The sequence below is a fragment of the Streptomyces sp. NPDC018029 genome, from assembly GCF_044327655.1.
In the GTDB taxonomy this organism is placed as follows: domain Bacteria; phylum Actinomycetota; class Actinomycetes; order Streptomycetales; family Streptomycetaceae; genus Streptomyces.
Window position 1 is genome coordinate 450,241 of record NZ_JBIRFV010000003.1, and the last position, 113,952, is coordinate 564,192.

101 protein-coding genes (2 of these 101 cut by a window edge) are annotated in these 113,952 nt (G+C 70.1%); 58 read left to right on the forward strand and 43 right to left on the reverse strand.

Going from position 1 to position 113,952, the window contains the following annotated elements:
- The 12 genes from cpaB to ACH4D5_RS10760 form a co-directional block, all read left to right on the forward strand.
- Nucleotides 1–564 carry the 3' portion of a Flp pilus assembly protein CpaB gene (gene cpaB, locus ACH4D5_RS10705; protein ID WP_398300693.1) on the forward strand. Its footprint begins 147 nt before the window's first position, so the window shows 564 of its 711 coding nt (coding positions 148–711); its start codon lies off the left edge, out of view; the stop codon is at nt 562–564.
- A 10-nt stretch (nt 565–574) separates the two neighbouring features.
- On the forward strand, nt 575–2,185 hold the full coding sequence (locus ACH4D5_RS10710; RefSeq protein WP_398300695.1) for a CpaE family protein: 1,611 nt from the start codon (nt 575–577) through the stop codon (nt 2,183–2,185).
- Nucleotides 2,186–2,220: 35 nt separating this feature from the next.
- Nucleotides 2,221–2,544, forward strand: coding sequence for a TadE/TadG family type IV pilus assembly protein (locus ACH4D5_RS10715; RefSeq protein WP_398301423.1), 324 nt, complete (start codon nt 2,221–2,223; stop codon nt 2,542–2,544).
- A gap of 34 nt (nt 2,545–2,578) precedes the next feature.
- A complete protein-coding gene (locus ACH4D5_RS10720) occupies nt 2,579–3,916 on the forward strand; it encodes a CpaF family protein (RefSeq protein ID WP_398301425.1) in 1,338 nt (445 codons plus the stop codon).
- Nucleotides 3,913–4,860 (forward strand): type II secretion system F family protein, encoded by a 948-nt coding sequence (locus ACH4D5_RS10725; RefSeq protein ID WP_398300697.1) that lies wholly within the window; start codon nt 3,913–3,915, stop codon nt 4,858–4,860. The genes ACH4D5_RS10720 and ACH4D5_RS10725 overlap by 4 nt, the downstream gene beginning before the upstream one ends.
- Before the next feature lie 41 nt (nt 4,861–4,901).
- Nucleotides 4,902–5,792, forward strand: coding sequence for a DUF5936 domain-containing protein (locus tag ACH4D5_RS10730; RefSeq protein WP_398300699.1), 891 nt, complete (start codon nt 4,902–4,904; stop codon nt 5,790–5,792).
- A 249-nt stretch (nt 5,793–6,041) separates the two neighbouring features.
- A complete protein-coding gene (locus ACH4D5_RS10735) occupies nt 6,042–6,260 on the forward strand; it encodes a hypothetical protein (protein WP_398301470.1) in 219 nt (72 codons plus the stop codon).
- Entirely contained in the window at nt 6,257–6,865 is a 609-nt protein-coding gene (locus tag ACH4D5_RS10740) for a pilus assembly protein TadG-related protein (protein ID WP_398300701.1), read from the forward strand. The genes ACH4D5_RS10735 and ACH4D5_RS10740 overlap by 4 nt, the downstream gene beginning before the upstream one ends.
- Nucleotides 6,866–6,893: 28 nt before the next feature.
- Nucleotides 6,894–7,487: a hypothetical protein gene (locus ACH4D5_RS10745; protein ID WP_398300703.1), complete on the forward strand. Its 594-nt coding sequence runs from the start codon at nt 6,894–6,896 to the stop codon at nt 7,485–7,487.
- A 3-nt stretch (nt 7,488–7,490) separates the two neighbouring features.
- Nucleotides 7,491–8,147, forward strand: a complete 657-nt coding sequence (locus ACH4D5_RS10750; RefSeq protein ID WP_398300705.1) for an OmpA family protein — start codon at nt 7,491–7,493, stop codon at nt 8,145–8,147.
- 27 nt (nt 8,148–8,174) lie between these two features.
- Nucleotides 8,175–8,978: a class I SAM-dependent methyltransferase gene (locus ACH4D5_RS10755; RefSeq protein WP_398300707.1), complete on the forward strand. Its 804-nt coding sequence runs from the start codon at nt 8,175–8,177 to the stop codon at nt 8,976–8,978.
- Nucleotides 8,979–9,026: 48 nt separating this feature from the next.
- Nucleotides 9,027–9,398, forward strand: a complete 372-nt coding sequence (locus tag ACH4D5_RS10760) for a winged helix-turn-helix transcriptional regulator (protein WP_398300709.1) — start codon at nt 9,027–9,029, stop codon at nt 9,396–9,398.
- Between the two features lie 221 nt (nt 9,399–9,619).
- Here the strand turns inward: ACH4D5_RS10760 and ACH4D5_RS10765 are convergent, their stop codons facing one another.
- The gene (locus ACH4D5_RS10765) at nt 9,620–9,997 is read right to left on the reverse strand and encodes a DUF192 domain-containing protein (RefSeq protein ID WP_398301427.1); all 378 of its coding nucleotides are present in this window, start codon (nt 9,995–9,997) and stop codon (nt 9,620–9,622) included.
- A gap of 348 nt (nt 9,998–10,345) precedes the next feature.
- On the opposite strand from ACH4D5_RS10765, the gene ACH4D5_RS10770 reads away from it, so the two are divergent.
- Entirely contained in the window at nt 10,346–10,888 is a 543-nt protein-coding gene (locus ACH4D5_RS10770; RefSeq protein ID WP_398300711.1) for a hypothetical protein, read from the forward strand.
- A gap of 106 nt (nt 10,889–10,994) precedes the next feature.
- Here ACH4D5_RS10770 and mgrA read toward each other — a convergent pair whose 3' ends face one another.
- Nucleotides 10,995–12,032, reverse strand: coding sequence for an L-glyceraldehyde 3-phosphate reductase (gene mgrA, locus ACH4D5_RS10775; RefSeq protein WP_398300713.1), 1,038 nt, complete (start codon nt 12,030–12,032; stop codon nt 10,995–10,997).
- A gap of 128 nt (nt 12,033–12,160) precedes the next feature.
- On the opposite strand from mgrA, the gene ACH4D5_RS10780 reads away from it, so the two are divergent.
- The 4 genes from ACH4D5_RS10780 to ACH4D5_RS10795 all read left to right on the forward strand — a co-directional run bounded on the left by ACH4D5_RS10780 (nt 12,161) and on the right by ACH4D5_RS10795 (nt 17,130).
- A complete protein-coding gene (locus ACH4D5_RS10780) occupies nt 12,161–12,922 on the forward strand; it encodes an isoprenyl transferase (protein WP_398300714.1) in 762 nt (253 codons plus the stop codon).
- A gap of 306 nt (nt 12,923–13,228) precedes the next feature.
- Complete coding sequence (locus tag ACH4D5_RS10785) at nt 13,229–14,551, forward strand: PhoH family protein (RefSeq protein WP_398300716.1); 1,323 nt, start codon at nt 13,229–13,231, stop codon at nt 14,549–14,551.
- A 371-nt stretch (nt 14,552–14,922) separates the two neighbouring features.
- On the forward strand, nt 14,923–15,669 hold the full coding sequence (locus ACH4D5_RS10790; protein ID WP_398300718.1) for a lytic transglycosylase domain-containing protein: 747 nt from the start codon (nt 14,923–14,925) through the stop codon (nt 15,667–15,669).
- Between the two features lie 138 nt (nt 15,670–15,807).
- Nucleotides 15,808–17,130 (forward strand): AI-2E family transporter, encoded by a 1,323-nt coding sequence (locus ACH4D5_RS10795; protein ID WP_398300720.1) that lies wholly within the window; start codon nt 15,808–15,810, stop codon nt 17,128–17,130.
- Nucleotides 17,131–17,190: 60 nt separating this feature from the next.
- On the opposite strand, the gene ACH4D5_RS10800 is transcribed toward ACH4D5_RS10795, so the two are convergent.
- Nucleotides 17,191–17,721, reverse strand: a complete 531-nt coding sequence (locus ACH4D5_RS10800; protein ID WP_030562721.1) for an alkyl hydroperoxide reductase — start codon at nt 17,719–17,721, stop codon at nt 17,191–17,193.
- Nucleotides 17,722–17,736: 15 nt separating this feature from the next.
- Nucleotides 17,737–18,291, reverse strand: coding sequence for a peroxiredoxin (locus tag ACH4D5_RS10805; protein ID WP_030793682.1), 555 nt, complete (start codon nt 18,289–18,291; stop codon nt 17,737–17,739).
- A 132-nt stretch (nt 18,292–18,423) separates the two neighbouring features.
- Here ACH4D5_RS10805 and ACH4D5_RS10810 point away from each other — a divergent pair, with 132 nt between their 5' ends.
- Nucleotides 18,424–19,377, forward strand: a complete 954-nt coding sequence (locus ACH4D5_RS10810; RefSeq protein ID WP_398300723.1) for a LysR substrate-binding domain-containing protein — start codon at nt 18,424–18,426, stop codon at nt 19,375–19,377.
- Between the two features lie 111 nt (nt 19,378–19,488).
- Here ACH4D5_RS10810 and ACH4D5_RS10815 read toward each other — a convergent pair whose 3' ends face one another.
- Genes ACH4D5_RS10815 through ACH4D5_RS10825 form a run of 3 tightly spaced genes read right to left on the reverse strand, consistent with a single transcriptional unit; the run spans nt 19,489 to nt 23,041 of the window.
- Entirely contained in the window at nt 19,489–21,834 is a 2,346-nt protein-coding gene (locus ACH4D5_RS10815) for an FtsX-like permease family protein (RefSeq protein ID WP_398300725.1), read from the reverse strand.
- The gene (locus ACH4D5_RS10820; protein ID WP_398300727.1) at nt 21,831–22,517 is read right to left on the reverse strand and encodes an ABC transporter ATP-binding protein; all 687 of its coding nucleotides are present in this window, start codon (nt 22,515–22,517) and stop codon (nt 21,831–21,833) included. Before ACH4D5_RS10820 ends, ACH4D5_RS10815 begins: the two co-directional genes overlap by 4 nt.
- Nucleotides 22,514–23,041, reverse strand: a complete 528-nt coding sequence (locus tag ACH4D5_RS10825) for a PadR family transcriptional regulator (protein WP_268773229.1) — start codon at nt 23,039–23,041, stop codon at nt 22,514–22,516. The genes ACH4D5_RS10820 and ACH4D5_RS10825 overlap by 4 nt, the downstream gene beginning before the upstream one ends.
- A gap of 238 nt (nt 23,042–23,279) precedes the next feature.
- On the opposite strand from ACH4D5_RS10825, the gene ACH4D5_RS10830 reads away from it, so the two are divergent.
- Complete coding sequence (locus tag ACH4D5_RS10830; protein WP_398300729.1) at nt 23,280–25,544, forward strand: transglycosylase domain-containing protein; 2,265 nt, start codon at nt 23,280–23,282, stop codon at nt 25,542–25,544.
- A gap of 66 nt (nt 25,545–25,610) precedes the next feature.
- On the opposite strand, the gene ACH4D5_RS10835 is transcribed toward ACH4D5_RS10830, so the two are convergent.
- From ACH4D5_RS10835 to ACH4D5_RS10850, 4 genes are all read right to left on the reverse strand, one after another.
- A complete protein-coding gene (locus tag ACH4D5_RS10835) occupies nt 25,611–27,653 on the reverse strand; it encodes a SpoIIE family protein phosphatase (RefSeq protein WP_398300731.1) in 2,043 nt (680 codons plus the stop codon).
- Between the two features lie 63 nt (nt 27,654–27,716).
- The gene (locus ACH4D5_RS10840; protein ID WP_398300733.1) at nt 27,717–28,358 is read right to left on the reverse strand and encodes a class I SAM-dependent DNA methyltransferase; all 642 of its coding nucleotides are present in this window, start codon (nt 28,356–28,358) and stop codon (nt 27,717–27,719) included.
- Between the two features lie 116 nt (nt 28,359–28,474).
- Nucleotides 28,475–29,161 carry a DUF402 domain-containing protein gene (locus ACH4D5_RS10845; protein WP_398300735.1) on the reverse strand — a complete coding sequence of 229 codons (687 nt, stop codon included), beginning with the start codon at nt 29,159–29,161 and terminating at the stop codon, nt 28,475–28,477.
- Between the two features lie 60 nt (nt 29,162–29,221).
- On the reverse strand, nt 29,222–30,667 hold the full coding sequence (locus ACH4D5_RS10850; protein ID WP_398300737.1) for a class II fumarate hydratase: 1,446 nt from the start codon (nt 30,665–30,667) through the stop codon (nt 29,222–29,224).
- Nucleotides 30,668–30,790: 123 nt separating this feature from the next.
- On the opposite strand from ACH4D5_RS10850, the gene ACH4D5_RS10855 reads away from it, so the two are divergent.
- On the forward strand, nt 30,791–32,341 hold the full coding sequence (locus ACH4D5_RS10855) for a ricin-type beta-trefoil lectin domain protein (RefSeq protein WP_398300739.1): 1,551 nt from the start codon (nt 30,791–30,793) through the stop codon (nt 32,339–32,341).
- 84 nt (nt 32,342–32,425) lie between these two features.
- Here the strand turns inward: ACH4D5_RS10855 and ACH4D5_RS10860 are convergent, their stop codons facing one another.
- Nucleotides 32,426–34,093: a fumarate hydratase gene (locus tag ACH4D5_RS10860; RefSeq protein WP_398300741.1), complete on the reverse strand. Its 1,668-nt coding sequence runs from the start codon at nt 34,091–34,093 to the stop codon at nt 32,426–32,428.
- A gap of 216 nt (nt 34,094–34,309) precedes the next feature.
- On the opposite strand from ACH4D5_RS10860, the gene ACH4D5_RS10865 reads away from it, so the two are divergent.
- Both ACH4D5_RS10865 and ACH4D5_RS10870 read left to right on the forward strand, forming a co-directional pair.
- Nucleotides 34,310–34,966 (forward strand): DUF1707 domain-containing protein, encoded by a 657-nt coding sequence (locus tag ACH4D5_RS10865; protein WP_398300743.1) that lies wholly within the window; start codon nt 34,310–34,312, stop codon nt 34,964–34,966.
- A gap of 150 nt (nt 34,967–35,116) precedes the next feature.
- On the forward strand, nt 35,117–35,530 hold the full coding sequence (locus tag ACH4D5_RS10870; protein ID WP_398300745.1) for a WhiB family transcriptional regulator: 414 nt from the start codon (nt 35,117–35,119) through the stop codon (nt 35,528–35,530).
- A 69-nt stretch (nt 35,531–35,599) separates the two neighbouring features.
- On the opposite strand, the gene glpX is transcribed toward ACH4D5_RS10870, so the two are convergent.
- Complete coding sequence (gene glpX, locus ACH4D5_RS10875) at nt 35,600–36,631, reverse strand: class II fructose-bisphosphatase (protein WP_127909988.1); 1,032 nt, start codon at nt 36,629–36,631, stop codon at nt 35,600–35,602.
- Between the two features lie 164 nt (nt 36,632–36,795).
- On the opposite strand from glpX, the gene ACH4D5_RS10880 reads away from it, so the two are divergent.
- Nucleotides 36,796–37,323 carry a DUF4245 domain-containing protein gene (locus ACH4D5_RS10880; RefSeq protein ID WP_398300747.1) on the forward strand — a complete coding sequence of 176 codons (528 nt, stop codon included), beginning with the start codon at nt 36,796–36,798 and terminating at the stop codon, nt 37,321–37,323.
- A gap of 69 nt (nt 37,324–37,392) precedes the next feature.
- Here ACH4D5_RS10880 and ACH4D5_RS10885 read toward each other — a convergent pair whose 3' ends face one another.
- The 4 genes from ACH4D5_RS10885 to ACH4D5_RS10900 all read right to left on the reverse strand — a co-directional run bounded on the left by ACH4D5_RS10885 (nt 37,393) and on the right by ACH4D5_RS10900 (nt 41,336).
- A complete protein-coding gene (locus ACH4D5_RS10885; RefSeq protein WP_398300749.1) occupies nt 37,393–37,983 on the reverse strand; it encodes a malonic semialdehyde reductase in 591 nt (196 codons plus the stop codon).
- A 219-nt stretch (nt 37,984–38,202) separates the two neighbouring features.
- Nucleotides 38,203–38,517 (reverse strand): exodeoxyribonuclease VII small subunit, encoded by a 315-nt coding sequence (locus ACH4D5_RS10890; RefSeq protein WP_398300751.1) that lies wholly within the window; start codon nt 38,515–38,517, stop codon nt 38,203–38,205.
- 9 nt (nt 38,518–38,526) lie between these two features.
- Nucleotides 38,527–39,735, reverse strand: coding sequence for an exodeoxyribonuclease VII large subunit (gene xseA / locus ACH4D5_RS10895; protein WP_398300753.1), 1,209 nt, complete (start codon nt 39,733–39,735; stop codon nt 38,527–38,529).
- 194 nt (nt 39,736–39,929) lie between these two features.
- On the reverse strand, nt 39,930–41,336 hold the full coding sequence (locus ACH4D5_RS10900; protein WP_398300755.1) for an APC family permease: 1,407 nt from the start codon (nt 41,334–41,336) through the stop codon (nt 39,930–39,932).
- Nucleotides 41,337–41,444: 108 nt separating this feature from the next.
- On the opposite strand from ACH4D5_RS10900, the gene ACH4D5_RS10905 reads away from it, so the two are divergent.
- Entirely contained in the window at nt 41,445–42,428 is a 984-nt protein-coding gene (locus tag ACH4D5_RS10905) for a 4-hydroxy-3-methylbut-2-enyl diphosphate reductase (RefSeq protein ID WP_398300757.1), read from the forward strand.
- A gap of 41 nt (nt 42,429–42,469) precedes the next feature.
- On the forward strand, nt 42,470–43,210 hold the full coding sequence (gene ppgK / locus ACH4D5_RS10910; protein ID WP_398300759.1) for a polyphosphate--glucose phosphotransferase: 741 nt from the start codon (nt 42,470–42,472) through the stop codon (nt 43,208–43,210).
- 40 nt (nt 43,211–43,250) lie between these two features.
- Here ppgK and ACH4D5_RS10915 read toward each other — a convergent pair whose 3' ends face one another.
- Nucleotides 43,251–43,955, reverse strand: coding sequence for a DUF6542 domain-containing protein (locus tag ACH4D5_RS10915; protein ID WP_398300761.1), 705 nt, complete (start codon nt 43,953–43,955; stop codon nt 43,251–43,253).
- Between the two features lie 200 nt (nt 43,956–44,155).
- Between ACH4D5_RS10915 and ychF the strand changes: the two genes are divergently transcribed.
- The 3 genes from ychF to ACH4D5_RS10930 all read left to right on the forward strand — a co-directional run bounded on the left by ychF (nt 44,156) and on the right by ACH4D5_RS10930 (nt 49,652).
- Nucleotides 44,156–45,244, forward strand: a complete 1,089-nt coding sequence (gene ychF / locus ACH4D5_RS10920; RefSeq protein WP_398300763.1) for a redox-regulated ATPase YchF — start codon at nt 44,156–44,158, stop codon at nt 45,242–45,244.
- Nucleotides 45,245–45,464: 220 nt separating this feature from the next.
- Complete coding sequence (locus ACH4D5_RS10925) at nt 45,465–47,351, forward strand: DUF2075 domain-containing protein (protein WP_398300765.1); 1,887 nt, start codon at nt 45,465–45,467, stop codon at nt 47,349–47,351.
- A 192-nt stretch (nt 47,352–47,543) separates the two neighbouring features.
- Nucleotides 47,544–49,652 (forward strand): DUF2075 domain-containing protein, encoded by a 2,109-nt coding sequence (locus ACH4D5_RS10930; protein ID WP_398301428.1) that lies wholly within the window; start codon nt 47,544–47,546, stop codon nt 49,650–49,652.
- Nucleotides 49,653–49,726: 74 nt separating this feature from the next.
- On the opposite strand, the gene ACH4D5_RS10935 is transcribed toward ACH4D5_RS10930, so the two are convergent.
- The 4 genes from ACH4D5_RS10935 to ACH4D5_RS10950 all read right to left on the reverse strand — a co-directional run bounded on the left by ACH4D5_RS10935 (nt 49,727) and on the right by ACH4D5_RS10950 (nt 53,660).
- Nucleotides 49,727–49,870: a DUF6408 family protein gene (locus ACH4D5_RS10935; RefSeq protein WP_398300767.1), complete on the reverse strand. Its 144-nt coding sequence runs from the start codon at nt 49,868–49,870 to the stop codon at nt 49,727–49,729.
- Nucleotides 49,871–50,054: 184 nt separating this feature from the next.
- Nucleotides 50,055–51,191 carry a hypothetical protein gene (locus ACH4D5_RS10940; protein WP_398300769.1) on the reverse strand — a complete coding sequence of 379 codons (1,137 nt, stop codon included), beginning with the start codon at nt 51,189–51,191 and terminating at the stop codon, nt 50,055–50,057.
- A 22-nt stretch (nt 51,192–51,213) separates the two neighbouring features.
- Entirely contained in the window at nt 51,214–52,275 is a 1,062-nt protein-coding gene (locus tag ACH4D5_RS10945) for a hypothetical protein (RefSeq protein WP_398300771.1), read from the reverse strand.
- A gap of 170 nt (nt 52,276–52,445) precedes the next feature.
- Nucleotides 52,446–53,660, reverse strand: a complete 1,215-nt coding sequence (locus ACH4D5_RS10950) for a threonine synthase (RefSeq protein ID WP_398300773.1) — start codon at nt 53,658–53,660, stop codon at nt 52,446–52,448.
- A gap of 268 nt (nt 53,661–53,928) precedes the next feature.
- On the opposite strand from ACH4D5_RS10950, the gene ACH4D5_RS10955 reads away from it, so the two are divergent.
- A complete protein-coding gene (locus tag ACH4D5_RS10955; protein ID WP_398300775.1) occupies nt 53,929–55,503 on the forward strand; it encodes a S8 family peptidase in 1,575 nt (524 codons plus the stop codon).
- Between the two features lie 36 nt (nt 55,504–55,539).
- Here ACH4D5_RS10955 and ACH4D5_RS10960 read toward each other — a convergent pair whose 3' ends face one another.
- Nucleotides 55,540–56,751: a serpin family protein gene (locus tag ACH4D5_RS10960; RefSeq protein ID WP_398300777.1), complete on the reverse strand. Its 1,212-nt coding sequence runs from the start codon at nt 56,749–56,751 to the stop codon at nt 55,540–55,542.
- Nucleotides 56,752–56,831: 80 nt separating this feature from the next.
- On the opposite strand from ACH4D5_RS10960, the gene ACH4D5_RS10965 reads away from it, so the two are divergent.
- From ACH4D5_RS10965 to ACH4D5_RS10995, 7 genes are all read left to right on the forward strand, one after another.
- Nucleotides 56,832–58,073, forward strand: a complete 1,242-nt coding sequence (locus ACH4D5_RS10965; protein ID WP_398300779.1) for a DUF4190 domain-containing protein — start codon at nt 56,832–56,834, stop codon at nt 58,071–58,073.
- Between the two features lie 112 nt (nt 58,074–58,185).
- On the forward strand, nt 58,186–59,400 hold the full coding sequence (locus ACH4D5_RS10970; RefSeq protein ID WP_398301429.1) for an alpha/beta hydrolase fold domain-containing protein: 1,215 nt from the start codon (nt 58,186–58,188) through the stop codon (nt 59,398–59,400).
- 112 nt (nt 59,401–59,512) lie between these two features.
- The gene (locus ACH4D5_RS10975; protein ID WP_398300781.1) at nt 59,513–60,268 is read left to right on the forward strand and encodes a GntR family transcriptional regulator; all 756 of its coding nucleotides are present in this window, start codon (nt 59,513–59,515) and stop codon (nt 60,266–60,268) included.
- Nucleotides 60,269–60,513: 245 nt separating this feature from the next.
- A complete protein-coding gene (locus ACH4D5_RS10980) occupies nt 60,514–60,699 on the forward strand; it encodes an SPOR domain-containing protein (RefSeq protein WP_398300783.1) in 186 nt (61 codons plus the stop codon).
- Nucleotides 60,700–60,767: 68 nt separating this feature from the next.
- Nucleotides 60,768–61,166, forward strand: coding sequence for a (deoxy)nucleoside triphosphate pyrophosphohydrolase (locus ACH4D5_RS10985; protein ID WP_398300785.1), 399 nt, complete (start codon nt 60,768–60,770; stop codon nt 61,164–61,166).
- Nucleotides 61,167–61,317: 151 nt separating this feature from the next.
- On the forward strand, nt 61,318–61,734 hold the full coding sequence (locus ACH4D5_RS10990) for an ATP-binding protein (RefSeq protein WP_398300787.1): 417 nt from the start codon (nt 61,318–61,320) through the stop codon (nt 61,732–61,734).
- A 173-nt stretch (nt 61,735–61,907) separates the two neighbouring features.
- A complete protein-coding gene (locus ACH4D5_RS10995; RefSeq protein ID WP_398300789.1) occupies nt 61,908–64,541 on the forward strand; it encodes a SpoIIE family protein phosphatase in 2,634 nt (877 codons plus the stop codon).
- A gap of 21 nt (nt 64,542–64,562) precedes the next feature.
- On the opposite strand, the gene ACH4D5_RS11000 is transcribed toward ACH4D5_RS10995, so the two are convergent.
- The 8 genes from ACH4D5_RS11000 to ACH4D5_RS11035 form a co-directional block, all read right to left on the reverse strand.
- On the reverse strand, nt 64,563–65,276 hold the full coding sequence (locus tag ACH4D5_RS11000; RefSeq protein WP_398300791.1) for a PspA/IM30 family protein: 714 nt from the start codon (nt 65,274–65,276) through the stop codon (nt 64,563–64,565).
- A gap of 56 nt (nt 65,277–65,332) precedes the next feature.
- Nucleotides 65,333–67,429, reverse strand: coding sequence for a TPM domain-containing protein (locus ACH4D5_RS11005; protein WP_398301430.1), 2,097 nt, complete (start codon nt 67,427–67,429; stop codon nt 65,333–65,335).
- Between the two features lie 170 nt (nt 67,430–67,599).
- Nucleotides 67,600–68,253: a phosphotransferase gene (locus ACH4D5_RS11010; protein ID WP_398300792.1), complete on the reverse strand. Its 654-nt coding sequence runs from the start codon at nt 68,251–68,253 to the stop codon at nt 67,600–67,602.
- The gene (locus ACH4D5_RS11015; RefSeq protein WP_398300794.1) at nt 68,241–69,167 is read right to left on the reverse strand and encodes a hypothetical protein; all 927 of its coding nucleotides are present in this window, start codon (nt 69,165–69,167) and stop codon (nt 68,241–68,243) included. Before ACH4D5_RS11015 ends, ACH4D5_RS11010 begins: the two co-directional genes overlap by 13 nt.
- 69 nt (nt 69,168–69,236) lie before the next feature.
- Nucleotides 69,237–70,010: a succinate dehydrogenase/fumarate reductase iron-sulfur subunit gene (locus ACH4D5_RS11020; RefSeq protein WP_398300796.1), complete on the reverse strand. Its 774-nt coding sequence runs from the start codon at nt 70,008–70,010 to the stop codon at nt 69,237–69,239.
- Nucleotides 70,007–71,956: a fumarate reductase/succinate dehydrogenase flavoprotein subunit gene (locus ACH4D5_RS11025; RefSeq protein ID WP_398300798.1), complete on the reverse strand. Its 1,950-nt coding sequence runs from the start codon at nt 71,954–71,956 to the stop codon at nt 70,007–70,009. The genes ACH4D5_RS11020 and ACH4D5_RS11025 overlap by 4 nt, the downstream gene beginning before the upstream one ends.
- A 16-nt stretch (nt 71,957–71,972) precedes the next feature.
- Nucleotides 71,973–72,809 (reverse strand): hypothetical protein, encoded by an 837-nt coding sequence (locus ACH4D5_RS11030; RefSeq protein WP_398300800.1) that lies wholly within the window; start codon nt 72,807–72,809, stop codon nt 71,973–71,975.
- Nucleotides 72,810–72,900: 91 nt separating this feature from the next.
- On the reverse strand, nt 72,901–73,218 hold the full coding sequence (locus ACH4D5_RS11035; RefSeq protein WP_398300802.1) for a hypothetical protein: 318 nt from the start codon (nt 73,216–73,218) through the stop codon (nt 72,901–72,903).
- A gap of 322 nt (nt 73,219–73,540) precedes the next feature.
- Between ACH4D5_RS11035 and ACH4D5_RS11040 the strand changes: the two genes are divergently transcribed.
- The 7 genes from ACH4D5_RS11040 (at nt 73,541) to ACH4D5_RS11070 (ending at nt 84,327) form a co-directional block, all read left to right on the forward strand.
- Nucleotides 73,541–75,886 carry an ABC transporter family substrate-binding protein gene (locus ACH4D5_RS11040; RefSeq protein WP_398300804.1) on the forward strand — a complete coding sequence of 782 codons (2,346 nt, stop codon included), beginning with the start codon at nt 73,541–73,543 and terminating at the stop codon, nt 75,884–75,886.
- Nucleotides 75,887–76,131: 245 nt separating this feature from the next.
- Nucleotides 76,132–78,039 (forward strand): translational GTPase TypA, encoded by a 1,908-nt coding sequence (gene typA, locus ACH4D5_RS11045; RefSeq protein ID WP_398300806.1) that lies wholly within the window; start codon nt 76,132–76,134, stop codon nt 78,037–78,039.
- Nucleotides 78,040–78,518: 479 nt separating this feature from the next.
- Nucleotides 78,519–80,144, forward strand: a complete 1,626-nt coding sequence (locus tag ACH4D5_RS11050; RefSeq protein WP_398300808.1) for an ABC transporter substrate-binding protein — start codon at nt 78,519–78,521, stop codon at nt 80,142–80,144.
- An 81-nt stretch (nt 80,145–80,225) separates the two neighbouring features.
- Nucleotides 80,226–81,155 (forward strand): ABC transporter permease, encoded by a 930-nt coding sequence (locus ACH4D5_RS11055; protein ID WP_398300810.1) that lies wholly within the window; start codon nt 80,226–80,228, stop codon nt 81,153–81,155.
- A complete protein-coding gene (locus tag ACH4D5_RS11060) occupies nt 81,148–82,110 on the forward strand; it encodes an ABC transporter permease (RefSeq protein WP_398300812.1) in 963 nt (320 codons plus the stop codon). Before ACH4D5_RS11055 ends, ACH4D5_RS11060 begins: the two co-directional genes overlap by 8 nt.
- 11 nt (nt 82,111–82,121) lie before the next feature.
- Nucleotides 82,122–83,183: an ABC transporter ATP-binding protein gene (locus ACH4D5_RS11065; RefSeq protein ID WP_398300814.1), complete on the forward strand. Its 1,062-nt coding sequence runs from the start codon at nt 82,122–82,124 to the stop codon at nt 83,181–83,183.
- Entirely contained in the window at nt 83,176–84,327 is a 1,152-nt protein-coding gene (locus ACH4D5_RS11070) for an ABC transporter ATP-binding protein (RefSeq protein WP_398300816.1), read from the forward strand. Before ACH4D5_RS11065 ends, ACH4D5_RS11070 begins: the two co-directional genes overlap by 8 nt.
- 93 nt (nt 84,328–84,420) lie before the next feature.
- Here ACH4D5_RS11070 and ACH4D5_RS11075 read toward each other — a convergent pair whose 3' ends face one another.
- Together ACH4D5_RS11075 and ACH4D5_RS11080 are read right to left on the reverse strand one after the other, a co-directional pair.
- Nucleotides 84,421–85,035 (reverse strand): hypothetical protein, encoded by a 615-nt coding sequence (locus ACH4D5_RS11075; protein ID WP_398300818.1) that lies wholly within the window; start codon nt 85,033–85,035, stop codon nt 84,421–84,423.
- A 156-nt stretch (nt 85,036–85,191) separates the two neighbouring features.
- Nucleotides 85,192–85,602 carry a hypothetical protein gene (locus ACH4D5_RS11080; protein WP_398300820.1) on the reverse strand — a complete coding sequence of 137 codons (411 nt, stop codon included), beginning with the start codon at nt 85,600–85,602 and terminating at the stop codon, nt 85,192–85,194.
- A gap of 1,043 nt (nt 85,603–86,645) precedes the next feature.
- Here ACH4D5_RS11080 and ACH4D5_RS11085 point away from each other — a divergent pair.
- Together ACH4D5_RS11085 and ACH4D5_RS11090 are read left to right on the forward strand one after the other, a co-directional pair.
- On the forward strand, nt 86,646–86,846 hold the full coding sequence (locus ACH4D5_RS11085; RefSeq protein ID WP_398300822.1) for a DUF397 domain-containing protein: 201 nt from the start codon (nt 86,646–86,648) through the stop codon (nt 86,844–86,846).
- The gene (locus tag ACH4D5_RS11090; protein ID WP_398300824.1) at nt 86,839–87,351 is read left to right on the forward strand and encodes a GNAT family N-acetyltransferase; all 513 of its coding nucleotides are present in this window, start codon (nt 86,839–86,841) and stop codon (nt 87,349–87,351) included. Before ACH4D5_RS11085 ends, ACH4D5_RS11090 begins: the two co-directional genes overlap by 8 nt.
- Before the next feature lie 1,392 nt (nt 87,352–88,743).
- Here the strand turns inward: ACH4D5_RS11090 and ACH4D5_RS11095 are convergent.
- From ACH4D5_RS11095 to ACH4D5_RS11120, 6 genes are all read right to left on the reverse strand, one after another.
- Entirely contained in the window at nt 88,744–89,280 is a 537-nt protein-coding gene (locus ACH4D5_RS11095) for a GNAT family N-acetyltransferase (protein ID WP_398300826.1), read from the reverse strand.
- 137 nt (nt 89,281–89,417) lie between these two features.
- Nucleotides 89,418–90,458, reverse strand: coding sequence for an ABC transporter ATP-binding protein (locus ACH4D5_RS11100; protein ID WP_398300828.1), 1,041 nt, complete (start codon nt 90,456–90,458; stop codon nt 89,418–89,420).
- 26 nt (nt 90,459–90,484) lie between these two features.
- Entirely contained in the window at nt 90,485–91,528 is a 1,044-nt protein-coding gene (locus ACH4D5_RS11105) for an ABC transporter ATP-binding protein (protein ID WP_398300830.1), read from the reverse strand.
- 20 nt (nt 91,529–91,548) lie between these two features.
- Nucleotides 91,549–92,529, reverse strand: a complete 981-nt coding sequence (locus ACH4D5_RS11110) for an ABC transporter permease (protein WP_398300832.1) — start codon at nt 92,527–92,529, stop codon at nt 91,549–91,551.
- A gap of 91 nt (nt 92,530–92,620) precedes the next feature.
- Nucleotides 92,621–94,408 carry an ABC transporter substrate-binding protein gene (locus ACH4D5_RS11115; RefSeq protein WP_398300833.1) on the reverse strand — a complete coding sequence of 596 codons (1,788 nt, stop codon included), beginning with the start codon at nt 94,406–94,408 and terminating at the stop codon, nt 92,621–92,623.
- Between the two features lie 97 nt (nt 94,409–94,505).
- On the reverse strand, nt 94,506–95,531 hold the full coding sequence (locus ACH4D5_RS11120; protein ID WP_398300835.1) for an ABC transporter permease: 1,026 nt from the start codon (nt 95,529–95,531) through the stop codon (nt 94,506–94,508).
- Nucleotides 95,532–95,901: 370 nt separating this feature from the next.
- On the opposite strand from ACH4D5_RS11120, the gene ACH4D5_RS11125 reads away from it, so the two are divergent.
- The 5 genes from ACH4D5_RS11125 to ACH4D5_RS11145 are packed head-to-tail and all read left to right on the forward strand — an operon-like array spanning nt 95,902 to nt 101,531.
- Nucleotides 95,902–97,539, forward strand: coding sequence for an ABC transporter substrate-binding protein (locus ACH4D5_RS11125; RefSeq protein ID WP_398300837.1), 1,638 nt, complete (start codon nt 95,902–95,904; stop codon nt 97,537–97,539).
- An 18-nt stretch (nt 97,540–97,557) separates the two neighbouring features.
- Entirely contained in the window at nt 97,558–98,481 is a 924-nt protein-coding gene (locus tag ACH4D5_RS11130; protein ID WP_398300839.1) for an ABC transporter permease, read from the forward strand.
- Nucleotides 98,474–99,454 carry an ABC transporter permease gene (locus ACH4D5_RS11135; protein ID WP_398300841.1) on the forward strand — a complete coding sequence of 327 codons (981 nt, stop codon included), beginning with the start codon at nt 98,474–98,476 and terminating at the stop codon, nt 99,452–99,454. Before ACH4D5_RS11130 ends, ACH4D5_RS11135 begins: the two co-directional genes overlap by 8 nt.
- Nucleotides 99,455–99,460: 6 nt before the next feature.
- The gene (locus ACH4D5_RS11140) at nt 99,461–100,507 is read left to right on the forward strand and encodes an ABC transporter ATP-binding protein (protein ID WP_398300843.1); all 1,047 of its coding nucleotides are present in this window, start codon (nt 99,461–99,463) and stop codon (nt 100,505–100,507) included.
- Nucleotides 100,494–101,531: an ABC transporter ATP-binding protein gene (locus ACH4D5_RS11145; protein WP_398300845.1), complete on the forward strand. Its 1,038-nt coding sequence runs from the start codon at nt 100,494–100,496 to the stop codon at nt 101,529–101,531. Before ACH4D5_RS11140 ends, ACH4D5_RS11145 begins: the two co-directional genes overlap by 14 nt.
- Nucleotides 101,532–101,564: 33 nt before the next feature.
- Here ACH4D5_RS11145 and ACH4D5_RS11150 read toward each other — a convergent pair whose 3' ends face one another.
- A complete protein-coding gene (locus tag ACH4D5_RS11150) occupies nt 101,565–103,742 on the reverse strand; it encodes a prolyl oligopeptidase family serine peptidase (protein WP_398300847.1) in 2,178 nt (725 codons plus the stop codon).
- Between the two features lie 147 nt (nt 103,743–103,889).
- Between ACH4D5_RS11150 and ACH4D5_RS11155 the strand changes: the two genes are divergently transcribed.
- From ACH4D5_RS11155 to ACH4D5_RS11190, 8 genes are all read left to right on the forward strand, one after another.
- The gene (locus tag ACH4D5_RS11155; RefSeq protein ID WP_055569071.1) at nt 103,890–104,084 is read left to right on the forward strand and encodes a hypothetical protein; all 195 of its coding nucleotides are present in this window, start codon (nt 103,890–103,892) and stop codon (nt 104,082–104,084) included.
- Between the two features lie 22 nt (nt 104,085–104,106).
- Nucleotides 104,107–105,075: an N-acetyl-1-D-myo-inositol-2-amino-2-deoxy-alpha-D-glucopyranoside deacetylase gene (mshB, locus tag ACH4D5_RS11160; RefSeq protein WP_398300849.1), complete on the forward strand. Its 969-nt coding sequence runs from the start codon at nt 104,107–104,109 to the stop codon at nt 105,073–105,075.
- Nucleotides 105,072–105,563: a DUF6113 family protein gene (locus tag ACH4D5_RS11165; RefSeq protein ID WP_398300851.1), complete on the forward strand. Its 492-nt coding sequence runs from the start codon at nt 105,072–105,074 to the stop codon at nt 105,561–105,563. The genes mshB and ACH4D5_RS11165 overlap by 4 nt, the downstream gene beginning before the upstream one ends.
- A 165-nt stretch (nt 105,564–105,728) precedes the next feature.
- Nucleotides 105,729–107,834: a hypothetical protein gene (locus ACH4D5_RS11170; protein WP_398300853.1), complete on the forward strand. Its 2,106-nt coding sequence runs from the start codon at nt 105,729–105,731 to the stop codon at nt 107,832–107,834.
- A gap of 132 nt (nt 107,835–107,966) precedes the next feature.
- On the forward strand, nt 107,967–108,899 hold the full coding sequence (locus ACH4D5_RS11175) for an ABC transporter ATP-binding protein (RefSeq protein ID WP_398300855.1): 933 nt from the start codon (nt 107,967–107,969) through the stop codon (nt 108,897–108,899).
- Between the two features lie 14 nt (nt 108,900–108,913).
- On the forward strand, nt 108,914–109,654 hold the full coding sequence (locus ACH4D5_RS11180) for an ABC transporter permease (protein WP_398301431.1): 741 nt from the start codon (nt 108,914–108,916) through the stop codon (nt 109,652–109,654).
- A gap of 59 nt (nt 109,655–109,713) precedes the next feature.
- The gene (locus tag ACH4D5_RS11185; RefSeq protein ID WP_398301432.1) at nt 109,714–110,871 is read left to right on the forward strand and encodes a sensor histidine kinase; all 1,158 of its coding nucleotides are present in this window, start codon (nt 109,714–109,716) and stop codon (nt 110,869–110,871) included.
- Complete coding sequence (locus tag ACH4D5_RS11190) at nt 110,868–111,527, forward strand: response regulator (RefSeq protein WP_398300857.1); 660 nt, start codon at nt 110,868–110,870, stop codon at nt 111,525–111,527. The genes ACH4D5_RS11185 and ACH4D5_RS11190 overlap by 4 nt, the downstream gene beginning before the upstream one ends.
- Nucleotides 111,528–111,532: 5 nt before the next feature.
- Here the strand turns inward: ACH4D5_RS11190 and ACH4D5_RS11195 are convergent, their stop codons facing one another.
- From ACH4D5_RS11195 to ACH4D5_RS11205, 3 genes are all read right to left on the reverse strand, one after another.
- Nucleotides 111,533–112,387: a transglutaminase family protein gene (locus ACH4D5_RS11195; RefSeq protein ID WP_398300859.1), complete on the reverse strand. Its 855-nt coding sequence runs from the start codon at nt 112,385–112,387 to the stop codon at nt 111,533–111,535.
- 66 nt (nt 112,388–112,453) lie between these two features.
- On the reverse strand, nt 112,454–113,284 hold the full coding sequence (locus ACH4D5_RS11200) for a tetratricopeptide repeat protein (RefSeq protein ID WP_398300861.1): 831 nt from the start codon (nt 113,282–113,284) through the stop codon (nt 112,454–112,456).
- A gap of 98 nt (nt 113,285–113,382) precedes the next feature.
- Nucleotides 113,383–113,952 carry the 3' portion of a GNAT family N-acetyltransferase gene (locus ACH4D5_RS11205; RefSeq protein WP_398300863.1) on the reverse strand. Its footprint extends 432 nt past the window's final position, so 570 of the gene's 1,002 nt are visible here — the last part of the coding sequence; its start codon lies beyond the right edge, outside the window; the stop codon is at nt 113,383–113,385.

Below are 113,952 nucleotides of genomic sequence, written 5' to 3' on the forward strand. Positions count from 1 at the left end.
ATCGCGCCCTACAAGGAGCTGACCGCCGACCAGTTCGAGAAGGTCGAGATGCCCGAGCGGTGGCTGTCCGACAACGCGGTCACCGATCTCGGTCAGATCCGCGGCAAGATCGCCGTCACCCAGCTGCGGAAGGGCTCGCTGCTCCAGTCCGACATGATCGTCGGGCGCCCCGAACTCGGCCCGGGCCAGCAGGAGATCGCCATCATGATCGACGCGGCGACCGGCGTCGCCGGCAAGATCACGCCGGGCTCGAAGGTCAACATCTACGCCACCTTCAAGGGCGAGACCGACAAGGCGAAGGACCAGTCCAAAGTCATCGTGGAGGGCGCCAAGGTGCTCGACGTCGGCAAGCTCACCCCGCTCGAACCCGACCAGGACGACCGCACGCGCCGCAGGGCCACGGAAGCGGTCCCGATCACCTTCGCCCTCGGCACGGCGGACGCGCAGCGCGTCGCGTACGCCGAGTCGTTCGCCACGCACGTCCGGCTCGCCCTGGTGGGCGCGGGCGGCGACGCGACGGTGCCGCCCCGCGACCGGACGTACACCCTCGACGAGGACAAGTAAGGGGTCTCGGATGACCACTCGGATCCTCCCGGCCGTCGGCGACATCGATGCGGCCCGTGCGCTGTCCACCCTTGCCGGGCAGCTGCCCGACAGTGAACCCGCGCCGCCCGTCGGGGATTCCACGGCGCTGCTCGACACCCTCGCGCGGCTCGCCGCCGAGTCCGTCGACGAGCTGCCCGAGGTCGTCCTCGTCCATGAGCGGATCGGACCCGTCCCGGCCCTCGACCTGATCCGGGACCTCGTCCTCCGCTTCCCGGCGGTCGGTGTCGTCCTGATCACCGCCGACACCAGCCCCGGACTCCTCACCGCCGCCATGGACTCCGGGGCACGCGGCATCGTCGGCCTCCCGCTCGCCTACGACGCCCTCGCCGAACGCGTCCAGGCCGCCGCCTCCTGGTCCACCGGCATGCGGCGCCACCTCGGCAACGGCGGCCTGGAGCTGTACGCGGGCACCGGCCCCGGCACCGGCACCGTCGTCTCGGTCAGCGGAGCCAAGGGAGGCGTCGGGACCACCGTCACGGCCGTCCAACTCGCCCTCGCCACCGCCGCGTCCGGCCGCTCCGTCGCCCTCCTCGACCTCGACCTCCAGTCCGGGGACGTCGCCTCCTACCTCGACGTGCAGTTCCGGCGCTCGATCGCCGACCTCGCCGCCATCTCCGACATCACGCCCCGCGTCCTCCAGGACGCCGTCTACACCCACGAGACCGGCATCGGCCTCCTCCTCGCCCCCGCCGACGGCGAGCGCGGCGAGGAGGTCACCGACCGCGTCGCCCGCCAGACCATCGGCGCCCTCCGCGCCCGCTACGACGTCGTGGTCGTCGACTGCGGCGCCTACGTCACCGGCGCGAACGCCACCGCCGTCGAACTCGCCGACCAGGCCCTGCTGCTCGTCACCCCCGACGTGGTCGCCGTCCGCGCCGCCAAGCGCATGGTGCGTCTCTGGGACCGCCTCCAGATCCGCAAGGCCGAGGAGACCGTCACCGTCGTCAACCGGCACGGCAAGGGCACCGACATCCAGCCCTCCCTCGTCGAACGCGTCACCGGCACCCGGACGGCCCGCACCACCGTGCCCGCCGGCTTCAAGGAACTGCAGGCCGCCGTCGACGCGGGCCGCATGCAGGACCTCGACAGCCGCTCCTCGGTGAAACAGGCCCTGTGGGGCCTCGCGGGCGAACTCGGCCTGGTCGAACCGGAGCCGTCGGCCACCGGCGGCAAGCGGGGCGCGCTGTCCCTGCGCAGAAAGGCGGCGAGCGGCGACCGGGGCGCGGTCACGCTCGAATTCGCCGGAATGTTCCCCCTGCTGCTCGCGGTCATGGCGATCCTCTGGCAGTGCGCCCTGTACGGCTACACGTACTCCCTCGCGGGGAACGCGGCGGACGAGGCGGCACGGGCTGCCACGGCGGCGTACGCGGCGGGGGAGGGCGCGGCGGGCGCCTGTTCCGCGGCGGCCCAGGAACACCTGCCCGACGCCTGGCAGGACGCCTCGGTGTCCTGCACGGACGAGGGCGCGGTGTGGAAGGCCCGCGTCTCGGTGGACGTACCCGTGTTCTTCCCGGGCTTCGACGCCGGATGGCACGTGGACGGGGAAGCGGGTGCGGCGAAGGAGGGGGAGGACGGGTGAAACGGCGACGCAGGTGGGACGACCGGGGCGTATCGATGCTGGAGTTCGCCGGATTCCTGCCGATCCTCCTGATCATCGGCCTCGCCGCGATCCAGCTCGGCCTCGTCGGCTACGCCGCCAACCAGGCCGGCTCCGGCGCCCGCGCCGCGGCCCGCGCGGCCTCGCAGGGCGACTCGGGGGAGGCGGCGGGCGCGGCGGCCATGGACGGGGGCCTGACCTCCTCCATCGGCGTCAGCCAGGGCGGCGCGACCACGACCGCCACCGTGGAGGTCCAGGTCCCGACGCTGCTCCCCTTCATCGGCACGGACTGGAGCGTCACCAAGGAGGCCACGATGCCGAATGACGACGACGCCGACTGAACCCGCGTACACGACAAGGAGGTCGAAGGACGACATGAGCCTGCGCGACCGCGTGGCCCCCACCCGCCAGACCGAGCCGAGCCGCGACGACGGCCTCGTCGCCGTCTACCGCTCCAAGCTCCTGGAGGAGATCGATCTCGCCGAGATGTCGTCGCTCGCGGCGGCGGACCGCCGCGTCCGCCTGGAGCGCGTCCTCGGCCACATCATCAGCCGCGAGGGCCCCGTCCTCTCCACCTCCGAGCGCGCCCAGCTGATCCGCCGCGTCGTCGACGAGGCCCTCGGACTCGGCGTACTGGAACCGCTCCTCGCCGACACCTCCATCACGGAGATCATGGTGAACGGCCCCGACTCGATCTTCGTCGAGCGCGCAGGCCGGGTCGAACAGCTCCCCCTCCGCTTCGCCTCCGACGAACAGCTGATGCAGACCATCGAGCGCATCGTCTCGACGGTCAACCGCCGCGTGGACGAGTCGAACCCCATGGTCGACGCCCGCCTGCCCACCGGCGAGCGCGTCAACGTCATCATCCCGCCGCTCGCGCTGACCGGCGCCACCCTCACGATCCGCCGCTTCCCGCGCGCCTACACGCTCCCCGAACTCATCGGCCTCGGATCGCTCGACGAGCACATGCTGATGCTGCTCGCCGCGTTCGTGCGGGCCCGCTTCAACCTCATCGTCAGCGGCGGCACAGGCACCGGCAAGACGACGCTCCTCAACGCACTCTCCGGGCTGATCCCCGCCCACGAGCGCATCATCACCATCGAGGACTCGGCGGAGCTCCAGCTCCAGCAGGAGCACGTGATCCGCCTCGAATCGCGCCCCCCGAACGTCGAGGGCAAGGGCCACATCACCATCCGCGACCTCGTCCGCAACAGCCTCCGCATGCGCCCCGACCGCATCATCGTCGGCGAGGTCCGCGGCGGCGAAACCCTCGACATGCTCCAGGCGATGTCGACGGGCCACGACGGCTCGCTCGCCACCGTCCACGCGAACACGGCGGAGGACGCCCTCATGCGCCTCCAGACCCTCGGCTCCATGTCGGAGGTCCAGATCCCCTTCGAGGCCCTGAAGGACCAGATCAACTCGGCCGTCGACGTCGTCATCCAGCTCGCCAGGCACGGCGACGGCTCCCGCAAGGTCGCCGAGATCGTGCTGCTCGTCTCGCGCGGCCGCCAGCAGTTCCGCATCGTGCCGGTCACCCGCTTCGTGCCGCGCCCGCTCGGCGCCGACCGGATCGTGCACGGCCACTTCGAACACCTGCCGCTGCCGCGCGAGATCGCCGACAAGCTGTACGTCGCGAACGAACCGGTGCCGCCGGCGTTCGGCGTGGCGGAGGCCATCGACGTACTGGACGCAAGGGACGCCATCGGATGAACGACCCCGCCCTCGTCGCGCTGGGCGCCACGATCCTGACCGGCACGCTCGCGGTCGCGGGCGTCCACACGTACGCCTCGGGCCGCGCCCAGCGCCAGGCCCTGGTCGACCGGCTCGCACTCGGCCCCGGCACGGGGGACGGCGGCCCGCCCGGCCGCACCCGCCGCTTCGCCGCCGTCGACCGCAGGCTGCGCCGCACCCGCCTGGGCAGGTCGATCCACCTGCGCCTGTCCTCGACGGGACTCGACCTGACGGCGGGCGAGTTCTTCACGTACGTCGTAGCGGTCGTCGCCGCGCTCTGGCTGATCGCGGCCGCGACCCTCGCCCCGTTCTTCGGCCCGATCGCCGGCGTCGTGGCGGTATGGGGAGCGACCGCCTTCCTCAACTGGCAACGCCAGAAACGCATCGAGGCGTTCATCAACCAGCTCCCGGACGTGGCCCGCATCCTGGCCAACGCGACGGCGGCGGGCCTGGCCCTGCGCACGTCGCTGGCGATGGCGGCGGAGGAACTGGAAGCACCGGCGGGCGAGGAACTCTCCCACGTCGCCGACCAGTTGACGCTGGGCCGCTCCATCGACGACACCCTCGGCGAACTCGCGGAGCGCCTGCCGTCCCGCGAGCTGATCGTCCTCGTCACCACCCTCGTCCTCTCCAACAAGGCGGGCGGCACGGTGGTCAACTCCCTGCGCAACCTCACGCAGACCCTGGAGGACAGGAAAGAGACGCGGCGCGAGGTCCGCACGATGCTGTCGGAGGTCCACGCGACGGCGTTCACGGTCCCGCTGCTCGGCCTGGGATCGCTGTTGCTGATCAACTCCTCGAACGAGGGAGCGCTTGAGCGGGTGACCGGCTCGCCCCTGGGCCAGACGCTGATCCTGATCTCGCTGGGCCTGTACGGCGTCGGATTCTTCGTGATCAGACGCCTGGGAAAGATCGAAGTCTAGAGACCCCTGGGAGAGATCCCGGGTCCAGGAGGGGAGTTACGTTGCTGGGCTTGCTGCTAGCGGCCGCGATGGGCCTCGCCGTGGCCGGCGTCTGCCAGGGCATCCGCATGTACCGCGCGGACGCGAAGCTGCCCTCCGACCTGGCCGTGGCCCTGGAGGTCGGCGCGACCCGCGTCTCGGCGGCGGGCTCGGCGGTGGACCGCCTGGGCATGCGCTTCGCCCCCCTGGTCCTGCGCGCCATGGGCCCGAAACGGGTCGACGCCAAGCGCCGCAGGATCGACATGGCGGGCAACCCGGGCGGCCTGACGATCGACCGCTACGCCGCGCGGCGGGCGGTCTACGGCGTCTTCGGCCTCGTCCTCGGCCTGGTCTTCTTCGTGAACGGCAGCCCGCTCTTCGGCCTGCTCACCCTCGCCTTCGGGGCGGTCGCTGCGGACGCGCTGATCTGGCAGGCGATCCGCGAACGCCGCGAAGTCATCGACCGCACCCTGCCCGACTTCCTCGACGTCCTCGCGGTCGTCGTCTCGGCGGGCCTCGGCTTCCGCCAGGCCCTCGACCGGGTGGCGGAGCGGTACGAGGGCCCGTGGGCGGACGAACTGCGCATCACGCTCCGCCAGATGGACATGGGCGTGAGCCGCCGCCAGGCCTTCGACGAACTGCGCCGCCGCAACGCGTCCGAACAGGTGGCCCAGTTCGTCTCCGCCCTCCAGCAGGGCGAGGAACTGGGCTCCCCGATCGCGGACACGCTGATCCAGATCGCGACGGACATGCGCCGCACGGACGCGCAGAACTCCCGCCGCAGGGCGGCGAAGACGATCCCCAAGGCGACGATGGTGACACTGGTCTTCATGCTCCCGGCCACGATGATCCTCATCGCATCGGGAATGTTCCTCGGCTCGGGTTCCGACTTCGGTTCGATTTTGGGGCGTTGAGACGAATGTTCGCGAAAGCTCTTCGCGGCTGCAACTCGATGTGGGACAGTCAGTTCTGAGTTCACGGTTCGCTGGAGGGGACTTCGTGCATGGTGATCTCACCGAGGGGGAAGAGAACCCGCCAACTTGCGGGCCCGGCACCCCGGATTACGCATGCGTTGCGCAGAGTTGCTGACGATGTACGCCGTGTGGCGTACGTTGCCTCTGACCACAAAGGGCGCCGTATCGGGTGGGAGAGAAGGGGCCGTCGTGCTGAAGGAACGCGTGCTCAGTGTCTGGGTCTACTGGACGGTTTCCGTGGCTTCCCGGGTTCGGGGGAGGGAGCGGGATGCGGGGGCGGGGTTTGTGGAGTATGCGGGGTTGATGATTCTTATTGCGGGGATCTTCACGTTGATCGACGGGCTGGGTCTCGATGGCCTGATCTCCGGCGCGATCCTCGACGCGGTGAACAACGTCATCGGCGGGTGAGCCGACCGCAGTTCAAGAGCGACCGAGGGCAGACTCTCCCCATTTACATCTGGATGACGGGGATTCTGCTCTTTGTTGCGTTCGCATTCTTCGCTTTTGCTCAAGCTGCCTCGGCGCGCAATGGTGCTCAGTCAGCCGCAGACGCGGCAGCGCTGGCAGCCGCTCAGGAGTCCAGGGAGCAGCTGGTCGAGAGGCTCGGTCTGGCCATCGGTGAGGGTGACGACTGGCTGGACTGGCTGGCCGGTGACCAGCTCACTGACGCTGATGCCGGAGCTGCCGCATCGGCCCTCGCTGCGGACAACGACTCGACGGTCAACGGCTTCGACATGACAGAAGTAGACGGGTTCCCCGGTTACCGGGTATCGATCAAGACCAATTACACGGTCGGTGACTCGATCATCCCGGGCACGGAGACCAAGCACGCCACAGCTGACGCCACTGCCATCATCAAACCACGCTGCGATGTGGATCCTTCGGCCGACGTGGAGAAGGCTGTCGAGTTCGACTGCGACGGTGGCGAGTCCTTCGAGTTCGATCCGGACGACTTCGAACTGGACGATCTTCCGGAGGCATCCGTCCTCTTCTCTGTCCACCTGGCTGAGTGATCAGCTACGAAAGAAGGAAGCAGTAGCGATGAACATTCGGCGCACCATGAAGACTCGCAGGGCTATGACCGCTGTGGCGATCACGACTGGGCTGGTCCTCACGGTTGCCGGCTGCGGTGGCGGAGGAGACGAGGAGCCGAAATCGGAGAGGAGCTCGTCGTCATCGGACGGTGAGCGTGATGACAAGGGGGACAAGCAGTCTCAGCCGGCTGCGAGTGAAAACGTTCTGGCCGAGGTCAAGGGGGAGTCCGGCCTGACCCTCAAGGTGACTTCCGCCAAGCGGGACCAAGGTGGCTTCCTCACTGTTGAGGGGACTGTTACGAATGGCAGTGGCAAAGCCTGGGTGGCAGCCAGCTGGCGTGGTGACGAACAGGAGCTGACCAAGAATGGTGGCTCCATGGCTGGAGCCAGCTTGGTGGATGCCCGGGGCAAGAAGAAGTACCTCATTCTGCGGGACACCCAGGGACGTTGCCTATGCACGCGGTTCACGGGAGGCGTCCTCTCGGGCCAGACGGTCGACTGGTTCGCCCAATTCCCCGCCCCGCCCGAAGGAACCACCGAAGTCACCTTCCAAGTGGGCGCCATGCCCCCCGCCCCCATCGAAATCTCCGAGGGCGAGTGACCCATGACCCGCCACCTCCGCCGCACCGCGGGCACCGCAGGCACCGTCACCCTCACCGCACTGGCCCTGCTGCTCGGCCCCGCACCGAGCTGGGCCGACGACGACCCCCCCACCCCCCCAGGCAGCACCACCACCTCCCCACCCCCCGAAGTCGACTCCAACAGTCCGGGGCTGAAGCTTGCCGATGGGGCCACGCTCGCGCCTGCCAAGGTGCTGGACATCAAGTCGGTCGTCGAGGACCTCGGCGGCGAGGAGCGGCGTGAGGACACCAACACCGACGTGAAGTTCGCGCTGCAGGCGGAGGTCCTGTTCCCGAAGGACAGCGCGAAGCTGAACCCGGACGCGAACGCCCGGATCAAGTCCATCGCGGAGGAGGCCGAGGCCCAGAAGGCCACAGACGTACGCGTGTTCGGCTTCACGGACAACCTCGGGTCCTACGGCCACGGCAAGAAGCTCTCCCGGGAGCGCGCGGAGGCCGTCCACGACAAGCTGTCGAGCTACCTCGGCCCCGAGGTCACCTACTCCGTGCGCGGCTACAGCGAGGACTATCCCATCGCGGACAACAGCTCCGAGGAGGGCCGCAAGAAGAACCGCCGCGTCGAGGTCTCGTTCCCGCGCGGCACGACAGGGACGGGGACGGGGACCGAAACCACCGGTTGAGCCACCCGCTGCGGCAGTATTGAGCCCATGACCAGCAACAACAGCCAGGCCCCCCGCCGCTCCTTCGACGACCTCGTGGCCGAAGCCGAGGCCGCGCCCACCGAAGGGTGGGACTTCTCCTGGTTCGAGGGAAGGGCCACCGAGGCGCGCCCCTCGTGGCGGTACGCCGAGGCGATGGCGCGACGGCTCGCGGAGGCCACGGCGAGCCTCGACATCCAGACCGGCGGCGGCGAGGTGCTGGCCTCCGCCGCCACCCTGCCGCCCCTCGCCGTCGCCACAGAGGGCTGGCCCGCGAACGTCGCCAAGGCCACCGCGCTGCTCCACCCCCGGGGCGTGGCAGTCGTCGCGTCGGCGGAGGACGACCCGCTGCCGTTCGCGGACGGCGCCTTCGACCTCGTCACCAGCCGCCACCCGGTCAAGGCCCACTTCGACGAGATCGCCCGCGTGCTGCGCCCCGGCGGCACGTACTTCGCCCAGCACGTCGGGCCCGCCAGCGTCTTCGAGCTCGTCGAGTACTTCCTCGGGCCGCAGCCGCCGGAGGTCAGGAACGGCCGGCACCCCGACCTGGAGCGCGCCGAGGCCGAGGCGGCGGGCCTGGAGGTCGTCGACCTGCGGGCGGAGCGGCTGCGGATGGAGTTCCACGACATCGGCGCGGTCGTCCACTTCCTGCGCAAGGTGGTGTGGATGGTCCCCGGCTTCACCGTGGCGGAGTACCGCCCGCGGCTGCGCGAGCTGCACGACCGCATCCAGGCGGAGGGCCCCTTCGTGGCCCACAGCACACGGCACCTCTTCGACCTCCGCAAGCCGGTACTGTCGACCGTCGAACGGTAAGTAGCGGTACGTATCGGTAAGTCAGTAGGCGGAGCAGAGGAGTTGGCCGTGCCGAAGGACAGTAAGCCGTACGCCTGCGGGCTCGACGCCGCGGTGGACGTCGTCGGCGGCAAGTGGAAGCCCATGATCCTGTGGGCGCTGCACTCGGGCAGGACGCTGCGCTTCGGCGAGCTCCGGCGGCACATCGACGGTGTCAGCGAGAAGATGCTGATCCAGCAGCTGCGCGAGCTGGAGTCCGACGGCATCGTGCACCGCGAGGTCTACCGCGAGGTGCCGCCGAAGGTCGAGTACTCGCTGACCGAACTCGGCGAGTCCCTCAACGCGGCGCTGCTTCCCCTGGGGTTGTGGGGCGACGAGCACATGCAGCAGGTGATCGCCAACAAGGCCGACGCCGGCGACGCGGCAAACAGTGCGGCGTAGCCCCGTAATTCGGGCAAATATGTACAAATACACCCAGAGCAACCCCTTGTTGCAAGTCGCGACATACGCACCGCAAAAGAAGCCGCGATTCCGCATCGTTATCAATACTGGCTCGATCCGCCCCTGAACGTCGCGTAAGTTCAGACCAAGGCTAATTCGCGTGAGCAAACCCGCGCGGGCGGTGCCGCGCGGTGGAGGGGGCCGCGCGGCGCCGCGAGCCGTCACCCGCCGCCGTGCCCCGCGCCGCGCACGACGATCCGCGCACCCCGGCGCACGCCCCACCGGGCCATCGCCCCGGCCTCCGCCTCGATCACGTGCCGGGCCCACGGCCGCGGCAGTCCGATCCGGCCCGGCCGCATCGTCCGTACGGACAGCACGCGCCACTCACGGTCGAGATACGCCACATCAATGGCGAACCGCATCCGCAGGGTGTGCACCCCGCTCGCCGGCGTCAGCAGGAGCGCCCCCGTCACGCCCGCGCGCCCGAGAAGCCCCCGCCGCCGCGCCCGCGCCGAGTCCGCGATCTCCAGCGGGATCTCCGGGGAGCTCCGCGCCGGAGGCTCCGGCGGGACCTCCGGCGGGGGAGCCGAGACCGTCATCGTCGCCATGCCCGCGAAATTAGCGGTCCTGTGGTCCGGGGCGTCAAGCGCGTGAACCGCGCGGGGTCCCTCTTGGGGAGTACCGCCGCGCCCGGCCGAAATACGCCTACGAACCCGGGATTCCGCCGGTAGAACGGGATCGCGCAGTCGTCGGCCGGTCTCGGAGAGTAGTTGTGTGCCGCCGATGCACCCAGCAGCACTTACGAAGGGTTATGGTGGAAACCCCCCCTCGGGCCGGTCCGTCTCCCCCCCACGGACCGGCCCGTTTTTTTGTGCCACGGCGCGGGCGGCCCGGACGCCGGGGCGACAGGGCGCGTAGAAGATCGACATCCCGTTATGGTCAGGGACATGTCGAACCAATTCCCCCCACCGCCCGCCTCCCGGCCCCACCCCGAACCCAACCCCCAGTCCGGGCTGCCCACCTACAACGGCCCGGCCCAGGACCCCGCCCACGCGTACGGCCCCGGATACGCCACCGGCTACGGTCCTGGATACGGCTACGGACCGGGATACGGGCCCGGCCCGATGGCCCCGCAGAGCATGCCGGGTGTCGTCCGCGCCGCGCAGATCGTCATCTGGGTACTCGGCGGACTCACCATCCTCGGCAGCATCCTCCTGATAGCCATATCCAACCCGGAGACGGCGGGCGCCGCCCTCGGCGTGAACATCTGCCTCCTGGTCGCGTTCGGCATGGCCTTCCGCTTCGGCACCGCGGGCAGCGGCATCCGCACCACGTGCATCGTCCTGATGAGCGTCCAGATCCTGTTCGGCATCGGCGGCGCGGCCGCCGGCAACCCGGGCGGCCTCATCCCGCTCCTTGGCTCGATCGCCACGGTCATCCTGCTCTCCCAGAGCGCCGCGGGCGCATGGTTCAACCGCCCGCGCGCCTGACCGCGCCCCCTGTGCGCCGCACAGCAAACGCGCGCCGCGCCGGACAGCAAAGAGCCCCGGGCCGGGACGACCCCGGCCCGGGGCTCCGCCACATCCACCCGGCGGATCAGCCGCGGCCGGCCCAGATGTTCGTGCCGGGCGTCGACACCGCGAACGTGTCGATCGCGGTCAGTTCGGCGTCCGTCAGCTTCGGGCCCGCGAGCGCCGCCACGTTCTCCTCCAGCTGCTTGACGCTGGAGGCGCCGATCAGCGCGGACGTCATCCGCTCGTCCCGCAGCACCCAGTTGAGGGCGAGCTGGGCGAGGGACTGGCCGCGGCCCGCCGCGATGTCGTTCAGGCCGTTGAGGCGGCGGACGACCTCGTCGCTCAGGAGCTCCGGGTCGAGGGACTTGCCCTGCGTCGCGCGCGAACCCTCCGGGATGCCCTTCAGATACTTGTTCGTGAGCAGGCCCTGCGCGAGCGGCACGAAGGAGATGCAGCCCATCCCGGCCGCCTCCAGCGTGTCGAGGAGCCCGTCCTCCTCGGTCCAGCGGTTGATCATCGAGTACGACGGCTGGTGGATGAGCGCGGGGACGCCCATCTCCCGCAGCAGGCGCGCCGCTTCGGCGGTCTGCTCGCTGTTGTACGAGGACACGCCCACGTAGAGCGCCTTGCCCTGCTGGACCGCCGAGGCGAGGGCGCCCATCGTCTCTTCCAGCGGGGTGTCCGGGTCGAAGCGGTGCGAGTAGAAGATGTCGACGTAGTCGAGACCCATCCGCGCGAGCGACGCGTCCAGCGACGACAGCAGGTACTTGCGGCTGCCCCACTCGCCGTACGGGCCGGGGTGCATGAGGTAGCCGGCCTTGGTCGAGATGACCAGCTCGTCGCGGTACGGGGCGAAGTCCTGCGCGAAGATCTTGCCGAAGTTGAGCTCGGCGGACCCGGGCGGCGGACCGTAGTTGTTCGCCAGGTCGAAGTGGGTGACGCCCAGGTCGAAGGCGCGGCGCAGGATCGCGCGCTGCGTATCGAGGGCCTTGTCGTCGCCGAAGTTGTGCCAGAGGCCGAGCGAGACGGCGGGCAGCTTCAGACCGCTGCGGCCCGTGCGCCGGTACTCCATCGAGTCGTAGCGGTCCGGTGCCGCGCGATACGTAGACGTGTCGTTCATGGGCACGAAACTACTTCAGCGGCCAGCGCCCCGACTGTGGAGGGACGCTCGAGCGGCGGTAGGGTGTCGCCCTCGGGGTTGCTCTGGGCGCGCCCCTTGAGACCGCCATCTGCTGGAGGCTGACACACGTGAACCTGCGCGACCTGGTGTACGGACTTTACGCACGCCGGGTGGAAGGCCGCCTCGACCACGACCAGGTGCCCAAGCACATCGGGGTCATCCTCGACGGCAACCGCCGCTGGGCGAAGGCGGCGGGCGGGACCACCGCACAGGGCCACCAGGCGGGCGCACACAAGATCGAGGAGTTCCTCGGCTGGTGCGCCGAGACGGACGTCGAGGTCGTCACGCTGTGGATGCTCTCGACGGACAACTTCGACCGGCCCGACGACGAGCTGAAGCCGCTCCTCGGCATCATCGAGGCCACCGTCCGCTCGCTCGTCGCGGACGGCCGCTGGCGTGTGCACCACGTCGGCGCGCTCGACCTGCTGCCGGCCCACACCCAGATGGTCATGAAGGAAGCCGAAGAGGCGACCCACCACAACAAGGGGATACTGGTCAACGTCGCCGTCGGCTACGGCGGCCGCCAGGAGATCGCCGACGCCGTCCGCTCGCTGCTCCTGGAGCACGCGGCCAACGGCGCGAGCCTGGAGGAGGCCGCGGAGAGCGTCGACATCGACCAGATCTCCAAGCACCTCTACACCAGCGGCCAGCCGGACCCCGACCTGGTGATCCGTACGAGCGGCGAACAGCGCCTCTCCGGATTCATGCTCTGGCAGTCCGCCCACTCCGAGTACTACTTCTGCGAAGTCTTCTGGCCGGCCTTCCGCAAGGTCGACTTCCTGCGTGCGCTGCGTGACTACGCCGCCCGCCACCGCCGTTACGGCGGCTGACCCCCTCCACCCCTGAGGTCGGGGTAACCGGGAGTTAACCAACGCGTCGTCATATGCCCTGGCATGGCTGCGCTTGTTCGAGGGAATAAGCCTTCCAGGTCGACGTCCGTGCAGTATCCGAAAGGGACGTCGTATCTCAGCGGACGGCATCGGGCCGTCCGCCCGGGAGGCCCTTTGCACCAGGACGACCGTGTGCGCGACACGGGCGACGTGGAGGGCCGGCGCTCGGCCCACGCATCGTGGCCCGTGCCCGGTCCAGAACCCTCCCGTCGCTCCCCGACCTCATCCGAGGGGGTACGTCCTTCCGTGGTGACCAGCACAAAGCGCCGCATGCCCGACAGGCGCACCTATGTTCTCGACACCAGCGTCCTGCTGGCCGACCCGAACGCCCTGATCCGCTTCGACGAGCACGAAGTCGTGCTGCCCGTCGTCGTGGTGACGGAGCTGGAGGCCAAGCGGCACCATCCGGAGCTCGGCTACTTCGCCCGGCAGGCGCTGCGCCTGCTGGACGACTTCCGCATCCGGCACGGCCGCCTGGACGCCCCGATCCCGATCGGGGACCTGGGCGGCTCGCTGCGCGTCGAGCTCAACCACTCCGATCCCGGCGTGCTCCCGGCCGGCTACCGGTTGGGGGACAACGACTCACGGATTCTCGCCGTAGCACGCAACCTCCAGGCGGAGGGGTACGACGTCACCGTCGTCTCCAAGGACCTCCCGCTCAGGATCAAGGCCTCGTCGGTGGGGCTGCTCGCCGAGGAGTACCGCGCCGAGCTCGCCATCACGGACTCCGGCTGGACCGGCATGTCCGAACTGACCCTCTCCGGAGAGCAGGTGGACCTCCTCTTCGAGGAGGACCAGCTGTACGTCCCCGAGGCGGCCGACCTGCCCGTGCACACGGGCCTCACCATCCAGTCGGAGAAGGGCAAGGCCCTCGGCCGCGTCACGGCCGAGGGCAATGTCCGGCTCGTCCGCGGCGACCGTGAGGCGTTCGGCATCAAGGGCAGGAGCGCCGAGCAGCGGGTCGCGCTCGACCTGCTCCTCGACCCGGCCGTCGGGATCGTCTCGATGGGCGGCCGCGCGGGCACCGGCAAGTCGGCGCTCGCGCTCTGCGCGGGCCTGGAGGCCGTCCTGGAGCGCAGGCAGCATCAGAAGGTGATGGTCTTCCGGCCGTTGTACGCGGTGGGCGGGCAGGAGCTCGGCTATCTGCCCGGCACCGAGGCCGAGAAGATGGGCCCGTGGGCGCAGGCCGTCTTCGACACGCTCGGCTCGGTGGCGGGCAAGGAGGTCATCGAGGAGGTCACGGCGCGCGGGATGCTGGAAGTGCTGCCGCTCACCCACATCCGCGGCCGGTCGCTGCACGACGCGTTCGTGATCGTGGACGAGGCCCAGTCCCTGGAGCGGAACGTCCTGTTGACCGTTCTGTCCCGGATCGGGGCGAACTCCCGTGTCGTACTGACCCATGACGTGGCCCAGCGCGACAACCTCCGCGTGGGGCGGTACGACGGAGTGGTCGCCGTCGTCGAGAAACTGAAGGGCCATCCGCTCTTCGCGCACGTCACGCTCACGCGCTCGGAGCGCTCGCAGATCGCGGCGCTGGTGACCGAAATGCTGGAGGACGGCCACATCTGACGCGGAATGCACGGTGATTGGCGCCGTCCGGCGAAGCGAGCGAGCCTAGCCGGGCGGCGTCGTCGCGTGTGCCTGTTTCCGTAAAACTCCTGGGGCAAACGGGGTGTGAGCTTTCCCACGCAACGGAGAATTGCCTCGCGGTGTCCGGCTGGGGCAGAGTCTGGGTCCTGTCAGGCCCCGCATGCGACACACGTGTACCCCCAGCGGTACGAAACAACAGAACTTCATAGTGACCGTCGCATGCCGCCCGAGCACCACGCGGCGCTCCCCGCACGGGAGTTGTCCACCGGGTCCGTGCCTCCCGTGACCGATCGCAAGCGGAGGCCAGCGCCAGGGGCACGATTGCGTCCGCGAGGTCACCTATGCGGGCGATGCTGGAAGGAAACCGTGTGAGCCGGATTTCGGTCCGGGGATTCGCCGTGGCTTCTGCCACCGCGGTCACCACCGTCGGCGCTGTCGTGGGTGTCGCCTCGGGCGACACCCAGCCCTCGAACACGAACGACATCGAGGCAGCGGCAAGCGACGCGACGCTCCTCGCAGACATACCCGCGGGTCAGCAGGCCCAGGTCCAGACCGCGTCCCTGACGCAGCAGGCCGACGCGCAGGCCATGGCCGCCGACACCGCCGCGAAGAAGACCGCCGCGGAGGAGGCCCGCAAGCAGGCCGCCGCCTCGGCGATCGAGAAGCAGAAGGCCGCGGAGAAGGCCGAGAAGGCGGAGGCCGCCCAGAAGGCCGCCGACAAGAAGGAGCGTGAGGAGAAGGCCGAGTCCAAGGCCAGCCGCTCCTCCGCCCGCGACGCCTCCAGCTTCGCGCCCCAGAGCTCTTACACGGTCGCTCAGGTCCAGGCGATGGCACGGCAGATGGTCCCCGGTGACCAGTTCCAGTGCTTCAGCAACATCGTCAACCACGAGTCCACGTGGAACTACAAGGCGCAGAACGCCTCCTCGGGTGCCTACGGCCTCGTCCAGGCGCTGCCCGGTTCCAAGATGGCCTCGGCGGGCGCCGACTGGCAGACGAACCCGGCCACGCAGATCAAGTGGGGCCTGAACTACATGAACGACCGCTACGGAAGCCCGTGCGGCGCCTGGAGCTTCTGGCAGGCGAACAACTGGTACTAGGCCCGCAGCCGCGGCCGTACCGCGCTCAACCCCGGGAGACCCCTCACCGTCCTACGGTGGGGGGTTTCTCCCGTGTACGGTCGGTGCGGACAACTCCAGGGGGGAGTGGTGGGGAAAGACGGGGGAAGAGGACGGATCATGTCGCGAGTGCCAGGATGGTTCGACCGGCTCGGCGCCGGACTGAGCGGGGTGGGCGAGCGGTTGAACGAGCGGCGCGAGAAGCACGCCGACCGCGACGCCGACCCGGAGACCGACGAGCCGGGTGACGTCATCACCGGCGAGCACGAACACGTGCCCCCGCCGCCCGACTACGCGCCGGCCGTGTCGGCCAGACCCGACCCCGCGGCGGCCGTGCCGTGGGGGATGCGGGTCGCCGCCGAGGCCGGCTGGCGCCTCCTCGTCCTCGCGGGCACGCTCTGGGTCCTGATGAAGGTCATCAGCGCGGTGCAGCTGGTGGTGCTCGCCTTCGTGGCGGCCCTGCTGATCACCGCGCTGCTGCAGCCCACCGTGGCCCGGCTCAGGAATCTCGGTCTGCCACGCGGTCTCGCGACGGCGGTCACCGCGATCCTCGGCTTCGTCATCATGGGCCTGGTCGGCTGGTTCGTGGTCTGGCAGGTCATGGAGAACGCCGACGAACTGTCGCGGCAGGTCCAGGACGGCATCGAGGACCTGCGCAAGTGGCTGCTGAACAGCCCCTTCCACGTGACCGAGGACCAGATCAACGACATCGCCAAGAGCCTGCGCGACGCGGTCGGCGCCAACACGGAGGAGCTCACCTCCGCGGGCCTCGAAGGCGTCACGGTCATCGTCGAGACGCTGACCGGCATCCTGCTCGCGATGTTCTCGACGCTCTTCCTGCTCTACGACGGCAAGCGCATCTGGCAGTGGTTCCTGAAGCTGGTGCCCGCCCAGGCGCGGCCCGGCATCGCCGGGGCGGGACCGCGGGCCTGGCGCACGCTCACCGCCTATGTGCGCGGCACGGTGATAGTGGCCATGATCGACGCCATCTTCATCGGCCTCGGCATCTACTTCCTCGGGGTGCCGATGGCGGTGCCGCTCGCCGTCATCATCTTCCTGGCCTCGTTCGTGCCGCTGGTCGGCGCCGTGGTCTCCGGCGCCCTCGCGGTGGTCGTCGCGCTGGTCACCCAGGGCGTCTTCACGGCCGTGATGGCGCTGGCGGTGGTCCTCGCCGTGCAGCAGATCGAGGGACACATCCTGCAGCCGTTCATCCTCGGCCGCGCGGTGCGGGTGCATCCGCTTGCGGTGATCCTCTCGGTCGCCGCGGGCGGCATGGTCGCCGGGATCGGCGGGGCGGTCGTCGCGGTGCCGCTGGTGGCCGTCACGAACACGGTCGTCGGCTACCTGCGGGCGTACTCGCGCGAGGCGGCCCTCAAGCAGGCGCCGCAGCCGCGCGGGGCCACCGCCGTGGACGCCGCCCCTGCGGAGCCGCCGCAGCAGTGAGCCGTACATACAGAAGCGGGGCCCAGAACCAGTGGTTCTGGGCCCCGCTCCTGTATGGGGTTACGCGAGGTGCGCCTCGGAGTCCAGCGTGACGCCCACGGCCTGGATGACCGCAGCGATCTTGAAGGCCTCCTGGATCGTCTCGCGGTCGACACCGGCCTTGCGCAGGACCTGCTCGTGCGAGTCCAGGCACTGGCCGCAGCCGTTGATCGCGGAGACCGCGAGGGACCACAGCTCGAAGTCGACCTTCTCGACACCCGGGTTGCCGATGACGTTCATCCGCAGGCCGGCGCGCATCGTCCCGTACTCCGGGTCGGAGAGCAGGTGACGCGTGCGGTAGAAGACGTTGTTCATCGCCATGACGGCGGCGGCCGACTTGGCGGCGGTGTACGCCTCGGGGGAGAGGTTCGCCTTCGCCTCGGGCTCGAGCTCGCGCAACACCTTCGGGGAGCGGGACGCGATGGCGCACGCCAGCACGGTGCCCCACAGCTGCTGCTGCGGCAGGTCCGAGTTGCCGATGACCGAGCCGAGGTTCAGCTTCAGGTCCTTGGCGTAGTCCGGTACGGCGGACTTCAGTTCGTCGAGTGCCATGTCAGAGGCTCCTGTTCACTCGCCCGAGAGGAGCGCGACCGGGTCGAGGGTCTCGTCGCCCTTGGTCCAGTTGCAGGGGCAGAGCTCGTCGGTCTGCAGGGCGTCGAGGACCCGGAGGACCTCCTTGGGGTTACGGCCCACGGAACCGGCGGTCACCATCGTGAACTGGATCTCGTTGTTCTGGTCGACGATGAAGACGGCGCGCTGCGCGAAGCCGTCCTCGCCCTCGATGCCGAGGGCACGCATGAGCTCGTGCTTCGAGTCGGCCAGCATCGGGAAGGGCAGGTCCGTCAGGTCCGGGTGGTCCTTGCGCCAGGCGTGGTGCACGAACTCGGAGTCGCCGGAGAAGCCGAGGATCTGGGCGTCACGGTCGGCGAACTCGTCGTTCAGCTTGCCGAACGCGGCGATCTCCGTCGGGCACACGAAGGTGAAGTCCTTGGGCCACGCGAAGACGATCTTCCACTTGCCTTCGTAGGTCTTGTGGTTGATCTGCTCGAACTCCTTGCCCTGCTCCAGCGAGACACAGGCAGTCAGGTCGAACTCGGGGAACTTGTCACCGACAGTGAGCACACGTACTCCTTGCGCGAAGAGAGTCCCTTTTGAGGACTTTCCTGTGGGGTTGGACTGATGTCGATGGTGGCACAGGGTGCATTGATTAGGGAAATAGCTAGAGTGGGTCATGTTGATCGGAGGTGGCTATCAGTGCGTGCCATAAATAGGGGCAAGCAACCCAGTGGCAGACAGCCCAGCCTGGCGCAGCTCCGCGCCTTCGCCGCCGTGGCCGAGCACCTGCACTTCAGGGATGCCGCCGCGGCGATCGGAATGAGCCAGCCCGCGCTCTCCGGGGCCGTGGCCGCGCTGGAGGAGGCACTGGGTGTCCAGCTCCTGGAGCGGACCACGCGCAAGGTGCTCCTCTCGCCCGCCGGCGAGCGGCTCTCGCTGCGGGTCAAGGCCGTCCTCGGCGAGGTCGAGGCACTCATGGAGGAGGCCGACGCCGTCAAGGCGCCGTTCACGGGGGCGCTGCGGCTCGGGGTGATCCCGACGGTGGCGCCATACCTGCTGCCGACCGTGATCGGCCTGGTCCACGAGAAGTATCCGGACCTGGACCTCCAGGTCCACGAGGAGCAGACCTCCTCGCTCATCGAGGGGCTCACCGCCGGGCGGCTCGACCTGCTGCTGCTCGCGGTGCCGCTCGGGGTTCCCGGCGTCACCGAACTCCCCCTCTTCGACGAGGACTTCGTCCTCGTCACGCCCCTCGACCACTGGCTCGGCGGCCGTGAGGGAATTCCTCGCGAGGCGCTGAAGGAGCTGAACCTGCTGCTCCTGGACGAGGGCCACTGTCTGCGTGACCAGGCCCTCGACATCTGCAGGGAGGCGGGGCGCGCCGACGCGCCCGTCACGACGACCGCGGCGGGGCTCTCCACGCTCGTCCAGCTGGTCGCGGGGGGCCTCGGGGTGACGCTGTTGCCGCGGACGGCTGTACGAGTGGAGACGAGCCGCAGCAATCAGCTGCTCACCGGGTACTTCGCGGATCCCGCGCCTACGCGGCGGATCGCCCTCGCGATGCGGAGCGGGGCGGCGCGGGGCGCGGAGTACGAGGAGTTGGCTCTGGCTCTGAAGGAGGCGGTGCGGCCGTTGCCGGTGCGGGTGGTGTGACCCGCACCGGCGTTCCGCCCGCCGCGGGGCGGCCTTCGTCTGCGGGCCCGGATGGGGCTGGACGCGCAGTTCCCCGCGCCCCTGGAAGGGCCCCTCCGGGGCCCCCAGGGGCTACTCCGTGCGTAGGCCGTCCGGGCGCATCATGCGGCGGAGTGGGGGGAGGCTCAGCAAGGTCACCGCTGCGACCATTGCCGCGCCGGCGGCCGTCAGGGGGACGAACGACCACCAGTCGGTGACGCTCTTGCCGATCATGCGGGTCATGACCACGCCGAGGCCGAGGCCGCCGGCGATGGCCAGGGCCAGGCCAAGGGCCACCGGGATCGCCGTCTGCCACAGCAGGGACCACGCCATCGACGAACGGCGCGTGCCGAACGCGGTGAGGGCGGCCAGCAGGCGCTTGCGCTCGCGGAGTTGCTCGATCATCGACACCAGCATCGACGCGGCGATCAGCGCCATCGTGACGCTCGCGCCGATCTGCAGCCCCCGCGCGATCGACGCGTACTGCTTGTCCCGGTCGACCGCCTTCAGCGAGTCGACGCCCAGGAACGGGCTGATGCGGGCCGCCGCGTTGCGTACGCGCTCGTCGGCGTCCGGCACCTTCGGGTCGAGCTTGACCCAGGACGCCGTCGACGCGTCGTCCAGCATCTTGATGTCCACCGCGCCGGGCGTCGCGAAGATGCCGTCGAACTTCGTGCCGGACGGGTTGCGCAGGGCCTGAACCGTGGGCGAGTCCTTCGGGAGCGTCCACAGGACCGGCTTCGCCCCCTTGTTGAAGTCGGGGTCGGGCCCGACGTTGACCGGCTTGCCGGGGCGCGCGGTCTTGTCCAGCCAGGCGTTCTGCTCCCGGCTGCCCGTGTGCGAGACGAACGTGTCGCCGTCCTTGCAGGAGCCGATCTCCGCGAGCTCCCGCAGGGTCGCGCAGGTGCCGACGGTCAGCTCCGTGGTCGGCGTCATGCCGTCGACCTTCTTGCCGCCGGGCCGCGTGACGTACGCCTGCACGGTGCCGATGACCTTGGTGACGCCCTCGGTCCTGGCGAAGTCGTCGATCATCTGCTGGGCGAGGGGCCCGCTGGCGGTCATGCTGTGGACCGTGAGCTCGGCACGCGTGGGGTCCTGCCCCGTGACCTGGTTGAAGTCGTCGTGCATGGACGCGAACATCATCTGCAGCGCCACCGCGCCGGCCACCGCGACGGTGATCCCGCTGACCGCGCGGGACGCCGTGCCCGACGTCAACTGCAGCCTGCGGACGGCAAGCTGCCAGGGCACGGGACCACCGCGCAGCCGTCCCACGGCCGCTTCGAGGAGCCAGGGCAGCAGCGCGCTGAGCCCGATCAGGGCGAGCGCCGAACCCACCGCGATCGCCGTCACGTTGACGGCGTCGTTGCCCATGTCGGCGTCGATGCGGCCCGAGAGGAGCAGGATGGCGATGCCGGCGGCCGGCAGGACCACCCGCCACCACAGGCGGCGCTTGCGCTGCTTGCCGCCCCTGACGACGCCGAGCGGCTCGATGGCGACCGACCGCAGCGAGATCAGCGTCACCACGACCGCGGACACCGGCACCGCCACCGCGACCAGCGCCACCAGGCCGGGCGTGGGCACCATGTCGGACGGATACGCGCTGACGTTCGTCAGGTCGACCACGCCCACCAGTTCCCGCAGGAGCAGGAAGAGCACGGCCCCGGCCGCGAGCCCGAGCAGCGCCCCGAACAGCGCCTCGCCCGCGGCGATCCTGCGCACCGAGCGGGCGCTCGCGCCGACGAGCCGCAGCGCGGCGAGGCGCCGGTCGCGCCGGTCGCCGCCGAACCGGACCGCGGTGCCGATGAAGATGGCCACGGGGGTGAGCAGGACGACGCAGATCAGCACGACGAGCGCCATCAGGAACGGGTCGAGGGGCAGCGAGTCGTCCTGGCCGAAGCGGGCGACGCGATGGGCGCCGTGCGCGGAGGTGAGCGGGTCGGCGCCCACGTAGTAGTAGAGCTCAAGCGGTGACACGAGCCCCGCCTCGCCGATCGTCCCGGCCTGGCGGTACTTGCCGAAACGCTCCCTGAGCAGCGTGTTCGCCGGGTCGTCGAGCAGCTCGCGCAGCGCGGGCGAGACGACCATCTCGCCGGGGGCGGGCATCTTGTCGAGCCCCGGCGGCAGCACCGGGTGGTCGCCGTCGGCCTTGAGGAACCTGCCGGTCGCGGTGCGTCCGTGGAACTCGGTGCCGGTGTCGCGCACCATGATCGTCGTGTCGTCGGCCTTCGGCGGCTTGCCGTCCACCGAGGAGTACGGCGTACGGGCGACCGACCGGTCGTCGCGGTTCTGCAGCATGTTCGGCACCGAGGCCGCGCCGAGCAGCAGGGCGACGCCGAGGCCGACGCCGACGGCGGTCAGGATCGTACGGATCCAGCCCTCGCGGCCACCGCCCGCCGCGAACCGTATGCCCATGCCGAGATCGCGCGCCCAGGTATTCATACGATCCGCTCCATGTCGCGGGAGCGGCCGTCGCGCACGATGATCTCGCGGTCGGAGTAGGCGGCGACGCGGGTCTCGTGGGTGACGAGGACGACGGCCGCGTTGGTGGAGCGGGCCGCGTCGGTCAGGAGCTCCATGACGCGCTCGCCGTTGAGCGAGTCGAGGGCGCCGGTCGGTTCGTCGGCGAAGATCACGCGCGGGCCGGTGGCGAGGGCGCGGGCCACGGCGACGCGCTGGCCCTGGCCGCCGGAGACCTCGCCGGGCCGCTTGGCGGCGACGTCGTCGACCTCCAGGCGCTCCATCCACGTGCGGGCGGTGGCCTCGGCGTCCTTGCGCTTGGCGCCGTTCAGCCGCAGCGGCAGCGCGACGTTCTCGACGCAGGTGAGCTCGGGGACGAGCTGGCCGAACTGGAAGACGAAGCCGAACTCGCTGCGGCGCAGCGCGCTCAGCTCCGTGTCCGACAGGCCGGTCAGGGAGCGGCCGTTGTACGTGATGGAGCCCTCGTCGGGACGGACGATCCCGGCGAGGCAGTGCAGCAGGGTCGACTTTCCGGAGCCGGAGGGACCCATGACGGCGACGACCTCGCCGGGGTGGATGGAGAAGCCCGCGCCGTCGAGCGCGGTGGTCGGGCCGTACGCCTTGCGGAGTCCGTGGGCCGCGAGAAGGGAACCTGCGGGGGTCATGCGGAGCGCACCTCCTGGGCGAGCTTGCCGAGACGTGCGGCGGTCAGTTCGAGCCACCGCAGATCGGCTTCGAGGTGGAACAGCGCGTGGTCGCAGATGAGCTGGTCGGCGAGGTCGCCCTTGCGCTTGCGGTCGGTGAGGATGCGCATCAGACGCAGGTGTTCGGCGCGCTGTACGTCGAGGAGTTCGGCGGCGTCGCGGTCGGTGAGGAGCGCGAGGACGACCTTGGTGTAGAGGGTCGACTGGAGGTAGGGCTCCGGCTTCTCCGGGGTGGCGAGCCACCGCTGGACATCGGTGATGCCGGCTTCGGTGATCGCGTACCGCTTGCGCTCGGGGCCGCCGCCCGCCTCTATCCCGTCGACCTCGACGAGACCGTTCTTCAGCAGCCGGGACATGGTCGAGTAGACCTGCCCGTAGTGCAGGGGCTTGTCGTGCCCGAACTTCTCGTCGAAGGCGCGCTTTAGGTCGTAGCCGTGCCGGGGGCCGGACTCCAGAAGTCCCAGAAGGGTGTGGCCAATGGACATGACGAGCACTGTACACGGTGTGTATACGTGCGGTGTATACGCCCAGTGTAGAGATCGTATGTACGAGGAGTGCGCAACCATCGGGGGCCCGTGAACGTCGGTTCCTTAGGGGCAGGTGCTCATTGTCACGTCCGCAAAAGACCGGATCGGCAGGAGTTTGTCCCAGGGTGCGGTGTTAGCTTCATGAGCTGACTCGACGTACGCATGTTGACTAGACGGAAGCGGAGCACTCTCAGTCATGGGCCGAGCCGAAGAACGACAAGCGCGGCAGCGCGGTGCCCGCAGGGCAGCGCGCGGGCGCCCGTCCGGCGGGGGCAAGCCCAAGCGCACCGGCATACGCCGCTTCTTCACCTGGAAGAAGATCCTGGGGACGATCTTCGGGTTCATCCTGCTCGGCATGGGCGCCTTCGTCGTGCTCTACCTGGTGATCGACATCCCCGAGGGCAATGCCGCGGCGAAGAGGCAGAGCAACGTCTACAAGTACAGCGACGGGACGATCCTGGCGCGGGACGGCAAGGTCAACCGCGAGATCGTCGACCTCGACAAGGTGCCCGAGGGCGTCCAGAAGACCTTCGTCGCCGCCGAGAACAAGTCCTTCTACAAGGACCAGGGCGTCGACTTCAAGGGCACGGCGCGCGGCGTCCTCAACACGCTGACCGGCAAGGGCAAGCAGGGTGGCTCGACGATCACCCAGCAGTACGTGAAGAACTACTACCTCACGCAGGACCAGACGGTCAGCCGCAAGCTGAAGGAACTGGTCATCTCGCTGAAGGTGGACCGCGAGAAGAGCAAGGACGACATCCTCGCGGGCTACATCAACACCAGCTACTACGGCCGCGACGCCTACGGCATCCAGGCCGCCGCCCAGGCCTACTACGGCGTCGACGCCAAGAAGCTGAACGTCGCCCAGGGCGCCTACCTCGCCGCCCTGCTCCAGGCCCCCAGCCAGTACGACTGGCAGGCCGCGAGCCCGACCGGCAAGAAGCTCGTCAAGGCCCGCTGGAACTACGTCCTCGACAACATGGTCGAGGAGGGCTGGCTGGACTCCGGCAAGCGCGAGGCGATGAAGTTCCCCGTGCCGGACGACCCCAAGGCCCCGCCCGGCCGTGAGGGCCAGATCGGCTACCTCGTGGAGGAGGCCAAGCGGGAGGTCCTGCGCAACAGCAACCTCAGCGAGGCCGAGTTCGCGGCCGGCGGTTACACGATCACGCTGAACATCGACCCCAAGAAGCAGAAGCAGCTCCAGAAGGCCGTCGACGAGAAGCTGAACGACCGGCTCGACCGCAAGAACAACAAGGCGGACGCACGGGTCCAGGCGGGCGCCGCGTCCGTCGACCCCAAGACGGGCAAGGTCCTCGCCATGTACGGCGGCGTGGACTACGTGAAGCACTACACGAACAACGCCACCCGCCGCGACTACCAGTCCGCCTCCACCTTCAAGCCGCTGATCCTCGCCGCGGCCCTGGAGAACGGCTCCAGGACGCAGGAGGGGCTGCCGATCACCGCGAGCACCGTCTACGACGGCACCAGCAAGCGGCCGGTCAAGGGCGGCGACGTCGCGTTCGCCCCGCCCAACGAGGACGGTGTCAGCTATGGACCCGTCACCGTCCAGAAGGCGATGAACAAGTCCGTCAACTCCGTCTTCGCGCAGATGGGCGTGGACGTGGGCATGCCGAAGGTCATGGAGACGGCCGGCAAGCTCGGCATGGACGTCAAGGGACTGCCCGCCGTGCCCGCCCAGACCCTCGGCTCCATGGGCGCGAGCCCGCTGGAGATGGCGGGCGTGTACGCGACGCTCGACAACCACGGCAAGAAGGTCACCCCGGCCCTGGTCGGCTCCGTCGAGCACAAGGACCGCGCGGTCGACCTGCCGGACCCGATCGGCGACCAGGTCGTCCAGCGCGGCACCGCCGACTCGGTCACCTCGGTCCTGACGGGCGTGGTCGACGACGGCACCGGCAGCGCGGTCCGCAACCCCTCGCAGGACGTCGCGGGCAAGACCGGTACCTCCGACGACAACAAGTCGGCCTGGTTCACCGGCTACACGCCGAAGCTGGTCACCTCCGTGGGCCTCTTCGGCGAGGGAGCGGCCGGCACCAAGGAAGCGGGCAACCAGGTGTCGATGAAGGGTGCGGGCGGCCGTGCCCGTGTCGACGGCGGCAGCTTCCCGGCCCAGATCTGGGCGGCGTACACCTTCGACGCGATGGGCTCGCCGAGCTCGTTCGACCTCGACACGAACATGGGCGCCGCCATCGCGCCGGTCCCGGACCCGTCGTCGCAGGCCCCGAAGGACCCGTCGAGCACGCCGTCGAAGCCGGAGGACGAGGACGAGCCGTCCAAGAAGCCGTCGAAGTCGCCGTCCCCGACGAAGTCGTCGTCCACGCCGACCCCGACGCCGACGCCGACTCCGACCAGGACGACTCCGACGCCGAGCGCCGACCCGGACCCGACGGACAGCGACGGGCCCCCGGACCCGGAGGACGGCCGACCGGGCAGGGACTGATCCGTGCACGAGAGGCGCCCCGGACCACCATGGTCCGGGGCGCCTCTCGTATGCGCGGCCCTCGGCTCAGTTCCGGTTCAGCTCGAACCAGACCACCTTGCCGGTGCTCAGCCGCGTGGCACCCCAGCGCCGCGCCATCTTGTTGACCAGGTACAGGCCGCGGCCGCCCTCGTCCGTGGCGCGCGCCTGCCGCAGCCGGGGCAGCTGCGGCACGTCGTCGCCGACCTCGCAGCGCAGCACGTCGGTGCGGAGCAGCCGCAGGGTGATTGGCCGCGACGCGTACCGCACGGCGTTCGTCACGACCTCGCTGACGAGCAGCTCCACCGAGTCGGTCAGCTCCTCCAGGCCCCAGCGCACCAGCGCGCTGCGGGCGAGCCGGCGGGCGCGGGACGGTGTCGCGTTCTCCGGTTCGAGGAACCAGTACGCGACGTCGCTCGGCGCGATCCCGTCGAAGCGGGCGGCGAGCAGCGCGATGTCGTCGTCCCGGTCGCCGGGGCCGAGCATGTCGAGCACCTCGTCGCAGAGCGCCTCCAGGGGCGGCGGATGGTCCGGACCCGTCAGCTGGGCGGTGGCCGCGAGCCGTTCGCGCAGCTGCTCTATGCCGGTCCACACGTCGCGCAGCCGGGACTCGACGAGCCCGTCCGTGTACAGGAGCAGGGTCGCGCCGGCGGGGGCGTCGAGCTCCACCGCCTCGAAGTCCACGCCGCCCACGCCGATGGGGGCGCCCGGTGGAACGCGCAGCACCTCCGCGCGGCCACCCAGGTGCAGCAGGACGGGCGGCGGGTGGCCCGCGTTGGCGATGGTGATGCGGTGCGAGACCGGGTCGTAGACCGCGTACAGGCAGGTCGCCATGCGGTCGGAGCCGAGCCGCTGGGCCTGCTCGTCCAGGTGGTGCAGGACCTCCTGGGGCGGCAGGTCGAGCCCGGCGAGGGTCTGCGCGGTCGTCCGCAGCTGGCCCATGATGGCGGCCGACGTCATGGAGTGCCCCATGACGTCACCGACGACCAGCGCGACGCGGCTGCCGGGCAGCGGGATCGCGTCGTACCAGTCGCCGCCGACCCGGGCCGTCTCGGCGGCCGGGAGATAGCGCGAGGCGAGCCGCACGCCGGTCGGGCGGGGCAGCGTCTCGGGCAGCATGGTGCGCTGCAGCTCGTCGGCGATGTACGCCTCGCGGCCGTACAGGACGGCCTTGTCGATGCCGAGCGCGCTGTGGGTGGCCAGCTGGGCGGCGACGAGCAGGTCGTCCGCCTCGAACGCGGGCCGGTCCGGGCGGCGCAGGAACACGGCCGCGCCGATCACCCGGCGGCGGCCCCGCAGCGGCGCGAGGATGCCCCGCTGACCGCCCGGCAGGGCGCGCCCCTCGCCGAGCAGTTCGGGCAGCGCGGCCCGGGCCGCCGCCGAGTCCGCGAAGACGGGGCGCACCCCGCGCAGCACCTCGGCGAGCGCGCCGCCGGGCCGCACCTCGCACAGCTCGGCACTGCCCATCACGTCGGTGATGTCGGACTGCACGACCTGAAGGGCGGGCAGCGTGGTGCCGCCGCTCTCGGTGTCCGGGTCCTCGGCGCCCTCCTCGATGGAGCGCAGCCGGTCGGAGCGGCGCAGGCGCAGGACCAGCGGGCCCGTGGGCCGCTCGTCACCGACGGGCAGCGGGTCGCGCAGATAGACCAGGATCGCGTCGGAGAACGTCGGCACCGTCGCCCGGCAGAGACCCATCACGATCTCGTCGAGGTCTATGCCGCGGGCGATGCGCCGGGTCGCGGCGCCCACGAAGCGCAGCCGGTCGCCGTCCCGCCGCATCGCCACCGGGCCGGAACCCGGGGGCCTCGGCTGCCCGGAGCGCCGCTCCGCACCGTCCGGCGGGGGACCGGCCTGCGCGTGTCCCGGCTGTGCCGGCACACCGCCCTCGGGCGCGGGGCGCGGCCGGTGCGGGTCGGGTTCGGCGGCCGAGGGCTGGGAGTGCTCACCGGACGGCGGCACCCGGGCGCCCGGGTGCGCGTCACCTCCCGGGGGTTCGGGGGAACGCAGCAGCGCCCCGCGGGGATCCGCGGGGGCGGTCGGCCGGGCAGCTGGTGCCTTGCGACCCTCGTGGGGGGTGAGGTGCTCCGTCACGCGTTTCGAATCCGTCCGTCCGGGGCTGCGCGGGCGTGCGCGCCGTCCAGCGTTGCACGTTGCTCAGCCGCGTCGGCAGTGCAGAAAGATCTGGTGCTCGGGTGGTACGTCGGTGCTCGCGGGGGCGTACGAATACGTGTCCTCGCCGGTGATCTCGAAGCCCGCGTCCCGCACGACCTGCCGCAGTTCGTCCCGCAGGTAACCCGATACCCGGATTGTGTGCCCCAGGAACGGAATCGCCGCGTCGTCCAGGTCGGCCTCGACCATGGACAGCTCCATCAGGCCTCCCGGCACCAACAGCCCGTGCAGCAGCCGCAGCGCCTCGGGGATCTCGGCGCGCGGCAGCATCAGGAGGGCGAAGAAGCACGCGACACCGTCGAACCGGCCGACTCCGCCCGGGCCTTCGGCCCGCAGGTCGGCGATGTCCAGTTGCCGGAACTCGGCTGCCGGGACGTTCTTTCCCGCCAGGTCAAGCATGCCCGTCGAGATGTCCGTGCCGAGCACCGAGTGGCCGGATTCGGCCAGCTGGCGGGCGGTCGGCAGACCGGTGCCGCAGCCCACGTCGAGGACGCGGGAACCGGGCGGGAGCGCCGTGGCGAGCCGGCGGCCCGCGGCCAGCTGGCCCTCCTTGTGCGGGAAGGCCCTGTCGTACTGCCGCCCGATGGCGTCAAAGGCCTCGGCCTGACCTCTGCGGTCCTCGCTCACGTTCTGCCGCCCCTCGATGACTTCCTGTCAGGCACCGCGCAGACCCACGGAGTTGTTGCTGTGCGCCCTTGCGGAGGACGATCCTACGTTTGAACCGCAGGGGCGCATCAAGGGTCTCACGACGAGACGTGCGCGGGCGTACGGTCCCAGTCATCCGGAAGGGGCGGTACGACCCAGGACGGATCGGGACGCCAGTGCTGCCAGCCGTCCGAAAACGGCGCCCCCCACTCGGCGATCACGTCGAGCGCGGCCCGGCCGGCGGCGCGTACGTCAGCGGCCTTTTCCGCGTCCATCAGGCCCACCCTGCGGGCCTGGGCGAACTCGTCCTCGTCGTGCCAGCGCCAGCTGCGGTCCGGGCGCACGGAGATGTCCAGAAAGTGATCCTCGGAGTCGACGCCGCCGGCCCACCGGGCGCGCGGCTCCTCCAGGTTCACGTACCAGTTCTTGAACTGCCATCCCGGGTCCCAGAACAGCCAGACCGACCAGGGGTCGCCGGGCCGCGCGAGCTTGAGGACGCCGGTGCCGAACCAGTGGTCCCTGCGGACGGCGCGCGGCTTGGTGTAGCGGGTGGCGAGCGGCTCGCGGTGCAGGGGCGTCCCGTCGGCGATGACCGGCTTCACGCATTCGGTGCCGGGCGCCATCCACACGGCGAGCAGCTCGTCGGTGTCCCTGACGACGGTGACGGGGCGACAGATGTGCACCCGGTGGCCGGAGTTCTCCCGGTACCGCCACAGGATGTGGTCCCCGGGCGCCCACCGCACCACCCCGCCACCGGCCGCTGTTTTCCCGTCCAGGTCTGTCATGCACAGATACTAGACGGCGTCCGCATTCCCGCCGTGGGCAATCGTGCCGCGGGGCGGTGCTCAGGGATGCGTCATGCGCAGGACGTCCAGCGCCTCGTCCAGCTGCTCCAGGGAGAGGTCACCCCGGTCCACGTACCCCGCCTCGAGGACGACCTCGCGAATCGTCTTCCGCTCGGCCAACGAGCGCTTCGCAACCTTCGCCGCCTCCTCGTACCCGATGTACTTGTTCAGCGGCGTCACGACGGACGGCGACGACTCGGCGTACTCGCGCGCCCGCTCGCGGTTGGCGGTGATCCCGTCGACGGTCCGGTCGGCGAGCAGCCGGGAGACGTTGGCGAGGAGCCGGATGGACTCCAGGACGTTCTTGGCGATGACCGGCAGCATGACGTTCAGCTCGAAGTTGCCCGCGGCGCCCGCCGCCGCGACCGTCGCGTCATTGCCGGTGACCTGCGCGGCGACCATCAGCGCGGCCTCCGGGATGACCGGGTTCACCTTGCCGGGCATGATCGAGGAGCCGGGCTGGAGGTCCGGCAGGTTGATCTCGGCGAGACCGGTGCGCGGGCCCGACGCCATCCACCGCAGATCGTTCGCGATCTTCGTCAGGCCGACGCCGATCGTCCGCAGCTGTCCGCTGGTCTCGACGATGCCGTCGCGCGCGCCCTGCGCCTCGAAGTGGTCGCGTGCCTCGGTGAGCGGCAGCCCCGTGGCCCGCGCGACCTCGGCGATGACGGCCGCGGAGAAGCCGGGCGGCGTGTTGATGCCGGTGCCCACGGCCGTGCCGCCGAGGGGGAGTTCCGCGAGCCGGGGGAGCGAGGCGCGCAGCCGCTCGACGCCGTACCGCACCTGTGCCGCGTAGCCGCCGAACTCCTGGCCGAGGGTGACCGGCGTCGCGTCCATGAGGTGCGTGCGCCCGGACTTCACGACATCCGCGAACTCCTCGGCCTTGCGCTCCAGGGCGGCGGCGAGGTGTTCGAGGGCGGGGATCAGGTCGCCGCTGACCGCGCCCGTGGCCGCGATGTGGATCGAGGACGGGAAGACGTCGTTCGAGGACTGCGAGGCGTTGACGTGGTCGTTCGGGTGGACGTCCCGGCCGAGCCGCTCCGTCGCGAGGGTGGCGATGACCTCGTTGGTGTTCATGTTGGACGAGGTGCCGGAGCCGGTCTGGAAGACGTCGACGGGGAAGTGGTCGTCCCAGCGTCCGTCGGCGACCTCGGCCGCTGCGTCCGCGATCGCTCCGGCGATGTCCTTGTCGAGCACCCCGAGCTCCGCGTTGACCTTGGCGGCGGCCGCCTTGATCCGGGCGAGGGCGGCGATGTGGGCGCGTTCGAGCACCTGCCCGGAGATGGGGAAGTTCTCCACCGCGCGCTGGGTCTGGGCACGCCACTTGGCGTGCGCGGGGACCCGCACCTCGCCCATGGAGTCGTGCTCGGTGCGGTACTCGCCGGTGCTGGTGCCGGTGCCGATCCCGGTGCTGCCGGTGCGGTCGTCGCTGGCGTCGCTGGTCATGCCCTTGAACCTACCTCTCCACTCAAACCCAGTGAAAAGTTGAGCACTTGTCTTGTTCCAGGTATTCCCAAGCCTGCTACCCACCAGTAAAAACCCTGGGTAACACCACACCGGGGAGGCGCAATGGAGCGCATCAGACGCAGTGGCCGAAACGGCGGCCGTGGGCGCCTGCGAGGTTCGTTCGCGGCGGCGGTCGCGATGACGGCGATGCTCGGCACGGCTGCGGTCGTACCCGCGCAGGCGGCGGACGGGAGCGACGCGCGGGCGGCCGCCGCCACCCCGCTGCCGCCCGAGCTGGAGAAGATACGGGCGGCGGAGGCCACCAAGCTGTACGGCAGCCCGGCCGAGCGTCCCATGGCCGACCGCAAGACCGGCCTGATCTCGCTCGGCGACAGCGAGATCTCCGGCGAGGGCGTGGGGACGTACGAACCGGGCACCGACGGCCCCGACAACTGGTGCCACCGCTCGCCGGACGCCGCGATCCACCGCACCGGCATCCCCGCCGACGTGACGTACAACGTCGCCTGCTCGGGCGCACAGACCGTCAACATCAGGATCGGCGGTCAGAAGCAGTACGCCGACGAGCTGGTGCAGAGCGACAACCTCGCCATCAAGGCGCGCAACACGAAGATCAAGACGATCCTGCTCGTCATCGGCGCCAACGACGACCTGCAGTTCGCCCCGGTGATGACGGACTGCGTCACCCGCTATCTGCTCAGCCAGGGCCCCTGCGCCGACAAGTACGACGACGGCTGGCAGGCGCGCGTCGACGCCCTCGTGCCCAAGGTCGAGCAGTCCATCCGCGACCTGAAGACCGTCATGAAGGACGCGGGCTACCAGGAGGGCGACTACAAGCTCGTCGCCATGGGCTACCCGAGCCCGATCGGGCCGGACTTCCGCGACAACCCGAAGTTCCCCGGCAAGCTCGCCTGCGGCGGCCTCGGCTACGACTCCGACACCGAGTGGGGCCGCAACACCGCGGTGCCCGCCTTCGAGACCGGCATGCGCAGGGCCGCGCGGAACGCGGGCGCGACCTACCTCGACAACTCGCGCCTCTTCCACGGCCACGAGGTCTGCATGGAGGACACCTGGGCGCGCGGTCTCTACGTGGACGTGTCCAACCCGTTCCCGCCGGACTCCAACTCGGTGCGCCAGTCGTTCCACCCCAACGCCCGCGGCCACGCCGCGTTCGCGTCCTGCCTCACCCAGATCCAGAACTCCGGCGCGCGTGAGGCCAGTTGCGCGGACCCGGCGAGCACGGGCAGCCCGAAGCTGTACGAGCTGGCGTGGGACGACGCGTTCAAGCCCCTGAGGAACGAGGCCACCGGCACCTGCGTCGACGTCGACGCCTCGAAGAGCCGCAACGGCACCAAGGTCCAGGGCTGGGACTGCACCGGCAACCGCAACCAGACGTGGTGGTACGACGGTTCGCGCGGGTCCCTGCACACCGGCCTGACCCAGGACCGCTGCCTGGACGTGCCCGACGGCGCCTACAAGGAAGGCGCCGCCGTCGTCCTGTGGAACTGCCACGGGGGTGGCAACCAGAAGTTCGTCCGGGAGGCCGGGACGGTGCGGCCCGCTGCCGCGAGTGAGCTGTGTCTGACCCTTGCGGGGGGCAAGGAGCCGGTGCGGCTGCAGAAGTGCACGGGCGCGGCGAACCAGCGGTTCGCCTGAGGCCCGCGGTGCGGGGAACTGCTGCCGGTCAGCCTCCGCGGGTGCGTCGTGGCCGGTCGCGTAGTTCCCCGCGCCCCTAAAAGGTCACGCCAGGCCCGGGCCCCGCACCGGGATGTGCGTGAACGTCGGCTCGGGGGCCGGGTTCTGGAAGAAGTCGTTGCCCTTGTCGTCGACGACGATGAAGGCCGGGAAGTCCTCGACCTCGATCTTCCAGACCGCCTCCATGCCGAGCTCCTCGTACTCGACGACCTCGACCTTCTTGATGCAGTCCTGCGCGAGACGCGCGGCCGGGCCGCCGATCGAGCCGAGGTAGAAGCCGCCGTGCGCGTCACAGGCGTCGGTGACCTGCTGGGAGCGGTTGCCCTTGGCGAGCATCACCTTGGAGCCGCCCGCCGCCTGGAACTGCTCCACGTAGGAGTCCATGCGGCCGGCGGTGGTCGGGCCGAAGGAGCCCGACGCGTAACCCTCGGGGGTCTTCGCGGGACCGGCGTAGTACACCGGGTGGTCCTTCAGGTACTGCGGCATCTCCTCGCCCGCGTCGAGCCGCTCCTTGATCTTGGCGTGCGCGATGTCGCGGGCCACGACGAGGGGGCCCGTGAGCGAGAGGCGGGTCTTCACCGGGTGCTTGGTGAGCTCGGCGAGGATGGCGTCCATGGGCTGGTTGAGGTCGATCTTGACGACGTCCGCCGACTCGTCGAGGTGCTCGTCCGTGGTCTCCGGCAGGAAGCGCGCCGGGTCCGTCTCCAGCTGCTCCAGGAAGACGCCCTCGGCGGTGATCTTCGCGGTGGCCTGGCGGTCGGCCGAGCAGGAGACGGCGATCGCGACGGGCAGCGAGGCGCCGTGGCGCGGCAGGCGCACCACGCGGACGTCGTGGCAGAAGTACTTGCCGCCGAACTGCGCGCCGATCCCGATCTTCTGCGTCAGCTCGAACACCTTCTCCTCGAGCTCCTTGTCCCGGAACCCGTGCCCGGTCGGCGAACCCTCGGCGGGCAGCTCGTCCAGGTAGTGCGCGGAGGCGTACTTCGCGGTCTTCAGGGCGAACTCGGCGCTGGTGCCGCCGACGACGATCGCCAGGTGGTAGGGCGGGCACGCCGCCGTACCGAGGGAACGGATCTTCTCCTCCAGGAACTTCATCATGGAGGCCTCGTTCAGGACGGCCTTCGTCTCCTGGTAGAGGAACGACTTGTTGGCGGAGCCGCCGCCCTTGGCCATGAAGAGGAACTTGTAGGCGCCGCCGTCCGTCGCGTACAGCTCGATCTGCGCCGGGAGGTTGGAGCCGGTGTTCTTCTCCTCCCACATGGTGAGGGGAGCCATCTGCGAGTAGCGCAGGTTCAGCTTCGTGTACGCGTCGTAGATGCCCTTGGAGAGCGCCTTCTCGTCCTCACCTTCGGTGAGGACGTTCTGGCCGCGCTTGCCCATGACGATGGCGGTGCCGGTGTCCTGGCACATGGGGAGCACGCCGGCGGCCGCGATGTTCGCGTTCTTCAGCAGGTCGAGCGCCACGAACTTGTCGTTGGACGACGCCTCGGGGTCGTCGACGATGCGCCGCAGCTGGGCCAGGTGCGCGGGCCGCAGGTAGTGCTGGATGTCGTGGATCGCCTCGGCGGCGAGCTTGCGCAGCGCCTCCGGGTCGACCTTGAGGAACGTCCGCCCGTCGGCCTCGAAGGTGGAGACACCCTCGGAGGTCACCAGCCGGTACGGGGTGGTGTCCTCTCCCAGGGGAAGCAGATCGGAGTACTGAAACTCTGGCATTTCGGCCATTCCTCACTCGGCAGACAGCGGCGCGGCCTCCATTGGCGACGCGCCAACCAGCGTAGAACGCGTGTGGTGGACCGTTCCTGTGAGGTAAGGCTCAGTAGCGGCGCAGGCGCACACGGCCCCGCCCCGCCCCGCGCATCGCACATCGTGAAGCGATAGTCGCGATACAGGGCTAGTCGCGATCTATCGCGTTTGGGTACGCTGCTCGGTGTGGACCTCCAGAAGCAGCCTCCAGTGCTCCGCGCATCCGACGCCGACCGGGACCGCACGGCGGACATCCTCCGCGACGCCCTGGCCGAGGGCCGCCTGACCGCCGAGGAGCACTCCGAGCGGATCGACGGGGTCTACCGCGCCAAGACCACGGCCGAGCTGGAGCCGCTCATCAGCGACCTGCCCGCGGCGCACGACCAGGCGGCCCTCCGGGGGCGGGCGCCGGAGCCCGCGCCGGCCAGGCCGTCCCCCGGCGTCGTCCCGCCGGTCGCGGACGAGAACCTCGTCGCGGTGCTCAGCGGCTCCGCGCGCAGGGGCCGCTGGCGGGTGGCCCGCCGCACCCACGCGTACGCGATCTTCGGCAGCGTCGAGATCGACCTGAGCGAGGCGCTCTTCGAGCAGCGCCAGGTGGTCATCAAGGCCGTCGCCATCTTCGGCTCGGTCGAGATCCGCGTCCCGGAGAACGTGTCGCTGCGCGGCCGCGGCACCGGCGTCCTCGGCAGCTTCGAGGTGGACACGCTCGACTCCCCGGACCAGGACGCCCCCGTGGTCTACGTGGACGGCTTCGCGGTCCTCGGCAGCATCGAGGCGCGCCCCAAGCGCGGCAAGCTCGTCCGCGACCTGCACCGGCGGATGCGCAAGCACCTCGGACACTGAGCCGGCACCGACGTCGGCACGGGCGGCGCACGGGCCCTGCACGGGAGGCCGGCCCTCCGGACATCGGAACTCAGTGCATAGGCGCGCACACAGCGGGTAGAGCTTGCTGCATCGTCTCTCGCTCGCGAAGCCGTCGTCAGGAGTAGACCCGTGCTGCAACCGTCGCGTCAGTCTCTGCAGGTCGCCGCCGTTCCGGGCGATGGGGTATCCCCTGCACGAGCGGGGTCGAGTGCTCGGGGAAGGGTGCCCGTGCGAGATCGGGACGATGACGCTCCATGGCACACCGAAGCCGTGTGCCGTCGCGACGAGGCGGGACTGTTCTTCGCCCCGTCCAAGGAGCCGACCGCGGCGCGGCTCTCCCGGGAGGAAGCGGCCAAGCGCGTCTGCGCCCGCTGTCCCGTGATGGTCGAGTGCCGCGAGCACGCCCTCCTGCAGCCCGAGCCGTACGGCGTGTGGGGCGGCCTGACCGCCGCCGAGCGCCGTGTCGTCCTGGCCCGCCGGCGCAGGCGCGACCTGGAGCTCCAGAAGGCGGCACACGCGACGGGCATCGCCGCGGCGGGATAGCGGCCCTTGGATGTACGTCGAAGGGGGCGTCCCCCGCACGGGACGCCCCCTTCGGTGCAGCCGCTCGGGCTACTTCGCCCGGTCGAAGTCGATGGCGCTGTAGGCGCGCAGCTTGGAGAGGCGGTGGTCGGAGTCGATCTTGCGGATGGTGCCCGACTTGGAGCGCATGACCAGTGACGAGGTGGAGGCGGTGGCGGCGCGGTAGCGGACGCCCTGGAGCAGTTCGCCGTCGGTGATGCCGGTGGCGACGAAGAAGACGTTGTCGCCCTTGACCAGGTCGTCGGTGGACAGGGTGCGGTCCAGGTCGTGGCCCGCGTCCAGGGCGCGCTGGCGCTCGGCGTCGTCCTTGGGCCACAGCTTGCCCTGGATGACGCCGCCCAGGCACTTGATGGCGCAGGCGGAGATGATGCCTTCGGGGGTGCCGCCGATGCCCATGAGCAGGTCGACGCCGGTGCCCTCGCGCACGGCCATGACCGATCCGGCGACGTCGCCGTCGGAGATGAACTTGATGCGGGCGCCGGTCTCGCGGATCTCCTTGACGATGCCCTCGTGGCGGGGGCGGTCCAGGATCATGACCGTGACGTCCTCGGGTGAGGAGTTCTTGGCCTTGGCGACGCGGCGGATGTTGACCGAGGCGGGTGCGTTGATGTCGACGTAGTCGGCGGCCTCGGGGCCGGTGACCAGCTTGTCCATGTAGAACACGGCGGAGGGGTCGAACATGGCGCCGCGGTCGGCGGCGGCCAGCACGGCGATCGCGTTGGGCATGCCCTTGGCGGTCAGGGTGGTGCCGTCGATGGGGTCGACGGCGATGTCGACCTCGGCGCCGGTGCCGTCGCCGATGCGCTCTCCGTTGAAGAGCATCGGGGCTTCGTCCTTCTCGCCCTCGCCGATGACGACGACGCCGTTCATCGAGACGGTGTGGACCAGGGTCCGCATGGCCCGGACCGCGGCGCCGTCCGCGCCGTTCTTGTCGCCGCGGCCGACCCAGCGGCCCGCGGCCATGGCGGCCGCCTCGGTGACCCGGACGAGCTCCAGGGCGAGGTTGCGGTCGGGAGCCTCGGGGGAGACCTCGAGCTCGGACGGGAGATGATGCTCGGTCATCGGAGCGCACCTTTCTGCTGATACGACGACGGCCGGATGAGGGATTGTGAACGACTCTATCCGTAGGCCGACAAAATGAGCAGAGGGGCCCACGCATGAGCGGACCGGGCGGGAAGGCGGAGACCGGCGGCAGGGGCGCGGCCGGCGCCTGAGAACATGGGGGCGTGGCAGGAAGACAAGGCACTCAGACCGTCAAGAACATGCTGTGGTCGTTGGTGGTGATCGCGCTCGCCGCGGGCGTGATCTACATCTTCATCCCGCACAACGAGTCCAAGAGCTCCGTGAAGCGGGTCGACTACCGCGTGGAGCTCCTGACGGCCCGACGGGCCGCGGAGTACCCGGTGGCGGCGCCCGAGGGCCTGGCCAAGGCGTGGAAGCCGACGTCCGTGCGGTTCAACGGCGAGGACCACGACGCGTGGCACCTGGGCTTCCTCGACCCCGACGAGGAGTACGTGGCGGTCGAGCAGTCGACGGAGAAGCCGTCCGCGTTCATCAAGAGGGTCACGCAGAACGCCGCGAAGACCGACGCCACCGAGGAGATCGGCGGCCGCACCTGGCAGCGGTACGAGGGCTCGAAGTACGACGCCCTGGTGACCGGGGAGAAGGGTGCCACGACGGTGGTCACGGGCACGGCGCCCTTCAAGCAGCTGACGAAGATGGCGGAGTCGCTGAAGATGTCCCGAGGCGACTGACCTGACCGCAGGCATGCGAAGGGCCCCCGGCGCGCTGCCGGGGGCCCTTCGCATGTCGTGTCAGTCGTGTCAGACCGTCGTGACGACGTCGTCGTAGGCCAGGCGCGGCGAGCGCGGGAACCACGCGTCGTCACCCGGCTTGCCGATGTTGACGACCATCAGCGGGGTGTGGTCGTCGTCCAGGAACTCCTTCTGGACGCCGGCGAAGTCGAAGCCGGTCATCGGGCCCGCGGCCAGCCCGGCGGCGCGCACGCCGACGATGAAGTACGCGGCCTGCAGCGTGGCGTTGACCAGCGCGGCCTGCTCGCGGACCGGGCGCTCCGCGAAGAAGGCGTCCTTGGCCTGCGGGAAGTGCGGGAACAGGGCGGGGAGCTCCTCGTGGAACTCGTTGTCCGCGGAGAGGATCGCGACGAGCGGCGCGGCCGACGTCTTCGGGCGGTTGCCCTCCGCCATGTGCTGGACCAGGCGCTCGCGGGCCTCGGGGGAGCGGACCAGGGTGACGCGCAGCGGCGACTGGTTGAAGGCGGTCGGGCCGTACTTGACCAGGTCGTAGATCGCCTGGACCTGCTCCTCGGTGACCGGCTCGTCCGTGAAGGTGTTCGCGGTGCGGGCCTCGCGGAAAAGCAGGTCCTGGGCGGCGGGGTCAAGGACGAGAGACATGGATCAACCTTCTTCGACGTACGGGGGTGTGTCTTGCCGGGCCCGTTCCCGAGCCCGCCACAACGACAGTACGCCGATGCTGTTCAACTTTCAATCAAAACTGGAGCTGGGTGATCCGGTTCACAAACAGCAGGTCGGGACGGTTTTGCCACAGGCCTTGTCGGCTAGGCCGCAGGGCAGGTCGTCATCCTGGCCTCAGGCCCGGTCGTCGTCCTGGTCTCAGGCCCGGTCGTCGGCGGTCGGGTCCTCGTCCGGGTCGGCATCTGTTTCGGGCCCCGCCAGGGCCGCGTCGAGCCGGGCGCGGGCGCCGTCCAGCCAGCGCCGGCAGATCTTCGCCAGCTCCTCGCCGCGCTCCCACAGGGCGAGCGACTCTTCCAGGGTCGTCCCGCCGGTCTCCAGGCGGCGTACGACCTCGATCAGCTCGTCCCGCGCCTGCTCGTAGCCGAGCGCGTCCGTGGCGCCGGCGGCTTCCGTGGCGCCGGCGGCGTCCGTGGCGCCGGCGGCGTCCGTGGCCTGGTCCGTCTTGCTGGTCATGCGCCCACCCTAATTGTCGACTCGTACGGTGAATTCGCCCTCGGCCACGCGCGCCCTCAACTCGTCGCCCGCCCCCACCTCGTCCGGCGCCCGGACGACCGCGCCGTCCGGTTGCTGCAGCACCGCGTACCCCCTCTGGAGGGTCGCGGCGGGGGAGAGGCCCACCACACGCGCGTGCGTGTGCGTCAGTTCCGAGGCCGCCCGGTCGAGGAGGTGCCCGAGCGTGCGGCGGCTGCGGTCGACGAGCGCCGCGACCTGCTCCTCGCGCTCCTCCACCATGCGGTGCGGGTGCTCCATGGAGGGGCGGCCCAGCGCGTGCGCGAGGCCGCGGGTCTCCCGGTCCAGGAAGGCGTCCATGCTGCGCCGGGCGCGGTCCCTGAGCCACTGCACGCGCTCGTACTCCTCGCCGACGTCCGGCACGACCTTCTTGGCGGCGTCGGTGGGCGTCGAGGCGCGCAGGTCCGCCACGTGGTCGAGGAGCGGATTGTCCGGCTCGTGGCCGATGGCGGAGACGACCGGCGTACGGCACGCGGCCACCGCGCGCACCAGCTGTTCGTCGGAGAACGGCAGCAGGTCCTCCACGCTGCCGCCGCCGCGCGCCACGATGATCACGTCGACCCCGGCGTGGGCGTCCAGGTCCTTCAGGGCCTGCACGACCTGCGGCACGGCGTGCACTCCCTGCACGGGGACGTTGCGCACCTCGAAGCGGACGGCGGGCCAGCGGTGCCGGGCGTTCTCCAGGACGTCGCGCTCGGCGGCGGAGGCACGGCCGGTGACCAGACCGATGAGCTGCGGCAGGAACGGCAGCGTCTTCTTGCGCTCGGGCGCGAAGAGCCCCTCCCTGGCCAGGCTCTTCTTCAACTGCTCGATCCGCGCGAGCAGCTCGCCGACGCCGACCGGCTTTATCTCGGCGGCCCGCAGCGACAGCTGCCCCCGCCGCTCGTACCACTCCGGCTTGGCGCGGACGACGACGCGGGCGCCCTCGGAGACGACGTCGGCCACCGCGTCGAACACCTGGCGGTAACAGGTGACGCTCACCGAGATGTCGTGCGACGGGTCGCGCAGCGTCATGAAGACGACGCCGGCGCCGGGTCTGCGGGACAGCTGCGTGATCTGTCCCTCGACCCAGATGGCGCCGAGCCGGTCGATCCACCCACCGATGAGCCGGGACACCTCCCCCACGGGGAGGGGCGCGTCTGCAGACGTGTTCAGAGGCATACACCGAGCGTAACGGCCCCCACCGACAACCCTCCCGGACCCGGGGATGGGGCCCGGTCGCCCCCCAGGGGCGCGGGAACTGCGCGACGAGCCACAACGGACCCGCACAGGCCACACGACTCACAGCACAGGCGACCTAGGGGCGCGGGGAACTGCGCGACCAGCCACAACAGACCCGCACCCGGAACGCGACCTCAGCCCCCCACCCGTCCCCCTCCCCGTCCCCGCCCCTGCACCAGCAGCACCACCAACCCCACCACCAGCCAAACCGCCCCCACCACCTGCGCAGAGCCGGACGCCTCCCAAATGACCGCAACCACGATCGCCGCCCCGAGCACGGGGACGACCACATGCCGCCACCAGCTGAACCCGGCGTCACGGTGGCGCAGCGCGAACCAGCCCACCACGCTCGCGTGCAGCAGCAGGAACGCCGTGAGGGCCCCGATGTCGACCACCGACACCAGGTGGTCCATGCCGTCGTCCCGGCGGGCCGCCCACACCGCGGCCACCAGCGTCACCACGGCCGCACACAGCAGCGCGACCCGCGGCGTACCGGAGTCCGTCTTCGACAGGACCCCCGGCAGCCGCCGGGCCCGTGCCATCGCGAAGAGCAGCCGTCCCGCCGCCGCCTGCCCCGCCAGCGCCGCGAACGCCGCGCCGATCGCCTTGCTGACGGCCACGAGGTCGTGCAGCCACGACCCGGCGGCCGAGTCCACGGAGTCGTAGAAGGCCGTGCCCTGCTTGCCGGGGTCCGCCGCGAGCTCGGCCGACGACAGCGGCTCCAGGAGCGCCACCAGATACGTCTGGGCGACGAACAGCACGCCCGCGAGCGTCAGGCAGAACAGCACCGCCCGCGCGACCTTCGCCGAACCGCCCGTCACCTCCTCGGCGAAGGACGCGATGGCGTCGAAGCCCAGGTAGGAGAGGACGGCGATCGACACCGCGCCCACCACCGCCGACAGCGCGAACGCCCCCTGCGAGCCGTCCCCGGTCAGCGGCGAGAGCCAGTCCCGCTGCGCCCCGTCCCGGATCAGCACCACCACGGCCGCCACCACGAAGACCAGCAGCACCACGACCTCCATGGCGAGCACCGCGAAGCCCACCCGCGCCGCCGTCCGCACGCCCCACAGGTTCAGCGCGGTCGTGATGAGCACCGCGAGGGCCGTCCACACCCACCGGGACACCGACGGCACCAGTGAGTTCATGGCGATGCCGGAGAAGAGGTACGCGACCGCCGGGATGAGGAGGTAGTCGAGCATCGCCATCCACCCGGCGATGAACCCGGGCCCTTTTCCGAGCCCCGCGCGCGCGTAGGCGAAGACGGACCCCGCCTGGGGGACCACCCGCACCATCTGGGCGTAGCTGAATGCGGTGAACGCCATCGCGACCGTGGCGATCAGATAGACGAGGGCGACCGCGCCGTGCGACTTCGCGTCGAGCGTCCCGAAGACGCCGACCGGGGCCATGGGGGCGATGAAGAGCAGTCCGTAGACGACGAGGTCCCGGAAGCCGAGACTGCGCCGCAGCCCGTCCCCCTGTGCGGGCTCGGCGCCCCCGGGGGGCTCGGCAGGGGCTCCCGTACTGGCGGACTGTCCGGACATCGTGCCTCCGTGCCTCCGTGGATCAAGGCCGCGTGGATCAACGCAGGTCCCCAGTCTCCCCAACCGGGCGATCTTTGACGCGCTGGACGCGGCCTTACGATGGTGGGCATGACTGCTACGCCTGGCTCCCGCCGTGTCCTGCTCGCCGCTCCCCGTGGCTACTGCGCGGGCGTGGACCGTGCCGTGATCGCCGTCGAGAAGGCCCTGGAGCAGTACGGGGCCCCGATCTACGTCCGCCACGAGATCGTCCACAACAAGTACGTGGTGCAGACCCTGGAGAAGAAGGGCGCCATCTTCGTCGACCAGACGGCGGAGGTCCCCGAGGGCTCCATCGTGATGTTCTCGGCGCACGGCGTCGCCCCGACCGTCCACGCGGAGGCCGCCGAGCGCAAGCTGGCGACCATCGACGCGACGTGCCCGCTGGTCACGAAGGTCCACAAGGAAGCGGTCAGGTTCGCCAAGGAGGACTACGACATCCTCCTCATCGGGCACGAGGGCCACGAGGAAGTCATCGGTACGTCGGGTGAGGCGCCCGACCACATCACGCTGGTCGACGGCCCCGACGACGTCGCGAACGTCGAGGTCCGCGACCCGGACAAGGTCGTCTGGCTCTCCCAGACCACGCTCTCCGTGGACGAGACCATGGAGACCGTCGACGCCCTGAAGAGCAAGTACCCGAACCTCCTCTCGCCCCCCAGCGACGACATCTGCTACGCCACGCAGAACCGCCAGACCGCGGTGAAGAAGCTCGCCGAGGACGCGGAGCTGGTCATCGTCGTCGGCTCCAAGAACTCCTCGAACTCCATCCGCATGGTCGAGGTCGCCCTGGACGCCGGCGCCGCCGCGTCCCACCTCGTCGACAACGCCGACGAGATCGACGAGGCCTGGCTGGAGGGCGTCACCACGGTCGGCCTGACCTCGGGCGCCTCCGTGCCGGACGTCCTCGTCGACGGCGTCATCGAGTGGCTCGCCGAGCGGGGTTACGAAGACGTGGAGACGGTGAAGACCGCCGAGGAGTCCATCACCTTCTCCCTGCCCAAGGAGCTCCGCAGGGACCTGCGCGCCGAAGCGGCCGAGCTGTCCCAGCGCTGAAAGGCGGGCTCCGCGGGCGCGGGCGCCGTACGGTGGGAGCCATGCAGATCTTCGGTGTGGACATCGGCGGATCCGGGATCAAGGGCGCTCCCGTGGACCTTGATCGTGGAGAGCTGGCACAAGAGCGGCACAAGGTACTGACACCGCATCCGGCGACGCCGGAGGCCGTGGTCGACGGTGTGTGCGAGGTCGTGGAGCACTTCGGCTGGAAGGGGGCCATCGGGGCGACCTTCCCCGGCGTGATCACGGACGGCACGGCGCGCACCGCGGCCAACGTCGACAAGAGCTGGATCGGCAAGGACATCCGCACGCTGGTCTCCGACCGGCTCGGCGGAGTCCCCGTCACCGTCCTGAACGACGCGGACGCGGCGGGCGTCGCCGAGATGCACTTCGGCGCGGGCCGCGACCGTACGGGCACGGTCATCCTGCTCACCCTCGGCACGGGCATCGGCAGCGCGCTCTTCACGGGCGGCCGCCTCGTCCCGAACACGGAGCTCGGCCACCTCGAGCTGCACGGCCACGACGCGGAGAAGAAGGCATCCTCCAAGGCCCGTGAGGACGAGGACCTGAGCTGGGAGCACTGGGCGCACCGCGTACAGAAGTACCTCGCGCACGTGGAGATGCTGTTCTCCCCGGAGCTGTTCATCATCGGCGGCGGGGTGAGCCGCAAGGCGCACAAGTTCCTGCCGCTCATCGAGGGCATTTCGGCGGAGATCGTCCCGGCGCAGCTGCAGAACAACGCGGGCATTGTCGGGGCGGCGATGGCGGCGGCCGAGGCATAGCCCGCCCCGTCGGCCTTCCCATGGCCTCTCTACGGCCTTCCTAGGTGGTGGGCAGGCGCTTCCCGCGGGCCGGCCCCGGCGCCGTACCCGAACCCGACCCTGGACCCGAACCAGACCCTGGACCCGGGCCCGGGCCCGCGGGACGCTCCTGCCGCCGCTGCGCCATCAGCCTGACCTTCCGTACGGTCACGATGAGCCCCGCGACGAGCGTCCCCCCGTACAGCCAGCCGGCGTGCAGGGCCAGCGTCGTCACGAGCCCCATGAACTGGCCGCCGAACCCGCCCGAGCCCCCGGCGACGGGCAGCACGCCGGCCGCGAAGGCGATCGGCACGCCGACCGGGGCGGTGACCAGGTCGGCCGGGCGCACCCAGAGCGCCGTGAGCGCGGCGACGGGCAGGAACAGCACGCCGTACGCGACGACGGAGTCGCCGCCGACCAGGCGGAGCAGACAGGCGAGCAGGAACATCACCGCCGTGCAGAAGAGCCCGCTGCCGAGCCCGGTGAGACGGGGGTTCGGCATGCGGCGCAGCGAGCGGTACAGCGGTGACCGGCGCAGGGCGCGCAGGAACGGCGGGACGGGGCGGCGCGGGCGGGGCGCGGCCCGGTACACCGCGCCCGGCACGGGCCCGCCCTGCGGGGGCAGCGGTGCGGTCCGGCGCTGCGGCCGGGCCGGTGAGGCGGTCCCGGATGCGGACCGCGCGGTCTTGGGTGCGGGCTGAGGGGGACGCGTCCTGTGTTGCTCCACTGGACCAACCTAGGCGGGGTACGGCGTCGAATCAGGCGTGGGACACGCCTTTGGGCCGACCTTGGCCATGCGTTCGAAGCCGCGGCGACGGGCAGGCGGGGGCGGCGGCGGCACGCCGTAGACTGGGGGATCGCCCCAAGGCCGCTCCGGCCCACCGGGCCGCCCACCATCCACATCCCTCACGTACGGGAAGTCGCAACGTGTCGCTCACGATCGGAATCGTCGGTCTGCCCAATGTCGGCAAGTCGACCCTGTTCAACGCCCTGACCAAGAACGACGTCCTTGCGGCCAACTACCCGTTCGCGACGATCGAGCCGAACGTCGGCGTGGTGGGCGTCCCGGACCCCCGCCTGACCAAGCTGGCGGAAATCTTCAGCTCCCAGAAGGTCCTCCCGGCGACGGTCGACTTCGTCGACATCGCGGGCATCGTGCGCGGCGCGAGCGAGGGCGAGGGCCTGGGCAACAAGTTCCTCGCGAACATCCGCGAGTCGGACGCGATCTGCCAGGTCATCCGCGCCTTCAAGGACGAGAACGTCGTCCACGTCGATGGCAAGGTCTCGCCCAAGGACGACATCGAGACGATCAACACCGAGCTGATCCTCGCCGACCTCCAGACGATCGAGAAGGTGCTTCCCCGACTCCAGAAGGAGTCGCGGATCAAGAAGGACATCGCCCCGAAGGTGAAGGCGGTCGAGGAGGCCAAGGCGATCCTGGAGCGCGGCGACACGCTCTTCTCCCAGGGCATCGTCCAGGGCTCGGAGCGCGCGGAGCTCCTCCACGACCTGCACCTCCTCACCACGAAGCCGTTCCTCTACGTCTTCAACGTGGACGAGGACGAGCTGACGGACGACGACTTCAAGGCCGAGCAGCGCGCCCTGGTCGCCCCCGCGGAGGCGATCTTCCTCAACGCCAAGCTGGAGGCGGACCTCGCCGAGCTCGACGACGAGGAGGCCCTCGAACTCCTCCAGTCGGTCGGCCAGGAAGAGCCCGGCCTCGCCACCCTCGCCCACGTCGGCTTCCGCACCCTCGGCCTCCAGACCTACCTGACGGCAGGCCCCAAGGAATCCCGCGCCTGGACCATCCCCCAGGGCGCCACGGCCCCCGAGGCGGCCGGTGTCATCCACACCGACTTCCAGAAGGGCTTCATCAAGGCGGAGATCATCTCCTTCGAGGACCTGGTGGAGGTCGGCTCCGTAGCCGAGGCCCGCGCAAAGGGCAAGGCCCGCATGGAGGGCAAGGAGTATGTGATGCAGGACGGGGATGTGGTGGAGTTCCGGTTCAACGTGTAGCGGCGTACGCCTCACAACGTCGCTGATCTGCCGGACTTGCAGGTCAGATGGGGTCCGACTCTTCGGGGTCGGGCCCTTTGCGTATTCCTGTGCTGGGACGGGCCAGGTACCCTCAGACACATCGTCAACGCGGCCCGACGGGCTTCCGCTCCACCCCGTGGAGTCTCGAAGGACATGCCCCTACCCGCACGATCTATTTCGTGCTGCCCGGGGGAAGTCCTTGCTGTTCCGCGCTTCTGCGAAAACGGTCGCCGCCATGGCGCTCGACAGTTCGCTCTATCTCCACCTCACCGAGCAATTCATCCACAGGCACGGCTACCGGCCCACCCCCTCGGAGGCGCGGTCCTGGGAGCGGAGCATCCCCGAGCTGGTCGCAGCGCTCAATGACGCGGGACTCGGTGACGTGGAGGTCATGCTCGAATACGCGCTCCCGATGAACAGCAAGCGGGCCGACGCGGTTCTCGCCGGGATCCACCCGCGCACGGGCGACCCCTCCTATGTCGTGGTGGAGCTCAAGCAGTGGAGCGATGTCTTCCCGGACGAGGACGACCCGGTCCTCTGCCACGTCGCTTCCTATACTCAGCCGGTCCTCAACCCCATCGAGCAGGTGCGCCGCTACTGCGAGTACCTCGTCAACTTCAACGGCGCTGTCGCCGGCCACCCGGAGAGGGTCGGGGGAGTGGCTCTCCTGCACAACGCCACCGAGTTCGATGTGGCCGCACTGCGCGAGATCGAGTCCGACCAGTGGGGCCAGTTGTTCGCGGGCGACACTCGCGGTGGCTTCATCGACTACGTCCGTGCCCGGCTGAGCCCTGAGCATCCGGGCGCCGCAGCCGCTGACGCGCTGCTCGCGGGCAAGACGGTCCCCTCGACGCAGCTGATGGCGGTCGCAGCACAGGAGGTCCGTGAGAGGGAGCAGTTCGTGCTCCTCGACGAACAGCAGGTCGCCTACCGCAAGGTCCTCAACGCGGTACGCAAGGCCCAGCGGTCCGACCACAAGGAGGTCGTGGTCATCACCGGTGGTCCCGGCACCGGCAAGAGCGTCATCGCGCTCTCCCTGCTCGGCGAGTTGTACCGGCGAGGCATCCCGGCTCTGCACGCGACCGGGTCCCAGTCCTTCACCAAGACGATGCGCAAGGTCGCGGGTGCCAGGAAGCGCGAAGTGCAGGACCTCTTCAAGTACTTCAACAGCTTCATGACGACGGAGAAGAACAGCCTCGACGTCTTGGTCTGTGATGAGGCCCATCGCATCCGTGAGACATCCGCCAACCGGTACACACCGGCCGCACGCCGGACCGGCAAGCAGCAGATCGACGAGCTGATAGACGTGGCCAAAGTGCCCGTCTTCCTGCTCGACGAGCACCAGGTCGTGCGCCCGGGCGAGATGGGCACGGTCGAAGACATCCGAGCCGCGGCGGCACGCAGGGGGCTGAACTGCCCCGTCATACGGCTGGAGAGCCAGTTCCGCTGCGGCGGGAGCGATGCCTACCTGCGCTGGGTGGTGCGGCTTCTGGGGCTGGAGCCCGGTGGCCCGGTGGCGTGGGACCCGGATGACCGCATGCAACTCCTGTTGGCCGACAGCCCGGAAGAAATGGAAAGCTTCCTGGACGGCTGCCGCGGCCGGCGCCACAGCGCGCGCATGTCAGCCGGCTACTGCTGGCAGTGGTCCCCGGAACCCAAGCCGGGACAGCCTCTTCCGGCGGACGTGCGGATCGGCACCTGGGCGCGTCCCTGGAACCTGCGCGGCGACCGCTCCGTCTCCGGTGCACCGCCGTCCGCCCTGTGGGCCACTGACCCGGCGGGCTTTGGTCAGATCGGTTGCGTCTACACCGCCCAGGGCTTCGAGTACGACTGGTCCGGCGTCATCATTGGCCCCGACCTGGTGTGGCGCGGCGACCGATGGGTGACGGACCGTACGGCGTCCAAGGACCCGGTGTTCAAGCGCTCGACCCCGGACGCCGATGTGGATCGCCTGATCCGCAACACATACAAGGTGCTGCTGACCCGAGGAATGGTCGGCACGGTCGTCTACTCCACGGATCGAGAGACGCAGGAGAAACTGCGAGAACTGGTGGGTGCCGGGCGGCGTGTGGCTGTCACGGCGTGAACGGCCGTTCCGAACTCGCCGCTATTTCGCCAACTTGCCGCCGGCACGCCATGAGTCGGTGGGGGAAGTGCGCGTGACCTGCCGCGCTCCCTAAGATCACTCATACCAATTGCGGCCCGACGGGCTTCCTCCGCGAGGACACGCCCCCACCCGCACGAGTCACTCGTGCCCTGGGGGAACCACCTCGTGTCCATGCTCCTGCTGAGGTTGTCCGCGCAGGACCTGCTTACCTTGAACTCGAGGCGGCGGATGGTGCCGCATCTCGCCGCCAGGTACCAGCACTTCCGAGGGCGCGACGTGTCCGACACGGAACGGAAGGCGTGGGCCGAGAGCCTGGTCGAGTTGGCGGAAGACCTCGTCGAGGCGGAGCGGGGCAACGTCGAGATGGTCGTCGAGTGCGCGGCGACGCTCGACGAACCGAAGAAGGGGGAGTCGCCCCTCATCGACGTCGTACTCGTGGGCCGGCATCCGGAGACGCGTCTGCCGTCGTACCAACTCGTCGAGCTGAAGAGATGGTCAATGGTGACGCAGGTGGAAGCCGCCACCGCGCAGCTCGTGAACGTGCCGGGATACAAAAGCCCCAAGAAGCACCCTGCGTTGCAACTCAGGAACACATACCAGCTGTTCACCGGAGACCGGGGGCCACTGCGTGGCATCACGGTCGAATGCGGCGGATTCGCGTATCTGCACAACGCCACCGATGACTCGGTTCGACCTTTGCTCGATACGCTGGCGCCGACTGGAGCGTATGAGCGTGTGTACACCCGCGACAGCCGCGACCGCCTCCTCGCGGACCTGCGGCGGCATTTCGCGGAGGACGGCGCGGATTCCGAAGCCGAGCAGCTCCTGCGGTACATGAACCTGCGCAACACACCGCTTCTCGACGCAATGATCAGGTCGCGTGGAGAGGACACGGTGTTCACTTTGCGCGGACAGCAGAAGAAAGTGGCGGCGAGTGTCCTGGAACGAGCCGCTCTGGTGCTCGGCAATCCCGATCAGCCCGCTCCGCTGCCGGGTGACGGACGAGCCGTGTTCATTGTGACGGGGGGTGCGGGTACGGGAAAGAGCGCCGTGGGCCTACAGCTCAGGGCTGATTTCGAGGCAGCCGGGCGAACGGTGAAGTACGCCAGCGGCAGCCGTGCCTTCAACGGGGCGCTCCAGGAGCAGGTGGGCTACACGGACAAGGAGTTCAAGAAGAGGTTCGCCTACTTCAGCGACTTCGTGACACCCCCGGACCCCCCTCTGGACGTCCTCATCTGCGACGAGGCGCATCGCTTGAGAGAGCGAACCACCGACAGGTTCCGCCGAGAGGAGAAGTCGGGTAAGCAGCCCCAAGTGGACGATCTGCTCGACGCCTCCCGCCTCACGGTGTTCTTTCTCGATGAGAGCCAGTCCGTGCGACCCAAGGAAGTCGGAACGGTGAGCCTGATCGAGGAAGCCGCAAGAGCGCGGGGGATCACTCCACTCCACTATGGGCTCAGGGAGGAATGGCGTTGCGGGGGCAGCGACGCCTACATCCGCTGGGTGCGGGCTGTCCTCGACATCGAGGCAGGAACCACCGAGTGGACCCCCGACGGCCTGATGCACGTCGAGGTGGCCGAGAGCCCGGAGGAACTCGAGTACATCATCAGGACGGAGGCGCAGGCGGGAGCGACGGCTCGCATGGTGGCCGGCTTCTGCTGGCCGTGGACCGAGCCGGTGGGAAAGGGGAAGGCCGCGCGCCTGGAGGCAGACGTGCGGATCGGTGACTGGCATCGGCCGTGGAATGCCAAAGGAGACGCCTTCCGCGAGAACGGAGCGGTGCCCCCGTCCACGAAATGGGCGGTGCACCCGTACGGCATCAACCAGATCGGCTGCGTGTACACGGCTCAGGGCCTTGAGTGGGACTGGTGCGGGGTGATCCTCGGCGAGGACATGGTGAGACGCGACGACCGGTGGGTCTACCGCAAGGGGCAGTGGCGTGAGGACCCGAAAAGCAAGGTCAAGCGTGTCAAAGTGCCTGGTTCGTTCGATATGAAGCTCCGCGAGGGGACGGGAAGCGAGGCAGAAAAGGAGGAGGAGTTCGCGCGATGTGTTCGGCACGCGTACCACGTGCTCATGACCAGGGCGAGCCGGGCGACGGTGCTGTATTCCACGGACGAGGAGACACAGGCGTACCTCAAGAGCTGCGTGGGTGACGTGCAGATACACGGTCTGCGGCCCACGTGGGAAAATCTCCCTGCCGAGGCGCGGATAGCGCATCTCCCCAGCCCGAAGAGGAAGGGAAACGACACCCCTCCAGGGCAGGAACTGCTCTTCTGAAGGATTTTCGTCGTGTGGCGGAAGCCGGTCGGGCTGAAGAGTGGCGGGCTCGCCGGGCCCGCCACATGCCTGCCTCAGATGAGGTGGCGCGCTGCCACCGCCAGTGCCTCCCACACGAGGTTGGAGAGCATGCTCACGGCGACGCCGGCCAGGATCTCGCGGATCCAGGGACGACGCGCAGGCTTGTACTCGACCGGTTCCATAAAGGCCCACTCCATGGTGTGAGTTCGGAATGGTAGGACCGCCCTACCGGGCATCCGCCCCATTCGTCACTCACAGCCAGAGGACTGGACCGTGGACTCCGCCTTGTACCCTCCGGGAAGGTGCGCAGCAGTAAAAGCCTATCTCAGAGGCGCGTCCCCGATCGAGACAACGACCTGTAAGCCGACTGGAGTTGCTGTGTCAGTCGAAGCGCAGGATGCGAGGCGCGAACGTGCCGTCGGGTCCGTTGGCCCTGCCGACCGACCACACCGTTTCCGTGCCCGGTACCGGGGTCAGGTGCAGGCGTTGGGATTCGCCTTCTCCGGGGACCGGTGGTTCCTCGTGGCCGGTGAATGACTGGCCGTCCCAGGCGAGGAAGTCCGGGCCCGAGACGAAGGGCGGCCAGCTTCCCGGGGGGCCGTACTTCTGGGAGCGGGCCACCGAGACCCAGGCCAGTTCGCCGGACGGGGCCGGCACCAGTGAGGTGACCGAGCCGAAGTCCGTGGGGACGGTCACCCGGTTCCACGCCTGGCCGTCGAAGCGGACCAGCAGCGGTGGGATCGGCTTGCCGACCGGGCCGCCGACGAAGCCGGCCGTGCCGCCCGCCCACACCTCCGTGTCGGAGGCCGCGTACACGCTGCCCACGGCCGACCGCGGGAAGCCGAACACCGTCGTCTGCTCCCACGCCTGGCCGTCCCAGTGCGACACGGCCGCGCCCGCGTGGGTGTCGCCCGCGGCCCAGACGTCGTCCGCCGCCTTGACATGCAGGCCGTACACGGAGCCCGGCGGCACCGGCATCTCCTGCCAGCCGGAACCGTCCCTGCGCAGCAGCACCTGCGCGCCGGGCCGCGAACCGATCAGCCAGGTATCGCCGCCGCCCGCCACGACCTTGGTCAGCGTGACGTCGCGCGGTGCCCGGCTCTCGCGCCAGGTCTTGCCGTCGAAGCGGAGCAGGCGCGCGGCGCCCGCCGTGTCGCGGCCCACCGCCCAGGTCTCGGTCGGTGAGGCGGACGAGACGGACAGCAGTTCTCCTTGCCAGCCGCCGCCCGGCACTTTCTGGTGCTGCCACGCCGTTCCGTCCCAGCGCAGCAGCAGCGGGAAGCCCGGCGCCTCGCGGCCGACGGCGTCGGTGCCCACCGCCCACGCCCGGTCGGGGCCGAACGCCACCGCCTCGTTCAGCCCGGCCTGCGGGCGCACCTCGGCGGGGACCGGGACGTGCCGCCAGGACCCGGGTTCCGCCGCGGCCGAGGCCATGACGGTCACGATCGTCATGGCGACGGCGAGGGCCGCGATGAGCAGTCTGCGTGCCATGGTCGGCCTTCCCAGCCGCTCGCTCATCAGATGCCTCCCAGCCGCTCGGTCATGAGATGGCCCGCAGTCGCTCGCTCATCAGGTTCGGTTTCGAGCCGTAGATCTCGACGGTCCCGAAGGACAGCAGCGAGGAACCGGCCCGCGTCAGCGCCGTCGGCTTGACGTTGATCGCGTTCGTGCGTTCCGGGCCGTACGAGAAGGTGGTGCGGGAGCCGTTCAGCCGTGCGTACTTCGACTGGAACGCGCGGTCGCTGCGCACCGGCAGCCACAGCGCGCCGTCCGGGCCGCGCACCAGCGCCTCGGTGTGGGTGTCGCCCAGCGGTGGGTTGCTGGTGCGCCAGGTGCGGCCGTTCCAGGTCAGGATGTACGTGCTCTGGGTGCCGTCGGTGTATTGGGTGCCGCTGATCGTGGTCCGGTCGGAGCGTTCGAGCAGGATCGTGTGCACGTTGCTGTTGGCCGGGAGCGGTACCTCCGCGTCCCGCCACGCCGTGCCGTCCCAGCGCAGGATGGCCGTCCCGGTGCTGGTGTCCGCCCACGCCCAGGCGTCGGAGGCGGTCCGCGCGGCGATCCCCGCCACGAAGTGCACGCCGTCCGGGACGGATTGGGTCGTCCAGCGGGAGCCGTCGTAGTGCAGCACCTTCAGCCCCGTGTTGTCCTCGCCGACCACCCACGCGGCGCCCGGCACCGCGGCGAAGTCCTGGTAGTTCCACATGGTCTGCGGCAGCGGGACCACGCTCCAGCCGTCCGCCGAGCGGCGCAGGATCTGGCCCGCGCCCTCGCGGTTGTTCTGGAAGATCCACACCTCTTCGCCGACGAACTGCACCTCGCCGAGCCAGCCCGGGTCCCCGGCGCCCGGGAAGGTCGTGTCCCGGCTCCACGCCGTGCCGTTCCAGCGGTACAGCATGGGCCGCAGTCCGTCGGTGGCGTGCTCGTATCCGCTCGCCCAGGCGTCGCCCGGCCCGCGGGCCGCGAGATCCTTCACGGTCACCGTCGGGGCCGTCACCGGCGGCACCGGCAGCGCGGACCAGCCCGGTGTCACCGCCGCGGCCGGTGACACGAACGCGACGCACACGATCACAAGGCCGACAACCACCGCACGGAGACCGTTCACGGGACCCCCCAGGACCGAAGGCCGCACACGCTATTGGCATGCTCACACCCGTGCACAGGCGGCATCCGGCCGATCGAGGCCGGAACAATGTCGCTCTGCCGTCACTGGCTTCACTCCAGTCACCTGTGACCTCCAGTCGTCCATGACCTCCAGTCACCCGTGGCCTCCAGTCACCCCTGACCTCCAGCCATCCCCGACTTCACCCCCGCCCCGCACAGCGGCACCACCGTCGTCCGCTCCCCGAGCGCCCCGTCCCGTACGGCCGCCCAGCAGGCCACGCCCGTCGACTCGACGTAGAGCCCCCGCGCGGCCAGGTCCCGCTGGGCCGCGACGAGACGGTCCTCCGTCACCGTCAGGAAGGCGCCGCCCGACTCGCGTACCGCGCGCAGGATCTGGCGGGCGCGGAGCGGGCGGGGGATCGCGATGCCCTCCGCGTGGGTCGACGCCACCGGGGTCTCGCCGACCAGGTCGTCCGAGCCGGCCAGGTCGTCCGAGCCGGCCAAGTCGTCCGAGCCGACCAGCTCACCCGCACCGACCAGGTCCTCCGCCCCCGCCCGCCACGCCGCCGCCAGCGGCGCGACCGCCGCGGACTGCACCGCGTACAGCGCGGGGCGCCCTGCGAGGAGCCCGGCCGCGTACAGCTCCTGGATCGCGAGGGCCGCGCCGAGCAGCAGCGTGCCGTTGCCGACGGGGAGGACGAGGGCGTCGGGGAGGCGGCCGCCGAGGTCCTCCCAGAGTTCGTGGACGTAGGTCTTGGTGCCGTGGAGGAAGTAGGGATTATGGACGTGCGAGGCGTAGAACGTGCCCGGCTCATCGGCCGCGGCACGCGCGGCGCGGGCCGTCGACTCGCGGCCGCCCTCGACGGCTTTGAGGCGCGCCCCGTGCGCCCGGACCTGCTCCAGCTTCTTCGGCGACGTCCCCGCGGGGACGTACACGGTGCAGTCGAGCCCGGCACGCGCGCAGTACGCGGCGACGGCCGTGCCCGCGTTGCCGCTGCTGTCGGCGATCACCCGGTCGGGGCGGAGACGCTGCGCGAGGGCGGCGAGCAGGACCGCCCCGCGATCCTTGAAGGACAGCGTCGGCATCAGGAAGTCCAGCTTGGCCGAAACCGGCCCCGCGAGCGGCACGAGGGGCGTGCGGCCCTCGCCGAGGGAGATCGCGGGGGCGGGGAGCGGCAGGCATTCCGCGTAACGCCAGAGGGAGTTGACCCGCCCGGCGAGGGCGTCGAGGGGCGCGGGCACGGGGGAGAAGTCCAGGTCGAGGGGGCCGCGGCAGGTGGGGCACGACCAGGCGAGCGTGCCCGCGGGGACGCGCGTTCCGTCGGCCGGGCAGGTGAAGTCGGGCAGGGCGGTCGTGGCGGTCGAGGCGTCCGGCGCGTCTGTCATGCGGGCAGGCTAGCCGGGGCGGTTGTTGAAGCTGGGACGAGAGGGGTGCGGGGCTATTGCTGAGGGAGCGTCACCGCAGCGCCCGACCACCGTGTTACGTCCGGTCCTGACTCTTGTGGGATTCCTATGGATCCGCCAATCTTTCGTCCCGACGGAGGCAAGAGCAGGCGTGTCGAATTGACATGCCCCTGCCGCATGTCCCCGCGAGTGTGGGCACCACGGCACCAATCCCCCACCAACGCACCACCTATTGAGGAGGACCCCTCAGATGGCAGTGATGCGTCATAACCGCCGAAGACTGGCCGGGATCAGCGCGACAGCGGTCGCGGCCCTCGCCCTCGGCGTCGTCTCCGCCCTCCCGGCGAACGCCCAGCCGGACCGGGCGGAAGGCACGATCGAGAACGCCGGCGCACCCGGCGTGATCAAGAACAGCTACATCGTGAGCCTCGACAAGGACGCTCCGAAGGCCCGCTCCGCCGCGGGCAAGGCCCTCGCCAAGCAGTACGGCGCGAAGATCGAGCGGACCTACGACAAGGCCCTCAACGGCTACGCGGTCGAGCTCTCGGAGGCCGAGGCGAAGAAGTTCGCGGCCGACCCGGCGGTCGACACGGTCGTCCAGAACCGCACGTTCACTGCCTCCGCGACCCAGACGAACCCGCCGTCCTGGGGCCTGGACCGCATCGACCAGAAGACCCTGCCGCTGGACCAGAAGTACACCTACCCGGACTCCGCGGGCGAGGGTGTCACCGCGTACGTCATCGACACCGGCGTCCGCATCAGCCACACCGACTTCGGCGGCCGCGCCTCCTACGGCTACGACGCCATCGACAACGACAACACCGCGCAGGACGGACACGGCCACGGCACGCACGTCGCCGGAACCGTCGCCGGCACCCTGCACGGCGTCGCCAAGAAGGCCAAGATCGTCGGCGTCCGCGTCCTGAACAACCAGGGCTCGGGCACCACGGCGCAGGTCGTCGCGGGCATCGACTGGGTCACCAAGAACGCGGTCAAGCCCGCCGTCGCCAACATGTCGCTCGGCGGTGGCGCCGACAGCGCGCTCGACACGGCGGTGCGCAACTCCATCGCGTCCGGCATCACCTACGCCGTGGCGGCGGGCAACGAGTCGACGGACGCGTCGACCAAGTCGCCCGCGCGCGTGGCGGAGGCCATCACCGTCGGTGCCACGACCAGCACCGACGCGAGGGCGAGCTACTCGAACTACGGCAGCATCCTCGACATCTTCGCCCCGGGCTCCTCGATCACCTCGACGTGGAACTCCAGCGACAGCGCCACCAACACCATCTCCGGTACGTCGATGGCCTCCCCGCACGTCGCGGGCGCGGCCGCGATCTACCTCGGCCAGAACCCGTCGTCGACCCCGGCGCAGGTCTCCTCGGCCCTCGTCAGCGCGTCCTCGACGGGCGTCGTCACCAGCCCGGGCACGGGCTCGCCCAACCGGCTCCTGAACGTCACCGGGGGTTCGACCAACCCGCCGGGCAAGAAGTTCACGAACGACACGGACTACCCGATCCGGGACAACGCCACGGCCGAGTCCCCGGTGACCGTGACCGAGGTCCCGGGCAACGCGCCCGCCGCCCTGAGCGTGCCGGTGACCATCCAGCACACGTACATCGGTGACCTCCAGGTCCAGCTGATCGCCCCCGACGGAACCGCCTACACCCTCAAGGGCTACGGCACCGGCGGCAGCACGGACAACATCAACACCACGTACACCGTGAACGCCTCCTCGGAGACGGCCAACGGCACGTGGAAGCTGCGGGTCAGCGACAACGCGGCCCAGGACACCGGGAAGATCGACTCCTGGAGCCTGCAGTTCTGACACCGGGAGAAGCAGCAGAGCTTGTGAGTACGTGAGTCAGTGGTCCTCGTCCTCGCGGTACGGCTCCGGGTCCGTGACCCAGCCCGCCGCGAGGACGAGGCGCGAGGTGCGGTGGACGGCGAGGAAGCCGAAGGGGCGGTCGAAGGTGGCGTCCACGTCGGTGGTGACGTAGCGCTCCTCGGGCATGCCCGCGCCGATCGCCATGAACACCGTGACGGCCGCGGCCCGGAAGCCCCGCGCGCCAAACGTCGCCGTCGCCGTCTGCGAGCCGCTCTGGAGCGCCAGGGGCTCCGCCGCGATCCCGGGGAATTGGCCGTGCGTCGCGTCCCTCGCCGAGGTCAGGCCGAACAGCTCGTGCCGCTGCATCAGGTCGTGCTCAGCGGTCAGCGTGAACGGCACGGTGGTGACGTGCAGCGCCGGCGGCCGCGGGGACTCGGAGCGCACCCTGGTCACCTCCAGGCCCGGCCCCACGTCTCCGTACGGCAGTTGATTCCCCGGCACCACCGCGACCCTCCGCGCGAGGACGTCCACGCCCGCGCCGAGCACCTGCCCCGGGCCCATGTGGTCCTCGCCGAGGAGCAGATGGACGTCGATCCCGGTGTTGCCGAGCACCTTCAGCTCGGTCACGGCGCCCGCGGGGGTGTGGGCCACGCCGACGCGGTCCAGGAGTGACGTCGACCGGCGCAGGGCGGCCAGGTGGCGGTCCCGCCACGGTCCCGTTTCCGGAATCGTCTCGCAGTCCCTGAAGGGCCGTAGCCACTCGGTCCGCAGGGCCAGCGCGCTCGCCAGGGCGAAGTCGGTGTCCTTGTCCGGACGGACCGGCATCCGCCGGATCTGGCCGCCCGTCCGCTCCGCCGCCCACGCGTCGAGCGCCGCCCCGTCCTTCTCCGGGTCACCGGTCAGCACGCCCAGCGCGTCCACCGGCACGCCGTCTCGCCACGCTCGCCGCAGGGTCAGGGTGCGCTTGGTCCACAGGCCGAGGGCCGCGTCCAGGCCCCGTACGCGGTCCATCGCGGCCAGCAACTCCCGTGCGCCCGCCGCCGCTTCGTCGGCCGGCAGCCCCACCGCGTCCGCGAGCTCCGTGCGGGCCGCGCCGTCGGCGCCGTCCGCGAGGAACGCGAGGAGGGGCCAGACACCGGGCGCCGAGAAGACGGTGCCGCGGTCGGCGGCCGCCGTCGCCGCCCACCGCGAGGTCAGGTCGTTGACAACCCGTATCACTGCCCGAGTTGTCGAGGTTTGCCGTCGCATTACCTTTTCTCCCCTGCCCCCGATTACGATGCGCCAAGCTCTCCGCACCGCCCGCCCATGAATTCAGGAGCACGCTACCCGTGGACATACCGCCGCCGCCCGGCCCGTACGCGCCCCCGCCGGGGCAACAGCCGTGGCAGCAGGGGCAGCAAGTACCCCCGTGGCAGCAGGGGCAACAGGGGCCCCCGTGGCCGCCGCCCGGGCACGCCCCGTACCAGCAGTGGCCCGGGCCGTACTCCCCGTACGCCAAGCCGCAGGTGAACGGCTTCGCGATCGCCTCCCTGGTCTGCGGCCTCCTCTGCTGCGTGCCCGCCGTCGGCCTGGTCCTCGGCCTCGTCGCGCTCGCGCAGATCAAGAAGAAGGGCGAGCGCGGCAAGGGCATGGCGATCGCGGGCAGCATCCTCTCCGCGATCGGCATCCTGCTGCTGGTCCTCGCCGTCGCCACGGGCGGCGCCCGGGAATTTGTCGAGGGCTTCAAGGAGGCGGCGCGCGACTCCCGGCAGGGCGCCGGCGCCTTCCCGGTCGACAAGGGCGGCTGCTTCGACGCGCCCGACGGGAAGCTCGACTCGATGCGGTACGCCTTCCAGGTCGACGAGGTCCCGTGCGCCGGGCGCCACGACGGTGAGGTCTTCGCGTCGTTCCGCGTGAGCGACACGAGCTACCCGGGGGACGACGCGCTCGTCGACCGCGCCACGGCCGAGTGCACCGACCTCCAGTGGTCCTACGTCCAGGACAGCTGGACCGACTTCGGCGACGCCGAGCTCTACTACTTCGTGCCCGACCGCACCACTTGGCGCCAGGGTGACCGCCACATCACCTGTCTCTTCGGAGCCGCCGATCCGAAGCATCCGCTGAAGGGGTCCCTGCGCCGCGACGCGACGACGCTCGACGCCGACCAGCTCGCGTACGTGAAGGCGGACCGCGCCTTCGACGAGGCGTACCTCTCGGAGCCCGCGGCGGAGCGGGTCGAGGACGACCTCGAAGGGCACAAGAAGTGGGCCTCCCGCGTCGACAAGGGCCTCGCCGAACGGGCGCGGCGGCTGCGCGCGCACGACTGGCCGAAGGCGGCGCAAGGCCACGTCGACGCGCTCGTCACCGAGACCGGCAAGGCCCGCAAGGAATGGGCGAAGGCCGCCGGGGCCACCGACGCCGACACCTTCAACGACCACTACGTAGCGGGCCTTCAGCAGCTCGGCGAGAAGAACGCCATCGCGGTGCGCAAGTCCCTCGGCCTGGCGACCACTTCGCCCCGCGACGCCACTCCGGAGGACGGCGCGGAGTCCGGGCTCGGCGAGGACCACGGCGAGGGCGAGGCGGTGTGACCCTCTCCGGGGCGGTGTGACCCCTCGCCGCGGTGACCCCGTAGCGGTGCCCCTCTCCGAGGCGGACACCCTGAGGGGATTTTGTCCGCTTCTGTGATAGTTCTTCGGTGTGATGCCCGCCGTGCCGCCGCCCGCCGTGACCCGGGTCCTGCTCCTGGCCGCCGGTCTGCTGAACGCGGCACTCGCCGTCCTCGTCGCCGCCCCCCTGCCCCGCATCCCTCTCCTGGTGCTCGTCGCGGCCGCGATCACCTCCTGGGGTCTCGTGCTGCTGCCGCCCGGCCTGCTGGGGCTCGCCGCCGCCGCGTGCGCCGGCCGGCGGCACCCCTGGTGCGCGGGGCTCGCCGCGCTCGCCTCCTTCGCGGCCCTCGTCTACGGAGTGATGCCGTACGCCGCCGCGTACGGCCTCGCGGAGCGCCAGGGGCAACGGCTCGCCCCCACGCGGTACTTCGACGGCGTCAACTACGCCAAGGTGCCCGACCGGGCGCGAACGCTCACGTACGCGCGCGTGGGGCGCGGCCACGGGGCGCACCGCACGAAGGGGCAGCAGTTGACGCTGGACCTCTGGGCGCCGCCCGGGCGGTCCGGGGAGCGGCGGCCCGCCGTCGTGTGGGTGCACGGCGGCGGCTGGAACAAGGGCCACCGCAGTCAGACCCCCGAGTGGAACCGGTGGTTCAACGCGCGCGGCTGGTACGTCTTCGACATCGACTACCGGCTCGCGCCACGGGGTACCCAGCTCGACCAGATCGGGGACGTGAAGTGCGCGGTCGGCTGGGTGCGGCGGCACGCGCGCGTGTACGGCGTCGACCCCGACCGCCTGCTTCTCGCGGGCAGTTCGGCGGGCGGCAACCTCGCGCTCGCCGCCGCCTACACCGAGGGCGACGGCCGGGTGCCGCCCTCCTGCGCGGTCCGCGACAGTTCGGTGTCGGGAGTGATCTCGCTCTACGGGCCCACCGACATGCGGCAGTTGATCGCCGGCACCGCGCTGCGCCGCGACCCCATGATCCCGGCCCTGATGGGCGGTTCGGTCGCGTCCGCCCCCGCCCGCTACCGCCTCGGCTCGCCCGCCCGTCTCGTCCGGGGCGACGTGCCGCCGACGCTGCTGCTGCACGGGAGCGCGGACCGGGCGGTGCCGGTGGCGCAGGCGCGCGACTTGGCCCGGCGTCTGCGGGAGGCCGGTGCCCCGGCGACGTACGTCGAACTCCCGTGGGCCGACCACTGTTTCGACGTGAACTGGGGCGGCTGGGGGAGTCAGATCGCCCGGGCGGCGACAGAACGTTTCCTCGGGGATGTTGATCACCCGCCATATCTGGGGAAAGGTCCTGCGTAAAGACCTGCGCCAGCAGAAATCATCACTTCGAGTGATTCCTTGGCCTTGGGTTGCATGCAACAACCCACGGTTGCCAGGCTGTTGCTGTCTGTCAACCTGATGGGAGTGGCCAGTGACTTTCGGCGAGCAGCCGGCGTATCTGCGGGTCGCGGGTGATCTCCGCAAGAAGATCGCCGACGGCTCCCTGCCGCCGCGCACGCGTCTTCCCTCACAGGCGAGAATCCGCGAGGAGTACGGCGTATCGGACACGGTCGCCCTGGAGGCGCGCAAGGTCCTGATGGCCGAGGGCCTGGTCGAGGGGCGCTCCGGTTCCGGCACCTATGTGCGCGAGCGCCCCGTCCCCCGCAAGATCGCCCGCACGGGCTACCGCGCGGCGAACGGCGGTTCGACCCCCTTCCGCCAGGAGCAGGCCGCCGACGGCGTGCGCGGCACCTGGGAGTCCCGCAGCGAGCAGACCGAGGCCGGCGCCGCGATCGCCGAGCGGCTCGCCATCCGCGCGGGCGACCGCGTGATGTGCACCCGGTACGTCTTCCGGGACGCCGGTGAGGCCATGATGCTCTCCACCTCCTGGGAGCCCCTCGCCATCACCGGGCGCACCCCCGTCATGCTCCCCGAGGAGGGCCCGCTCGGCGGCTGCGGCGTGGTCGACCGGATGGCCGCCATCGACATCATCGTGGACAACGTCGCGGAGGAGGTCGGCGCCCGCCCCGGCCTGGCCGAGGAGCTCACGGCACTCGGCGGCGTCCCCGGCCACGTGGTCCTCGTCGTCCACCGCACGTATTACGCGTCGGGCCGCCCGGTCGAGACGGCCGACATCGTGGTGCCCGCCGACCGCTACGAGATCGCGTACCGCCTGCCCGTGAAGTGACCCGCCCCGGCCCTACCGGCTTTCCCCGGTGGGGCGATCCGTGCCGTGCCCCAGGGGGCGCATCCCAAGGATGCGCCCCCTGCTGTTTGCCGGGCGTTGGCCGATAGCGGCCCTCGCGCGTACCTCTTTGTGCAAAGCCGTATCCGCTGCGTAAAGGTCGGGCGTAGGCTCGGGCATATGCGGATTGCGGTTTCCTTACTGATCGAGGCGTGGGGCGCGCCGGGGGTGGCGAACGGAGGGGCGCGATGAATGACGGCACGGTCCTGCTGCCCTGGTTCGTGATACGGCAGGACGACAACGGCAACCGCTACCGCGTCGGCAGGTACGCGACGAAGGCCGAGGCCCAGCGCATCGCGGACCGCCTCGACGACCGCGGGCACAAGCAGCTCTACTCGGTCGAGAAGCTGAGTGCGAACGGCAGCGGGCGATAGCCGGTAGCGGTAGCGGCGGAGAACAGCGGACGGCGGGCGGCAGTGGACGCCCCATTAGGCTCCGCGGCATGAACGAACGCATTGTGGTGGGCGCCGCCCTGTACGACGACGGACGCCTGCTCGCCGCGCGGCGCAGCGCGCCCCCCGAACTCGCGGGCGGCTGGGAGCTGCCCGGCGGCAAGGTCGAGCCCGGCGAGCGGTGCGAGGACGCGCTGGTGCGCGAGCTCCGCGAGGAACTGGGCGTCGACGCCGAACCGACCGGCCGGGTGCCGGGGGAGTGGCCGCTCGCCAAGGGGTACGTCCTGCGGGTGTGGACCGCCCGGCTTCTCTCCGGCGAGCCCCGGCCCCTGGAGGACCACGACGAGCTGCGCTGGCTCGCCCCCGACCAGGTCTGGTCCGTGGACTGGCTGACCGCGGACGTGCCCGCCGTCACGGCGACACTCGCCCACGCGCACGCCGCCTCCTGAACCCCGCCATCTGAAGCTCGCCCACGACCCGCCTACGCCGTTCGAGCCGTTCGTGCCACAGTGCGCCCCGGTGCGCGGTAAATGAGCCCCGATATCGGGTATATGCCCACTATTCCCATGAAACCGGACGGGTTCAGCTACTGGTCTGGAAGTGATCGGCGTGATCGACACCGAAGGCGACTGCGCCGAGTGGGCCTTCCCCGCTGATCCCGGCGCCGTCCGCACCGCACGCACCGTCGTCCGCGCACAGCTCGCCGACTGGGGCCTCGGATCCCTCGGCGACGTCACCGTGTTGCTCGTGAGCGAGCTGGTGACCAACTCCCTGCGCCATGCCTCCGGGCCCATCGGCGTACGTCTCGTACGCCCCGTGGACCCCCTCGGCACCCTCCTCGTCGAGGTGTCCGACCCGCTCCCCGACCCGCCCCTGGAGCGCATCGCCGCCCTCGACGACGAGGGCGGCCGCGGCCTCCAGCTGGTCTCCCGCTCGTCGCGGCGCTGGGGGACACGCCCGGGTCGTACGGGCAGAACGGGGAAGACGGTGTGGTTCGAGCTGGCGTTGCCGGGTTAGAAGACTGGCAGTGTGCGACAGACGTCCTGCACAAGGGCGGCACGGGCCAAAAAGCGTCGAGTCCGTGCTGTGATCGTGAACGCCGTGTGGCGCGGCACCGTAGTGCTGGATACTGCGGTCAGCCGTATGCGGTGACCGGTGCCGGACGCGGTGAGCTGGAGGGGACGGTTCGCGTGAGCGAGATACCAGCGAAGGCGACGGAGAGCGACGGTCCGTCGACCGACGAGACGTGGCAGAGCGACCCACCCGGTTCGATCTACGACTACATCAAGGTCGCCTCGTTCTCGATCGGCGCTGACGGGCTTGTCGACCAGTGGAGCGTGCGCGCCGAGCGGCTGTTCGGCGTGGCCGCGCGGGACGCGGTCGGCAAGGACCCCATCGAGGCCTTCGTGCCGCCCGAGCTGCGCGCCGGCGGTCACCGCAAGATGGCGGAGATCCTCGACGGACGGGAGTGGACGGGCGTCGTCCCCTTCCGGGTGCCCGACGGGGACGGCGCCGAAGGACGCGGCACGGCACCTGGCACGGCATCCCGCACAGCGCCCGGCACGGCATCCCGCATGGCGCCCGGCACGGAAGGCATCGCCGAGGTCTACGTCATGCCGACCGAGACCGAGGAGGGCGAGCGGGCCGCGGTCTGCATCGTCGTCGACGTCCGGGTGCTGCGGCAGATCGAGACCGACCTCGCCGCCTCGCAGGCCATTTTCGGCCAATCTCCCTTCGGCTTCCTGCTCTTCGGCACGGACCTGAAGGTGCAGCGCGCCAACCGCCGGTTCGCCGACGTCTTCGGCGGCGGCGTCGAGGACCATCGCGGCCGCACCGTCCACGACTACCTGCCGCGCCACGAGGCCGACCGCATGTCCGCCGCCATGAAGCGGGTCCTGGAAACCGGCGATTCCGTGACGGACATGCAGATAGTGGGACCCGCGCCCGGCAGCAGCGACCGCAGGCACTGGTCCATCAACCTCTACCGCGTGCACAGCGGCTCGGGCCGCCCCATCGGCGTCGCGGGACTCGGCACCGACGTCACCCGGCGGCACGCCGCCGCCCGCGAGGCCGCCCACGCGCGGCGCAATCTGGCTCTCCTGAACGAGGCCGGGGCCCGCATCGGCAACTCCCTCGACCTGGAGACCACCGCGAGGGAACTGCTCGACGTCGCCGTCCCCGGCTTCTGCGACCTCGCCTCCGTCGACCTGTACCAAGGCCTCCTGGACGGCGACGAGACACCCCCGGGACTCGCCGACGGCAGCGCGGAACTGCGCCGGGTGGCCTTCGCGAGCGCCGTCGCCGACGCCCCGTTCCCGACCGGTGCCGGGCCCATGGACGTCGGCGCCGTACACCGGTTCGGATTCGCGTCGCCCTGCGCCGACGCCCTGCGCACCGCCCGCCCCCGGCTGATCACCGGGGAGGACGACGACTCCGCGAGCCGTCTCACCCGCGGCCTCGTCCAGTCGACGCTCGCCGTGCCGATGGTCGCCCACGACACCGTGGTCGGCCTCGCCCAGTTCTCCCGTACGAAGGGCAGCGAACCCTTCGGCGAGCGCGACCGGGCACTCGCCGTGGAACTGGCCGCCCGCGCCGCCGTCTGCATCGACAACGCCCGCCTCTACCGCCGCGAGCACGAGCGCGCGCTGATACTGCAACGATCCCTGCTGCCGCCCGGTGACCCCGAGGCGTCCGGCCTCGACATCGCCTGCCGCTATCTGCCGGGCAACGCCGCGACCGAGGTCGGCGGCGACTGGTTCGACGTCATCGAACTGCCGGGCCACCGCACCGCCCTCGTCGTCGGCGACGTCATGGGCCGCGGCCTGCGCGCCGCCGTCGCCATGGGGGAGCTGCGCACCGCCGTCCGCACCCTGGCGCTCCTCGACCTGGAACCCGCCGAGGTGCTCTCCGCCCTCGACGAGATCGCGCGCGGCCTCGGCAACCCCGCGGGGCCCCAGCAGTCCAGCCGCGCGGCCCGCAAGGCGGCGGACGCGGACCTCAGCGAGGTCTACCTCGCCACCTGTGTCTACGCGGTCTACGACGCCGTCACGCGCCGCTGCACCTTCGCCAACGCGGGCCACCTGCCGCCCGTCCTCGTCGAACCCGGCGAGTCCGCGCTCATGCTCGACGTACCCCCGGGCCTGCCGCTCGGCGTCGGCGGCGAGCCCTTCGAGGACGTCGAGGTCGAACTGCCCGAGGGCGCCCTCCTCGCGCTCTACACCGACGGCCTCGTCGAATCCCGCGACCACTCCCTGGACGAGGGCCTGAACGCGTTCGTACGCGCACTCAACGACGCCCCGCCCGCCCTGGAGGACGTCTGCGACCACGTCCTGAACACCCTCGACACCCACCACGGAGAGGACGACATCGCCCTCCTCATGGCGCGCGTCCAGGGGCTGCCCGCCGAGCACGTCGGCGACTGGACGCTGCCGCGCGACCTCAAATCCGTCGGCCGCGCCCGCGAACTGGCCTGCGACCAGCTGCGCGACTGGGACCTGGAGCGGCTCTGCGACACGGCGGAACTGCTGGTCAGCGAGCTCGTCACCAACGCCCTGCGGTACGGCGACGGCGACATCAGGCTGCGCCTCCTGCTGGACCGCACGCTGGTCTGCGAGGTGTGGGACGCCAGCTTCGTCCAGCCGCGCCGGCGCCGGGCGCGGGACACCGACGAGGGCGGGCGCGGCCTCCAGCTCGTGGGGTTGCTCAGCGCCGCGTGGGGCTCGCGCAGGACACCGCGCGGCAAGACGGTGTGGTTCGAACTGGCCCTGCCCGACGGTGACGCGGAGCCGATGGACGCGGCGGAGGCGCTGCTCAGCCTGTTCTGACGCGACGTCCTCGGGAAGGGCTCACGTGGTCGCTTTGAGAGCGGCGAGGCGGGCGGTGACCTCCGCCTCGTCGCCCAGGCTGTCCAGCTCCTCGAACTGCGAGTCGAGCGAGGACGCGGCCAGCTCCTGCTTGCCGAGCGCCCGCGCCTCCTCGCGCCGCACCTTGTCCTCGAAGCGGCTCAACTCGCTCGTCGGGTCCAGGACGTCGATGTTCCTGGCCGCGTCCAGCATCTGGTTCTGTGCCTGCGCGGTCTTGGCGCGGGCCACCAACTGATCGCGCCGCGACTCCAGGTCGGACAGCTTCGTCTTCATCCGGTCGAGCCCGGACTTCAGCTTCTCCACGACCTCGCTCTGCGAGGCGATCGTCGGCTCGGCGTCCTTCGCCTCCCGCTCGGACCGCAGCTGCCGCCCGAGCGCCACCTTGGCGAGCCGGTCGAACGTGTCGGCCTCCGCGGCGCTCCCGGCCGCCCGCAGCTCGTCCGCCTTCCTGCTCGCCGCGAGGGCCTTGCCGCCCCACTCGACGGCCGCGTCCTGGTCGGCCTTGTGGTCCTGCTCCAGCATCCGCAGATTGCCGATGGTGGTCGCGACCGCCTCCTCGGCCTCCCTGATGTTGTTCGAGTAGTCACGGATCAGCTGGTCGATCATCTTCTGCGGGTCCTCGGCCTCGTCGAGGAGCGCGTTGATGTTCGCCTTGGCGAGCTGGGCGACACGGCCGAGGATGGTCTGCTTCGTCATGGCCTTGAACTCCTGGATCTCGTACGTACGGACGTTGCCGCTGATTGCCGACGGGTTCAGAACCTGCCGCCCCCGCCCCTGCGCCCCCGCGTGCCGCCGCCACCGAAGCTGCCGGGACCACCGCCTCCGTAGCCACCGCCGCCGAAACCGCCCCCTCCGTAGCCACCGCCTCGGCGGCCGCCCCCTCCGAAGAGCTCGCCCAGGATGATCCCGCCGAGCACCGCGCCGCCCACGCCGCCGCCCCGGCCGCCGGTCCCGCCCGAGCCGCCTCCGTAAGAGCCGCCGTAGGGGTTGCCGTAGCCCCGCACGTCGCGCTCGGCGAGCTGCTGCGCCTGCCGGGCAAGACCGTCCGCCCGCTGGGCCGCGGCGAGCGCGGCGGTGGCGTTCTCGTCCTGGCCGGCCTCCGCCTGTGCGAGATGCCGTGCCGCCTCCGCGAGGCGGGTCCTCGCCTCGCTGCCGACGGCGCCGCGGTGCGTGGTGACGAAGTCCGTCGCCGCCCCGACGGCGCTGCGCGCGGTGAGCAGCGCCTGGGAGAGCAGGGTCCGGGAGCGGCGGTCGGTGACCTCGCGCTCACGGGCCCCCGCGAGTGCCTCGTCGAGTGCGGTGTCGGCCTCCTCGACGCGGCGCAGGGCGTCGATCGGGTCGTGGGGCCCCGCGGACATCCGGCCGCGCACGTCCGCGACGACCGACTCCGCGCGGGCCACGCGGCCCCGCAGATCCGCCGTGGAGACCCCTTCCCCGGTGCCGGCCAGGACGCCGTGCGCGTCGGCGAGGTCAGCCTCGGCCTCGGCGAGGGCACCGGGCAGCTTCTCGGCCGCCAGCGCGAGCTCGTCCGCCACCCGGTCGACGGCGGCCACGAACGTGCCGGCCTGGTCCACGGCGCCCTCGGCGGCCCGCAGGTGGACGGCGGCCGCGCCGTTCTCGCCGCCCTCGACGCTCTGCCGGGCCTGCGCGAGCTGGGTGGCGGCGAAGGCCAGACGGTCCTTGGCCTGCTCGACGTGGCCGAGCACGGCGGTGGAGGCGGTCGATGCGTACTTCCGGCGGAGGTCTTCGAGCGTGTCCTTGGCGGCGCCGGTACGATCCTCGACCTGCCGGAAGGCCCTCTCCGCGTGCTCCAAGGCCTGCGGGGCGTTCTTCTCCAAGGCGCGCAGCTCGTCGAAGCCCGCGGTCTCGGCGTCCAGCCTGCGGCCCGCCTCCGTGCAGCGCGCGACGATCTCGTCCAGCATGCGGCGCCTGGTGGGGTCGTCCTCCGGGTGGGCGTCGTCGAGCTCCTGGCGCAGCCGGAACGCCGCGGTCAGCTCGGCCTGCGCGTACGCGAGGGCCGCACCGAAGGGCTTGGCCGCCTCCTCACCGAACTGCGCGGTGGCGAAGCCGAGCTCTTCGGTGCTGGTGCGGATCGCGTCGTCGGTCTCGACGAGAAGGAGCCGGCTCTGCTTGTCGAGCTCGGAGAGCGACGCGAGCTCCTTGCCCTTGTCGCGGGGCCCGCCCCCGCCGGGCGTGGTGCGGGTGGTGGCACGCTTCCTGCGCCGCTTGTACGCGACCGTCGCCGCGATCCCGGCCGCGCAGGCCGCCGCGACGGGCAGCACGAGGTCGCCGGTCGTGGAGCCGGCGCCGCCCGGGTCGGCCGGGCCCGGTGTGACCGAAGGGGTGGGCACGGGCCGCCCCGCGAGCACCGCGCGGTATCCCTCCGCCGCGCCGATGGCCGCCCCGGCCCAGTCGTTCTCGCGCAGGGCGGGCCGGATCGCGGTGGTCGCCACGTCCTGGAGCTGTGCGTCGGTGAGCCGCGAAGCCTCGTCCACGGAGTACGCGAACTGGCGGTCGTGCGTGGCCACGGCGAGCAGTACGTCATCGAGCCCGAGGCCGTTGCGGTCGGCGGTGGCGTCGGCCCAGCTCTGCGGGGAGCGGCCGGAGAAGTCACGTACGTAAACGACGAAGAGCTGCACGCCGCGGTCGTCGTAGAGCCGGTCCAGGGCCTGCTCGGCCGCGTCCTCACGTCCTTCGAGCGCGTTCGTACGGTCGGTGAGCTGGCCCGTGCGGGAGAGCGTGACCGGTTCTTCGGCGAGCGCGGGCGACGGACTCAGCAACGAGAACCAGCCGAGCAGCACGGCCACCGCGGCCGCTGCTGCCCGCACGGCCATCGGCGAGGGCGGCATCACATTTCGGAGCGTATGGGCGCATCACCCCCACCGCGACCCGGAAGCCGCCGCCGCCCCGACCGGCTGACCACCGCCGCCCGCGCCCCGCCCCGACCGGCTGACCGCCGCCGACCGCGCCCCCGCCCCGCCGCCACCCGAGCCCCGGCCCCCCGACCGCCCGCCCGCCCCTAGACCATCCCCCGCACCAGTTCCACCGCCGCGCCCAGCCGATCCACCTCCTCGGGCCCCAACGTAGGGTTGCCCGCACGTCGCCCCCAGGCTTCCGTGAGGTAGTCCTCGGCCCCGGTTTCCGTGAGCAGGGCGGCGAGTGCGGTGCGGCAGTTCGTCGATGCGGGGCCGGGTGCCACGGCCACCTCCGCGAGGATCAGTGCGGACATCGCGCGGTCCAGGCCGGGCGGGCCCTCCTCTGCGGTGGCCCAGTCGATCACCACGGGTCCATCCGGTGTGAGCAGGACGTTTTCCGGGTGCAGGTCGAGGTGGAGCACCCGGTGCTCCGGGGGCGCACCCGGCGACCGGGCCGGCAGCGCGTGCAGCCGTCGCAGCAGTGTCCCGATCATCGCCCCCGCCTCCGCGGGCGACACCGCCCCCGCCATTGCGGCCTCCGCCAGCGTGAGACCGGTCAGGCGGCGCATCACCAGATCCGACGTGCCGCGGGCACCGTCCGCCCGGATCCGCGGCACGGGGTAACCCTGCTCCCACAGATACGCCATGACGTCTGCCTCCTCCGAGGCGTCGGTCCCGTCCCGGTACCGGCGCAGCACCCACCCGTCGTCCAGCGCGAAGACATCGGCGGTCCGCCCCGAGCCGATCAACGCCCCCACACCAGCACCCCTGGCAGCTCCGAGGTCCTGTCGTTGTCGGCCGGGCGCAGACCGGACTCGGCGCGGTTCTTCCACGCCATCGTGACGAGCGGGGTGGCGCCCTCGCCGACGGTCACCTTCGAGCCCGCGTAACGCTGACCCTGGGCTGTCTTCTTACGGAGCCTGTCCGCCGTGGCGGCGGCCGCCTTCCGGGAGGCGGTTCGCACGCACAGGGTCTCCGAGGACGACGTGCCGTCCTTGCCGAGCCGCCCGCCGATCGCGAAGAGCACGACGTCCGCGTCGTCGCGCTTCGCGTAGTACGTCGCTTCGTAGACGTCACCCAGGCAGTCGGCCACCGCCTCGTACGCCTCGTCGTCCCGCAGGGACTCGTCGGGCGCGGAGAGGCCGAGTGCGATGTCGGAGCGCTGGGCGGCGCGGGCGGAGGCCGAGACCTCGTACGTCCCGGCGTCGCCGCGCTTCCTGTAGCGGGTGCCGTCGTCGGTGCGGGTGGCTCGGTAGCCCTGCTTCTTCATCGCCCGGTCGACCGCGTCCGTGTCGAACTTCCCCGTGAGCAGCGAACTGTTGCCGACCGCGACGGACGTCCGCACGTCCTTCACGTCGAACCCCCAGTCCGCGCGGACGCTCCCGCCCGTGTAGCCGTGCTGGACGACTTCGAGGATCCCGAAGCCGTCCAGACCGCGGTAGAGCGACGGGTTCTCGGCGACGAGACGGCGCACGGTCCGCACGTCCCGATACGTCACCCCCTGGTCCGCCGCCGCGGCGGGGACAGCGGCGAGCGCCCGCTCAAGGCCTGTCCCGCCGCCCTCGTCGTCACCGCCACCGGGCAGCGAGCAGCCGACGCCGGCCGCGCTCAGCGCGCCCACGAGCAGCAGGGCGGCGGGGAGGGGGCGGCGGGAGCGACGGGGAGCGCGCATGCGCGGCAGTGTGGCACAGCGGCCGGGCCGGGCGAGAGCCTCGGGCCCGCTCCAGCCCCGTCCCGCCGCCTACTCCCCCTGCCGTCGCCGGATCTTGTTGCCCAGCCACACCAGCGGGTCGTACTTGCGGTCAACGGCGCGTTCCTTCAGGGGGATGAGCGCGTTGTCCGTGATCTTGATGCCCTCGGGGCACACCTCCGTGCAGCACTTGGTGATGTTGCAGTAGCCGAGGCCGTGCTCCTCCTGTGCGGTTCGTTTCCGGTCGAGGCCGGAGTCGGCCGCCGCGTCCAGCGGGTGCATGTCCAGTTCGGCGACGCGCATCAGGAAGCGGGGGCCCGCGAAGGCCTCCTTGTTCTCCTCGTGGTCGCGCACCACGTGGCACGTGTCCTGGCACAGGAAGCACTCGATGCACTTGCGGAACTCCTGCGGGCGGTCCACATCCGTCTGTTGCATGCGGTACTCGCCGGGGCCGAGACCCGGGGGCGGCACGAAGGCCGGGACCTCGCGCGCCTTCGTGTAGTTGAAGCCGACGTCCGTCACCAGGTCGCGCACCACGGGGAAGGCGCGCAGCGGCGTCACCGTGATGACCTCGTCGCGGCCGAAGACCGACATACGCGTCATGCACAGCAGCCGGGGCCTGCCGTTGATCTCCGCGGAGCACGAACCGCACTTGCCCGCCTTGCAGTTCCAGCGCACCGCGAGATCGGGTGCCTGGGTGGCCTGGAGCCGGTGGATGATGTCGAGGACGACCTCGCCCTCGTTGACCTCGACCTTGAAGTCCTCCAGGCCGCCGCCGCCGAGAACCCCGCGCCAGACCTTGAATCGCGCGTCGTACGAACTCACTCGTACAGCTCCTCTTCCGTCAGGTACTTGACCAGCTCCTCCTTCTCGAAGAGGGCGAGCAGGTCCGGGCGGATCGGTTCGGTGGACTCGCGGACGAGGTCGATCTGGCCGCGTACGGGATCGGTGGCCGCCAACCCGTCGCTCGGATCGGCCAGCCGGCAGAGCAGGTTGGCGCGGCGCCACTCGCGGTTCATCGTCGGGTGGTCCTCGCGGGTGTGGCCGCCGCGGCTCTCCGTGCGCTCCAGGGCGGCCCGCGCGACACACTCGCTGACCAGGAGCATGTTCCGCAGGTCGAGGGCGAGGTGCCAGCCCGGGTTGAACTGGCGGTGGCCCTCGACACCGGCCCGCCGCGCCCGCACCCGGAGTTCGGCGAGCTTCTCCAGGGCCTGCTCCATCTCCGCCTCCCGGCGGATGATGCCGACCAGGTCGTTCATGGTCTGCTGGAGCTCCTGATGGAGGGTGTACGGATTCTCCGGCGTCGCCCCGTCCTCCAGGCCCTCGGCGCTGAACGGCCGCAGCGCCTCCGCGGCCGCCGTGTCGATCTGCACCTCGTCCACCTCGGGCCGGACGGCGAGCCCCGCGGCGTACCGGGCCGCGTGCAGCCCGGCGCGCCGCCCGAAGACGAGCAGGTCGGAGAGCGAGTTGCCGCCGAGCCGGTTGGAGCCGTGCATGCCGCCCGCGACCTCACCCGCGGCGTAGAGCCCCGTCACCCGGCGCGCCGCCGCGGTGTCGGAGTCGACCGCGATGCCGCCCATCACGTAGTGACAGGTCGGCCCGACCTCCATGGCCTCCGCGGTGATGTCGACGTCAGCGAGCTCCTTGAACTGGTGGTACATGGACGGCAGCCGGCGCTTGATGACCTCGGCGGGCATGCGCGTCGACACGTCGAGGAAGACCCCGCCGTGCGGCGAGCCGCGGCCCGCCTTGACCTCGGAGTTGATGGCCCGGGCCACCTCGTCGCGGGGCAGCAGTTCGGGAGGACGGCGGTTGTGATCCGGGTCCTCGTACCAGCGGTCGCCCTCCTCCTCCGACTGCGCGTACTTCTCCTTGAAGACGTCGGGGACGTAGTCGAACATGAACCGCTTGCCCTCGGAGTTCCTGAGCACCCCGCCGTCGCCGCGCACGGACTCGGTGACGAGGATGCCCTTGACCGACGGCGGCCAGACCATGCCGGTCGGATGGAACTGCACGAACTCCATGTTGAGCAGCGGCGCCCCGGCGAGCAGCGCGAGCGCGTGCCCGTCACCCGTGTACTCCCACGAGTTCGACGTCACCTTGAAGGACTTGCCGATGCCGCCCGTCGCGAGGACCACGCTCGGCGCCTCGAGGACGAAGAAGCGGCCGGACTCGCGGTCGTAGCAGAAGGCGCCGCTGACCCGGCCGCCCTCACCGAAGCCCGCGCCCTCGTCCTTGAGCACCCGCGTGACCGTGCACTCCTGGAAGACCTTCAACCGGGCCTCGTAGTCCCCGTGTTCGCGGAAGTCCTCCTGCTGGAGGGAGACGATCTTCTGCTGGAGCGTGCGGATCAGTTCGAGGCCGGTGCGGTCGCCCACGTGCGCGAGCCGCGGGTACTCGTGGCCGCCGAAGTTGCGCTGCGAGATGCGGCCGTCCGGCGTGCGGTCGAACAGGGCGCCCCAGGTCTCCAGCTCCCACACGCGGTCCGGCGCCTCGCGCGCGTGCAGCTCGGCCATGCGCCACTGGTTGAGGAACTTGCCGCCGCGCAGGGTGTCGCGGAAGTGGACCTGCCAGTTGTCGCCGGAGTTCACATTGCCCATGGACGCGGCGATGCCGCCCTCGGCCATCACCGTGTGGGCCTTGCCGAACAGCGACTTGCAGATCACGGCCGTGCGGGCGCCCTGCTCGCGCGCCTCGATCGCGGCCCGCAGCCCCGCGCCCCCGGCCCCCACCACGACGACGTCCCACTGCTGCCGTTCCACTTGTGACATCAGAAGGTCCTGTCCGTTAGAAGAAGCGCGGATCGTCGAAGGCACCGCTTGCGACCAGGTAGACGTAGAGGTCGGCGAGCGCCACGCTCGCCAACGACGTCCACGCGAGCAGCATGTGACGGGCGGTCAGCTTGCCCGTCCACTGCCACAGGCGGTACCGCACCGGATGCTTGGAGAAGTGCTTGAGCCTGCCGCCGATGACGTGCCGGCAGGAGTGGCAGGAGAGGGTGTAGATCCAGATCAGTACGACATTGACGAGCAGGACGAGCGTGCCGAGCCCCATGTGGCCCCACTCGTAGTGCTCGTCGCGGAAGGCGAGGACGGTGTCGTACGTGAGGATGCCCGCGACCGGCACGGCGGCGTAGAAGAAGTACCGGTGGATGTTCTGCAGGATCAGCGGGAAGCGCGTCTCGCCCGTGTACTTCTTGTGCGGCTCGGCGACGGCACAGGCGGGCGGTGACGCCCAGAAGCCGCGGTAGTAGGCCTTGCGGTAGTAGTAGCAGGTCAGCCGGAAGCCCAGCGGGAAGATCAGGATGAGCACCGAGGGGGACAGGCCCCACCAGCTGCCGAAGATCTCCCAGTTGGGTCCCGAGCGCATCGGCTCGCAGTTCTCGGCCAGGCACGGCGAGTAGAACGGCGAGACGTAGGGCGCCGCGTAGTAGTCGGCGTTCGCGAAGGCCCGCCAGGTCGAGTAGACGATGAAGGCGAGCAGCCCTGCGACGGATCCCGCGGGCGCCAGCCACCAGCGGTCGGTCCGCAGATGGGCAGCGGTGATCGCGGCGCGCGTACCGTCACGTACGCCGCCGCCGGGGGCCGGTCCGCTCTTCGGTTGGGGTTCCGTGCCGGTGGCCAACGAGGCTCCACTCCTTCGTCCTCGGGTCGGGGAGGCTCTGCGAGTGCGTGCTTGTCCGCGTGTGTGCGGCGTACGGCGTGCGGCGTACGGATCAGGGCGCGTGGCGGTCGCGGCCGCCGAGGCCCTCGTCGTCGAGGTCTCCGGTGTTCGTCCACAGCGAGCTGTCGTACGGCGTATCGGGAATGGTCACGAAGTCGGGAGCGGGCGGCTCGGGGCGGGGCGAGGGCGGCGGCGAGGCCGCGGCGCGCAGCAGGGCCACGCTCTCGCGCAGATGGTCGGTGTCCGTACGCACCCGGCGTACGTCGACCCCCGCTATCTCGGTGCCGGCCTGCTGTTCCAGTCGGCCGACGGTCCGGACGAGGTCGTCCACGCATCGTTGAACAGCCGTCAATTCGTCGTGCAGAGCCATTACTTGCCCTCACTTCGGGGGTGCGGTGGCAACGCTCATGCGCCTGCGAGTGTCGCGCCTCACATCCCGGCTTGTGAAGAGATCTGCACCGATTGCCGGATCAGGAGTCGTGAATGCGCCGGATCACGCGCCGTCCCGCCCGTTGGGCCGCACGAGTGGGATATGAGCGCCACCGCGTCGTGTCGCCCCCGGGGCGCACGTCCCGTCACCTTCAGTGGGGCCATAGATGTGATCAGCTCCATATACCGCCAAACGTGATCAAACCCGGCCCGGTCCTGGTAGCGGGCGGCCGGGCGAGCCCCGGACCCCGGAGGTACCAGTCATGTCCCACGACCGCGCCAGAGTCAGATCTGTCGTGTTCCTCGCGACGGGGGTGCTGGCTCTGCCCGCCCTCGCCGGCTGCAGCTCGAACGACGAGGCCGGGCGGCCGACCGCGGGCCAGGACATCGCTCCCGCCGCCAGGGACCTGGTCGCCGACGGAGGGGCCATGAACTGGGCGGTCGACGCCCGCCCCGAGACGTTCAACACCTTCCAGGCCGACGCCGACGAGGCCACCGCACGGGTCGCCGGCGCGGTCCTGCCGTCCCTCTTCCGCCTCGACGCGCAGGGCAGGGCACAGCGCAACGCCGACTTCCTCGAATCGGCGGAGGTCGTCGAGCGCGAGCCCCAGCAGGTCGTCCTGTACAAGCTGAACCAGCAGGCGGTCTGGAGCGACGGCCGGGAGATCGGCGCCGACGACTTCCTCGCCCAGTGGCGGGCCCTGTCCGGAAAGGACACCGCGTACTGGACGGCGCGCAACGCCGGCTACGACCGCATCGCGAAGATCGAGCGCGGCGCGAACAACCTGGAGGTGCGGGTCACCTTCGCCAAGCCGTACGCCGACTGGCGCTCCCTCTTCTCGCCGCTGTACCCGAAGCAGGTCATGGGCACCCCCGACTCCTTCAACGACGGCGCGCGCCGCAAGCTGAAGGTGACGGCGGGCCCCTTCGCGCTCGGGGCCGTCGACCGCAAGGCCGGTGACGTCACGCTGGAGCGCAATCCGCGCTGGTGGGGCCGCCCGGCCAAGCTCGACAGGATCGTGCTGCGCGAGGTGGCCCGCGCCGAGCGGACCGAAGCGCTCACCAAGGGCAAGGTCGACCTCGCCACGATCGACTCGGCGGAGGCCGGACGGATCACCCGGGCCGCCCGGGAGGAGGGGGCAGGGGGCCCGTCGGCCCACGGCCCCGGCGCCGGGCTCACCCCCGGCAAGGCGCTGCGCTCCTGGGCGGTCGCCCACGGCTCCGACGAGGAGGCGGCCGACGCGGAGATCGAGGCCCGCGCCAGGACCGCCAAGGCGGTCAAGGAGTACGCCACCGAACAGGCGGGCCTGCGCGGCTACGTGGTCCGCAAGTCCCTGGAGCCGGCCTACACCCAGCTCGCGCTCAACGGCTCCGAGGGCCCGCTCGCGGACGACCGGGTGCGCCGCGCGGTCGCCCGCGCCCTGGACCGCAAGGAGCTGGCGAAGACCGTCCTCAAGCCGCTCGGCCTGCCCGCCGTGCCGGTCGGCAGCCACCTCGCCCTCGCCGGGCAGCAGGCGTACGCGGACAACAGCGGGGCCCTCGGCGAGCAGGACACCGCCGAGGCGCGGGCGCTGCTCGCGGACGCCGGCTGGACCCCGGGCGCCCTGCTGAAGGGCAAGAAGGACGAGACGGAGAAGGAGAAGGGCGAGAAGGGGGAGAAGGCGGCGGGCGGCGAGGCCGACGAGAAGGACGCCAAGAAGGCGGAGAAGGGTGACAAGGGCGACAAGGGGGCGAAGCCGGAGAAGGGGGAGAAGGGGAAGGCCGAGTCCTCGGACGACGGCACCTACATCGTCGGCGAGGAGGACGGCAAGCCCAGCGAGAACGGCACCTCCGTACTCGCCCCCGCCCCCGCGGCGGCCTACCAGCGGGCCGTCCTGAACCGCCAGGCCGACGTCGTCGCCCTGCCCCGCGAGGCCGACAAGGAGAAGAAGCGGGAACCGGGCGACCACTCCAGGCAGCACGCCAAGGGCGGCGCCCCCGGCGCGTACGCCCCGAAGGGCACCGCCGCGCCCAAGGGGGCGGCGAAGGCCGCGGCCGGCCCGCTGGCCAAGGACGGCAAGCCCCTCACCCTCCGCTTCGTGCTGCCCTCAGGGGAGGGCTCGGAGTCGCTGCGTGCGGTGGCCGACCGGATCTCCCGGATGCTGCAGAAGATCGGCGTCCGCACGGAGACGGCGAAGGTCGCCGACGACAGCTACTTCAAGGACCACATCGCGTCCGGCCAGTACGACCTGGCCCTGTACTCGTGGCCCGCGTCCGCCTTCCCCGCCACCGACGCCCGCCCGATCTTCGCCAAGCCGGTGCCCGCCGCGGACGGCTCGCTGAACGTCGAGCAGAACTACACGCGTGTCGGCACGGACCACATCGACCAGCTCTTCGAGCAGGCCGTCGGCGAGCTGGACGAGGACGAGGCGCGCTCCCTGGTCAGGAAGGCGGATGCCCGCATCTGGGCCGAGGCGGGCTCCATCCCCCTCTACCAGCGCCCCCAGCTGCTGGCCGCCCGCCCGAACCTCGCGAACGCCGGAGCGTTCGGCTTCCAGACCCCGCACTACGAGGACATCGGCTTCCTCAAGCCGGGCGCGAAGGCCTCCGCGCCGCCGTCCAAGAAGTAACGGCTCAGATTACGCTCAACTCTCTTGCCCGCCGGCCACCCCGGCGGGCAAGCTCGTTCTACCCATTGACCTGCAGTTTCCCCAGAGTTCCCAAGGCTTTCCCCACCCCTGCCAAGCCCCCGCGGAGGCTGCCTCCGCGAGGGACACGTAGACTGGGGTGAGGCCGTGGCGTGTCCAGCCCGGCAGGGTTCGCGTACTTCAGAGGTGCGTGTGACCATCCACTCACTCCAGGAGTACGCCGCACTATGGCCACGCGCCACGACATCCGTAACGTCGCCATCGTCGCTCACGTCGACCACGGCAAGACGACCATCGTCGACGCCATGCTCAAGCAGGCCGGTTCCTTCGCCGCGCACGCCGCAGAGTCCCTCGACGACCGCATGATGGACTCGAACGACCTGGAGCGTGAGAAGGGCATCACGATCCTCGCCAAGAACACGGCGGTGAAGTATCACCCCAAGGACGGCGGGGACCCGATCACGATCAACATCATCGACACCCCCGGCCACGCCGACTTCGGTGGCGAGGTCGAGCGCGGCCTGTCGATGGTGGACGCGGTCGTCCTGCTGGTCGACGCCTCCGAGGGCCCGCTCCCGCAGACCCGCTTCGTGCTGCGCAAGGCGCTGCAGCAGCGGCTGCCCGTGATCCTCTGCATCAACAAGACGGACCGCCCCGACTCCCGGATCGACGAGGTCGTCAACGAGACGTACGACCTCTTCCTCGACCTGGACGCGGACGAGGACCAGATCGAGTTCCCGATCGTCTACGCCTGTGGCCGTGACGGCGTCGCCTCGCTGACCAAGCCGGAGGACGGCACGGTCCCGGCGGACTCCACCAACCTGGAGCCGTTCTTCTCCACGATCCTGGAGCACGTCCCGGCCCCGACGTACGACGAGAGCGCCCCGCTTCAGGCGCACGTCACCAACCTGGACGCCGACAACTTCCTCGGCCGCATCGCGCTGCTCCGCGTCGAGCAGGGCGAGCTGCGCAAGGGCCAGACGGTCGCGTGGATCAAGCGTGACGGCACCATCTCGAACGTCCGCATCACCGAGCTGATGATGACCGAGGCGCTCACCCGCAAGCCGGCCGAGATGGCGGGCCCGGGTGACATCTGCGCGGTCGCCGGTATCCCCGACATCATGATCGGCGAGACCCTGGCCGACCCGGAGAACCCGATCGCGCTGCCGCTGATCACGGTCGACGAGCCGGCGATCTCCATGACCATCGGTACGAACACCTCGCCGCTGGTCGGCCGCGGCGGCACCGGCAAGGGCGCGGACGCCAAGTCCGCGGTCAAGGACCGCAAGGTCACCGCCCGCCAGGTCAAGGACCGCCTGGAGCGCGAGCTGATCGGTAACGTCTCGCTGCGCGTCCTCGACACCGAGCGCCCCGACGCCTGGGAGGTGCAGGGCCGCGGTGAGCTGGCGCTCGCCATCCTGGTCGAGCAGATGCGCCGCGAGGGCTTCGAGATGACCATCGGCAAGCCGCAGGTGGTCACCCGGCAGATCGACGGCAAGACCCACGAGCCGGTCGAGCGCATGACGATCGACGTGCCCGAGGAGCACATGGGCGCCGTCACGCAGCTCATGGGCGTCCGCAAGGGCCGCATGGACAACATGTCGAACCACGGCTCCGGCTGGGTCCGTCTGGAGTTCGTCGTGCCGTCCCGCGGCCTCATCGGCTTCCGTACGGAGTTCCTGACGCAGACCCGCGGCACGGGCATCGCGCACTCCATCCACGAGGGCCACGAGCCGTGGTTCGGCGAGCTGAAGACCCGTAACAACGGCTCTCTGGTCGCCGACCGCGCCGGCGCCGTCACCGCCTTCGCGATGACGAACCTCCAGGAGCGCGGCGTGCTGTTCACCGAGCCCGGCACCGAGGTGTACGAGGGCATGATCGTCGGCGAGAACTCCCGCGCCGACGACATGGACGTGAACATCACCAAGGAGAAGAAGCTCACCAACATGCGCTCCGCCTCCGCCGACTCCTTCGAGGCGATCGTGCCGCCGCGCAAGCTGTCGCTCGAGCAGTCCCTGGAGTTCTGCCGCGACGACGAGTGCGTCGAGGTGACCCCGGAGGCCGTGCGTATCCGCAAGGTCGTCCTGGACCAGAAGGAGCGCGGCCGCTCGGCGTCCCGCGCCAAGCACAGCTGACCCGCTGACGTAGGCGGTTGGCGGCACACAGCCGCTCACGAGGCCGATTTTCGCCGCTCCCCAGGGAGTTGGGCGGAAGTCGGCCTCGTGCGTTTCCGCTGACGGGTACGGTGTGGCCGATGCCGAGCGAGGGTCTCCCGGCAACCGGTTTTTGACCACGGAGCGTCCGCTATTCGGACGTCACTGACCGTTAGATGTGTAACACGTCCGTTTCGCAACCATCTATCTCGGATCGGTTTGTCCGGATTTTGGAAGTTGTACGTGCCAGGTGTGATTGAACCGAGACCAAAAGAGTGTGGTCGACCGGTACCGCATGGCTAATAGTTGACCGCGTATAGCTCGGGTCAATGGGTCACGCGCTGTGGGGAGCGCCGACTCACGAGCACACTGGGGTACTCGATCTTCGCCGTCAGGGGTGTCGGCGCGGTTGCACGTACCCCCTCTTGTAGTGAACAAGTGGACTCATGAGGAGGAACCCCATGCGTGGTGCCAAGAGCGCCAAGTGGGTCGCGATAGCCGGTGTTGTGGCGCTGACCGCCACCGCTTGTGGCGGCGGCGACAGTGACAGCAATGGCAGCGGAAAGGTCGACCCCAAGGGGATCGTCAGTTACGCCAATGGTGAGCCGCAGAACGCTCTGCAGCCGTCCAACACCATGGAGGCGTACGGCAGCGTCGTCATCGACTCGCTCTTCACGGGCCTGGTCCACTACGACAAGCAGGGCGAGATCACCTACGAGAACGCCGAGTCGGTCACCCCCGACAAGGCGAACAAGGTGTGGACCGTCAAGCTGAAGCCGGGCTGGAAGTTCCACAACGGCGAGGCCGTCACCGCCAAGTCGTACGTGGACGCCTGGAACTGGGCCGCCGACCCGGCCAACGCCCAGCAGAACAGCTCCTGGTACCGCGACATCGTCGGTTACGAGGACGTGCACCCGGAGAAGGGCAAGGCCAAGAAGAAGGCCATGTCCGGCCTGAAGGTCGTCGACGAGAACACCTTCACCATCACGCTGAAGAACGGCATCCCGTACTACGCGTACAAGCTGGTCTACAAGCCCTTCTTCCCGCTGCCCTCGGCCGCCCTGAAGGACCCGAAGAAGTACGGCGAGGCGCCGGTCGGCAACGGCCCCTACAAGTTCAAGAGCTGGGAGCACAAGAAGTCGATCCAGGTCACCGCCTGGTCCGGCTACAAGGGCGAGGACAAGCCCAAGAACGGCGGCATCAACTTCAAGGCGTACACGACGCCGCAGGCCGCGTACAACGACCTGCGCTCGGACAACGTCGACACGATGCCGCTGATCCCGGACAGCGAGCTCGCCAACTTCAAGCAGGACTTCGGCGACCGCGCCATCGAGCAGGACTTCTCGGCGATCAACACGGTCAACCCGGCGTTCTACAGCAAGACGTTCAAGGACATGGACGTCAAGGTCATCCAGGGCCTGTCGATGGCCATCGACCGCGAGACGATCGCCAAGACCACCTTCGCGGGCACCCGCGAGCCGGCCTCCGGCTGGGTCGCCAAGGGCGTCAAGGGCTACAAGGCCGGCGCCTGTGGCGAGTACTGCAAGTTCAACCCGAAGAAGGCCAAGCAGTTCATCGAGGACGGCGGCGGCGTTCCGGGCAACAAGCTCTCCATCCAGTACAACGCCGACCAGCCGCACAAGGGCTGGGTCACGGCGGTGTGCAACAGCATCACCAAGTCGACCGGCGTGAAGTGCGTCGGCGACCCGAAGACCGACTTCCAGGCCGACACCGAGGTGCGGGACAAGAAGCAGGTCAAGGCCATGTACCGGTCGGGCTGGGTGCTCGACTACCCGTTCAACGGCAACTTCCTCGCCGACCTCTACGGCACCGGCGTCGACGGCAACAAGGGCGGCTTCTCGGACAAGAAGTTCGACGCGCTGACCAAGAAGGCCGACGCCGCCAAGACGATCGACGAGTCCGCGAAGCTGTACCAGGAGGCCGAGAAGGAGCTGCAGAACAGCTTCCCCGGCATCCCGCTCTGGTACAACAAGACGCTCTCCGCGCACTCCAAGAACGTGAAGAACGTCGTCTTCGACCAGGCTGGTGACCCCATCCTGGCCGACATCGAGGTCTTCGAGAAGTAGTCGACGGAGGTCCGCTCCCGAAGCGACGCCCGGTCACCCCGGGCGTCGCTTCGGGCGGCTCCGGATTGGACGGAGGCACCAATGGGGCGCTACGTCGCGCGGCGACTGCTCCAGATGATCCCGGTCTTCATCGGGACAACCCTGCTGATCTTCATCATGGTCAATGTGCTCCCCGGCGACCCCGTGCGGGCGCTGTGGGGCGACAAGCCGCCGGACCCCGCGCAGGTCGCGCAGATCCGGCACGACCGTGGTCTTGATCTGCCCCTCTGGGAGCAGTACCTGCACTACATGGGCGGTCTGCTGCAAGGGGACTTCGGCAACACCATCGCCGGTAACCGGCCGGTGCTCGACGAGATCACCCAGGCTTTCCCGGTCTCGATGCGACTGGCCTCCATGGCCTGGACGTTCGAGCTCATCGTCGGCATCACGCTCGGTGTCCTCGCGGGCATCCGGCGCGGCCGGTTCGTCGACAACACGGTCACGCTCTTCACCCTTCTGGTGATCTCCGTACCGATCTTCGTGGTCGGCCTGCTCTGCCAGCTGTTCTTCGGCAACGAGCTGGGCTGGATCACACCAACGGTCCAAGACTCCGAGAACATGGGTCAGTTGCTCGTGCCAGCGCTGGTGCTCGGCATGGTCGGCCTCGCCTATGTGGCCCGCCTGACCCGCACCTCCATCGCGGAGAACCGGCAGGCCGACTACATGCGCACCGCGGTCGCCAAGGGCCTGCCCCGGCAGCGCATCGTCACCCGGCATCTGCTGCGCAACTCGCTGATCCCGGTCGTCACCTACCTCGGTACGGACATCGGCACCCTGATGGGTGGCGCGGTCATCACCGAGGGCATCTTCAACGTGACGGGCGTCGGCAACCTGCTCTTCCAGGCGCTGGCCCGCCGTGAGGGCGCGGTCATCGTCGGTGTCGTCACCGTCCTGGTGCTCGTGTACCTCGCAGCCAGCTTGATCGTCGACCTGCTTTACGCGGTCCTGGACCCGAGGATCCGTTATGCCTGACCTGACCAAGACCTCGACCACGGACGAGACCGCGGCGGCGCAGGACGAAGTCGTGGCGGGTTCCGCGGTCTCCGCCCCGGCCTCGACGGGCAAGCCCCGCAGCCTCTGGGGCGACGCCTGGCGGGAGCTGCGGCGCAATCCGCTCTTCGTGATCTCGGCGGTCCTGATCCTGATCCTGCTGCTCGTGGCAGCCTTCCCAGGCATGTTCACCGGCACGGACCCGGAGACGGGCGACCAGGTCAACCACTTCCTGGGCAAGCCGGAGCTCGGCCACTTCTTCCAGGCCGACTGGTTCGGATACGACAGGACGGGCCGCAGCATTTACTCGCGTGTCGTCCACGGCGCGCGCAACTCCATCCTCGTCGGCGTCGGTGTGACCCTGCTGGTCACGCTCTTCGGCGGTCTGTGCGGCATGCTCGCCGGCTACTTCGGCGGCTTCTGGGACAGCCTGATCTCGCGTCTCATCGACGTGTTCTTCGGCATCCCGTTCCTGCTCGGCGCCATGGTCGTGCTGAACGCCTTCACTGACCGCACCGTGTGGGTCGTGATGGGCGCCCTGGCCTTCCTGGGCTGGACGCAGATCGCCCGCGTGATGCGTGGCGCGGTCATCACCACCAAGCACTCCGACTACGTGGTGGCGGCGCGTGCCCTCGGTGCCGGGACGAAGCGGATCCTGTTCCGCCACATCCTGCCGAACGCGGTCGCACCCGTGATCGTCGTGGCGACCATCTCGCTCGGCACGTACATCGTGGCCGAGTCGACCCTGTCGTACCTGGGCCTCGGCCTCGGGGACGGCGCCATCTCGTGGGGCGGCGACATTTCCGACGCGACGCAGGACATCCGGAACAACCCGCACACGCTGTTCTTCCCGGCAGGAATGCTGAGTATCACGGTGCTGGCGTTCATCATGATGGGTGACGCCGTACGCGAAGCCCTCGACCCGAAGCTGCGCTGAGGGAGGCGTACATGACCAGCATCGATCTCAAGGCCGATTCCATCCCCGCCCCCCGCTCGGGTGAGGAGAAGAGTGGCCGGCTCTTGGACGTGAATGACCTCCACGTCGAGTTCCACACCCGCGACGGTGTGGTGAAGGCCGTCAACGGCGTCAACTACAGCGTGGACGCGGGCGAAACGCTCGCCGTTCTCGGTGAGTCGGGCTCCGGCAAGTCCGTGACGGCCCAGGCCATCATGGGCATCCTCGACATGCCGCCCGGCAAGATCCCGCAGGGCGAGATCCTCTTCCGCGGGCAGGACATGCTGAAGATGTCCGGCGAGGAGCGCAGGAAGATCCGCGGCCGGAAGATCGCGATGATCTTCCAGGACGCGTTGTCGTCCTTGAATCCGGTGCTCTCGGTGGGCTATCAGCTCGGTGAGATGTTCCGGGTGCACGAGGGCATGGGCCGCAAGGAGGCCAAGGCCAAGGCCATCGAGCTGATGGAGAAGGTCAAGATCCCGGCGGCCAAGGAGCGGGTGAACGACTATCCGCACCAGTTCTCCGGCGGTATGCGCCAGCGCATCATGATCGCGATGGCGCTCGCCCTGGAGCCGGACCTGATCATCGCGGACGAGCCGACCACGGCGCTGGATGTGACGGTCCAGGCCCAGGTGATGGACCTGCTCGCGGAGCTGCAGCGCGAGTACAACATGGGCCTGATCCTGATCACCCACGACCTCGGCGTCGTCGCCGATGTCGCGGACAAGATCGCGGTGATGTACGCGGGCCGGATCGTGGAGACGGCGCCGGTGCACGAGCTGTACAAGCGCCCCGCGCACCCCTACACCCGTGGCCTGCTGGATTCGATCCCGCGCCTGGACCAGAAGGGCCAGGAGCTCTACGCGATCAAGGGTCTGCCGCCCAACCTGCTCAAGATCCCCGGGGGGTGTGCGTTCAACCCGCGCTGTCCCAAGGCGCAGGACATCTGCCGCACGGAGATCCCGGCGCTGGTGCCGGTCACCGAGCAGGACGGCGCCCAGCTGCCGGGCCGCGGCAGCGCGTGCCACTTCTGGAAGGAGACGATCCATGGCTGAGCCGCTCAAGAAGTCCGAGGGGCCTCAGGACGAGACGCCGAACGTCTCCGCGGTGGAAACCGTCGAGGTGAGCTCTGCCGAGGAGGCCGTGGCGGCCATCGAGGCGCCGGTGGAGCGCGGTGAGCCGATCCTGCAGGTCCGCAACCTGGTCAAGCACTTCCCGCTGACCCAGGGCATCTTGATCAAGAAGCAGATCGGTGCGGTCAAGGCGGTCGACGGGATCTCCTTCGACCTGTACCAGGGCGAGACGCTGGGCATCGTGGGCGAGTCGGGGTGTGGCAAGTCCACGGTCGCCAAGCTCTTGATGACCCTGGAGCGGGCCACGGCCGGCGAGGTCTTCTACAAGGGCCAGGACATCACCAAGCTGTCCGGGCGGGCGCTGAAGGCGGTCCGCCGCAACATCCAGATGGTGTTCCAGGACCCCTACACCTCCCTGAACCCGCGGATGACGGTGGGCGACATCATCGGGGAGCCCTTCGAGATCCACCCCGAGGTGGCCCCGAAGGGCTCGCGCCGCCAGAAGGTCCAGGACTTGCTGGATGTGGTGGGCCTGAACCCGGAGTACATCAACCGCTATCCGCATCAGTTCTCCGGCGGTCAGCGCCAGCGCATCGGTATCGCGCGCGGTCTGGCCCTGAACCCCGAGATCATCATCTGCGACGAGCCGGTCTCGGCCCTGGACGTCTCCGTCCAGGCCCAGGTCATCAACCTGATGGAGAAGCTCCAGGACGAGTTCAACCTCTCCTACCTCTTCATCGCGCACGACCTGTCCATCGTCCGGCACATCTCCGACCGGGTGGGCGTGATGTATCTCGGCAAGATGGCCGAGATCGGCTCCGACGAGCAGATCTACGAACACCCCACCCACCCCTACACCCAGGCCCTGCTCTCCGCGGTCCCCGTCCCGGACCCCGAGGCCCGCGAGGGCCGCGAACGGATCATTTTGACGGGCGACGTGCCGTCCCCCGCCAACCCGCCCTCGGGCTGCCGCTTCCGCACCCGCTGCTGGAAGGCGGAGGACAAGTGCGCGAAGGAGACCCCGCTGCTGGCGATCCCGGAGCGCTTCGTCGGCAAGGACACCCCGGCCGCACACGAATCGGCCTGCCACTTCGCCGAGGAGAAGAACGTCGTGCACGCCGTGTGACATCGTCCGCTTATTCGTGAGCGGGGGCCGTGTGGGTCGGTTCGTGGCCCGCAGGGCCCCCGCTTGTGTATCGACGTCGGGTCTTCCGCGCGCTCAGGCCCCTGTTGCAGGGCTGTTCTTGGGGCATCGCTTCCGAACGGCGCTCTTTGCCAGCACGCTATTTGCATTGTCCTTGGGTGAGGCGAGGCAATCTATCAGCCCTGTGGTCGGGGAGTGCGTGTCCCAGGTGAATACATGTCCTCTTGAATCCAAGGAATTATTTCCAACACACGAAACGTGGTACGAGGCTTCGATCGTTCGAAGTCCTCGATAGTAGACCACTTGCGCACGATTATTGAATTTCGCCGACATCTTCCGGGCTTCGGCGGTTGTCTTGCTTCCTCTTTTGGCTAGTCCGCCTATGCCGGGCAAATCTTTCCTGGCCTCTTCAAGAAGTGCAGTTGATATATCTGACTCGCTGACCGCCTTATTGGCGCCGGTCAATTCGGCTACGACCGGCTCGTACGGTTCTGCTCTCATTTCAAAACGGACGTTCGGTCGTACCGGGAGTGGCTCGTCCAGAACGACCAGCCGCCACTTCTTGGTAATGTCCCACTCGAACTTCTTAATGTCGCATGTTTCCGCAGAGCTCTCTGTCGATCCCGCCGGGGCACAGCTCGTTGCCAAGGTGGCGAGGACGGCAAAGCCGACAAAGCTGCCAATCCGCATGTGCGGCTCCCGCATTGAGTAAGGGGACACGTGCTGTCCTCGAATGTGATGGAACGGCGATGCAGTTTGTTCGGAGGGTTGTCACGCCGGAAGCCGACTGCACAGCCGCCGGCCGGGGGGCAGAGCTGGACGCCCCATCCGGCCGGCGGGGCTGGCTCAGGTTCGAGCGTGGTTGTTGTTGCAGGAGCCGACATTTGCCGGCGGGGAAGAAGCGGTGATGAGGGTGGTGTGCCCCTCCGGCAGGTCCAAGTTGTCGTGAATGGCCTCCCCCGGCTGAAGGAGCCAGTACCAGTCCCTGCCGGTACCCTCGAAGACCGCACTGAACTCGGCGTTCCGCATGGTCGAGGCGTTGGCCGCGTACATGTGCTCGCCTTCGGATTTCCAATTCAGGGCGAAGTGGTTAGTGCTGTCGCGCGGGTGGCGCAAAATTACCTTTGCGTCGCGACCGCCGCGGTCAGTTGCGCTCTTCCAGCTCTTGGACGTGCACTTCCAATTGTTGCTCGCCGCCTGAGCTTGGGGAGCGACCAGCATCCCCAACCCGGCTGCAACGACCAGCGGGAAAATCATCTTCCTCGCAGTACTTCTTGACCGGCTCATAGTCTGGCTCCGTCCCGATTGGAAAATTCATTGGCTGTGGCGGTAGTACATCACCTGAATTCATCCACTGAAAATCGCAAACTTCACGTCCCGGCCAGCTTCCACAAATGGAATGCGTAAAAAAAGGTATATAAATACATGAATCGCCCGTCCTGGTTGCGCTAAATGGCGCATAATGAACCGGTGGCGGGCGATTGGGTGTTCTTTATGAACGCGCTGCGGGCGGCGCGTCGAGTGTACGAACTCGAGCCGCTATGGTAGTAGTTCGTCCGTTCCTCGAGAAGGATGGTTGGGGCCCATATCTTGCCCAGGCCTACCAGTAGGGCCGTGGTTGAGCCCAACTACCGCTGGGGTGATGAGAGTTGCCGGCCCCGGCAACAGTTAGGGGCGCCCTCTGTATTCAAGATATTCAAGTACCTGCTGGGCGCGTTCGAGCCAGGCATGGGCGTCTCTCAAGGCAGTCACAAAGAGCGGCCCTGGTATGGGTGACGAGGGCCGGAACAGAGCTGTTCTTCGCCCTTGGCGTTAGACGCCTACAGTCTTGTCTCTCTTCGCCAAGCCGGAGATGCCCGCCAGGCTTCCCATACCGTCGGAAATCGGCGGGTAGACGGCAAATCCGGCGGACTGTGCCCTCATGGCGCTTGGATGGGCTCGTCATGGCAAGGGAGGGCCCGAGGCGCCGATCCCGACCTCCTGGCTTCCCTCGAGATGCTCGGCGTAGGCCGTGAGCTCTTCCGTGATCGCAGGCATCTTGGCGTCGCCCATGCTGGCAGGCCGCCAAACCGGCTCGGCCCGAGCCACGTCCTGGACGCGGTGAGCGGGGCCTTGTCCGGAGGCGTGGGCCCGGTTGCCGTCGATGTGGGCCAGCGGCGGGTCCTCCGACGCGCATTTCCCGTTGCCTTCCAGCGGCGATGAGTACGGCAAGATGTTCGAACGTCTCTCTGTGCTGGCTCCGGACCTGACTCGTTGAGCCTGATTCAGCACGTGATGTACAGCCTTTGAGAAGGAGCGCCATGAACCAACTTGACTGGCAGAAGTCCTCGTTCAGCGGCGGCGGCGAGGGTGAATGCGTCGAGTTGGCGAACGGCCCCGCCGGCCACGTGCACCTCCGGGAGAGCGACCGGCCCACGGAGATCACCACGGTGGCGCCTGGTGCCCTGTACGGGCTCCTCCGCGCCCTCCAGGCGGACGGCGCCCTCACCTTCCGTGGGTGACCTGCGCCTACGCCTCTGGCGGGAAGAGGACGCCGCCGCCGTCCTGGCTGCCTTCTCCGCACCGGAGATGGGGTGGCAGGCGGACGAGCCCGTCGATTCCCTGGGCGCGGCCACCCGTTGGGTCGCGCGCCGGGCGGCCGAGCGCGACGCCGGATCGGCGTACGCCTTCGCCGTGGAGGACGAGAACGGTACGGCACTGGGCAACGCCTCGGTGGGCGCGGTGAACCACGTCCACGGCACCGGCTGGGTGTCGTACTGGACCACTCCGGAGGCGCGGGGTAGGGGAGTGGCGGCCTACGGGTGCGGGGCGTTGGCGAGTTGGGCGTTCAGCGAACTCGGCCTGTTCCGCCTGGAACTGGGTCACCGTACGAACAACCCCGCATCGTGCCGCGTGGCCCGAGCGGCCGGCTTCGCGGTGGAGGGGCTGCAGCGCCAGAAGCTGATGTACGACGGCATCCGATATGACGTGGAACTGCACGCACGCCTGGCGACGGACCCCTGCTGAGTGCCTGGCGGGGGAGGCTTCGGCTTGCCCGCACCGGATGGTGGCCGGGGCCGCCCGGTTTTTTGCGGAGTGTGGCGGTTCCGGGCCGGGAGTAAAGGGCGCTCCTGCGTCGCGTCGGCTTCGCCAATTCCGCTTCGCTCCACCCTTGACTCCCGTCCCTCCACCGCACGTTGACTTTGACCCGGACTGCCAGGGGTGGGGCCGACGGAATATCTGGGTTGGGTCATCCCCTTTCATCGCCGGGTGCGGACCGGCCCATCGTGGGCGCGGGCCACGGTCCCGGCGCGGCCGTCCGCGCGGCCCGGCTGGCCGGGTCATCACCCTTCGTCACCGGGTGCGGACCGGCTCATCGTGTGTGCCCGTCACGGTCGCAGCTCGGTCAGGCCTGGCCTCGCGGCCTCGCTGCTCGGGTCATCGGCTCGCGCTGCCGGGTGCGGACCGGTCCATCGTGGGCGGCCGTCACGGTCCATGGCGCTGGGTAGGCCCGGGCCCCGCCCCTCCCGGGCACCTACTTCGGCAAAGTTGTGAATGGAGGAGCCGCGCGCCCCCTCTTCACGACCTATGCGCCGCCCGCTGGGAGGGGGAGGCCGCCTGTCGGGGGACCTACTTTCACGAAGTTGCGAATGGGGAGGCCGTGCGCCCCCTCTTCAGGACCTATGCGCCGTCCCGGCCGGGCGGGAGGGGCCTCCCCTCGGGGACCTACTTTGGGAAAGTTGCGCATGCGTTCGCCGCACGCCCCCTGAGTAGCTGATGCGCCCTCCGTATCCGAGCCCACTGCGCCACAATCCCGCGATGAACGGCCCTGCGTGACGGCGCGCGGGGTGTGGCAGGGGGGCGCGCGGTCTCCTCGTTCACAACTTTTCCAAAGTAGGTGCCCGACCGGCTGCCCGCGTGCCCGGCGGCACCGCGACCGTGACGGGTACACACGATGGACCGGCCCGCACCCGGCAATGAAAGGGGATGACCCGGTCAGCCTGGCCGTGCCGGGCGGCCGCGCCCCGAGCGTGGCCCGCGCCCACGATGGGCCGGTCCGCACCCGGCCGCGAGAGGCGATGGCCCGAGCGGCGAAGCCGGGAGGCGGGAGGCCGAGGCCCGACCGTGACGGACACGCACGATGGACCGGTCCGCACTCGGCAGTGAAAGGTGATGACCCCACGGACAGTCCCCGTCGGCCCCACCCCTGGCCGTCCGGGTCAAGGTCAACGTGCGGTGGAGGGGCGGGAGTCAAGGGTGGAGCGGAGCGGAATCGGCGTAGCCGACGCGACCGGAGGGAGCGCCCTTTACTGCCGGTCCGGAGGCGCCACACTCCGGGAAATCCGGGCGGCCCCGGTTACCAGCGAAGACGCAGGGCCACCGAAGTTTCCGCCGCTTCGGCAAGGCGGAGTCGGTCGGTCACATTGGAAGTGACCGGAGTCGTACCGGCCCCCCGGGCCACCGTGCGTCCTCCCGCAGCGGTGTCACCATCGTCCGCAGGGGCATCGTCACCACGCGGTCCCCGGGCTGTTCCACCTGTACGTCCTCGTCGAGCGCGTGCCAGCCGAGCCTCTCGTACAGCGTGACGAGCGGAGGGCGGCAGAAGAGCAGGGCGTGGGGTGGGCCCAGGGTGCGGGCGTGGGACAGGGCCGTCGTGAGGACCTCGCGGGCCAGGCCCCGGCCGCGTACGTCGGGGGCGACCGCCACGCCGCCGACCCCGACGACCTCCAGGTCGGTCCCGTCGACCGTCAGGGGCAGGCGTCGCAGGCCCGCGTGGGCCACGAGGCGGCCCTCGTGACGTATGCCGAAGTGTTCCTCCTTCGGCAGCCAGGCCAGGCCGGTCTCCGCGACGCCGAAGGGGTCGTCGCCGGCACCCAGGATCTCGTCCTGCTCGGTCCTCGTGTACTGGGCGAGCCGGACCGCGCCCGGCCGGTCGGACGTGTGGTGTGTGCTCATCTCCGCATGATCGCAGGCCCGGAACCGGCCCCGCCCCGCTCGGGTCAAGGGGGAGGGCAGGCCGGTTCCGGTGAGCGGGGCCCTGCCCGGAGGGGGAGGACTGTGGGCAGGGCCCCGGTCCGTTGAATGCGGGGCGGTCAGAGCGACTTGCGGGCCGCGGGGACCGCAAGTTCCGTCGAGCCTTCCGGGTAGTGGCACGCCGTCAGGTGGCCGTCCCGGTTGCCGTCGATCTGGACCAGTGGCGGGTCCTCCGACGCGCACTTGTCCGTCGCCTTCCAGCAGCGCGTCCGGAAACGGCAGCCCGAGGGCGGGTTGACCGGGGAGGGGACGTCGCCCTTCAGCAGGATGCGCTCGCGGCGCGGCACGTCGTCCGCCGTCGCCTCCGGCACCGCCGACAGGAGCGCCTTCGTGTAGGGGTGGCGCGGGTTCCCGTACAGGCTCTCCCGGTCGGCGATCTCCACGATCCGGCCCAGGTACATCACCGCGACCCGCTGCGAGAAGTGGCGTACCACCGCCAGGTCGTGGGCGATGAAGAGGAACGCGATGCCCAGGTCCTTCTGGAGCTTCTGGAGCAGGTTCACCACCTGCGCCTGGATCGAGACGTCGAGCGCCGAGACCGGTTCGTCCGCCACGATCAGTTTGGGTTCGAGGGCGAGAGCCCGTGCCACGCCGATGCGTTGGCGCTGGCCGCCCGAGAACTCGTGCGGGAAGCGGTTGTAGTGCTCGGGGTTGAGGCCGACCGTTTCGAGGAGCTCGCGGACACGGGCTTCCCTGCCGCCCGCCGGGTTGATGTCGTTGACCTCCATCGGACCCGAGATGATCTTGCCGACCGTCTGGCGCGGGTTCAGCGACGCGTACGGGTCCTGGAAGATCATCTGGATCTCCGAGCGGACCGGCGCCAGCTGCTTGCGCGAGGCGTGCGTGATGTCCTGGCCGCGGTAGGAGATCTTTCCGCCGGTCGGCTCGAGGAGGCGCGTGATCAGGCGGCCCGTCGTCGACTTGCCGCAGCCGGACTCACCGACCAGGCCCAGGCTCTCGCCCTCGCCGACGGTGAAGTCCAGGCCGTCCACCGCCTGCACGGCACCGATCTTCCGCTTGAACGGGAACCCGCCCATGACCGGGAAGTGTTTGGTCAGCCCGCTGACATCCAGGAGAGGAGTGGGAGTGGTGCTGCTCATCGTGGTGAAATCCCGTCTCTTGTACGTCAGTCGGCGGTACGCGCGCCGCGCCCGGCGTCGCCCGCGAAGTCCGCGAAGAATTCCGACCGCTGCTCGTCGCTGAGGTGACAGGCCGCGCCCCGGCCCTCGGACAGCTCGAGAAGCGGCAGTTCGCCGGCGCAGCGCCCGCCCTCGACCTGCTCGGTGAACGCGCACCTCGGGTGGAAGCGGCACCCCGAGGGCAGGTTGAGGAGGCTGGGCGGCGAACCGGGAATCGGCGACAGCGGCACGTCCACCGGACCGTCCAGCGACGGCATCGAGCCGAGCAGGCCCCACGTGTAGGGGTGCTGCGGCGCGCGCAGCACTTCCTTCTTCGTGCCGCGCTCCACACACCGCCCGCCGTACATCACCAGGACGTCGTCGGCGATGTCGGCGATCACACCCAGGTCGTGCGTGATGAAGATGATCGCCGTGCCGAACTCCTGCTGCAGGTCCTTCAGGAGGTCCATGATCTGCGCCTGGACCGTCACGTCGAGGGCCGTGGTCGGCTCGTCCGCGATCAGCAGTGTCGGGTTGCAGACCAGCGACATCGCGATCATCGCGCGCTGGCGCATACCGCCGGAGAACTGGTGCGGATAGTCGTCCACCCGCAGGTCGGGCTGCGGGATGCCGACCTTCGTCAGCATCTCGATCGACCGGTCCCTGGCCTCCTTCTTGGAGGCGCCGGTGTGCTTGCGGTACGTCTCGCCGATCTGCCGGCCGATGGTGTGGTACGGCGACAGGGACGCGAGGGCGTCCTGGAAGATCATCGCCATCTTGTTGCCGCGCAGCTTCTCCAGCTCCCGCTCGGTGGCGGTGAGGAGCTCCTGCCCGTCGAGCAGGATCTCGCCGTCGATGGCGGTGCTGTCCTTGTGGTGCAGGCCCAGGATGGCGAGGTTGGTGACGGACTTGCCGGAGCCGGACTCGCCCACGATGCCGAGGGTCTTGCCCTTCTCCACCTCGAAGTCGAGACCGTCGACGGCCTTGACGATGCCGTCCTCGGTGGAGAAGTGGACGCGCAGGTCGCGTACGGACAGGAAGGGGGTGCTCATCTGATCTGTCTCCCTGAGCCCTAGGCGAGGCGTACGCGCGGGTCGATGAGGGCGTAGACCGCGTCGACGATGATGTTGAAGACGACGATCGCCGTGGCGGCCACCAGGACGACGCCCAGCAGCATGGGCAGGTCGCTCGTGTTGACGGCACGGACCGAAAGGTCGCCGATGCCGTGCAGGGCGAAGGTCTTCTCGGTGATGATCGCGCCGCCGAGGAGCACACCCAGGTCGAGACCGAAGATCGTGATGATCGGTCCCATCGCCCCTCGCCAGGCGAAGCGGAAGAAGACCGAGCGGGCGGAGAGCCCCTTGGCGCGCGCCGTGCGGACGTAGTCCTCGCTGAGGGTCTCGACCATCTGGGAGCGGGTCATGCGGGTGTAGTTCGCCGTGAAGATCAGTGAGAGCACCAGCCAGGGGATCATCAGCCCGGAGAACCATTCGCCCGGGTTCTCGGTGATCGGCGTGTACTGCGGCCGGTCCATCCACTGCAGCTGGTACACGAAGAGGTAGACGGCGAAGACGCCGACGACGTAGATCTGCAGCGAGGACGCGATCAGCGAGGCGGACGACGCGATCTTGTCGATGACCTTGCCCTGCCTGGCGGCGGCCAGCATGCCGGTGCCCACACCGAACACGACGAAGACGGCCGAGGCGCCGAGCGAGAGCGACACGGTGGTCGGGAAGCGGTCCAGGATCGTGCCGAGGACCGGCTCGCGGTTACGGAAGGAGTAACCGAGGCACGGCGCCGGACAGTTGCCGAAGCTGGCGTAGTCGCGGCCCACGAACAGGCCCTGGAACCAGTGCCAGTACTGCACCGGCAGCGAATCGGCGATCCCCAGGTTGTGCCGCACCAGGTCGAGGGTCTCGGGTGAGCAGACCTTGCCGCAGGCCAGCCGGGCCGGGTCGCGGGGGGCGGCGTAGAAGAGAACGAAGACGAGAACGCTGATGATCAGCAGGATCACCGCGCCACCGACGATGCGGCGAAGGAGGAAGCGGAGCATGGCAGTTGGTTTTCCTGACGGATGCCGTGGGTGAGGAGGGGGCGGGGCGGCCCTCGGGGAGGAGAGGCCGCCCCACCACGGGGGCCGGTCGTCAGGCCTTGACGTACGTCTTGTAGATCAGCGTCGCGGCGAACTGCGGGTCGTGCTGCGCGCCACCGACCTTGGAGCCGTGCAGGTAGAAGCGGCGCTGGTAGGTCTCCGGGATGATCGGCACGACCTCTTCCATGATCCGCTTGTCCAGCGCGGCCCAGGCCTTGCCGGCTTCCTTCTGGTCCGAGATCTCGGCGTTCTTCTTGATCGCCTCGTTGATCCAGTCGACGTCGGTCTGCGAGATGTTGTTCTGGCCGTCGCCGATGGCCTCACCGTCGAAGAGCGGCTGGATCAGGGTGTACGCGGTCGGCCAGTCCGGGGACCAGCCGAACCACATCACGTCGAACTTGTTGTCGATGCGCTGTGCCTGGTCGTAGTAGTCCGTCGAGTTGAGCGGCTTGATGACCGGGTCGAAGCCGGCGGCCTTCAGCGCGTTCTCGATGACGACCTTGGTCTTGTCGTACGTGGGGCGCTGCGGGAAGGCGTAGACGATCTTCTGGCCGAGCTTGCCGGCCTTCTTCAGGATGGCCTTGGCGGCCGCCGGGTCGCCCGCGGGCTTCTTCAGCTTGCCGAAGACGTCGAACTTCTCGCGGCCGATGATGTCGGGGCTGAGGATGGTCGTCGCCAGCTCGCCCGCCGACTCGCCGCCGTAGATCCGGCGGATCTGCTCCAGCGGCCACGCGATGTTGAGGGCCTTGCGCACCTCGACGTCGGTGATGCGCTTGGTGTTGATGGCGTAGTAGTACGTGCCGGAGGACAGACCGTTGAAGGACCGCTTCTTGACCTCGGGGTTGGAGAGCACCTTCTGCATGCGCTCGGCCGGGATCGGCTCGTAGATGGCGATCATCTGCTGGTCCTTGCCCTGGTCCGCGATGAAGCGGTCGCAGGAGTCAAGGCCCGTCGGTCCGAACTCGAACTCGAAGCTGTCCGGGTAGGCGGTGCGGATCGGGTCGGTCTTCGGGTCCCAGTGCTTGTTGCGCGTCAGCGTCATCGACTTGTCGATGGAGCGGTGCTTGACGATGTACGGGCCGCAGGAGAACGGCGTCTTGTCGTACTTCTCCTTGGTGTCGTGCTTCACCGGGGTGGCCGCGTACGAGTGCATCGCCAGCGTGAAGTTGAAGTCCGGGCGGGCTTCCTTCAGCTTGAACGTGATGGTCTTCTTCGCCTTGTCGATGACGATCGAGTCCAGGTGGTCACCGTCGTACGGGCCCTTGTAGCCCTCGCGCCACTTGGCGCCCTTGCCGGTCAGCGCCGTCTGGACGTACGAGGCGCCCTCGGTGATGAAGGAGGCCCAGGAGCGCTCGAAGCCGTGGCGGACGTCCTCGACGGTGAGCTCGCTGCCGTCCTGCCACTTCAGACCGTCCTTCAGCGTGAAGGTCCAGGTCTTGTTGCCGTCGGACGCCTTGCCCACGTCGGTGGCGAGGTCGCCGACGAGGGTCATCTTGCCCTTGTCGTCGATGTAGTAGCCGGTGAGCGTGCGGGCGTACAGGTTGGCGATCGAGGAGTTGTACGCGAAGTAGATGCGCTGCGGGTCCATGTGCGACACGTCGTCCTCGGCGACACCGTAGATCGTGCCGCCCTTCTTCGCGCCCGGGACCTCGGGAGCGGGGCCCTTCGAGTCCTCCGCGGTGCCGATCTTCACGCTGGCACCGGTGTACTCGGTGGCGCCACCGTGGTTCGAGCCCTTGCCGCCGTTGCCGGAGCCGCCGCTGCTGCACGCGGTGAGGACCATCGATCCACCGGCCGCGACCGAGGTCGCGACGACGAAGTTTCTGCGGGAGAGAGACATGTGGCTACCAACCCTGATTGTCGAGGAAAGCCGAATAGAGGGAGCGGGGAGAGCAGCCGGGCACTGCCCCGTCGCGGGTGCCCGGCCGGGGGGAGTGTCAGCGTTTGGTCTTCGGGTCCAGCGCGTCGCGCACCGAGTCGCCGAGGAGGTTGAAGGCGACGACGAAGATCACCATCGCGATGCCGGGGAAGGCCATGTACGTGATGTCCTGCTCGTACACCTCGGAGGCGCGCTGGATCATGACGCCCCAGTCGGGGGTGGGCTCCTGAAGTCCCACGCCCAGGAAGGCGAGTCCGGCCTCGGCGGTGACGAACATGGGGAGGGCGAGCGTGGCCTGGATGAGGATCGGCGTCCACAGGTTGGGCAGCAGTTCCTTGAAGATGATCCGGGCCGGTGAGGCACCGGTCACCTTCGCCGCCTCCACGAACTCCCGCTCGCGCAGGGCAAGCACCTCGCCGCGCAGCAGACGGGCGATGGACGCCCAGCCGAAGGCCGTCATCACCGCGATGAGGCTGGTGACCGTCAGCCACGTCGGTGTCTTGTCCTCGGGGGCGACGACCACCGAGATCATCACGGGCCAGAAGGCGATGAAGAACAGCGTCGAGGGGAAGGCGAGCAGGATGTCGATGACCCGGCCGATGAAGTAGTCGGTCTTGCCGCCGAGGTAGCCGGCCGTGATGCCGACGGCGATGCCGATGAGCGTCACGAGGATCGTGGTCGCGGCGGCGATCAGCAGCGAATTGCGCATGCCGTACAGCAGGAAGGTCAGGACGTCCCGGCCCAGCTGGGGCTCGATGCCGAACCAGAACTCGCTGTCGATGCCGCCATTTGGCTTGATCGGATAGCTGAACTCGTTGAACAGGCTCGGGTCGTTGACCCCGTACGTCGTGTACGGGTCCTTGCCGTACACCTTCGAGATCAACGGCGCACACAGCGCGACAACAAAGAAGAACAGCACGACACACGCGGCGACGACGCCGGACTTGTCCCGCTTGAACCGGGTCCAGGCGAGCCGGCCCGGCGAACGGCCCTTGCTGCCCTGGTCCTTGGGCGAAGAAGGCGTGCCGGATGCCGTGTCCGTCACTTCAAGCGTGGCGGCGGCAGCGGGAGTTGGCGAGGTCATGGCGCTCCAGGCCCGGAGGGGTCATCAGGAATCCGCAGGACAACCAGTACCCACGGGCTAGGCGCGACTTTCGCAAGGCGTTTCCCACGCGGTCAATGAATCGTCAGGCGCCTTGGGTCGCTCTTGGGTTTCTTGATCAAGACTTTGCGTGAACATGGGCATGCCATTGCCTTGGCGTAATCATGCGTGATGGACAAGGCGGGGCGATCCCGGGTGACCCCGGCAATGAGTCCGATATGCGGGCGCCGACGTCTCGGAATGCGTACATCCGGATGGGCTCGTACTCGTACGGCCGGGGTAAATGTGCGATTCATACAGATTGAGGCGATATTTGGCGGTACGCGAGACACCCGGACAACAGGAGGACTCCATGCGCGGAGCCACGCACGCCAAGTGGGCCACATGTGCGGTGGCGGTCGCTCTCGCGGCGACGGCCTGCGGTGGCGGGGGAAGCGGCGGTGGCGGCGGTGGCGGTGACGGCTCCGGCATCGTGAGCTCCTCCTGGGGCGACCCGCAGAACCCGCTCGAACCGGCGAACACCAACGAGGTCCAGGGCGGCAAGATCCTCGACATGATCTTCCGGGGTCTCAAGCGGTACGACCCGAAGACCGGCGAGGCCAAGGACATGGTCGCCGAGTCGATCGAGACCAAGGACGCGCAGAACTTCACGGTCAAGATCAAGGACAACTGGAAGTTCAGCAACGGCGAGAAGATCACCGCCAAGTCCTTCGTGGACGCCTGGAACTACGGCGCCCATCTGAAGAACAACCAGAAGAACGCCTACTTCTTCGGGTACATCGACGGGTACGACAAGGTCCACCCCGAGAAGGGCGACCCGAGCGCCGAGACCCTCTCCGGACTGAAGGTCGTCGACGACAAGACCTTCACCGTCAAGCTCAGCCAGAAGTTCTCCACCTGGCCCGACACCCTCGGCTACCCGGCCTTCGCGCCGCTGCCCAAGGCGTTCTACGACAACCACGACGCCTGGCTCTCCAAGCCCGTCGGCAACGGCCCGTACACCGTGGACTCGTACACCAAGGGCTCGCAGATGTCCCTGCGCAAGTGGGACGGCTACCCCGGCAAGGACAAGGCGCGGAACGGCGGTGTGGACATGAAGGTCTACACCGACAACAACACCGCCTACACCGACCTGATGGCCGGCAACCTCGACCTCGTCGACGACGTCCCCGCCTCGCAGCTCAAGAACGCCAAGAACGACCTCGGCGACCGCTACATCAACACCCCCGCCGGCATCATCCAGACCCTCGCCTTCCCCCTCTACGACAGCGAGTGGAAGAAGAAGGGCATGGAGAAGGTCCGCCGGGGCCTGTCCATGGCCATCAACCGCGAGCAGATCACCGACACCATCTTCCAGAAGACGCGGACGCCCGCCTCCGACTGGACCTCGCCGGTCCTCGGCGACAAGGGCGGCTTCAAGAAGGGGCTGTGCGGCGACGCCTGCACGTACGACGCGGAGAAGGCAAAGAAGCTGGTCGAGGAGGGCGGCGGCATCCCCGGCGGCACCCTCAAGGTCACGTACAACGCGGACACCGGCTCCCACAAGGAGTGGGTCGACGCCGTCTGCAACTCCATCAACAAGGCCCTCGACCAGGACAAGGCGTGCGTCGCCAGTCCCGTCGGCACCTTCGCGGACTTCCGCAGCAAGGCCTCCAAGCAGGAGCTCGACGGGGCCTGGCGCGCGGGCTGGCAGATGGACTACCCGCTGATCCAGAACTTCCTGGAGCCGGTCTACTACACGGACGCCCCGTCCAACGACGGCAAGTTCTCCGACGACGAGTTCGACAAGCTCGTCAACGAGGCCAACGGCGAGACGGACACCGGCAAGGCCACGGCCAAGTTCCAGGATGCCGAGAAGATCCTCGCCCGCGACATGCCCGCCATCCCGCTCTGGTACCAGAACGGCAGCGCCGGCTACTCGGACAAGGTCTCCGACGTCTCCCTCAACCAGTTCAGCGTGCCCGTCTACAACGAGATCAAGGTCGACTGAGACGCCGGGAGCCCCGCCATGGGACGTTATGTGATCCGGCGTCTGCTGCAGATGATCCCGGTCTTCATCGGCGCCACGCTGCTGATCTTCCTGATGGTGAACGTGATGGGCGACCCCGTCGCGGGGCTCTGCGGGGACCGCAGGTGCGACCCCGCGACGGCCCTCCGCCTGAAGAAGGAGTTCGGCCTCGATAAGCCGGTGTGGCAGCAGTACCTGACGTACATGGGCAACGTCTTCACCGGCGACTTCGGCACCGCCTTCAACGGACAGAAGGTCACCGAGCTGATGTCGGCCGCCTTCCCGGTCACCATCCGCCTGACCCTCGTCGCCATCGTCTTCGAGATCGTCATCGGCATCACGCTGGGCGTCCTCACGGGCCTGCGGCGCGGGCGCCCCGTCGACACCGCGGTGCTGCTGCTCACGCTCGTCGTGATCTCCATCCCCACCTTCGTCACCGGACTCGTCCTGCAACTCCTCCTCGGCGTCCAGTGGGGCGTCATCAAACCCTCCGTGTCGAGCGAGGCGCCCTTCAACGAACTGCTGATCCCGGGGCTCGTGCTCGCCTCCGTCTCACTGGCGTACGTGACCCGCCTGACCCGCACCTCCATCGCGGAGAACCGGCGCGCCGACTACGTCCGCACCGCCATCGCCAAGGGCCTGCCCCGGCGCCGCGTCATCACCCGCCACCTGCTGCGCAACTCACTGATCCCGGTGGTCACCTTCATCGGCACCGACGTGGGCGCCCTGATGGGCGGCGCGATCGTCACCGAGCGGATCTTCAACATCCACGGCGTCGGCTTTCAGCTCTACCAGGGCATCCTCCGCCAGAGCACCCAGACCGTCGTCGGCTTCGTGACCGTCCTCGTCCTGGTCTTCCTGGTGGCCAACCTCATCGTCGACCTCCTGTACGCCGTACTCGACCCGAGGATCCGCTATGCCTGAACCGCAGGAGCCGGAGCGCGCCATGGCCGCCACCGGCATGGGCGGCGCGATGGACCTCGCCACCAGCGAGGCGACGTCCCTGGAGAAGACGGCGGCGGGCGGCCCCGACGGCAGCGGCCCCTCGGCGCCGGCCCGCAGCCTGTGGTCCGACGCCTGGCGGGACCTGCGCCGCAACCCCGTCTTCATCGTCTCGGGCCTGATCATCCTCTTCCTCGTCGTCATCTCCCTCTGGCCCTCGCTCATCGCCTCCCGCAACCCGCTCGACTGCGACCTCGCCAACGCGCAGAAGGGCTCGGCGCCCGGCCACCCCTTCGGCTTCAACGAGCAGGGCTGCGACGTCTACACACGGGTCGTGTACGGCACCCGGGTCTCGGTCACCGTCGGCGTCTGCGCCACCCTCGGCGTCGCCGTCATCGGCAGCGTGCTCGGCGGGCTCGCCGGGTTCTTCGGCGGCGCGTGGGACGCGGTCCTCTCCCGCATCACCGACATCTTCTTCGCCATCCCCGTCGTCCTCGGCGGCCTGGTGCTCCTGTCCGTGGTCACCAGCTCCACCGTCTGGCCGGTCGTCGGCTTCATGGTGCTGCTCGGCTGGCCGCAGATCTCCCGCATCGCGCGCGGCTCCGTCATCACCGCCAAACAGAACGACTACGTCCAGGCGGCGCGGGCCCTCGGCGCCTCCAACTCCCGGATGCTGCTCCGCCACATCACCCCGAACGCCGTCGCGCCGGTCATCGTCGTCGCGACCATCGCGCTCGGCACCTACATCGCCCTGGAGGCCACGCTCTCGTACCTCGGCGTCGGCCTGAAGCCGCCGACGGTGAGCTGGGGCATCGACATCTCGGCCGCCTCCCAGTACATCCGCAACGCCCCGCACATGCTGCTCTGGCCGGCCGGGGCCCTCGCGATCACCGTGCTCGCGTTCATCATGCTCGGCGACGCGGTGCGCGACGCCCTCGACCCGAAGCTGAGGTAGGCGCCCATGGCAACCGTGGCATCCGAGGCCCCCGCACCCAAGGAGCCCCAGGCCTCCAAGCTGCTCGAAGTCCGCGACCTGCACGTGGAGTTCCGCACCAGGGACGGGGTCGCCAAGGCCGTCAACGGCGTCGACTACAGCGTCGCCGCGGGCGAGACCCTCGCCGTCCTCGGCGAGTCGGGCTCCGGCAAGTCCGTGACCGCCCAGGCCGTCATGGGCATCCTCGACATGCCGCCCGGAAGGATCACCAAGGGGGAGATCCTCTTCCGGGGCCGGGACCTCCTCAAGCTGAAGGAGGAGGAGCGGCGCAAGGTCCGCGGCGCCGGAATGGCGATGATCTTCCAGGACGCGCTGTCCTCACTCAACCCGGTGCTGAGCGTCGGCGAGCAGCTCGGCGAGATGTACGTCGTGCACAAGGGCATGTCGAGGAAGGACGCGAAGGCCAAGGCCGTCGAGCTGATGGACCGGGTTCGCATCCCGGCGGCCAGGGAGCGCGTCGGGCAGTACCCGCACCAGTTCAGCGGCGGCATGCGCCAGCGCATCATGATCGCCATGGCGATGGCGCTCGAACCCTCGCTGATCATCGCCGACGAGCCCACCACCGCCCTCGACGTGACGGTCCAGGCGCAGGTCATGGACCTGCTCGCGGAGCTCCAGCGCGAGATGAACATGGGCCTGATCCTCATCACCCACGACCTCGGCGTCGTCGCGGACGTCGCCGACACCATCGCCGTCATGTACGCGGGCCGCATCGTCGAACGGGCCCCCGTCCACGAGATCTACCGGGCCCCCGCCCACCCGTACACCCTCGGCCTGCTCGAATCCATCCCGCGCCTGGACCAGAAGGGCCAGGAGCTCTACGCGATCAAGGGCCTGCCGCCCAACCTCATGAACATCCCGCCCGGCTGCCCCTTCCACCCCCGCTGCCCCATGGCCCAGGACATCTGCGTGACCGACGATCCACCGCTCGCGAAGGTCACGTACGAGGGACTGACCGCCGACCGCAGGAGCGCCTGCCACTTCTGGAAGGAGACGCTCGATGCGTCACGGTGACGGCGGCGAGCCGATCCTCCGGGTCCACGGCCTGGTCAAGCACTATCCGCTGACCCAGGGCATCGTCATCCGCAAGCAGGTCGGCGCGGTCAAGGCCGTCGACGGCGTCGACTTCGACCTGGCGCGGGGCGAGACGCTCGGCATCGTGGGGGAGTCCGGCTGCGGCAAGTCCACGGTCGCGAAGATGCTGGTCAACCTGGAACGGCCGACCGCGGGCGAGATCCGCTACAAGGGCGAGGACATCACCAAGCTCTCCGGCCGCGCCCTGAAGGCCGTCCGCCGCAACATCCAGATGGTGTTCCAGGACCCCTACACGTCCCTGAACCCGCGCATGACCGTGGGCGACATCATCGGCGAGCCGTACGAGATCCACCCCGAGGTCGCCCCGAAGGGCTCGCGCCGCCGGCAGGTCCAGGAACTCCTTGACGTGGTGGGTCTCAACCCCGAGTACATCAACCGCTATCCGCACCAGTTCTCCGGCGGCCAGCGCCAGCGCATCGGCATCGCCCGCGGCCTCGCGCTGCGGCCCGAGGTCATCGTCGCCGACGAACCGGTCTCCGCGCTCGACGTCTCCGTCCAGGCGCAGGTCATCAACCTCCTGGACAAGCTGCAGAACGAGTTCGACCTGAGTTACGTCTTCATCGCCCACGACCTGTCGATCGTGCGGCACATCTCCGACCGCGTCGGCGTGATGTACCTCGGGCGGATCATCGAGATCGGCTCGGACGAGGAGATCTACGAACACCCCACGCACCCCTACACCCAGGCGCTCCTCTCCGCCGTGCCGGTCCCCGATCCCGAGGCACGCGAGCACCGGGAGCGGATCATCCTCTCCGGAGACGTGCCGTCGCCCGCCAACCCGCCCTCGGGCTGCCGGTTCCGCACCCGCTGCTGGAAGGCGCGGGAGCGGTGCGCCCTGGAGGTACCGGCGCTCGCGGTGCCTGCGGAGTTCCGGTACGAGGACGGGCCCGCGGCGCACGACTCGGCCTGCCACTTCGCCGAGGAGAAGCAGGTCGTGCCGTAGGCGCGGGCCCGCGGAGTGATCTGAGCGGAGCGGTCAGAGCCCCAAGGAGCGCTTCAGGAAGTCGACCTGGAGCAGCAGCAGGTTCTCTGCGACCTGCTCCTGAGGCGTCATGTGCGTGACGCCGGACAGCGGCAGGACCTCGTGCGGGCGGCCCGCGGCGAGCAGCGCCGAGGAGAGCCGCAGCGAGTGCGCCACCACTACGTTGTCGTCGGCGAGGCCGTGCACGATCAGCATCGGGCGGTGCGGTTCGGCCGCTGCGACGAGTCCGTCGTCCCAGATGAGGGAGTTGTACCGGTACGTGTCCGCGTTGCGGGCCGGGTCGCCGAGGTACCGCTCTTCGTAGTGCGTGTCGTAGAGCCGCAGATCCGTCACCGGGGCGCCGACCACCGCCGCGTGGAACACGTCGGGGCGGCGCAGCGCGGCCATGCCGGCCAGGTAGCCGCCGAAGGACCAGCCGCGGATCGCCACCCGGCCGAGGTCGAAGGGGAACCGGTCGGCGAGCGAGTGGAGCGCGTCGATCTGGTCCTCGAGCGTCAGGGTCTTGTCGTACTTGATCGACTTCTCCCAGCCGGGGGAGTGGCCCGGCGTGCCGCGGCCGTCCGCGACGAGCACCGCGAAGCCCTGATCGGCGAACCACTGCGAGGTCAGGAAGATGTTGTGGGCGCGCTGGACGCGCTGGCCGTGCGGGCCGCCGTACGGATCGAGGAGTACCGGAAGGGGCCCGTCCGTGTCCTTGTAATCAGTGGGGAGCAGGACGGCGCACGGAATCCTCCGCGTGCCCCCTTCGGTGAGCGTCACGCGCGGAGTGAGCCCCGGGCGCTGGGCGTGTGAGGCGACGGTCGCCACCTGCTTGCCCTCGCGCAGCACCTGGACCTGAGCGCCGGGACGGTCGAGTGTGGCGGACACCAGGACGGTCAGGCCGCCGCGGCCGCCCCCACGGACCGCGGAGTGCACACCGGGCTCCTGGGACACGCGCTCCACGCCCAGTTCGTTGACGCGGTACACATGGATCTCACCGGTCTCCGGGTCGGCCGCCGCCGCGCCCGCCGACGCCGAGATCAGAATGTCCTCCTCCGTCACGTCCAGGACCGCCCTGACGTGCAACTGCGGCCCGGTCAGCGGCCGTTCCCCCCACGCGAGGACGCGCGCGCCGCCCTCGTCGGCGATCCGCACCAGCTTTCCGCTGGGCGACCAGCACGGCACTCCAGGGAAAAGTTCAAGCCATTCTGGATCCTCCTCCGCGTGCACCATCCGCGTCGACCCGCCGTCCGGATCCACCGCCAAGTACAGCTGGCTGCCCTGGTCGCGCGACTGCACGAGCAGCAGCGGAGCGCCGTCCGCCGACCAGTGCACGCGCGCGAGATAGGGGAAGCGGGCGCGGTCCCAGACCACCTCGGTGCGCGACCCGTCCAGGCCCAGGACGAACAGCCGTACGTCCGCGTTGGGCGTGCCCGCGGCCGGGTACGCGACCCGCTCGGGCTCGCGCTCCGGATGCGCCGGGTCCGCGATCCACCAGCGCTGTACGGGAGCGTCGTCCACCCGCGCGACGAGCAGCCGGTCCGAGTCCGGCGACCACCAGAAGCCCCGTGAACGCCCCATCTCCTCGGCCGCGATGAACTCCGCGAGGCCGTAGGCGACCGTCGCCTCCTGGCCCGGCTCCGGCGCCGCCAGGGCCCGGTCGCCCGCACCGTCGGCGCCCATGACCCGCAGGGCGCCCCGCGCCACGTACGCGACGTGCCGCCCGTCCGGCGAGGGGCGCGGGTCGATCACCGGGCCCGGCGCGGGCAGTTCGCGAGCCGTGCCCGCGTGCAGCTCCGCCGCGAAGAGCCGGCCCGACAGCGCGAACGCCGCCAGCTCCACCGCCGCGTCCGTCGCGTAGCCCACGATGCCCGCGCCGCCCTCGCGGCTGCGCTCCCGCCGTGCGCGCTCCTCGGGCGACAACCGCTCGGCGGCGCCGCCCAGGAGCACGTGCGGATCGGCCGCCACGCGCTCGCCGCCGCCGTCCGACACGTCCAGGACCCACAGCCGGTTCGCCCGGTCCGTGCCGTCGGACGAGCGCAGGAAGACAAGGCGTGAACCGTCCGGCGCCACCGTGAACGCACGGGGCGCGCCGAGGGTGAAGCGTTGCGTGCGGGCGTGCTGACGCGGGAAGGAGAGCCGCTGCGCCGGGCTCTCGTCGGGCCTGGGATTTCCGGGGTTCTCGGTGGTCATCCCCCGAGCCTATGGCTCATGCGCCCCCCTGTGCTGCCGTGCTCCGAGTCATGCGTCCGCACGGATAGTTATGATCCGTAGCGCTTGGTGGGTATGTACCTGCTGGCGTCCGCACTGGGTTTCGTCAACGACTTGGAGGTGACCGCCGTGGCACTCTCGATTTCGGCGGTGGTGCTGCTGGCGATCATCGTCTTCCTGTTGGTCAAGAAGTCAGGGCTGAAGGCCGGGCACGCGGTCGTCTGTACGCTGCTCGGCTTCTACCTCGCGAGCTCGTCCGTCGCGCCGACCATCAACGAGCTGACGACGAACGTGGCAGGGATGATCGGCGACATCAAGTTCTGACCGGGGCTCGTAGGGTGGTCCCATGACGGAACTGCCCGCCCGGCGCCTGCTGCTCGTGCACGCGCACCCCGACGACGAGTCGATCACCACCGGCGCGACCATGGCCAAGTACGCGGCCGAGGGCGCCCACGTCACCCTGGTGACGTGCACGCTCGGCGAGGAGGGCGAGGTCATCCCGGCCGAGCTCGCCCATCTCGCCGCCGACCGCGAGGACGCCCTGGGCGCCCACCGCATCGGGGAACTGGCCGCCGCCATGAAGGAAGTAGGGGTCACCGACCACCGCTTCCTCGGCGGCCCCGGGCGCTACCGCGACTCCGGAATGATGGGCACCGAGCAGAACGACCGCCCCGGCGCCTTCTGGTCGGCCGACCTCGACGAGGCGGCCGCCCACCTGGTCGAGGTGGTCCGCCAGGTGCGCCCGCAGGTCCTCGTGACGTACGACCCCGACGGCGGGTACGGCCACCCCGACCACATCAAGGCGCACCGCGTCGCCATGCGCGCCGCCGACCTCGCGGCCGATCCGGCCTTCCGCGCCGACCTCGGCGCGCCCCACGCCATCGACAAGATCTACTGGAACCGTGCCCCGCGGTCCGTGGTCGAGGAGCGCTTCCGCTGGATGTCGGGAGCGCTCGGGCACTCGCCGTTCGGCACGCCCGCCGCCGTCGCCGACGTGCCCGGCGTCACGGACGACGAGCGGATCACGACCGAGATCGACGGCAGGGCCTTCAAGAGCGCCAAGGCGGCGGCGATGGCGGCCCACGCCACCCAGATCACCGTGAGCGGCCCGCTCTTCGTCCTCTCCAATCAGCTCGCCCAGCCCATCTTCGATGTGGAGTACTACGAGCTGGTGCGGGGAGAAGCGTCGACAGAGGGATCTTCGGGTTCATCCGAGGGATCATCAGAGGGGTCATCAGAGGGGTCGTCCCGTGAGACGGATCTCTTCTCGGGGCTTGAAAGGGTGACGGATGTGGCGGAGGTGACCGCGCTGTGAGTACGCGATCCCGTGCGGCGTCGGGTTCCGGTTCCGGTTCCGGGGCCGCGGCCGGCAGACCCGCGTCCTCCGGCGCGGCCACGCCCGCCCCCGCCGGCGGCAGCTTCCTCGCCCAGCCCCTCAGGGCGGGGCGCCTCGCCGCCTACGCCGGGCTCTTCGTGTTCGGCGCCGTCGTCGGCGCCGCCGGAGCACTCGTCCAAGGCGGCTTCTTCCCCGCCGGGTTGCTGCTCGCGCTCGTCGGCGCCGCCGGTGCCTTCTACGGCGGGGCACGGGCGGTCGGCACCAAGGCGGGGGCCGTCGCGCCCGCCGCCGGCTGGCTCGTCGTGGTGATGCTGCTCACCGCCACCAGACCCGAGGGCGACTTCCTCTTCGGCGCGGATCTCGGCTCGTACGGCTTCCTGCTCGGCGGAATGGCCGTCGCTGTGATGTGCGCCACGCTCGGGCAGGGGTCGCAACCGAGCGCGCCCGCCGCCCGACTTGGCAAGTGACGTACCACTTCGGACCGTGTCCCGCAGGGGTTTGACGCCGGTCACGGAATGAGTGCCGACGGCGGCCAGTATGGTGGTGCGGCCGCCGAGCCTCCCCCAACCTCCGGCCGGGGGGACCCCGGACGAGGTCGAGACGGGCGGCGGAGTCAACCAGGAGAACCTGCCTTGAGTCGTGAAACTGACAGTTCGTCCTCCGGGCCCCAGGGGCGCGGTGGAGCCGCATACCCCTCGGGGACGCCGCCGTACGGCTCCCCGGCACAGGGCGCTGCCGCCGACGGCGGCGCGGACGGCGCGCGGCGGCCCGACGAGCCCGAGACCCAGACCACGCTGACCACCCGCATCCGGATCAACATTCCCGGTTCGCGGCCCATCCCGCCGGTCGTCATGCGGACGCCCGTCGGTGACGAGGGCTCGCACGGGGACTCCTCATCCGTGGACGACGACAGCCGCAGGGACGGTGCCGCACCGGGTGCTCCCGGCGCGGGAGACGCGGGCGGGGCGACGGGGGCCGGAGCCCCGGCCTCCCCGGCTTCCTCCGGAGCTGGTTCCGGTTCAGGTTCCGGTTCCGCGTCGGGTGAGGGCGGCCAGGGGGCCGCGTCCTCCCCTTCGCAGTCCTCGGCCGACGAGAAGACGAGCGACTGGTTCGCGCCGCGCAAGCCCGCCCGGAGTGACACCGGGAGCGGCTCGGGCGTCCCCGGCGCGAATGGTCCGGGGGCGAACGGCCCGGGGGCCAACGGTTCCGGTACGGGGCAGTTCGACGTGTCCGGCGCCGTCGCGTCGGGCCCCCTCGGCTCGGGCGGCCCGCAGAGCGACCCGCACCGCGGCGACCTGCCGTACTTCTCCGGCGGTACGGGCGGCTCCGGGGACTCCCGGCCCGCAGGACCGACCGGCGGCCCCGTCACGGGCGACAGCCCGCTGGCGCCTCCGGGCCGCCACAGCGCTCCTGGCGCACCCGGCGGCCCCGCCGACTCCGGTGCGCGGCCGCCCCGTTCCGGCGCCATGAGCGACGACACCGCGATCCTCACACCGCAGAAGTCCGGCCCGGTCCCTCCGCCCGGCGGCCCGCGTCCGCCCGTCGGCGGCCAGGTGCCCGGCGGACCCGGTGCTCCGGGCGGCCCCGGTGGCCCCGGCGCTCCCGCGCCCGGCGCCAACGTCTCCGGTGAGACCCTCACCAGCGGCATCCCCGTCGTGCCGCCCACGCAGGACAACTCCCCGTTCGCGCCGGGCCCGCAGGGTGAAGGACCGGTTCCGCACACCCCGCCGAAGCTGCCCGACCCGGTGCGCTCGGACGTGCCGCCCGCCGCCGCCGCGCCGAAAAAGAAGAAGGGCCGCAACAAGCTGGTCCTCCTCGCGGCCGCCGTCGTGGTCGCGGGCTGCGGGGCGTACGGCGCGGGCCTGTTGATGAACCACGCCGACGTCCCGAAGGGCACCACCGTGCTCGGCGTCGACATCGGCGGCGGCACCCGCGACGAGGCCGTGAAGAAGCTCGACGCGGCCCTCGACGCGCGCGTCACCAAGCCGCTGAAGCTCTCGGTGGGCGGCGACACGGTCACGCTCAAGCCGGACCAGGCGGGCCTCACCCTGGACAGCCAGGCCACCGTCCGCGAGGCCGCGGGCAGCGACTACAACCCCGTCTCGGTGATCGGTTCGCTCTTCGGTGGCCAGCGCGTCGTCGAGCCCGTCATGCCCGTCGACGAGGAGAAGCTCGCGGCCGCCCTGGAGCGCGCGGCGGGCGGCTCGGGCACGGCGCAGGAGGGCACGGTCAAGTTCGTGCCGGGCAAGGCCCAGCCCGTCTACGGCAAGGTCGGCAAGGGCATCGACCCGCAGGCGTCGACCGCTTCGGTCGCCGACGCGTACAAGAAGCAGGTCGAGACGGGCAGCGCGGGCGCGGTCCAGGTGCCGGTCACCACGCGCAAGCCGACCGTCTCCAAGGCCGAGGTCGACAAGTTCATGACCCGGTTCGCCAAGCCGGCCATGTCCGCCAACGTCACGATCAAGGCGGGCGCCAAGTCGATCCCCTTCGGCCCGGAGAAGTCGCTGCCGAAGATCCTGGAGACGAAGGCCCTCAAGGACGGCACCCTTCAGGTGCACTACAACCTCGAAGAGCTCAAGAAGCTGTACGGCAACGTCTTCGACGGCGTCCTCATCCAGCGCGGCGACGGCTCCAAGACGCCGGTCCAGCCGACCGACGTGGCCGCGGCGATGGGCAAGGCGCTGGTCGGCAAGACGCCCGCCGAGCGGATCGGCGTCATCGAGACCAACGCGAGCTGATTCCCGCAGGCCGGCGGAGGCCGGACGGTTCACCGGGGTGAACCGTCCGGCCTCCGGCATGACATCTGTCATCCCGTAGTCACCACATCCGACACTGCCGCCGTGACCTGCGGTTTTGCGACGATGGTGAACATGACGACGACCACAGCACCGCCCGTCACCAGCGCGGTGAGCTTCGAGCGGGTGACCAAGAACTACGGCGACGTCCGCGCCGTCGACGGCCTGACCCTCGACCTCCACCCGGGCGAGACGGTGGCGCTCCTCGGGCCGAACGGCGCGGGCAAGTCCTCCACCCTCGACCTGCTGCTCGGCCTGCGCAGCCCGGACAGCGGAACCGTGCGGGTCTTCGGGACCGAGCCGCGCGAGGCGATCACGGCGGGCCGGGTCGGCGCCATGCTGCAGAGCGGCGGACTGATGGGCGAGGTCACCGTGCGCGAGCTGGTGACGCTCGCCTGCGAGCTGCACCCGAGGCCCCACCGCGTCAACGACGTGCTCGCCCACGCGGGCATCACCCAGATCGCGGACCGCAAGGCCGACAAGCTCTCCGGCGGCCAGGAGCAGCGCGTCCGCTTCGCGCTCGCCACGGCCGGCGCCTCTGACCTGATCGTGCTCGACGAGCCGACCACCGGCATGGACGTCACCGCACGCCAGGCGTTCTGGGCCACCATGCGGGAGCAGGCCGACCAGGGCCGCGCGGTCCTGTTCGCCACCCACTATCTGGAGGAGGCCGACGCGATCGCCGACCGCGTCCTGGTCCTGCACCGCGGCCGGCTCCTCGCAGACGGCACCGCGGCCGAGATCAAGGCGAAGGCGGGCGCCCGCAAGGTCGCGTTCGACCTGGAGCGGATCGACCCGGAGCTCGCGCGACGGCTCCGCGCGCTGCCCTTCCTCACCACCCTCGACATCGCGGGCCACACGGTCCGCCTCCAGTCGACGGACGCCGACGCCACCGTGCACGCGCTGTACGGGCTCGGCGTGTACCCCCGCAACCTCGAAGTCGCCGGGCTCGGCCTGGAGCAGGCCTTCGTGGCGATCACCGAGGCCGAGGAGGCCAGGACCGCATGAAAGGCACCCACGGCATGAACAGCCTCATCAAGCTCGAGATCACCCGCGCCCTGCGCAACCGCAAGTTCCTCTTCTTCTCCGTCATCTATCCGTCGATGCTCTTCCTGATCATCGCGGGCACCCAGAACGGCGCCGACCAGGTCCCCGACACGGGCCTGTCCGTCCCCGCGTTCATGATGGTCTCGATGGCATCCTTCGGCGCCCTCACCGCCGTACTCATGGGCAACAGCGAGCGCATCGCCAAGGAGCGCGAGAGCGGCTGGGTGCGGCAGCTGCGCCTGACGGCGCTCCCCGGGCGGGGGTACGTCCTGGCGAAGACGGCGAGCGCGGCCGTGGTCAGCCTGCCGTCCATCCTCGTGGTCTTCGCGGTCGCCGCGATCTTCAAGGACGTCCGCTTCGACGCCTGGCAGTGGCTGGCGCTGACCGGCGCGATCTGGGCGGGCAGCCTCTGCTTCGCCGCCCTCGGCGTGGCCATCGGCTACCTCGCGTCCGGCGACGCCGTGCGCCCGATCACGATGATCGTCTACTTCGGGCTCTCCATGCTCGGCGGCCTGTGGATGCCGGTGACGACGTTCCCGCACTGGCTCCAGGAGGCGGCGTCCTGGCTGCCCACCCACGCGTACGCCGCCCTCGGACAGGCCATCGAGCTGGGCGACGCACCGCACGCGAAGGACCTCACGCTCCTGGTCGCCTACTTCCTTCTCTTCGCGGGCGGCGCGGCGTGGCTGTACCGGAAGGACACACTGAAGGCGTGAGTACGAGCCGGGGCGCCGAGCACGCCCAAGAGACCGACCGGTACGACGACAGCCACCCGATGCAGACCTTCGGGCAGCCGGTCATGGGCCGCCGCCAGATCCTCACGAAGGCCGTCTGGATCGGCATCTGGCTGGTCTTCCTGACGAGCCCCGTCCACGACCTCGTGGTGACCGAGCGGAGCGCCACGGCCACCGCCCTCGGCTCGCTGGGCCTCGCGGCCTTCGTGGCCTGCTATCTCTCACTCGTCTTCCGCTACACGACCAAGGTGCTCGACTGGCGCGCGGTGTACGTGGCGTTCGCCGCGCAGTTCACGCTCGCCGTGGTCCTCACGCTCTGCTTCGGCACCCAGTGGCTCGGGCTCTTCGTCTACGTCTCCGTGTCCGCCGGCGCCGTGCTGCCGATGCGGTACGCGGCCCGGGTCATCCCCGCGGTCACCGGCGTGATGGTCGCGATCGGCCTGCGCACGGACAGTCTGCAGGACCTCCTGGGCAACCTGGTCGTGCTCAGCGTGCTCGTGGGGTTCGCGATGGCCGGTGTGCGCCAGCTGATCCGTACGACGATCCAGCTGCGGCAGGCCAGGGCCACCGTCGCCCAACTGGCGGCCAACGAGGAGCGGCTGCGGCTCGCCCGGGACCTGCACGACCTGCTCGGCCATTCGCTCTCCCTCATCACGCTCAAGAGCGAGCTCGCGGGACGGATGCTGCCCGACCACCCCGATCAGGCGGCCCGGCAGGTCGCCGACATCGAGCAGGTCAGCCGCCAGGCCCTGGTGGACGTGCGCGAGGCCGTCTCGGGCTACCGCAGGCGCACCCTGGCCGGTGAGCTGGCCGGCGCCCGCACCGCGCTGACCGCCGCGGGCATCGAGGCCGACGTGCCGCTGGAGCCGCCCGCCGAACTGCCGGGGGAGGAGGCGGAGGCGGCGCTGGCGTGGGCGCTGCGGGAGGCCGTGACCAACGTCGTGCGGCACAGCGGGGCCTGCCGGTGCACGGTGGCGTTCACGGCACGGAAGACGCTCGGCGGACCGCTGCTCGAACTCACGGTGGAGGACGACGGAGTCGGCGGTTCCGGTGCCGCGGCGGGGAACGGCCTGACGGGCCTCGGCGAACGCGTGGAGGCCGTCGGCGGCATCCTGGAGACGGGCCCGGGCACCCGCCGCGGCTTCCGTCTGGCGGTCCGGGTGCCGCTGGCGGAGGCGACCGTAGGATCCCCCTCATGAGCAGTGGGAACAGCGGGACCAGCACAGGCAGTGGTACCAGCGGGAGCGGTGTCATCAGGGTGCTGTTGGCCGAGGACCAGTCGATGGTCCGTGAGGCCCTCGCGGCGCTGCTCGGTCTGGAGCCGGACATCGAGGTCGTCGCCCAGGTGGCCCGCGGCGACGAGGTGCTCGCGGCGGCCCGCGCACACGCCGTGGACGTGGCGCTGCTCGACATCGAGATGCCCGGCATGACCGGCATCGAGGCGGCGGCCGAACTGCACGCCGCGCTCCCCGCCCTGAAGATCGTCGTGCTGACCACCTTCGGGCGCCCCGGCTATCTGCGCAGCGCCATGGAGGCGGGCGCCGACGCGTTCCTCGTCAAGGACGCCCCCGCGGCCCAGCTCGCCGCGGCGGTGCGCAGGGTGCTCGCGGGGGAGCGGGTCATCGACCCCACGCTGGCGGCGGCCGCCCTCGCGGAGGGCGCGAACCCCCTGACGGACCGCGAGCGCGAGGTGCTGCGCGCGGCCGCGGGCGGCGCCACCAACGCCGAGCTCGCCAAGACCCTGCACCTCTCCCAGGGCACGGTCCGCAACTACCTCTCGACGGCCATCCAGAAGCTCGCCGTCCGCAACCGCGCGGAGGCGGTCAGCACCGCCAGGGACAAGGGCTGGCTCTGAGCCCGTCAGTTCAGCATCGCCCGCGCCCCCAGCGCCTGCCGCCGGGCCCGGTCGGCCGTCGCCGGGTCCCGGGCGGCGACGAAGTCGGCGTACGTGTCCAGCTCCCGCGCACCCGCCAGGAACTCCCCTTTGTGTACGAGGAGTTGGGCGCGCTCGTAGTGCAGCCGGGGCGGCGGTGACGGCAGGAGGAGACAGAGGTCGACCGCCCAGAGCGAGACATCGGCGCGCTCGGGGCGGGGCGCCGCCCAGGCGCGGATGTTGTTCAGGATGCGCGCCACGATGTCCAGCGGGCTCGCGGGGCTCAGCATCGACGGTACGGGCGGGGACCCCGTCGCCGCCGCCACGAGCAGCTCCACGTCGGTCCCGGTGAGCAGCCGGCCGCCGTCGAAGGGGTCGGCGAGGACCTGGTCGTCGCACGGTCCGAAGCCGACCACGAAGCGCCCGGGGAGCGCGACGCCGTGGACGGGGGCGCCCGCGCGCCGCGCGACTTCCATCCAGACGACGGAGAGCAGGATCGGCAGGCCTCTGCGGCGGCGCAGGACCTGGTGCAGGAGCGACGAGTCGAGGCGCTGGTAGTCGCCGGGCCTGCCCCTGAAGCCGCAGCGCACACCGAGGAGCTCGGCCAGGGCGGCGGCCCAGGCGCGCGGGTCGTCGGCGCGGCGGGCGCGGCGGCCGAGCACGGCCTGTTCCGCGAGCCGGTCGAGCAGGCGCCGTGCGGCGCGGAGGTCCGCCTCGTCGAGCGAGGGGTCGGCCTCGGTGCCGATCAGCAGGCACAGCAGCGCCAGATCGGGCCGCGCGGACTCGGCCTCGGCCGCGAACAGCCGCCGCCACTCGGTGGTTCCGGGAGGTCGGGGGTGCATACGTCCGTGGTGCCCGGTCGCCTCGATCGATACGTCCGTCCGGGCGGGCCGCGTCCCCCGGACCGGTCAGTTCAGCATCGCCCGCGCGGCCCGCGCCTGCTGGCGCACCCGGTCCGCCGTGGTCGGCTCCACCGGAGTGACCACATCCGCGTACGCGTCCAGCTCCGCCGCGCCCCCCAGGAAGTCGCCCCGCTGGACGAGGAGTTGGGCCCGTTCGTAGCGCAGCCTGGCCGGATGGGCGGGCAGCAGGAGCGACAGCTCCAGGGCCCACAGGGCGACGTCGGACCGCTCGGGCCGTGCGGCGGCCCAGGCGCGGATGTTGTTGAGGATCCGCTGCACGATGTTGAGCGGGTCCGCGGGCGTCAGCATGGACGGCTGGATGCCCGTGCCCGCGGTCCCGGCCACCAGCAGCTCCGCGTCGGTGCCGGTGAGCAGCCGGCCGCCGTCGAAGGGGTCGGCGAGGACCTGGTCGTCGCGTGGTCCGAAGCCGACGACGAAGTGTCCGGGGAGCGCGACTCCGTAGACGGGGGCGCCCGCACGCCGCGCGACTTCCATCCAGACGACGGAGAGCAGGATGGGCAGGCCTCTGCGGCGGCGCAGGACCTGGTGCAGGAGCGAGGAGTCGAGCCGCTGGTAATCGCCCGGTGTCCCCTCGAACCCGCACTGTTCACCGAGAAGTTCGGCCATCGCGGTCGCCCACGCGCGCGGCCCGCCGGGCCGGAACGGCAGCAGCCCCGCCAGGCGGTCGAGCTCGATCTCGGCGGCGTCGATCCCCGCCTCGTCGAGTGAGGGATCCGCCTCGGCGCCGATCAGCAGGCACAGCGGCGCGAGACCGGGCCGCTCCGACCGCGCCTCTTCGGCGAACCGCCGCCGCCATTCGCCGGACTCCGCGTGCATACGTGCCTCGTGTCTGCCCTCGCCGGGCGCTGTCTCCGTGCCGTGCTCTGCTCTGTCGTGCTTGCCGTGCCGTGCTCCGTCGGGCCCGCCGCTCCCGCTCAGGCAGGGCCGTACCGGTAGTGGTGATAGGCGTGATGAGCGGCGAAACCCATCCCGCCGTACAGCGCCCGCGCGCTGTCGTTGCCGTCCTCGACCTGCAGCCAGGCCGCCGAAGCGCCCTCGGCCAGGGCCTGCCGGGCCAGTGCGGTCATCACCGCGGTGGCGAGCCCCCGGCGCCGGTGCTCCGGGTCCACCTCGACGGCCATGAAGCCCGCCCAGCGCCCGTCCACCACGCACCGCCCGATGGCGGCCGGGACGTCACCGCTCCCGGGCACGGAAGCGAACCATACCGAGGGCCCGCCCGCCAGCACCTCGAGCACATGCGGTCCGGGTACCCCGAACCGCTTGTACCGCCGCAGCCACGGCTCGTCGAAGGAGCGCGAGAGCACGACACGGTCCACGTCCGCGGCCAGGTCCCCGACCGGGGCGAGCCCGCCGACGTGCAGCTCCGCGCTCCCCTCGCGCACCCAGCCGCGCTCCTCCAAGCCGGCGCAGAGCAGTTCCTGCGTGCCCTCGGCGCCGGTCGCGGTCTGCACGTACGGGGGCAGGCCACGGGCCGCGTACCAGTC

Excerpts from the sequence above, each read along its gene's own strand:
- ACH4D5_RS10710 (WP_398300695.1), top strand. The coding sequence starts at position 575 with ATGACCACTCGGATCCTCCCGGCCGTCGGCGACATCGATGCGGCCCGT.
- ACH4D5_RS10715 (WP_398301423.1), top strand. The coding sequence starts at position 2,221 with ATGCTGGAGTTCGCCGGATTCCTGCCGATCCTCCTGATCATCGGCCTC.
- ACH4D5_RS10720 (WP_398301425.1), top strand. The coding sequence starts at position 2,579 with ATGAGCCTGCGCGACCGCGTGGCCCCCACCCGCCAGACCGAGCCGAGC.
- ACH4D5_RS10725 (WP_398300697.1), top strand. The coding sequence starts at position 3,913 with ATGAACGACCCCGCCCTCGTCGCGCTGGGCGCCACGATCCTGACCGGC.
- ACH4D5_RS10745 (WP_398300703.1), top strand. The coding sequence starts at position 6,894 with ATGAACATTCGGCGCACCATGAAGACTCGCAGGGCTATGACCGCTGTG.
- ACH4D5_RS10750 (WP_398300705.1), top strand. The coding sequence starts at position 7,491 with ATGACCCGCCACCTCCGCCGCACCGCGGGCACCGCAGGCACCGTCACC.
- ACH4D5_RS10755 (WP_398300707.1), top strand. The coding sequence starts at position 8,175 with ATGACCAGCAACAACAGCCAGGCCCCCCGCCGCTCCTTCGACGACCTC.
- ACH4D5_RS10765 (WP_398301427.1), bottom strand. The coding sequence starts at position 9,997 with ATGACGGTCTCGGCTCCCCCGCCGGAGGTCCCGCCGGAGCCTCCGGCG.
- ACH4D5_RS10770 (WP_398300711.1), top strand. The coding sequence starts at position 10,346 with ATGTCGAACCAATTCCCCCCACCGCCCGCCTCCCGGCCCCACCCCGAA.
- mgrA (WP_398300713.1), bottom strand. The coding sequence starts at position 12,032 with ATGAACGACACGTCTACGTATCGCGCGGCACCGGACCGCTACGACTCG.
- ACH4D5_RS10790 (WP_398300718.1), top strand. The coding sequence starts at position 14,923 with ATGCTGGAAGGAAACCGTGTGAGCCGGATTTCGGTCCGGGGATTCGCC.
- ACH4D5_RS10795 (WP_398300720.1), top strand. The coding sequence starts at position 15,808 with ATGTCGCGAGTGCCAGGATGGTTCGACCGGCTCGGCGCCGGACTGAGC.
- ACH4D5_RS10800 (WP_030562721.1), bottom strand. The coding sequence starts at position 17,721 with ATGGCACTCGACGAACTGAAGTCCGCCGTACCGGACTACGCCAAGGAC.
- ACH4D5_RS10815 (WP_398300725.1), bottom strand. The coding sequence starts at position 21,834 with ATGAATACCTGGGCGCGCGATCTCGGCATGGGCATACGGTTCGCGGCG.
- ACH4D5_RS10820 (WP_398300727.1), bottom strand. The coding sequence starts at position 22,517 with ATGACCCCCGCAGGTTCCCTTCTCGCGGCCCACGGACTCCGCAAGGCG.
- ACH4D5_RS10825 (WP_268773229.1), bottom strand. The coding sequence starts at position 23,041 with ATGTCCATTGGCCACACCCTTCTGGGACTTCTGGAGTCCGGCCCCCGG.
- ACH4D5_RS10830 (WP_398300729.1), top strand. The coding sequence starts at position 23,280 with ATGGGCCGAGCCGAAGAACGACAAGCGCGGCAGCGCGGTGCCCGCAGG.
- ACH4D5_RS10845 (WP_398300735.1), bottom strand. The coding sequence starts at position 29,161 with ATGACAGACCTGGACGGGAAAACAGCGGCCGGTGGCGGGGTGGTGCGG.
- ACH4D5_RS10850 (WP_398300737.1), bottom strand. The coding sequence starts at position 30,667 with ATGACCAGCGACGCCAGCGACGACCGCACCGGCAGCACCGGGATCGGC.
- ACH4D5_RS10855 (WP_398300739.1), top strand. The coding sequence starts at position 30,791 with ATGGAGCGCATCAGACGCAGTGGCCGAAACGGCGGCCGTGGGCGCCTG.
- ACH4D5_RS10860 (WP_398300741.1), bottom strand. The coding sequence starts at position 34,093 with ATGCCAGAGTTTCAGTACTCCGATCTGCTTCCCCTGGGAGAGGACACC.
- glpX (WP_127909988.1), bottom strand. The coding sequence starts at position 36,631 with ATGACCGAGCATCATCTCCCGTCCGAGCTCGAGGTCTCCCCCGAGGCT.
- ACH4D5_RS10885 (WP_398300749.1), bottom strand. The coding sequence starts at position 37,983 with ATGTCTCTCGTCCTTGACCCCGCCGCCCAGGACCTGCTTTTCCGCGAG.
- ACH4D5_RS10890 (WP_398300751.1), bottom strand. The coding sequence starts at position 38,517 with ATGACCAGCAAGACGGACCAGGCCACGGACGCCGCCGGCGCCACGGAC.
- xseA (WP_398300753.1), bottom strand. The coding sequence starts at position 39,735 with ATGCCTCTGAACACGTCTGCAGACGCGCCCCTCCCCGTGGGGGAGGTG.
- ACH4D5_RS10900 (WP_398300755.1), bottom strand. The coding sequence starts at position 41,336 with ATGTCCGGACAGTCCGCCAGTACGGGAGCCCCTGCCGAGCCCCCCGGG.
- ACH4D5_RS10905 (WP_398300757.1), top strand. The coding sequence starts at position 41,445 with ATGACTGCTACGCCTGGCTCCCGCCGTGTCCTGCTCGCCGCTCCCCGT.
- ppgK (WP_398300759.1), top strand. The coding sequence starts at position 42,470 with ATGCAGATCTTCGGTGTGGACATCGGCGGATCCGGGATCAAGGGCGCT.
- ACH4D5_RS10930 (WP_398301428.1), top strand. The coding sequence starts at position 47,544 with ATGCTCCTGCTGAGGTTGTCCGCGCAGGACCTGCTTACCTTGAACTCG.
- ACH4D5_RS10935 (WP_398300767.1), bottom strand. The coding sequence starts at position 49,870 with ATGGAGTGGGCCTTTATGGAACCGGTCGAGTACAAGCCTGCGCGTCGT.
- ACH4D5_RS10940 (WP_398300769.1), bottom strand. The coding sequence starts at position 51,191 with ATGAGCGAGCGGCTGGGAAGGCCGACCATGGCACGCAGACTGCTCATC.
- ACH4D5_RS10950 (WP_398300773.1), bottom strand. The coding sequence starts at position 53,660 with ATGACAGACGCGCCGGACGCCTCGACCGCCACGACCGCCCTGCCCGAC.
- ACH4D5_RS10955 (WP_398300775.1), top strand. The coding sequence starts at position 53,929 with ATGGCAGTGATGCGTCATAACCGCCGAAGACTGGCCGGGATCAGCGCG.
- ACH4D5_RS10960 (WP_398300777.1), bottom strand. The coding sequence starts at position 56,751 with ATGCGACGGCAAACCTCGACAACTCGGGCAGTGATACGGGTTGTCAAC.
- ACH4D5_RS10970 (WP_398301429.1), top strand. The coding sequence starts at position 58,186 with ATGCCCGCCGTGCCGCCGCCCGCCGTGACCCGGGTCCTGCTCCTGGCC.
- ACH4D5_RS10980 (WP_398300783.1), top strand. The coding sequence starts at position 60,514 with ATGAATGACGGCACGGTCCTGCTGCCCTGGTTCGTGATACGGCAGGAC.
- ACH4D5_RS10985 (WP_398300785.1), top strand. The coding sequence starts at position 60,768 with ATGAACGAACGCATTGTGGTGGGCGCCGCCCTGTACGACGACGGACGC.
- ACH4D5_RS11000 (WP_398300791.1), bottom strand. The coding sequence starts at position 65,276 with ATGACGAAGCAGACCATCCTCGGCCGTGTCGCCCAGCTCGCCAAGGCG.
- ACH4D5_RS11005 (WP_398301430.1), bottom strand. The coding sequence starts at position 67,429 with ATGCCGCCCTCGCCGATGGCCGTGCGGGCAGCAGCGGCCGCGGTGGCC.
- ACH4D5_RS11015 (WP_398300794.1), bottom strand. The coding sequence starts at position 69,167 with ATGCGCGCTCCCCGTCGCTCCCGCCGCCCCCTCCCCGCCGCCCTGCTG.
- ACH4D5_RS11025 (WP_398300798.1), bottom strand. The coding sequence starts at position 71,956 with ATGTCACAAGTGGAACGGCAGCAGTGGGACGTCGTCGTGGTGGGGGCC.
- ACH4D5_RS11035 (WP_398300802.1), bottom strand. The coding sequence starts at position 73,218 with ATGGCTCTGCACGACGAATTGACGGCTGTTCAACGATGCGTGGACGAC.
- ACH4D5_RS11040 (WP_398300804.1), top strand. The coding sequence starts at position 73,541 with ATGTCCCACGACCGCGCCAGAGTCAGATCTGTCGTGTTCCTCGCGACG.
- typA (WP_398300806.1), top strand. The coding sequence starts at position 76,132 with ATGGCCACGCGCCACGACATCCGTAACGTCGCCATCGTCGCTCACGTC.
- ACH4D5_RS11050 (WP_398300808.1), top strand. The coding sequence starts at position 78,519 with ATGCGTGGTGCCAAGAGCGCCAAGTGGGTCGCGATAGCCGGTGTTGTG.
- ACH4D5_RS11055 (WP_398300810.1), top strand. The coding sequence starts at position 80,226 with ATGGGGCGCTACGTCGCGCGGCGACTGCTCCAGATGATCCCGGTCTTC.
- ACH4D5_RS11060 (WP_398300812.1), top strand. The coding sequence starts at position 81,148 with ATGCCTGACCTGACCAAGACCTCGACCACGGACGAGACCGCGGCGGCG.
- ACH4D5_RS11065 (WP_398300814.1), top strand. The coding sequence starts at position 82,122 with ATGACCAGCATCGATCTCAAGGCCGATTCCATCCCCGCCCCCCGCTCG.
- ACH4D5_RS11070 (WP_398300816.1), top strand. The coding sequence starts at position 83,176 with ATGGCTGAGCCGCTCAAGAAGTCCGAGGGGCCTCAGGACGAGACGCCG.
- ACH4D5_RS11075 (WP_398300818.1), bottom strand. The coding sequence starts at position 85,035 with ATGCGGATTGGCAGCTTTGTCGGCTTTGCCGTCCTCGCCACCTTGGCA.
- ACH4D5_RS11080 (WP_398300820.1), bottom strand. The coding sequence starts at position 85,602 with ATGATTTTCCCGCTGGTCGTTGCAGCCGGGTTGGGGATGCTGGTCGCT.
- ACH4D5_RS11085 (WP_398300822.1), top strand. The coding sequence starts at position 86,646 with ATGAACCAACTTGACTGGCAGAAGTCCTCGTTCAGCGGCGGCGGCGAG.
- ACH4D5_RS11095 (WP_398300826.1), bottom strand. The coding sequence starts at position 89,280 with ATGAGCACACACCACACGTCCGACCGGCCGGGCGCGGTCCGGCTCGCC.
- ACH4D5_RS11100 (WP_398300828.1), bottom strand. The coding sequence starts at position 90,458 with ATGAGCAGCACCACTCCCACTCCTCTCCTGGATGTCAGCGGGCTGACC.
- ACH4D5_RS11105 (WP_398300830.1), bottom strand. The coding sequence starts at position 91,528 with ATGAGCACCCCCTTCCTGTCCGTACGCGACCTGCGCGTCCACTTCTCC.
- ACH4D5_RS11110 (WP_398300832.1), bottom strand. The coding sequence starts at position 92,529 with ATGCTCCGCTTCCTCCTTCGCCGCATCGTCGGTGGCGCGGTGATCCTG.
- ACH4D5_RS11115 (WP_398300833.1), bottom strand. The coding sequence starts at position 94,408 with ATGTCTCTCTCCCGCAGAAACTTCGTCGTCGCGACCTCGGTCGCGGCC.
- ACH4D5_RS11120 (WP_398300835.1), bottom strand. The coding sequence starts at position 95,531 with ATGACCTCGCCAACTCCCGCTGCCGCCGCCACGCTTGAAGTGACGGAC.
- ACH4D5_RS11125 (WP_398300837.1), top strand. The coding sequence starts at position 95,902 with ATGCGCGGAGCCACGCACGCCAAGTGGGCCACATGTGCGGTGGCGGTC.
- ACH4D5_RS11130 (WP_398300839.1), top strand. The coding sequence starts at position 97,558 with ATGGGACGTTATGTGATCCGGCGTCTGCTGCAGATGATCCCGGTCTTC.
- ACH4D5_RS11135 (WP_398300841.1), top strand. The coding sequence starts at position 98,474 with ATGCCTGAACCGCAGGAGCCGGAGCGCGCCATGGCCGCCACCGGCATG.
- ACH4D5_RS11140 (WP_398300843.1), top strand. The coding sequence starts at position 99,461 with ATGGCAACCGTGGCATCCGAGGCCCCCGCACCCAAGGAGCCCCAGGCC.
- ACH4D5_RS11145 (WP_398300845.1), top strand. The coding sequence starts at position 100,494 with ATGCGTCACGGTGACGGCGGCGAGCCGATCCTCCGGGTCCACGGCCTG.
- ACH4D5_RS11150 (WP_398300847.1), bottom strand. The coding sequence starts at position 103,742 with ATGACCACCGAGAACCCCGGAAATCCCAGGCCCGACGAGAGCCCGGCG.
- mshB (WP_398300849.1), top strand. The coding sequence starts at position 104,107 with ATGACGGAACTGCCCGCCCGGCGCCTGCTGCTCGTGCACGCGCACCCC.
- ACH4D5_RS11175 (WP_398300855.1), top strand. The coding sequence starts at position 107,967 with ATGACGACGACCACAGCACCGCCCGTCACCAGCGCGGTGAGCTTCGAG.
- ACH4D5_RS11180 (WP_398301431.1), top strand. The coding sequence starts at position 108,914 with ATGAACAGCCTCATCAAGCTCGAGATCACCCGCGCCCTGCGCAACCGC.
- ACH4D5_RS11185 (WP_398301432.1), top strand. The coding sequence starts at position 109,714 with ATGCAGACCTTCGGGCAGCCGGTCATGGGCCGCCGCCAGATCCTCACG.
- ACH4D5_RS11190 (WP_398300857.1), top strand. The coding sequence starts at position 110,868 with ATGAGCAGTGGGAACAGCGGGACCAGCACAGGCAGTGGTACCAGCGGG.
- ACH4D5_RS11195 (WP_398300859.1), bottom strand. The coding sequence starts at position 112,387 with ATGCACCCCCGACCTCCCGGAACCACCGAGTGGCGGCGGCTGTTCGCG.
- ACH4D5_RS11200 (WP_398300861.1), bottom strand. The coding sequence starts at position 113,284 with ATGCACGCGGAGTCCGGCGAATGGCGGCGGCGGTTCGCCGAAGAGGCG.